Origin of the sequence: Paracoccus sp. pheM1, assembly GCF_018499825.1 — a bacterium.
GTDB classification, from domain to species: domain Bacteria; phylum Pseudomonadota; class Alphaproteobacteria; order Rhodobacterales; family Rhodobacteraceae; genus Paracoccus; species Paracoccus versutus.
Genome location: NZ_JAGXCX010000003.1, coordinates 282,129 through 394,236 on the forward strand (window position 1 = coordinate 282,129; position 112,108 = coordinate 394,236).

The 112,108-nt window shown below is 69.4% G+C and carries 101 protein-coding genes, 1 pseudogene and 1 riboswitch (2 of these 103 only partly in view); of the genes and pseudogenes, 51 read left to right on the plus strand and 51 right to left on the minus strand.

The window, feature by feature from the left end:
* Positions 1–334, minus strand: the start of a protein-coding gene (aceB, locus tag KF941_RS24120) for a malate synthase A (protein WP_214274793.1). 1,283 nt of this gene lie to the left of the window's left edge; the window shows 334 of its 1,617 coding nt (coding positions 1–334); its start codon is at positions 332–334; its stop codon lies off the left edge, out of view.
* Positions 335–468: 134 nt separating this feature from the next.
* Between aceB and KF941_RS24125 the strand changes: the two genes are divergently transcribed.
* From KF941_RS24125 to KF941_RS24150, 6 genes are all read left to right on the plus strand, one after another.
* The gene (locus KF941_RS24125; RefSeq protein WP_214274794.1) at positions 469–1,902 is read left to right on the plus strand and encodes a helix-turn-helix transcriptional regulator; all 1,434 of its coding nucleotides are present in this window, start codon (positions 469–471) and stop codon (positions 1,900–1,902) included.
* Between the two features lie 61 nt (positions 1,903–1,963).
* A riboswitch (cobalamin riboswitch) is annotated at positions 1,964–2,163 on the plus strand.
* 93 nt (positions 2,164–2,256) lie between these two features.
* Positions 2,257–3,264 carry an ABC transporter substrate-binding protein gene (locus KF941_RS24130; protein ID WP_214274795.1) on the plus strand — a complete coding sequence of 336 codons (1,008 nt, stop codon included), beginning with the start codon at positions 2,257–2,259 and terminating at the stop codon, positions 3,262–3,264.
* A complete protein-coding gene (locus KF941_RS24135; RefSeq protein ID WP_214274796.1) occupies positions 3,261–4,310 on the plus strand; it encodes an iron ABC transporter permease in 1,050 nt (349 codons plus the stop codon). Before KF941_RS24130 ends, KF941_RS24135 begins: the two co-directional genes overlap by 4 nt.
* Positions 4,307–5,077: an ABC transporter ATP-binding protein gene (locus KF941_RS24140; protein WP_214274797.1), complete on the plus strand. Its 771-nt coding sequence runs from the start codon at positions 4,307–4,309 to the stop codon at positions 5,075–5,077. Before KF941_RS24135 ends, KF941_RS24140 begins: the two co-directional genes overlap by 4 nt.
* An 11-nt stretch (positions 5,078–5,088) precedes the next feature.
* On the plus strand, positions 5,089–5,517 hold the full coding sequence (locus tag KF941_RS24145) for a pseudoazurin (protein ID WP_214274798.1): 429 nt from the start codon (positions 5,089–5,091) through the stop codon (positions 5,515–5,517).
* A 15-nt stretch (positions 5,518–5,532) separates the two neighbouring features.
* A complete protein-coding gene (locus KF941_RS24150; RefSeq protein ID WP_214274799.1) occupies positions 5,533–6,315 on the plus strand; it encodes a methyltransferase domain-containing protein in 783 nt (260 codons plus the stop codon).
* A gap of 72 nt (positions 6,316–6,387) precedes the next feature.
* Here KF941_RS24150 and KF941_RS24155 read toward each other — a convergent pair.
* Positions 6,388–7,167, minus strand: a pseudogene (locus tag KF941_RS24155) (hypothetical protein).
* Here KF941_RS24155 and KF941_RS24160 point away from each other — a divergent pair.
* Positions 7,166–7,777, plus strand: coding sequence for a LysR substrate-binding domain-containing protein (locus tag KF941_RS24160; RefSeq protein WP_214274800.1), 612 nt, complete (start codon positions 7,166–7,168; stop codon positions 7,775–7,777). The pseudogene KF941_RS24155 and the gene KF941_RS24160 overlap by 2 nt on opposite strands.
* On the opposite strand, the gene KF941_RS24165 is transcribed toward KF941_RS24160, so the two are convergent.
* Positions 7,759–9,141, minus strand: coding sequence for a short-chain fatty acyl-CoA regulator family protein (locus KF941_RS24165; protein ID WP_214274801.1), 1,383 nt, complete (start codon positions 9,139–9,141; stop codon positions 7,759–7,761). The two genes, KF941_RS24160 and KF941_RS24165, sit on opposite strands and share 19 nt — an antisense overlap.
* A 118-nt stretch (positions 9,142–9,259) precedes the next feature.
* On the opposite strand from KF941_RS24165, the gene KF941_RS24170 reads away from it, so the two are divergent.
* The 4 genes from KF941_RS24170 to prpB are packed head-to-tail and all read left to right on the plus strand — an operon-like array spanning position 9,260 to position 13,250.
* Positions 9,260–9,661, plus strand: coding sequence for an acyl-CoA thioesterase (locus tag KF941_RS24170; RefSeq protein WP_214274802.1), 402 nt, complete (start codon positions 9,260–9,262; stop codon positions 9,659–9,661).
* Positions 9,648–11,159: an MmgE/PrpD family protein gene (locus KF941_RS24175; RefSeq protein ID WP_214274803.1), complete on the plus strand. Its 1,512-nt coding sequence runs from the start codon at positions 9,648–9,650 to the stop codon at positions 11,157–11,159. The genes KF941_RS24170 and KF941_RS24175 overlap by 14 nt, the downstream gene beginning before the upstream one ends.
* 10 nt (positions 11,160–11,169) lie before the next feature.
* Positions 11,170–12,339: a 2-methylcitrate synthase gene (gene prpC, locus KF941_RS24180; RefSeq protein ID WP_072461252.1), complete on the plus strand. Its 1,170-nt coding sequence runs from the start codon at positions 11,170–11,172 to the stop codon at positions 12,337–12,339.
* Complete coding sequence (gene prpB / locus KF941_RS24185) at positions 12,339–13,250, plus strand: methylisocitrate lyase (protein WP_214274804.1); 912 nt, start codon at positions 12,339–12,341, stop codon at positions 13,248–13,250. The genes prpC and prpB overlap by 1 nt, the downstream gene beginning before the upstream one ends.
* Before the next feature lie 102 nt (positions 13,251–13,352).
* Here the strand turns inward: prpB and paaZ are convergent, their stop codons facing one another.
* The 10 genes from paaZ to KF941_RS24235 all read right to left on the minus strand — a co-directional run bounded on the left by paaZ (position 13,353) and on the right by KF941_RS24235 (position 24,822).
* The gene (gene paaZ, locus KF941_RS24190) at positions 13,353–15,416 is read right to left on the minus strand and encodes a phenylacetic acid degradation bifunctional protein PaaZ (RefSeq protein ID WP_214274805.1); all 2,064 of its coding nucleotides are present in this window, start codon (positions 15,414–15,416) and stop codon (positions 13,353–13,355) included.
* A gap of 79 nt (positions 15,417–15,495) precedes the next feature.
* Complete coding sequence (locus tag KF941_RS24195) at positions 15,496–16,248, minus strand: Phenylacetic acid catabolic protein (protein ID WP_072461249.1); 753 nt, start codon at positions 16,246–16,248, stop codon at positions 15,496–15,498.
* Between the two features lie 22 nt (positions 16,249–16,270).
* Positions 16,271–17,347, minus strand: coding sequence for a 1,2-phenylacetyl-CoA epoxidase subunit PaaE (gene paaE, locus KF941_RS24200; protein WP_214274806.1), 1,077 nt, complete (start codon positions 17,345–17,347; stop codon positions 16,271–16,273).
* 31 nt (positions 17,348–17,378) lie between these two features.
* Positions 17,379–17,900, minus strand: coding sequence for a 1,2-phenylacetyl-CoA epoxidase subunit PaaD (paaD, locus tag KF941_RS24205; protein WP_214274807.1), 522 nt, complete (start codon positions 17,898–17,900; stop codon positions 17,379–17,381).
* 5 nt (positions 17,901–17,905) lie between these two features.
* The gene (gene paaC, locus KF941_RS24210; RefSeq protein ID WP_181180968.1) at positions 17,906–18,760 is read right to left on the minus strand and encodes a 1,2-phenylacetyl-CoA epoxidase subunit PaaC; all 855 of its coding nucleotides are present in this window, start codon (positions 18,758–18,760) and stop codon (positions 17,906–17,908) included.
* Positions 18,760–19,044 carry a 1,2-phenylacetyl-CoA epoxidase subunit PaaB gene (gene paaB, locus KF941_RS24215; protein ID WP_011751029.1) on the minus strand — a complete coding sequence of 95 codons (285 nt, stop codon included), beginning with the start codon at positions 19,042–19,044 and terminating at the stop codon, positions 18,760–18,762. Before paaB ends, paaC begins: the two co-directional genes overlap by 1 nt.
* A 73-nt stretch (positions 19,045–19,117) precedes the next feature.
* Positions 19,118–20,107: a 1,2-phenylacetyl-CoA epoxidase subunit PaaA gene (gene paaA, locus KF941_RS24220; RefSeq protein ID WP_072461247.1), complete on the minus strand. Its 990-nt coding sequence runs from the start codon at positions 20,105–20,107 to the stop codon at positions 19,118–19,120.
* Between the two features lie 18 nt (positions 20,108–20,125).
* Entirely contained in the window at positions 20,126–21,331 is a 1,206-nt protein-coding gene (gene pcaF / locus KF941_RS24225) for a 3-oxoadipyl-CoA thiolase (RefSeq protein WP_214274808.1), read from the minus strand.
* Between the two features lie 148 nt (positions 21,332–21,479).
* A complete protein-coding gene (locus KF941_RS24230) occupies positions 21,480–22,334 on the minus strand; it encodes a PaaX family transcriptional regulator C-terminal domain-containing protein (RefSeq protein ID WP_214274809.1) in 855 nt (284 codons plus the stop codon).
* Between the two features lie 115 nt (positions 22,335–22,449).
* Positions 22,450–24,822, minus strand: a complete 2,373-nt coding sequence (locus KF941_RS24235) for a penicillin acylase family protein (protein ID WP_214274810.1) — start codon at positions 24,820–24,822, stop codon at positions 22,450–22,452.
* A gap of 240 nt (positions 24,823–25,062) precedes the next feature.
* Here KF941_RS24235 and KF941_RS24240 point away from each other — a divergent pair, with 240 nt between their 5' ends.
* The 4 genes from KF941_RS24240 to KF941_RS24255 all read left to right on the plus strand — a co-directional run bounded on the left by KF941_RS24240 (position 25,063) and on the right by KF941_RS24255 (position 27,392).
* The gene (locus KF941_RS24240) at positions 25,063–25,449 is read left to right on the plus strand and encodes a DUF6152 family protein (protein WP_214274811.1); all 387 of its coding nucleotides are present in this window, start codon (positions 25,063–25,065) and stop codon (positions 25,447–25,449) included.
* 3 nt (positions 25,450–25,452) lie between these two features.
* Positions 25,453–25,926, plus strand: coding sequence for a DUF6644 family protein (locus KF941_RS24245; protein ID WP_214274812.1), 474 nt, complete (start codon positions 25,453–25,455; stop codon positions 25,924–25,926).
* A gap of 114 nt (positions 25,927–26,040) precedes the next feature.
* Complete coding sequence (locus KF941_RS24250) at positions 26,041–26,808, plus strand: adenylyltransferase/cytidyltransferase family protein (RefSeq protein WP_214274813.1); 768 nt, start codon at positions 26,041–26,043, stop codon at positions 26,806–26,808.
* Between the two features lie 29 nt (positions 26,809–26,837).
* A complete protein-coding gene (locus KF941_RS24255; protein ID WP_214274814.1) occupies positions 26,838–27,392 on the plus strand; it encodes a HutD family protein in 555 nt (184 codons plus the stop codon).
* Positions 27,393–27,424: 32 nt separating this feature from the next.
* On the opposite strand, the gene KF941_RS24260 is transcribed toward KF941_RS24255, so the two are convergent.
* The 7 genes from KF941_RS24260 to KF941_RS24290 form a co-directional block, all read right to left on the minus strand.
* Complete coding sequence (locus KF941_RS24260) at positions 27,425–28,594, minus strand: LysR substrate-binding domain-containing protein (protein WP_214274815.1); 1,170 nt, start codon at positions 28,592–28,594, stop codon at positions 27,425–27,427.
* Between the two features lie 96 nt (positions 28,595–28,690).
* Positions 28,691–29,659, minus strand: coding sequence for a LysR family transcriptional regulator (locus tag KF941_RS24265; protein ID WP_114534756.1), 969 nt, complete (start codon positions 29,657–29,659; stop codon positions 28,691–28,693).
* 80 nt (positions 29,660–29,739) lie between these two features.
* The gene (gene argE / locus KF941_RS24270) at positions 29,740–30,912 is read right to left on the minus strand and encodes an acetylornithine deacetylase (RefSeq protein WP_214274816.1); all 1,173 of its coding nucleotides are present in this window, start codon (positions 30,910–30,912) and stop codon (positions 29,740–29,742) included.
* Between the two features lie 56 nt (positions 30,913–30,968).
* Positions 30,969–31,646 carry a DUF1028 domain-containing protein gene (locus tag KF941_RS24275; RefSeq protein ID WP_072461236.1) on the minus strand — a complete coding sequence of 226 codons (678 nt, stop codon included), beginning with the start codon at positions 31,644–31,646 and terminating at the stop codon, positions 30,969–30,971.
* A gap of 7 nt (positions 31,647–31,653) precedes the next feature.
* A complete protein-coding gene (locus KF941_RS24280; RefSeq protein ID WP_036754417.1) occupies positions 31,654–32,073 on the minus strand; it encodes a RidA family protein in 420 nt (139 codons plus the stop codon).
* Positions 32,074–32,091: 18 nt separating this feature from the next.
* The gene (locus KF941_RS24285; RefSeq protein WP_036754420.1) at positions 32,092–33,546 is read right to left on the minus strand and encodes a 4-hydroxyphenylacetate 3-hydroxylase family protein; all 1,455 of its coding nucleotides are present in this window, start codon (positions 33,544–33,546) and stop codon (positions 32,092–32,094) included.
* Positions 33,547–33,689: 143 nt separating this feature from the next.
* On the minus strand, positions 33,690–34,826 hold the full coding sequence (locus KF941_RS24290) for a branched-chain amino acid ABC transporter substrate-binding protein (protein ID WP_214274817.1): 1,137 nt from the start codon (positions 34,824–34,826) through the stop codon (positions 33,690–33,692).
* A 284-nt stretch (positions 34,827–35,110) separates the two neighbouring features.
* Here KF941_RS24290 and KF941_RS24295 point away from each other — a divergent pair, with 284 nt between their 5' ends.
* The 11 genes from KF941_RS24295 to KF941_RS24345 all read left to right on the plus strand — a co-directional run bounded on the left by KF941_RS24295 (position 35,111) and on the right by KF941_RS24345 (position 44,830).
* On the plus strand, positions 35,111–36,028 hold the full coding sequence (locus KF941_RS24295) for a branched-chain amino acid ABC transporter permease (RefSeq protein WP_214274818.1): 918 nt from the start codon (positions 35,111–35,113) through the stop codon (positions 36,026–36,028).
* 4 nt (positions 36,029–36,032) lie between these two features.
* Complete coding sequence (locus tag KF941_RS24300) at positions 36,033–37,208, plus strand: branched-chain amino acid ABC transporter permease (RefSeq protein ID WP_214274819.1); 1,176 nt, start codon at positions 36,033–36,035, stop codon at positions 37,206–37,208.
* On the plus strand, positions 37,208–37,999 hold the full coding sequence (locus tag KF941_RS24305) for an ABC transporter ATP-binding protein (RefSeq protein WP_214274820.1): 792 nt from the start codon (positions 37,208–37,210) through the stop codon (positions 37,997–37,999). The genes KF941_RS24300 and KF941_RS24305 overlap by 1 nt, the downstream gene beginning before the upstream one ends.
* Positions 37,992–38,690: an ABC transporter ATP-binding protein gene (locus KF941_RS24310; protein ID WP_114534763.1), complete on the plus strand. Its 699-nt coding sequence runs from the start codon at positions 37,992–37,994 to the stop codon at positions 38,688–38,690. Before KF941_RS24305 ends, KF941_RS24310 begins: the two co-directional genes overlap by 8 nt.
* A 337-nt stretch (positions 38,691–39,027) precedes the next feature.
* Complete coding sequence (locus KF941_RS24315) at positions 39,028–40,293, plus strand: ABC transporter substrate-binding protein (RefSeq protein WP_072461232.1); 1,266 nt, start codon at positions 39,028–39,030, stop codon at positions 40,291–40,293.
* On the plus strand, positions 40,293–41,012 hold the full coding sequence (locus KF941_RS24320; protein ID WP_240540612.1) for an ABC transporter ATP-binding protein: 720 nt from the start codon (positions 40,293–40,295) through the stop codon (positions 41,010–41,012). The genes KF941_RS24315 and KF941_RS24320 overlap by 1 nt, the downstream gene beginning before the upstream one ends.
* Complete coding sequence (locus tag KF941_RS24325; protein ID WP_214274822.1) at positions 41,009–41,722, plus strand: ABC transporter ATP-binding protein; 714 nt, start codon at positions 41,009–41,011, stop codon at positions 41,720–41,722. The genes KF941_RS24320 and KF941_RS24325 overlap by 4 nt, the downstream gene beginning before the upstream one ends.
* Positions 41,722–42,585: a branched-chain amino acid ABC transporter permease gene (locus KF941_RS24330; RefSeq protein WP_214274823.1), complete on the plus strand. Its 864-nt coding sequence runs from the start codon at positions 41,722–41,724 to the stop codon at positions 42,583–42,585. Before KF941_RS24325 ends, KF941_RS24330 begins: the two co-directional genes overlap by 1 nt.
* A gap of 9 nt (positions 42,586–42,594) precedes the next feature.
* Complete coding sequence (locus KF941_RS24335) at positions 42,595–43,635, plus strand: branched-chain amino acid ABC transporter permease (protein ID WP_214274824.1); 1,041 nt, start codon at positions 42,595–42,597, stop codon at positions 43,633–43,635.
* 21 nt (positions 43,636–43,656) lie between these two features.
* Complete coding sequence (locus tag KF941_RS24340; RefSeq protein WP_036754448.1) at positions 43,657–44,490, plus strand: intradiol ring-cleavage dioxygenase; 834 nt, start codon at positions 43,657–43,659, stop codon at positions 44,488–44,490.
* A gap of 7 nt (positions 44,491–44,497) precedes the next feature.
* Entirely contained in the window at positions 44,498–44,830 is a 333-nt protein-coding gene (locus KF941_RS24345; RefSeq protein WP_214274825.1) for a hypothetical protein, read from the plus strand.
* 4 nt (positions 44,831–44,834) lie between these two features.
* On the opposite strand, the gene KF941_RS24350 is transcribed toward KF941_RS24345, so the two are convergent.
* Positions 44,835–45,785: a LysR family transcriptional regulator gene (locus KF941_RS24350; protein WP_214274826.1), complete on the minus strand. Its 951-nt coding sequence runs from the start codon at positions 45,783–45,785 to the stop codon at positions 44,835–44,837.
* Between the two features lie 93 nt (positions 45,786–45,878).
* Between KF941_RS24350 and KF941_RS24355 the strand changes: the two genes are divergently transcribed.
* The 4 genes from KF941_RS24355 to KF941_RS24370 all read left to right on the plus strand — a co-directional run bounded on the left by KF941_RS24355 (position 45,879) and on the right by KF941_RS24370 (position 51,687).
* On the plus strand, positions 45,879–46,952 hold the full coding sequence (locus KF941_RS24355) for a maleylacetate reductase (protein ID WP_214274827.1): 1,074 nt from the start codon (positions 45,879–45,881) through the stop codon (positions 46,950–46,952).
* A gap of 57 nt (positions 46,953–47,009) precedes the next feature.
* Positions 47,010–48,767 carry an FAD-dependent monooxygenase gene (locus tag KF941_RS24360; RefSeq protein ID WP_214274828.1) on the plus strand — a complete coding sequence of 586 codons (1,758 nt, stop codon included), beginning with the start codon at positions 47,010–47,012 and terminating at the stop codon, positions 48,765–48,767.
* Positions 48,768–49,021: 254 nt separating this feature from the next.
* Complete coding sequence (locus tag KF941_RS24365; protein WP_214274829.1) at positions 49,022–50,740, plus strand: arylsulfatase; 1,719 nt, start codon at positions 49,022–49,024, stop codon at positions 50,738–50,740.
* A 59-nt stretch (positions 50,741–50,799) separates the two neighbouring features.
* Complete coding sequence (locus KF941_RS24370; protein ID WP_214274830.1) at positions 50,800–51,687, plus strand: formylglycine-generating enzyme family protein; 888 nt, start codon at positions 50,800–50,802, stop codon at positions 51,685–51,687.
* A gap of 204 nt (positions 51,688–51,891) precedes the next feature.
* On the opposite strand, the gene pcaF (KF941_RS24375) is transcribed toward KF941_RS24370, so the two are convergent.
* The 3 genes from pcaF (KF941_RS24375) to KF941_RS24385 are packed head-to-tail and all read right to left on the minus strand — an operon-like array spanning position 51,892 to position 54,510.
* The gene (gene pcaF, locus KF941_RS24375) at positions 51,892–53,091 is read right to left on the minus strand and encodes a 3-oxoadipyl-CoA thiolase (protein ID WP_214274831.1); all 1,200 of its coding nucleotides are present in this window, start codon (positions 53,089–53,091) and stop codon (positions 51,892–51,894) included.
* A gap of 1 nt (position 53,092) precedes the next feature.
* A complete protein-coding gene (locus tag KF941_RS24380) occupies positions 53,093–53,764 on the minus strand; it encodes a 3-oxoacid CoA-transferase subunit B (RefSeq protein ID WP_214274832.1) in 672 nt (223 codons plus the stop codon).
* Entirely contained in the window at positions 53,761–54,510 is a 750-nt protein-coding gene (locus KF941_RS24385; protein WP_214274833.1) for a 3-oxoacid CoA-transferase subunit A, read from the minus strand. Before KF941_RS24385 ends, KF941_RS24380 begins: the two co-directional genes overlap by 4 nt.
* A gap of 108 nt (positions 54,511–54,618) precedes the next feature.
* Between KF941_RS24385 and KF941_RS24390 the strand changes: the two genes are divergently transcribed.
* Complete coding sequence (locus KF941_RS24390; RefSeq protein ID WP_036754469.1) at positions 54,619–55,377, plus strand: IclR family transcriptional regulator C-terminal domain-containing protein; 759 nt, start codon at positions 54,619–54,621, stop codon at positions 55,375–55,377.
* Here KF941_RS24390 and KF941_RS24395 read toward each other — a convergent pair.
* Positions 55,374–56,012, minus strand: coding sequence for a TetR/AcrR family transcriptional regulator (locus tag KF941_RS24395; protein WP_214274834.1), 639 nt, complete (start codon positions 56,010–56,012; stop codon positions 55,374–55,376). The genes KF941_RS24390 and KF941_RS24395 overlap by 4 nt on opposite strands.
* A 275-nt stretch (positions 56,013–56,287) precedes the next feature.
* On the opposite strand from KF941_RS24395, the gene KF941_RS24400 reads away from it, so the two are divergent.
* The 8 genes from KF941_RS24400 to KF941_RS24435 all read left to right on the plus strand — a co-directional run bounded on the left by KF941_RS24400 (position 56,288) and on the right by KF941_RS24435 (position 66,351).
* Positions 56,288–57,928, plus strand: coding sequence for a bifunctional 3-(3-hydroxy-phenyl)propionate/3-hydroxycinnamic acid hydroxylase (locus tag KF941_RS24400; RefSeq protein WP_214274835.1), 1,641 nt, complete (start codon positions 56,288–56,290; stop codon positions 57,926–57,928).
* Between the two features lie 341 nt (positions 57,929–58,269).
* On the plus strand, positions 58,270–60,147 hold the full coding sequence (locus KF941_RS24405; protein WP_036754476.1) for a TRAP transporter large permease subunit: 1,878 nt from the start codon (positions 58,270–58,272) through the stop codon (positions 60,145–60,147).
* 29 nt (positions 60,148–60,176) lie between these two features.
* Positions 60,177–61,193: a TRAP transporter substrate-binding protein gene (locus KF941_RS24410; RefSeq protein WP_036754479.1), complete on the plus strand. Its 1,017-nt coding sequence runs from the start codon at positions 60,177–60,179 to the stop codon at positions 61,191–61,193.
* The gene (locus KF941_RS24415) at positions 61,193–62,005 is read left to right on the plus strand and encodes an IclR family transcriptional regulator (RefSeq protein WP_214274836.1); all 813 of its coding nucleotides are present in this window, start codon (positions 61,193–61,195) and stop codon (positions 62,003–62,005) included. The genes KF941_RS24410 and KF941_RS24415 overlap by 1 nt, the downstream gene beginning before the upstream one ends.
* Positions 62,002–63,171 carry an acetyl-CoA acetyltransferase gene (locus KF941_RS24420; RefSeq protein ID WP_214274837.1) on the plus strand — a complete coding sequence of 390 codons (1,170 nt, stop codon included), beginning with the start codon at positions 62,002–62,004 and terminating at the stop codon, positions 63,169–63,171. The genes KF941_RS24415 and KF941_RS24420 overlap by 4 nt, the downstream gene beginning before the upstream one ends.
* Entirely contained in the window at positions 63,168–64,769 is a 1,602-nt protein-coding gene (locus KF941_RS24425; protein WP_214274838.1) for an acyl-CoA synthetase, read from the plus strand. Before KF941_RS24420 ends, KF941_RS24425 begins: the two co-directional genes overlap by 4 nt.
* The gene (locus KF941_RS24430; RefSeq protein WP_214274839.1) at positions 64,766–65,593 is read left to right on the plus strand and encodes a DUF296 domain-containing protein; all 828 of its coding nucleotides are present in this window, start codon (positions 64,766–64,768) and stop codon (positions 65,591–65,593) included. Before KF941_RS24425 ends, KF941_RS24430 begins: the two co-directional genes overlap by 4 nt.
* Complete coding sequence (locus KF941_RS24435) at positions 65,590–66,351, plus strand: SDR family oxidoreductase (protein ID WP_072461212.1); 762 nt, start codon at positions 65,590–65,592, stop codon at positions 66,349–66,351. The genes KF941_RS24430 and KF941_RS24435 overlap by 4 nt, the downstream gene beginning before the upstream one ends.
* Positions 66,352–66,411: 60 nt before the next feature.
* Here KF941_RS24435 and KF941_RS24440 read toward each other — a convergent pair whose 3' ends face one another.
* The 7 genes from KF941_RS24440 to KF941_RS24470 form a co-directional block, all read right to left on the minus strand.
* Positions 66,412–67,269: a hypothetical protein gene (locus KF941_RS24440; RefSeq protein ID WP_214274840.1), complete on the minus strand. Its 858-nt coding sequence runs from the start codon at positions 67,267–67,269 to the stop codon at positions 66,412–66,414.
* 88 nt (positions 67,270–67,357) lie between these two features.
* Positions 67,358–69,064: an ABC transporter permease subunit gene (locus KF941_RS24445; RefSeq protein WP_214274841.1), complete on the minus strand. Its 1,707-nt coding sequence runs from the start codon at positions 69,062–69,064 to the stop codon at positions 67,358–67,360.
* Complete coding sequence (locus KF941_RS24450) at positions 69,054–70,037, minus strand: ABC transporter substrate-binding protein (RefSeq protein WP_072461333.1); 984 nt, start codon at positions 70,035–70,037, stop codon at positions 69,054–69,056. Before KF941_RS24450 ends, KF941_RS24445 begins: the two co-directional genes overlap by 11 nt.
* Positions 70,038–70,085: 48 nt before the next feature.
* Positions 70,086–70,634, minus strand: coding sequence for a histidine phosphatase family protein (locus KF941_RS24455; RefSeq protein ID WP_214274842.1), 549 nt, complete (start codon positions 70,632–70,634; stop codon positions 70,086–70,088).
* The gene (locus KF941_RS24460) at positions 70,631–71,698 is read right to left on the minus strand and encodes an MBL fold metallo-hydrolase (protein WP_214274843.1); all 1,068 of its coding nucleotides are present in this window, start codon (positions 71,696–71,698) and stop codon (positions 70,631–70,633) included. The genes KF941_RS24455 and KF941_RS24460 overlap by 4 nt, the downstream gene beginning before the upstream one ends.
* The gene (locus KF941_RS24465) at positions 71,695–72,804 is read right to left on the minus strand and encodes an ABC transporter ATP-binding protein (RefSeq protein WP_214274844.1); all 1,110 of its coding nucleotides are present in this window, start codon (positions 72,802–72,804) and stop codon (positions 71,695–71,697) included. The genes KF941_RS24460 and KF941_RS24465 overlap by 4 nt, the downstream gene beginning before the upstream one ends.
* A gap of 99 nt (positions 72,805–72,903) precedes the next feature.
* Positions 72,904–74,172, minus strand: a complete 1,269-nt coding sequence (locus KF941_RS24470) for a DUF4010 domain-containing protein (RefSeq protein WP_072461206.1) — start codon at positions 74,170–74,172, stop codon at positions 72,904–72,906.
* Between the two features lie 201 nt (positions 74,173–74,373).
* Here KF941_RS24470 and KF941_RS24475 point away from each other — a divergent pair, with 201 nt between their 5' ends.
* On the plus strand, positions 74,374–75,873 hold the full coding sequence (locus KF941_RS24475; RefSeq protein ID WP_214274845.1) for a phosphomannomutase: 1,500 nt from the start codon (positions 74,374–74,376) through the stop codon (positions 75,871–75,873).
* Positions 75,874–75,888: 15 nt separating this feature from the next.
* Here KF941_RS24475 and ftsH read toward each other — a convergent pair whose 3' ends face one another.
* The 3 genes from ftsH to KF941_RS24490 all read right to left on the minus strand — a co-directional run bounded on the left by ftsH (position 75,889) and on the right by KF941_RS24490 (position 79,855).
* Positions 75,889–77,718, minus strand: a complete 1,830-nt coding sequence (gene ftsH, locus KF941_RS24480) for an ATP-dependent zinc metalloprotease FtsH (RefSeq protein ID WP_214274846.1) — start codon at positions 77,716–77,718, stop codon at positions 75,889–75,891.
* Between the two features lie 177 nt (positions 77,719–77,895).
* Positions 77,896–79,113, minus strand: coding sequence for a fumarylacetoacetase (gene fahA / locus KF941_RS24485; RefSeq protein WP_214274847.1), 1,218 nt, complete (start codon positions 79,111–79,113; stop codon positions 77,896–77,898).
* Between the two features lie 67 nt (positions 79,114–79,180).
* Positions 79,181–79,855 (minus strand): TetR/AcrR family transcriptional regulator, encoded by a 675-nt coding sequence (locus KF941_RS24490; RefSeq protein ID WP_214274848.1) that lies wholly within the window; start codon positions 79,853–79,855, stop codon positions 79,181–79,183.
* Positions 79,856–79,936: 81 nt separating this feature from the next.
* On the opposite strand from KF941_RS24490, the gene KF941_RS24495 reads away from it, so the two are divergent.
* The gene (locus tag KF941_RS24495; protein ID WP_240540614.1) at positions 79,937–80,392 is read left to right on the plus strand and encodes a cupin domain-containing protein; all 456 of its coding nucleotides are present in this window, start codon (positions 79,937–79,939) and stop codon (positions 80,390–80,392) included.
* 10 nt (positions 80,393–80,402) lie between these two features.
* Here the strand turns inward: KF941_RS24495 and KF941_RS24500 are convergent, their stop codons facing one another.
* Positions 80,403–81,656, minus strand: coding sequence for an NAD(P)/FAD-dependent oxidoreductase (locus tag KF941_RS24500; protein WP_214274850.1), 1,254 nt, complete (start codon positions 81,654–81,656; stop codon positions 80,403–80,405).
* A gap of 240 nt (positions 81,657–81,896) precedes the next feature.
* On the opposite strand from KF941_RS24500, the gene speB reads away from it, so the two are divergent.
* Entirely contained in the window at positions 81,897–82,865 is a 969-nt protein-coding gene (gene speB, locus KF941_RS24505; RefSeq protein ID WP_214274851.1) for an agmatinase, read from the plus strand.
* Between the two features lie 320 nt (positions 82,866–83,185).
* The gene (locus tag KF941_RS24510) at positions 83,186–85,348 is read left to right on the plus strand and encodes an esterase-like activity of phytase family protein (RefSeq protein WP_214274852.1); all 2,163 of its coding nucleotides are present in this window, start codon (positions 83,186–83,188) and stop codon (positions 85,346–85,348) included.
* A gap of 205 nt (positions 85,349–85,553) precedes the next feature.
* On the opposite strand, the gene KF941_RS24515 is transcribed toward KF941_RS24510, so the two are convergent.
* From KF941_RS24515 to KF941_RS24540, 6 genes are all read right to left on the minus strand, one after another.
* Positions 85,554–87,665 (minus strand): exonuclease domain-containing protein, encoded by a 2,112-nt coding sequence (locus KF941_RS24515; RefSeq protein ID WP_214274853.1) that lies wholly within the window; start codon positions 87,663–87,665, stop codon positions 85,554–85,556.
* Positions 87,662–88,027, minus strand: a complete 366-nt coding sequence (locus KF941_RS24520; RefSeq protein WP_036757416.1) for a response regulator — start codon at positions 88,025–88,027, stop codon at positions 87,662–87,664. The genes KF941_RS24515 and KF941_RS24520 overlap by 4 nt, the downstream gene beginning before the upstream one ends.
* On the minus strand, positions 88,024–90,723 hold the full coding sequence (locus tag KF941_RS24525; protein ID WP_036757413.1) for an ATP-binding protein: 2,700 nt from the start codon (positions 90,721–90,723) through the stop codon (positions 88,024–88,026). The genes KF941_RS24520 and KF941_RS24525 overlap by 4 nt, the downstream gene beginning before the upstream one ends.
* The gene (locus tag KF941_RS24530; protein ID WP_140847548.1) at positions 90,720–90,965 is read right to left on the minus strand and encodes a hypothetical protein; all 246 of its coding nucleotides are present in this window, start codon (positions 90,963–90,965) and stop codon (positions 90,720–90,722) included. The genes KF941_RS24525 and KF941_RS24530 overlap by 4 nt, the downstream gene beginning before the upstream one ends.
* A complete protein-coding gene (locus tag KF941_RS24535; RefSeq protein WP_240540615.1) occupies positions 90,962–92,410 on the minus strand; it encodes a putative nucleotidyltransferase substrate binding domain-containing protein in 1,449 nt (482 codons plus the stop codon). The genes KF941_RS24530 and KF941_RS24535 overlap by 4 nt, the downstream gene beginning before the upstream one ends.
* 240 nt (positions 92,411–92,650) lie before the next feature.
* Entirely contained in the window at positions 92,651–93,973 is a 1,323-nt protein-coding gene (locus KF941_RS24540) for an MFS transporter (RefSeq protein WP_114535391.1), read from the minus strand.
* A 218-nt stretch (positions 93,974–94,191) separates the two neighbouring features.
* Between KF941_RS24540 and cyoA the strand changes: the two genes are divergently transcribed.
* The 8 genes from cyoA (at position 94,192) to KF941_RS24580 (ending at position 104,225) form a co-directional block, all read left to right on the plus strand.
* Positions 94,192–95,394: a ubiquinol oxidase subunit II gene (gene cyoA / locus KF941_RS24545; RefSeq protein ID WP_214274854.1), complete on the plus strand. Its 1,203-nt coding sequence runs from the start codon at positions 94,192–94,194 to the stop codon at positions 95,392–95,394.
* Between the two features lie 13 nt (positions 95,395–95,407).
* Complete coding sequence (gene cyoB / locus KF941_RS24550) at positions 95,408–97,414, plus strand: cytochrome o ubiquinol oxidase subunit I (protein ID WP_214274855.1); 2,007 nt, start codon at positions 95,408–95,410, stop codon at positions 97,412–97,414.
* 3 nt (positions 97,415–97,417) lie between these two features.
* Positions 97,418–98,035, plus strand: a complete 618-nt coding sequence (gene cyoC / locus KF941_RS24555; protein ID WP_114535390.1) for a cytochrome o ubiquinol oxidase subunit III — start codon at positions 97,418–97,420, stop codon at positions 98,033–98,035.
* Positions 98,035–98,418, plus strand: a complete 384-nt coding sequence (cyoD, locus tag KF941_RS24560; protein WP_214274856.1) for a cytochrome o ubiquinol oxidase subunit IV — start codon at positions 98,035–98,037, stop codon at positions 98,416–98,418. Before cyoC ends, cyoD begins: the two co-directional genes overlap by 1 nt.
* Positions 98,415–99,107 (plus strand): SURF1 family protein, encoded by a 693-nt coding sequence (locus KF941_RS24565; protein ID WP_214274857.1) that lies wholly within the window; start codon positions 98,415–98,417, stop codon positions 99,105–99,107. Before cyoD ends, KF941_RS24565 begins: the two co-directional genes overlap by 4 nt.
* 154 nt (positions 99,108–99,261) lie before the next feature.
* Entirely contained in the window at positions 99,262–101,064 is a 1,803-nt protein-coding gene (locus KF941_RS24570) for an alpha/beta fold hydrolase (RefSeq protein ID WP_214274858.1), read from the plus strand.
* Positions 101,065–101,143: 79 nt separating this feature from the next.
* A complete protein-coding gene (locus KF941_RS24575; protein ID WP_072461192.1) occupies positions 101,144–103,855 on the plus strand; it encodes a cation-transporting P-type ATPase in 2,712 nt (903 codons plus the stop codon).
* A gap of 82 nt (positions 103,856–103,937) precedes the next feature.
* Positions 103,938–104,225, plus strand: coding sequence for a hypothetical protein (locus KF941_RS24580; protein ID WP_011751319.1), 288 nt, complete (start codon positions 103,938–103,940; stop codon positions 104,223–104,225).
* A 21-nt stretch (positions 104,226–104,246) separates the two neighbouring features.
* Here KF941_RS24580 and KF941_RS24585 read toward each other — a convergent pair whose 3' ends face one another.
* The 9 genes from KF941_RS24585 to KF941_RS24625 form a co-directional block, all read right to left on the minus strand.
* Positions 104,247–105,062, minus strand: a complete 816-nt coding sequence (locus KF941_RS24585) for an alpha/beta hydrolase (RefSeq protein ID WP_214274859.1) — start codon at positions 105,060–105,062, stop codon at positions 104,247–104,249.
* Complete coding sequence (locus KF941_RS24590; RefSeq protein ID WP_214274860.1) at positions 105,063–105,752, minus strand: ABC transporter ATP-binding protein; 690 nt, start codon at positions 105,750–105,752, stop codon at positions 105,063–105,065. It abuts the gene before it with no gap.
* Positions 105,749–106,513, minus strand: coding sequence for an ABC transporter ATP-binding protein (locus KF941_RS24595; RefSeq protein ID WP_036757386.1), 765 nt, complete (start codon positions 106,511–106,513; stop codon positions 105,749–105,751). The genes KF941_RS24590 and KF941_RS24595 overlap by 4 nt, the downstream gene beginning before the upstream one ends.
* Positions 106,506–107,498, minus strand: coding sequence for a branched-chain amino acid ABC transporter permease (locus KF941_RS24600; RefSeq protein ID WP_114535382.1), 993 nt, complete (start codon positions 107,496–107,498; stop codon positions 106,506–106,508). Before KF941_RS24600 ends, KF941_RS24595 begins: the two co-directional genes overlap by 8 nt.
* A 3-nt stretch (positions 107,499–107,501) precedes the next feature.
* Positions 107,502–108,413, minus strand: a complete 912-nt coding sequence (locus tag KF941_RS24605; RefSeq protein ID WP_214274861.1) for a branched-chain amino acid ABC transporter permease — start codon at positions 108,411–108,413, stop codon at positions 107,502–107,504.
* Between the two features lie 60 nt (positions 108,414–108,473).
* The gene (locus KF941_RS24610; RefSeq protein ID WP_072461188.1) at positions 108,474–109,619 is read right to left on the minus strand and encodes an ABC transporter substrate-binding protein; all 1,146 of its coding nucleotides are present in this window, start codon (positions 109,617–109,619) and stop codon (positions 108,474–108,476) included.
* A 99-nt stretch (positions 109,620–109,718) separates the two neighbouring features.
* Positions 109,719–111,359, minus strand: coding sequence for an AMP-binding protein (locus tag KF941_RS24615; RefSeq protein ID WP_036757380.1), 1,641 nt, complete (start codon positions 111,357–111,359; stop codon positions 109,719–109,721).
* Between the two features lie 66 nt (positions 111,360–111,425).
* Entirely contained in the window at positions 111,426–111,824 is a 399-nt protein-coding gene (locus KF941_RS24620; RefSeq protein WP_208021272.1) for a RidA family protein, read from the minus strand.
* On the minus strand, positions 111,814–112,108 hold the 3' portion of the coding sequence (locus KF941_RS24625) for an acyl-CoA thioesterase (RefSeq protein WP_036757377.1). Its footprint extends 125 nt past the window's final position; 295 of the gene's 420 nt are visible here — the last part of the coding sequence; its start codon lies beyond the right edge, outside the window; the stop codon is at positions 111,814–111,816. The genes KF941_RS24620 and KF941_RS24625 overlap by 11 nt, the downstream gene beginning before the upstream one ends.

Below are 112,108 nucleotides of genomic sequence, written 5' to 3' on the forward strand. Positions count from 1 at the left end.
GCGCGCCCGAGTTCAGCGCGTTGATCATCATCTTGCGATCCACCGGGCCGGTGATCTCGACCCGGCGATCCTCCAGCGCGGGCGGGACGGGGGCGGCCTGCCAGATGCCCTGCCGGATCTCGCGCGTCTGCGGCAGGTAGTCGGGCAACTCGCCCCGGTCGATGCGCTCCTGCCGACGGGCGCGGGCGACCATCAGCGCATGCAGCCGCAGGCCGAAGCGGGCCTGCAATGCGGCGACGAAACCCAGCGCCTCGGGGGTCAGGACATGATCCGCGCCCGGCACGGCGCGCAGGACGACGGGCGGAAGCGGTGGGGCATTGCGGTCGAGCGGCATGGCGGCCTCCTGTGATTCACGGCGTAATGTCACAGTAGTAATGTCATGCTGCATGTGCATTATTGCTTTGAAAACAACGGGTGTTGCGGTCAGTCTTGTCACCGTGCAGCCGCAGAACTTGTAAGGTTTGTCACATGGCCCGAGGCGAGAAACTGATCATCGGCCAGCGCCTGCGCGTGCTGCGCCAGTCGCTGGGGCTGACCCAGGCGCAGATGGCGGCCGAGCTGGGCGTCTCGGCCAGCTATGTCACGCTGATCGAATCCGACCAGCGCCCGGCCTCGGCGCGCTTCCTGATGCGGCTGGCCGAGGTCTATGACATGAACATCGCCGAGCTTGCGCCCTCGACCGACGCGCAGCTTGCGGCGGATTTCGCCGCGGCGCTGAAGGATCCGGCGCTGGAGGCAGGCGCGCCGTCCCGCGCCGAGATCGAGGCGGTGCTGCAAGCCTCGCCGCGGATCGCGGCGGCCTTCGTGCGGCTGCACGACAGCCACCGCCAGGCGCTGCTGCGGCCGCAGGCCGACGACAACCCGCTGACCGACCGCGACAAGGTCGAGGCGCTGGCCGGCACATCGCGCCCGGTCGATGCGGTGCGCGGCTGGTTCTATGCCCGGCGCAACCATGTCGATGCGCTGGACCGCGCCGCCGAGGCGCTGGCCGAGGAGCTGGCGCTGCACCGCAACGAGCCGCATATGGCCCTGACCGGCCGGCTGGCCGCGCATGGCATCGCTGTGCGCATCCTGCCCGCCCCGGTCATGGGCGAGCAGCTGCGCCGCTTCGACCCGCACCGGCGCGAGCTGATGCTGTCGGAACTGCTGGCGCAATCCAGCCGCCGCTTCCAGATCGGCGTGCTGCTGGCCCGGCTGGAGCAGGAACCGCTGATCGCCCGGCTGGTCGACGAGGCGGGGCTGGCCGACCCGCCTGCCGTCGCGCTGATGCGGGTGAGCCTGGCGAATTACTTCGCGGCGGCGCTGATGATGCCCTATGCCCGCTTTCTCGCCGCCTGCGAATCGGCGCGCTACGACGTCGAGCTGCTGGGCCACCGCTTCGGCGCCAGTTTCGAGCAGACCGCGCATCGCATGTCGACGCTGCAACGCCCCGAGGCGCGGGGCATCCCGTTCTTCTTCGTGCGGGTGGACCGGGCCGGGAACATCTCGAAACGCTTCAGCGCCGGGCGGTTCCCGTTCTCGCGCTTCGGCGGCACCTGCCCGTTGTGGAACATCCACGCCGCCTTCGAGACGCCGGACCGGGTGCAGACCCAGGTGATCCGCATGCCCGAGGGCGCCAGCTATTTCTCGATCGCGCGCACGGTGGCGCGGGCCGGCGGCACCCATGGCGCACCGGCGCAACGGCTGGCGATCGGGCTGGGCTGCGACGTGGCCTATGCGCCGCGGCTGGTCTATGCCGACGGCATCGACCTGGACCGCATCCGGCCGGTGGACATCGGGCTGAACTGCTATCTCTGCGAGCGGCCGGATTGCTCGGCCCGCGCCCATGCCCCGATCAACCGCCGGCTGCGCGTCAACGAACGCGAGCGCAGCCTGGCGATCTTCAGCTTCGAGGAGGGCTAGGCGCCCGCAGGCAGGCCGTGGCCGGGCGCCCATGCTGACGCTTGCCAGCGCCCGCGCCGGCAGCTAGGGAGAGCGCGTCGGTTTCCGCAAGGAATTGAAAGGGAATCCGCCGGGGTCGCAAGGCCCCGAACCGGAACTGCCCCCGCAACTGTAGGCGGCGAGCAGGATGCGAGAACGCCACTGTGGCCCCGTGCCATGGGAAGGCCGCATCCCTGCCGTGACCCGCCAGTCAGGAGACCTGCCGACGACGTTTGACCAATCCGAGCGGGTCGGCTCGGGAGGGGTTGCGACCGGCATTGGCCCGGTCTCCATCCGCTCATCCGGCCTGTTCATGATGTAGCGGAAGGAAACATCATGCTGAGGCTCACCACGGCGATCATCGCCACGTCCACCCTGGCGCCGATGGCGCTGGCGGGCACCGAATACCCGCTGACCCTGACCAGCTGCGGCCACGAGGTCACTTTCGACAAGGCGCCCGAAAGCGTCGTCAGCGTCGGGCAAAGCACGACCGAGATCCTGTATATGCTTGGGCTGGCCGACAAGGTGGCGGGCACGGCGCTGTGGATCAACCCGGTCCTGCCCGAATTCGCCGAGGCGGACGCCAGGGTCGAGCGGCTGGCCGACAACGCCCCCAGCTTCGAAAGCGTGCTGGCCAAGAAGCCTGGGCTGGTGGTCACGGCCTATGAATGGATGATCGGCCCGCAGGGCGCGGTCGGCACGCGCGAGATGTTCGACGACGCGCAGATCCCCAGCTGGATCATGCCGACCGAATGCGTCGGCAAGGACAATACGCAAAGCATGGACGGCGCGCGCTCGGTCCTGTTCGACACCGCGCTGCTTTACCAGGGCATCGAGGAACTGGCGGCGATCTTCGACGTATCGGAGCGCGGGACCGAGGTGATCGCCGACCTGAAGGCGCGCGAGGCGGCGGCGGTCGAGCGGGCGCAGGCGCTGGACCTGCCCGAGGGCGTGTCGGGCCTGTTCTGGTATTCCTCGGCCGAGATCGAGATCGACCCCTATGTCGCGGGCGCCAATGGCGTGCCGGGCTGGATGCTGTCCAAGCTGGGGGTGCAGAACGTCGTCGCCTCGCCCGAGGAATGGCCGACCGTCGGCTGGGAAACCATCGCCAAGGCCGGCCCGACCTTCATCGTCGCGGCCGAGATGAACCGCCGCCGCTTTCCCGCCGACGACATCGCCGTCAAGCGCGATTTCCTGACCTCGGACCCGGTGACAAGCGAGATGGAGGCGGTGAAGAACGACCGCATCCTGACCATGCCGGCCAATGCGATGGACCCCTCGGTGCGCGCGATCTACGCGCTGGAATCGCTGGCGGACTCGCTGGCCGGGTTCGACCTGCAATGAGGGTGCGCGCCGCGACCCGCAGCACGGGGCGCAATCGGGGCTGGCTGTGGCTGGCCCCCGCCGTGCTGGTCGCGGCGCTGCTCTTCGGCACGGCGGTGGGCGAGACGCGCATTCCGCTGGCCACCGTCATCGAGGTGCTGGCGGTCAAGGCCGGGCTTGGCTCGGCCGCGCTCGACCCGATCGACGCCAGCGTGATCTGGCATTACCGGCTGTCGCGGGCGGTGGTCGCGGCCTGCGGCGGCGCAGGCCTGGCGCTGTCGGGGCTGATCCTGCAGGCGCTGCTGCGCAACCCCCTGGCCGAGCCCTATCTGCTGGGGATTTCGGCCGGGGCCTCGACCGGGGCGGTCACGGTCGCGGTGGCGGGGATCGGCGCAGGGCTGCTCAGCATGTCGGCGGGCGCCTTTGCCGGGGCGCTGACCGCCTTCGCGCTGGTCGCGGCGCTGGCGCGCGCCGCCGGCGGCGGAACCGGGATGCGCGGCGCCGGGGTCATCATCCTGGCGGGCATCGCCGGCTCGCAGATGTTCAATGCGCTGACCGCGCTGATCATCGCGCAATCGGCCAGCGCCGAGCAGGCGCGCGGCATCATGTTCTGGCTGCTGGGCAACCTGTCGGGCGTGCGCTGGCCGGACAGCTGGGTCGCGGTGCCGATGGCGGCGCTGGCGCTGGGGGTGGGGCTGTGGCATGCGCGCGCGCTCGACGCCTTCGCCTTCGGGGCGGAAAGCGCCGCGTCGCTTGGCATCGACCTGCGGCGCACGCAGGCGCTGCTGATCGGCACGGCCTCGCTGGCGACGGCGATCATGGTCTCGATCGCCGGGGCCATCGGCTTCGTCGGGCTGGTGGTGCCGCATGCGATGCGCATCCTCGTCGGGCCGCGCCATGCCAGGCTGGTCCCGGCGACGGCGCTGGCGGGGGCGGTGTTCCTGGTGCTGTCCGACGTCGTCTCGCGCATCGTCATTCCCGGCCAGGTGCTGCCCATCGGCGTCATCACCGCACTGGTCGGCGCGCCCGCCTTTGCCGTGGTCATGATCCGGGGCCGGCAGCGATGACGCCCATCCTGGAAGCCGTCGGCGCCAGCCATGCCGTGCGCGGCCGCGAGATCCTGTCCGACATCAGCCTGCGCCTGCATCCGGGCGAGACCCTGGGCCTGATCGGGCCGAACGGATCGGGCAAGTCGACGCTGATGGGGCTGATGGCGGGCCTGCTGCGCCCCAACCGCGGCGAGATCCGGCTGGAGGGCCGGCCCATGGCCCGGCTGGGGCGACGGCAGATCGCGCGGCGGCTGGCGCTGGTCGCGCAATCGGCCGAGACGGCCGAGCGGATCACGGTGCGCGACGCGGTCGAGCTGGGCCGCACGCCCTGGCTTGGCCCGCTGCGGCCATGGGGTGCCCAGGACGACGACGCCGTCGCGGCGGCCCTCGACGCCGTGGACATGGCGCATATGGCGGGACGCGACTGGGCCTCGCTTTCGGGGGGCGAGCGCCAGCGCGTCCATATCGCGCGCGCCCATGCCCAGGCGCCGCGCATCCTGCTCCTGGACGAGCCGACCAATCACCTGGACATCCATCACCAGATCGCCATCCTCGACCTGGTCGCGCGGCTTTCCGTCACCACCGTCATCGCGCTGCACGACCTGCATCACGCCTTGCGCTGCGACCGGGTCATGGTGCTGCGCGCGGGCCGCTGCGTGGCGCTGGGGCCGCCGATGGAAATCCTGACCCCGGCGCTGATCCGCGAGATCTTCGCGGTCGAGGCCGAGATCATCCCCCATCCCCGCGGAGGCCGGCCGGTCTTCGCCTTCCAACGCCTTGCCTGAAAGGACATCCCATGCTGCTTCGCGCCGCGCTTCTTGCCTGCCTGCTGCCCGCCGCCGCCCTGGCCGAACTGCATGAGGTCAGGATGCTCAACCGCAACGACACCGGCCCGATGCCGTTCGAGCCGGACTACCTGGTGGTCCGGCCCGGCGACACAGTCCGCTTCCTTGCCACCGACCCCGGCCACAACGCCGCCACCATCGCCGGCATGATCCCCGAGGGTGGCGAGAAATTCATCGGCAAGATCAACGAGGAAATCGAGGTCACGCTGGACGCCGAGGGCATCTGGGGCATCAAATGCTCGCCCCATTACACCATGGGCATGGCGATGCTGATCCAGGTCGGCGACAGGCCCGCGACCAAGGCCGACCTGCCCGACGACCTGCCCGAAGCCGTTCGCCAGAGGATGCTGGAAATCCTCGAGCGGCGGAAAGCGGACTGAGCCGCGGCCGGGACCATGCGGAACCGTTCGGTCAAGGACGACATCCGCGACTATTGGAGCCACCGGGCCGAGACCTATGACCAAAGCCCCGGCCACGGCCTGATGGCCGCGCGCGAGGCCGCCGCCTGGCTGGCGCTGATCCGGCGCCACCTCGGCCCCGGCGAAGGCCGCCTTGCGCTGGACCTGGGCTGCGGCACCGGCGCCATGTCGCTGCTGATGCGGCAGGCGGGCCTTGCCGTCACCGGGCTCGACTTCGCCGGCCCGATGCTCGAGCGCGCGCGCCGCAAGGCGCAAGAGGCCGGCGCCCGCCTCGGCTTCATCGCCGCCGATGCCGAGAATACGCTGGAGCCGGACAACCGCTACGACGTGATCATCGCGCGCAACCTGCTGTGGACCCTGCCCGCGCCGCAGGCCGCGCTTGGCGACTGGTTCCGCATCCTGAAGCCCGGCGGGCGGCTTCTGGTCATCGACGGGGACCATGCCCGCCAAAGCCTGATCGAGCGCGCCCTGCCCCGGCTCGACCGGCTGCTCGGCAGGATGCAGGACAGCCACAGCCTGGTGACGCCGGCGCAATGGCGCGACCATGGGCGGATCATGGCGCAGCTGCCCTTTGGCGCCGGTCTGCGGGCGCGGGACGCCGCCGATCTGATCGGCGGGGCGGGCTTCACCGATCTGCGGCACGAGAACCTGCGGGCGATGCACAGCCGCCGCTGGCCCCTCTGGTCCCGCGCACGGCTTGCGGCGCTTGGCCAGCACCGCTTCGCCGTTTCGGGCCGCAAGCCGGGGCCGGGACAGTGACCGCCGGCCTGCCCACCGGAGAGCCGCGATTGTCCCCGAAAACGCCGCCACGGGGAAGAAGTCGGGGCAGTCTCAGCCCTGCGCGGCAGAGCAGCCGCAGCCGGCCGGCTGGGACCGCCCCCTCGCCTCGACCGGCAGGGGCGCCAGATCGCCCTTGCGCAGCGCCCCTGCCGCCGCGACCAGGTTCTTCAGCGCCGCCTCGGTCTCGGGCCAGCCGCGGGTCTTCAGCCCGCAATCGGGATTGACCCAGAGCCGCTCGGCCGGGATCACGCTGGCCGCCTTGCGCAGCAGGGTGATCATCTCGGCCTCGGGCGGCACGCGGGGCGAGTGGATGTCCCAGACGCCGGGGCCGATCTCGTTCGGATAGTCGAAATCGCCGAAAGCGCCCAGCAGCTCCATGTCCGAGCGCGAGGTCTCGATCGAGATCACGTCGGCATCCATCGCGGCGATGGCGGGCATGATGTCGTTGAACTCGGAATAGCACATATGGGTGTGGATCCGGGTCTCGTCCGCGACCGTGCTGGCCGACAGCCGGAACGCCTCGACCGCCTATTGCAGATAAGCGTCCCGTTCGGCGCGGCGCAGCGGCAGGCCCTCGCGCAGCGCCGGCTCGTCGATCTGGATCGCCTTGATCCCGGCGGCTTCCAGGTCGGCCACCTCGTCGCGAATCGCCAGCGCGATCTGCCGGCAGGTCCGCGCGCGGGGCTGGTCGTCGCGGACAAAGGACCATTGCAGGACCGTGACCGGCCCGGTCAGCATGCCCTTCAGCGGCCGGTCGGTCAGCGACTGCGCATGGGCCGCCCAGGCCACCGTCATCGGCGCCGGGCGCGCCTTGACCGCCGGGTCGTGGATGCGCGTCGCATGGCGGCGCGAGAGGACGCGGGTGGTCGCGCCCTATCTGGCGGCCTGGCCGGACGTGGACCTGGACCTGCGCAGCGCCTTTCGCTTTGGCGGCATCGCGGCGCTGCCCGGGCACGAGATCGACCTGCTGATCACCCCCGACCCGCTGGCGCTGCCGGGCATCGCCTATGCCGCGGTCTTCGACTATCAGCTGGTGCTGGCGGTGGCGCAGGACCATCCGCTGGCCGGCCGCGACCATGTCGAGCCCGGCGACCTGGTGCCCGAGGTGCTGATAACCTATCCGGTCGAGCCGACGCGGCTGGACATCTTCACCCGCTTCCTGGTGCCCGGAAATTGCCTGCCGCGCCAGCACCGCAGCGTCGAGACGACCGAGATGATGCTGCAACTGGTCGCGGCCGGCCGCGGCGTCAGCGCCGTGCCGGACTGGTTCCTGCGCGAAGAGGGCGCGGGCCTGCCGGTCCGCGGCCTGCGCATCGGCGCCGGGCTGGAAAAGTCGATCCACCTGGGCACCCGGCGCGGCGAGGAGGCCACCGACTACATCGCCGGCTTCCTGGACCTGGCCCGCCGCGCCGGGCCGCGGCCTCAGCCGCCGCTGGAATAGGGGGCGAAACGGGCCTCGGCGGTGCTGACGGCCAGCGGGCGGCCGACCATGGGAAAGGCGCGCTGCGGGCAGGCGGGGCGCTCGCACACCTTGCAGCCGGGGCCGATCCGGGTCGCAAGCGCGGGGTTCTTCAGATCCAGCCCGCGCGCATAGACCAGCCGGTCGGCATGGGCCAGGTCGCAGCCAAGCGCCACGGCGAAGGTCTTGACCGGGGCGCCGAAGCCGCCCTGGCCATGGCTCACCATGCGCGCGATCCACAGGTAGCTGCGCCCGTCCGGCATCTGCGCGATCTGGCGCACGATCTCTCCCGGCCGGGAAAACGCCTCGTAGACGTTCCACAGCGGGCAGGAGCCGCCGATGCGCGAAAAATGGAAATCCGTCGCCGATTGCCGTTTCGAGATGTTCCCGGCCCGGTCCACGCGGATGAAAAAGAACGGCACGCCGCGCGCCTCGGGTCGTTGCAGGGTGGACAGGCGGTGGCAGGTGGTCTCGAACCCCACGCCGAAGCGGCGCGCGATCAGGTCGATGTCATAGGCCACGGCCTCGGCCTCGCGCAGGAAGGCGCCATAGGGCAGGACCAGCGCGCCCGCGAAGTAATTCGCCAGCCCGATCCGCAGCAGCGCCTGCGCGTCGGGGGCCAACCCCGGATCGCCCGCAAGCCGGGCGATGGTTTCGCCCTGCTCCAGGAAGGCCAGCTGCGTGGCGATCTGGAAGGCCTGCTGCCCCTCGGTCAGGTGCGGCGCCAGGTGCAAGATGCGCGCGCCGGCGTCAAAGCGGCGCAGGCTGCCTGCGTCCAGCGCGATGCGGATGCCGTGCCGCCCGGCCAGCCGGTCGATCAGCCCCGCCACCATCCGCCCCGGCGGCAGCGCCGAGCCGATGGCCTCGGCCGGGGTCTCCAGGTCCGGGACATGGTTGCGGCGGTCATAGAACCAGTCGCGCACCGCCTCGAAGGCGGCGGGGGTGGCGGCGGCCTGCGGCTCGGTCAGCCGCCCCGCCAGCAGGTCGGCACGCTCGGCGGTCTCGCGCAGCCGGGCCTGCATGGCGATGATGGCCCGCGCGATGCCGGGCATGTTCGAAGCCAGTTCCCGCAACTCCGCCGTCGCCGCCGGCGCGCCCTGGTCGGCCAGCGCCGCGCGCAGGTCGGTGATCAGCCGCGCCTCCTCGGCATCCGAGAACAGCTGCACGTCGAGGCCGAAGGCGCCGTTCAGCCTGAGTAGCACCGGCACGGTCAGCGGGCGCTGGTTCTGCTCGATCTGGTTGAGATAGCTGGGCGAAATCCCCAGCGCCCGCGCCAGGGCCGCCTGGGTCATGCCGCGTTCCTCGCGCAAGCGGCGCAACCGGACGCCCATGTAGCTTTTCGTCATCTTCGCAACCTTCGCAATTTGCAGGGGCAGCCTTCGCAGATCAACGCTTTTTCAGTAGTTTAACCGGCGATACGCCTTGTGGATAGATGGCTTTGCCAATTTTGCGAAGGCAGGAACGATGGGCACAGAGACCCGCATGGTCGAGATGATCTTTCCCGATGCCGCGAACCATTACGGCACGCTGTTCGGCGGCAATGCGCTGGCCCTGATGGCCAAGGCGGCCTTCATCGCCGCCACCCGCCACGCCGGCGGCTCGGTCGTCATGGCGCGCTCGGAGCGGGTGGATTTCACCACCCCGATCCGCGTGGGCGAGATCCTGAACCTGACCGCCCGCGTCATCCGCACCGGCCGCAGCGCGATGACCGTCGAGGTGCTTGGCCTGGCCCAGGCGACGACGGGCGCGGCCGAAAGGCAGGCGCTCTCGGGCCGCTTCGAAATGGTGGCGGTGGATGCGCATGGCCGCCCGCTGCCCATCGCCCAGAACATCACCAGCGAAGGACTGACCCATGATCACCCATGACCTGCGGACCTGGAAATCCGCCGAACACCTGCCGCGCGAACAGCAGCTGGCCTGGAAGATCGCCGAGGTGGCGGCCGACCCGGTGGCGGTGGAGCCGGCCGTGACCGAGATGATCGTGAACCGCATCATCGACAATGCTGCGGTGGCGGCGGCCTCGCTTGCGCGGCGCCCGGTGGCCTCGGCCAGGGCGCAGGCGCTGTGCCATCCGTTCCAGCGCGGCGCCACGGTCTTCGGCATGACCGACGCCACCCGCGTCAGCCCGGAATGGGCGGCCTGGGCCAATGGCACCGCGGTGCGCGAGCTGGATTTCCACGACACCTTCCTGGCCGCCGACTATTCCCACCCCGGCGACAACATCCCGCCCATCCTGGCCGTGGCGCAGCATTGCGTCCGCTCGGGGCGCGACCTGATCCGCGGCATCGCCACCGGCTACGAGATCCAGGTGAACCTGGTGCGCGGCATCTGCCTGCACGAGCACAAGATCGACCATATCGCCCATCTGGGGCCCTCGGCCGCCGCCGGCATCGGCACGGCTCTGAACCTGCCCGCGCAGACCATCTACCAGGCGGTGCAGCAGGCGCTGCACGTCACCACCACCACCCGGCAAAGCCGCAAGGGCGAGATTTCCAGCTGGAAGGCCTATGCCCCCGCCTTCGCCGGCAAGATGGCGATCGAGGCGGTGGACCGAGTGATGCGCGGCGAAGGCGCCCCCAGCCCGGCATGGGAGGGCGAGGACGGCTTCATCGCCTGGCTGCTTTCCGGCCCCGAGGCCCGCTACCAGGTGCCGCTGCCGGGCCAGGGCGAGGCCAAGCGCGCCATCCTCGACACCTACACCAAGGAGCATTCGGCGGAATATCAAAGCCAGGCGCTGATCGACCTTGCCCGCCGGTTGGGGCCGCAGATCGGCGACCTGTCGCAGGTGGACGGCATCGTGATCCACACCAGCCACCATACGCATCATGTCATCGGCACCGGCGCCAACGACCCGCAGAAGCTGGACCCCAAGGCCAGCCGCGAGACGCTGGACCATTCCATCATGTATATCTTTGCCGTGGCGCTGGAGGATGGCGGCTGGCACCACGAACGCTCCTATGCCCCGCAGCGCGCGCAGCGCCCCGAGACCGTGGCGCTGTGGCACAAGATCACCACCGTCGAAGACCCCGAATGGACCCGGCGCTATCACGCCCGCGACCCCAGGGAAAAGGCGTTCGGCGGCCGCGTCGTGGTCACGCTCAGGGACGGCCGGGTGATCGAGGACGAACTGGCGCTGGCCGACGCCCATCCCGACGGCGCCCGCCCCTTCGTGCGGGAAAATTATATCCAGAAGTTCCTGACCCTGTCGGACGGCATCATCGCCACCGCCGAGCAGCACCGCTTCCTCGACGCGGTGCAAGGCCTGCCCGACCTGCCCGCCGGGCGACTGGGAGAGCTGAACTTCACCGTCTCGCCCGCGCGCCTGGGCGAGGCCGCGCCCCATGGCATATTCGACTGGAAATAAGGAGATCACGATGAGCGGTTCCGCCAGGAAACCCAAGAAGTCGGTAGCCCTTTCGGGGGTCGTCGCCGGCAACACCGCGCTGTGCAGCGTCGGCCAAAGCGGCAATGACCTGCATTATCGCGGCTTCGACATCCTCGACATCGCCGAAGCCTGCGAGTTCGAGGAGATTGCGCATCTGCTGATCCACGGCACCCTGCCCTCGGCCGCGGAACTGGCCGCCTACAAGGCCAAGCTGCGCAGCTTGCGCGGCCTGCCGCTGGCGGTGCGCCAGACGCTCGAGGCGATCCCGGCCGCGGCGCATCCGATGGACGTGCTGCGCTCGGGCGTCTCGGCCATGGGCTGCGTGCTGCCCGAGGCGCATGACCACAACATCCCCGGCGCCCGCGACATCGCCGACCGGCTGATCGCGGTGCAGGGCTCGATGCTGCTTTACTGGTATCACCACGCCCAGCATGGCCGCCGCATCGAGGTCGAGACCGAGGACGACGGCATCGCCGGGCATTTCCTGCACCTGCTGCACGGCCGTCCCGCGACCGAGGCCGAGATCCGCGCCATGCACACCACGCTGATCCTTTACGCCGAGCACGAGTTCAACGCCTCGACCTTCACCGCGCGCACCATCGCCGGCACCGGCGCCGACGTCTATTCCGCCATCGCCGGCGCCATCGGCGCGCTGCGCGGGCCCAAGCACGGCGGCGCCAACGAGGTCGCCTTCGAGATCCAGAAGCGCTACGCCACCCCCGACGAGGCCGAGGCCGACATCCGCGCCCGCGTCGCGGCGCGCGAGGTCGTCATCGGCTTCGGACATCCGGTCTATACCGTCTCGGACCCGCGCAACGTGGTCATCAAGCGCGTCGCCCGCCGGTTGTCCGAGGACAAGGGCGCGACCCGCATGTTCGCCGTGGCCGAGCGGATCGAGGACGTCATGCTGGACGCCAAGGGGATGTTCCCGAACCTCGACTGGTATTCGGCCGTCTCCTATCACCTGCTGGGCGTGCCGACCGCGATGTTCACGCCGATCTTCGTCATCGCCCGCACCGCCGGCTGGGGCGCGCATGTGGTCGAGCAGCGCCAGGACAACAAGATCATCCGCCCCTCGGCCCATTACATCGGCCCGGAAAACCGCCGCTTCCTGCCCATCGACCAGCGCGGCGGGCTGTTGTCCCTGGAGGCCGAGTGATGCCCTATCTGATCGGCTCCGACCTGCCCGAGGCGCCGGCCGGCGCGCGGTTCCGCGCAGCCCTGGCCCGTCCCGGCATCCTGCGCCTGCCCGGCGCGCATAACGGCATGGCCGCGCTTCAGGCCCGCGCGGCGGGGTTTCAGGCGCTCTACCTCTCCGGCGCCGCCATGACCGCCTCGATGGGCCTGCCCGACCTGGGCATCATCACCGTGGACGAGGTCTGCTTCTTCATCCGCCAGATCGCGCGGGCCAGCGGGTTGCCGCTGCTGGTCGACGGCGACACCGGCTATGGCGAGGCGCTGAACGTCATGCACATGGTGCGCAGCTTCGAGGATGCGGGCGCCGCGGCCGTGCATCTGGAGGACCAGCTGCTGCCCAAGAAATGCGGCCACCTGAACGACAAGAAGCTGGCCCCGGCGCAGGACATGGCGGCCAAGGTGGCGGCGGCGGCCCGCGCGCGGCGGCATCTGTTCGTCATCGCCCGCACCGATGCGGCCGCGGCCGAGGGCATCGAAGGCGCCGTGGCCCGCGCCAAGCTTTACGTCGAGGCCGGGGCGGACGCGATCTTTCCCGAGGCGCTGACCTCGGTCGAGATGTTCCGCGAAGTCCGCGCCCGCCTGCCCGGCGTGAAGCTGCTGGCCAACATGACCGAGTTCGGCCGCACCCCCGCGTTGACCGCGCAGGAGTTCCAGGAGCTTGGCTATGACATGGTGATCTGGCCGGTCTCGTCGCTGCGCGTGGCCAACAAGGCGCAAGAGCGGCTTTACGCCGCGCTGGCCCGCGACGGCGCGACGACGGCCATGCTGCCCGAGATGCAGACCAGGGCCGAGCTTTACGAGGCGATCGGGCTCAACGCCTTCGAGGCGCTGGACGCCTCGATCGCGCGCAGCCTGCTGCCCGCGCAAGGCTGAGGCATCGGGCGGGGCGGTCCCGCCCGACGACCGGCGGGGCGCAGGCGCCCACCGTCCCGCCGGTCCGTTCGCGCATCCGGCGACGCAAGCCCGACGACGGCCCTATTGCGCCGCCGCCTGGGCCAGCGGCCATTCCTTGGCCACCATGGTCAGCACGTCGTATTGCGCCACGACCTCGCCCTTCTGGTTCGTCACCTGGCAATCCCAGCGCACCTCGCCATGGCCGGCGTTCTCGCGCGGGTTGATCTCCTTGCAGGTCAGCCGCACTTGCAGCGTGTCGCCGAAATAGACCGGGGTCAGGAAGCGCAGGTTGTCCACGCCGTAATTGGCCAGGACCGGGCCGGGGTTCGGCTCGACGAAAAGACCCGCGGCAAAGCTGGCGATCAGATAGCCATGCGCCACGCGGTCGTCGAAGAACGGGTTCGCCTTGGCCGCCGCCTCGTCCATATGGGCATAGAAGGTGTCGCCGGTGAAATGGGCGAAATGCTCGACATCCTCGCGGGTGACGGTGCGGGTCGCCGTGACGAGCTGGTCGCCGATGCGCAGCTCGGCCAGCGACTTGCGGAAGGGATGCTCGCCCTGCCGCACGTCGGCACCGGGGATCCAGCGCCCGGTGACGGCCGACAGCAGCCGCGGCGCGCCCTGCACGGCGGTGCGCTGCATGTAATGCTTGACGCCGCGGATGCCGCCCATCTCTTCGCCGCCGCCGGCGCGGCCGGGGCCGCCATGGACCAGCGGCGCCAGGGGCGAGCCATGCCCGGTCGAGGACTTGGCCGAGGCGCGGTTGCCGATCAGCACCCGGCCGTGCCAGGGCGCGGCGCCCAGCACCAGCTCCTCGGCAACCTTCGGATCGTCGGTAAAGACCGATGTGACCAGCGAGCCGCGGCCCATCCGCGCCAGGGCCACCGCCTCGTCCAGGTCGTCATAGGGCATGACCGTCGAGACGGGGCCGAAAGCCTCGACCTCATGCACCGCCCCGGCCGCGAAGGGCTTGGCGGCATACATCAGCACCGGGTTCAGGAAGGCGCCCCTGGCCGCGTCGCCCGAGGTCACGCGCACCGCATCGGGATCGCCGGCGACGATCTCGGCCGCCGCCTGCAGGTCGCGGATGCGCTCGCGCACCTCTTCGCGCTGGTCCAGGCTGGCCAGCGGCCCCATGCGCACCCCCTCGTCGCCCGGCAGGCCGACGGCGGTCTTGCCCAGCCGCTCGTCCAGCGCGGCGATCAGGGCGTCGACCTGGGCGCGGGGCGCGATGACGCGGCGGATGGCGGTGCATTTCTGCCCGGCCTTGACCGTCATCTCGCGCGCGACCTCGCGCACGAACAGGTCGAACTCGGGCGTGCCCGCCACCGCGTCGGGGCCGAGAATGGCGGCATTCAGGCTGTCCGCCTCCATGGTGAAGCGCACGGAATTGGCGATCACCGCCGGATGGGTCTTGAGCTTGCGCCCGGTCCAGGCCGAGCCGGTGAAGGTCACGGCATCCTGTTCGGTCACGTGGTCCAGCAGATCGCCGACCGAGCCGCAGATCAGTTGCAGCGCGCCTTCGGGCAGGATGCCGGTCTCGACGATGCGGCGCACCATCAGCTCGGTCAGATAGGCGGTCTGGCTGGCGGGCTTGACCAGGCAGGGCATCCCGGCCAGCAGCGTCGGCGCGATCTTTTCCAGCATGCCCCAGATCGGGAAGTTGAAGGCGTTGATATGCACCGCCACGCCATGCAGCGGCGTCAGGATATGCTGGGCGCTGAAACTGCCGTCCTTGGACAGCGGCTCGACATCGCCATCGGTCAGCACGCGGGCATTGGGCAATTCGCGCCGCGCCTTGGAGGCAAAGGTCAGCATGGTGCCGATGCCGCCCTCGATGTCCACCCAGCCGTCGGTGCGGGTGGCGCCGGTATGCAGGCTTTCGGCGTAGAATTCCTCTTTCTGCGCCATCAGCGCCAGGCCCAGGGCCTTGAGCATGCCGGCGCGTTCGTGAAACGACATGGCGCGCAGCCTTGGCCCCGCCGCCTCGCGGCCATGGGCCAGCGCGGCGGCAAAGTCGATGCCGGTCGAATCGATCACGGCCACCGGCTCGCCGGTGGCGGCGTCCAGCAGGGTCTGGCCGGGCTGGCTGCCGGGGGTCCAGCACCCGCAGACATAGCTTTCAAGACGGCGCGGAGTGGTCATTGGCGTTTCCTTGGTCAGTCTTCGTTTTGCTCGGGCGGCAAGGCCGCGCCCGTCGGGGAGAGCGGCCGCAAGCGCCGGTTCAGAGGCCAAGCGCGGCCAGATGTTCCGACACCAGCGCCTCCCAGCGCCCCAGCAGCGCCTCGTTCGGGCTGTGGCGCAGGCCGAAGCGCGCCAGCGTGTCATAGCGCGCCGAATGGGTCAGGCCGAAGCCCGCCGCGACGCGCGGCTGCCAATAGGCGATGGCGGCGCGGGCTTCCTCGCGCCCGGTCTCGGTCTGGGCGATCTGCTCCAGCCCCTCCAGGCCCAGCTCGGCATGGCGGGCCTCGCGCGGGGCGATCTCGCGAAAGACCTCGGCCAGCGGGCCGTAGGAGACGCGGGTCAGCTCGGTCATCTGCACCCCGGTCGCCAGCCCCTGGAGCACGTTCATCACCACCGCATCGGTCCAGCCGGCGATCGGATAGTGCAACACCGACAGCCGCATGTCGCCGGGCCGGCGCGCGGTGCCCAGATCGGCGTCGCGCGGGACGCGGGCGGCCCAGTCGTGGCTGGTCTGGTAGCGGGCGGCATCGGTGCCGAACTCGGCCATCACCCGCAGCACGCGCCCGGCATGGTCGGCCTTTTCCAGCGTGATGCGGCTGGCGGCGATACGCTCCTTGATGCCGGGGGCGAGGTTGATCGCATCGGCGAAGCCGGCCGAGGCGGCCAGTTCGCTGTCCACGAAGGACGACATCAGCCGCAAAAGCTCGCCGCGATAGCGGGCGGGCACGTTGCCGGGCGCGGTCAGCACGCCGCCCTGCGCCAGGTAGTCCTCGATATTCATGGTATCGGACATGGGTTCCCCTCCTGCGCCCGGATCATTCGTCATAGGTGACGACCACGCGGTCGCTGACCGGATAGGCCTGGCAGCTCAGCACATAGCCGGCGCGGACCTCGTAATCTTCCAGCGCGTGGTTCACCGCCATCTCGACCTCGCCCTCCAGCACCTTGCAGCGGCAGGTCGAGCAGACGCCCGCCTTGCAGGAATAGGGCGCGTCCATGTTGTTGGCCAGGGCGGCCTCCAGGATCGTCTCGCCCTCGCGCGGCATCTGGAAGGCGCGGGTGGCGCCGTCCAGCGTCACCGTGGCGGCCACGCCCTCGCCCGCGCCGGCCGCCTGGGCCGAGACGGGGCGGGCCTTGGCGCGGCCCGGCTGGCTGGAGGCGAACAGCTCGAACTTGATCTGCTCGTCGCGCAGCCCGTGGCCGCGCAGGGACGCCGCCACGGTCAGCATCATCGACTCGGGGCCGCAGATGAAGGCGGTGTCGACCGCCTCGGCGTCCAGCCAATGCTGGAACAGCGCCGTCATCTTGCCCTCGTCGATGCGGCCGGTGAACAGGTCGATCTCCTGCCCCTCCTGCTCCAGCACATGGATGACCGAGAAGCGGCCGAGATAGAGGTTCTTCAGATCCTCCAGCTCCTCGCGGAACATGATGGTGTTGATCTGGCGGTTGGCATAGACCAGCGTGAACTGCGCCCGCGGCTCGCGCGCCAGCACGGTCTTGATGATCGACAGGACCGGGGTGATGCCCGAGCCGGCGGCAAAGCCCAGATACTGCTTTTCCGCCTCGGGCTCGATCGGGGTGAAGAACTTGCCCATCGGCGGCATCGCCTCGATCTCGTCGCCGGGCGCCAGGTTCTCGTTGGCCCAGGTGCTGAAGGCGCCGCCGTCGACGCGCTTGATGCCCACGCGCAGGGTGCCTTCGTCCTTGCCGGCGCAGATCGAATAGGACCGGCGCAGCTCCTCGCCGTCGAAGTCGCGGCGGAAGGTCAGGTATTGGCCCTGGGTGAAGTCGAACAGCGCGCGGTCCTCGTCGCGGGGGGCCAGGGTGACGACCACCGCGTCGCGCGTCTCGCGACGCACATCGGTGACCTTCAGCGGATGGAAGCGTGCCATGGGGGTATCCTTCCTGAAGCGGGGCGCCTTCTTACAGGCATTTGAAATAGTCGAAGGGTTCCAGACAGTCCTTGCAGCGATAATTCGCCTTGCAGGGGGTCGAGCCGAACTGGCTGATCTTTTCGGTATTGGTCGAGCCGCAGCGCGGGCAGGCGATGGTCAGGTTCGCGCCGCTCATGCGGGCGATGCGCCCCGCCAGAACCCCGTCAGCCGCCGTGCCGTCGATGGGCGGGGCGATGCCATAGGCGTGCAGCTTTTCGCGGCCCGCCTGGGTGATCCAGTCGGTGGTCCAGGGCGGGGTCAGCTGGCGTTCCAGCCGCAGCTTGTCGATGCCGTGGCTGCGCAGCGCGGTCTCGATGTCCAGGTTGATGATGCTGGTCGCGGGGCAGCCGGAATAGGTCGGCGTGACCCTGACGACCAGCGTGTCGCCCTGCCATTCGACGCCGCGGATGATGCCCAGGTCGGTCAGGCTGATCACCGGGATCTCCGGGTCGGGCACCTCGGACAGCCAGCCCCAGACCTGCTCGACGCTGGGATGGGTCGCAGCGGCCATGGGCTTTACCAGCTGGCGCCGGGATAGGCGCGTTGCAGGAACTGCATCTCGGCCAGGATATAGCCCAGATGTTCCGTGTGGATGCCCTGCTTGCCGCCCTTGTGCGCAAAGTCGCTTTCGGGGATCTGCAAGGTCGCCTCGCCCAGCACGTGGCGCAGCGTGGCGTCCCAGCCGGCGCGCAGGCTGGCCGGATCGGGGGCGATGCCGCGCGCGGCCATCTGGGCATCCTTGTCGTCGCCCAGGAACATCTCGCCGGCATAGGGCCAGAGCGCGTCCAGCGCCTGCTGCATCCGGCGGTGGCTTTCCTCGGTCCCGTCGCCCAGCCGCACCACCAGGTCGGACGAGCGTTCCAGGTGATAGGCCACTTCCTTGCCGGCCTTGGCCGCGATCTCGGCCACGCGCGGGTCCGAGGATGCCGCCAGCCCCTTCAGCAGTTCATGGTGCCAAGCGTCGAACAGGAACTGCCGCATCAGCGTATGGCCGAAATCGCCGTTCGGACGCTCGCAGATCAGCAGGTTGCGAAAATCCCAGGCGTCGCGCAGATAGGCCAGGTCGTCGGCCGAGCGGCCCTGCCCCTCGACCTCGCCGGCAAGCCCCAGCCACAGCTGGGTCTGGCCGATCAGGTCCAGCGCCACGTTGGCCAGCGCGATGTCTTCCTCGAGCGCCGGCGAATGGCCGCACCATTCGGACACGCGATGGCCCAGGACCAGGGCGCTGTCGCCGATGCGCAGCAGCGTCTCGAAGAACGCCTCCTGGCCCTCGTCGGGCTGGGGCACGGTCGGATGGGCCGGATGGGCCTCGGCCTGATGCCGGGCCAGTTCCGCCACCTGGGGCGTGGTCATGTCGGGCAGCGACGGCATCACATATGCCCCACTTCTTCGGGAATGTCGAAAAAGGTCGGGTGGCGATAGACCTTGGCGTTCGAGGGCTCGAACAGCGGCCCCTTTTCCGAGGGGCTCGACGCGGTGATCTGCGCCGAGGGCACCACCCAGATCGACACGCCCTCGTTGCGGCGGGTATAGACGTCGCGGGCGTTCATGATCGCCATTTCGGCGTCGGGCGCGTGCAGGCTGCCGACATGGCGGTGGTTCAGCCCGTGCTGGCCCCGGATGAAGACTTCCCAGAGCGGCCATTCCTTGGACATGGTTCTCTCTCCCTAAACTTGGTTGCGCCCCGGACCCGGTTGTCCGGCGGCGCCGTTCCTGGCGATTGCGGGCTTACTCGGCGGCTTGCGCGCGGCGGGCTGCAGCCTTCTCGGCATGCGCCATCAGCCCCTCGCGGAACCAGGCGCCGTCCTCCCAGGCCTTGACGCGGGCGCCCAGCCGGTCCTTGTTGCAGGGCCCGTTGCCGGCGATCACGTCGAAGAATTCCGACCAGTCCGGCTCGCTGAAATCGTAGCCGCCCTTTTCCTCGTTCCATTTCAGGTCCGGGTCGGGGACGGTCAGGCCCAGGTATTCCGCCTGCGGCACGGTCTGGTCGACGAATTTCTGCCGCAGCTCGTCATTGGTGTTGATCTTGATCTTCCAGGCCATCGACTGCGCCGAATGCACCGAATCCTTGTCCGAGGGGCCGAACATCATCAGCGCCGGATACCAGAAGCGGTTCAGCGCGTCCTGCGCCATGCGCTTCTGCGCGGGCGTGCCCTGGGCCAGCTTCATCATCACCGCATAGCCCTGGCGCTGGTGGAAGCTTTCCTCCTTGCAGATGCGGATCATGGCGCGGGAATAGGGACCGTAGGAGGTGCGTTGCAGCGGCACCTGGTTCATGATCGCCGCGCCATCGACCAGCCAGCCCACCGCGCCCATGTCGGCCCAGGTCAGCGTCGGATAGTTGAAGATCGAGGAATATTTCATCTTGCCGGCGTGCAAGAGCTCCATCAGTTCGTCGCGCGAGACGCCCAGCGTCTCGGCCGCCGAGTAGAGATAGAGCCCGTGCCCGGCCTCGTCCTGCACCTTGGCCAAGAGGATCGCCTTGCGCTCCAGCGTGGGCGCGCGGGTGATCCAGTTGCCCTCGGGCAGCTGGCCGACGATCTCGCTATGGGCGTGCTGGCCGATCTGGCGGACCAGCGTCTTGCGATAACCCTCGGGCATCCATTCCTTGGGCTCGATCTTCTCGCCGCGGTCGATGCGCTCCTGGAAGGCGATCTCCTGGGGGGTCATCTCCTCGCGGGCTTTCATCCCTTCGGACTTCACAAGCTGGGCATACATGGCAAACTTCTCCCTGGGTCAAACGCGTTCGAGGATCAGCGCGATGCCTTGCCCCACGCCGATGCACATGGTGCAAAGCGCATAGCGCCCGCCGGTGCGATGCAGCTGATACATCGCCGTCGTCACAAGCCGGGCCCCCGACATGCCCAGCGGGTGGCCAAGCGCGATGGCGCCGCCGTTGGGGTTCACATGGGCGGCGTGGTCGGGCAGGCCAAGGTCGCGCAGGGTCGCCAGCGCCTGGCTGGCGAAGGCCTCGTTCAATTCTATCACATCCATCTGGTCGATGGTCAGTCCCGCGCGCGCCAGCACCTTTTTCGCCGCCGGCGCCGGGCCGATGCCCATGATGCGCGGCTCGACCCCCGCCGCCGCCATGGCGACGATGCGCGCCTTGGGCGTCAGGCCGTGCCGTTCCGCCGCCTCGCCGGACAGGATCGCCAGCGCCGCGGCGCCGTCGTTCACGCCCGAGGCATTGCCCGCCGTCACCGACAGATCGGGGCCGTTCACGCCCTTGAGCCGGGCCAGCGTCTCGGCCGTGGTGCCGGGGCGCGGATGCTCGTCGGTGTCGAAGACCACCGGCTCGCCCTTTTTCTGCGGGATGGTGACGGGCACGATCTCGTCGGCAAAGACGCCGGCCTGCTGCGCCGCTTCCCAGCGGGCCTGGCTGCGCGCGGCAAAGGCGTCCTGGTCGGCGCGGCTGACGGCGAAATCGGCGGCGACGTTGTCGGCGGTCTGCGGCATCGAGTCGATGCCGAACCGCGCCTTCATCGCCGGGTTGACGAAGCGCCAGCCGATGGTGGTGTCATAGACCGCATTGGCGCGGGAAAAGGCGCTTTCCGCCTTGGGCATCACGAAGGGGGCGCGGGTCATGCTTTCGACGCCGCCGGCGATGACGAAATCGCAATCGCCCGCCTTGATCGCGCGGGCCGCCATGCCGACCGCATCCATCCCCGAGCCGCAAAGCCGGTTCACCGTGGTCCCCGGCACCGCGACGGGCATGCCCGCCAGCAGCACCGCCATGCGGCCCACGTTGCGGTTGTCCTCGCCCGCCTGGTTGGCGCAGCCATAGATCAGGTCGTCGACCGCCGCCCAGTCCACGCCGGGGTTGCGCTCCATCAGCGCCTTCAGCGGCACTGCCGCCAGGTCGTCCGCCCGGACCGAGGCCAGCGCCCCGCCATAGCGACCAATCGGCGTGCGCACCGCGTCACAGATGAAGGCGTCCTGCATGCTCTCTCCCATTTTCAAGACGAAAGACCGGCGATTCTCCAATTCGCCGACCGATTGGTCAGTTTATACATGGCCAAACATCACAAAGAAAGAAAATTCTTCGCGCGTCGTGTAATGTCTGGCGGCATGCGAAAAAGATAATTTCAATTCAGCCGGTTATCCTGCACAGATCGGCCAGCCGCTCTTCACTCTGGGGCGTTTTCTCGGGCAGGAAGCCGTCGGCGCCCTCGAAATGCGCCCCGATCCAGCGTTCCGCCGCCGGGGAAAGCTGGCAATAGAGGCGGCGGAACAGCGCCCGCGCCTCGTGCCCCTGCCAGTCCGGCGGCAGGGCGGCCTGCGGCAGGCGCGGGTCGCGCAGCAGCACGCCGCGATAGTCATGCACCAAAAGCAGCCGGGCGATCAGCGCCATCTCGTCGGACAGCGCCGCGCCCGCCTCGGCCAGGGGCGCAAACCGCGCCAGCATGTCGAGATAACGCTGATGCAGCGCCGAGAGATCCCAGAACTGCCCGATCCGGCCCAGCGCCGGCGGGTCCGGGGCGTGAAAGACCAGCGCGCCTTCCAGCACCGGCTGGCCGCGGTCGGGCCGGATGAAGACCGCCCCGCCCATATGGCCCATGCGCTGGTGGCGGGCCTCGTCCTCGGTCAGCTCCGGGGCGTGCAGGATCTGCCAGCCCCGCGCCGGCACCTCGGCCTTGTAGAGCAGCCGCGCCGCCTGGTCGAATTCCCGCTGGGCCGAGGCGTCCAGCCGGTAATAGCTGTGCCGCCCCAGCCGCTCGCCGCGCAGCCGATGCGCGGCGACCAGGCGCGAGACGGCGGTGCGCACCAGCGATTCGCTGATGCCGACCCGCTCGCAGACCTCGATCAGCGTGCCGGTCCACAGCACGCCGCCGCGCGGCACCACCACGTCGCCGTAGACGGTGACGATGAACGCGGCCGAACGCAGCGCCATTCCCTGCAATATTCCGTCGATCAGCCCGCGCTCGGCCATTCCGCCCCGCCGCATGTTTCCCCGCTGCCTGCAACCGCCGCCATAGAAGCCCGGAAAGCGGTCATGTGCAACGCGGCTTGCCCCTCGGGCGCGGAGATGCCGGCCACCTGTCGCGATGGCCGGCGGGTTCTCAGCGCGGAACGGCGATGGTTTCGCGCGACACGGCGGCCGCCTCGACCTCGTCGCGGGTCAGCGCCTGCGGGCGGCAGTCGAAGCCCTCGTAAAGCGCCAGCTGGTCCTCGTAATGCGGCGAGGCCTCGCCCGAGGGGCTGATGAACCCGCTCTGGCCCGGAGGGGTCACGGCGCAGAACTCGGCCCTGCCGTCGCGGAAGGTGATCCGGTTGCTCTCGGTGCCGCGGTTCATCGCGGTGCCGATGGCGCGGACCTCGTCCTCGCCGGCCTGCGGGATGCCCAGGTAGTTGCTGGTCTCGAACACATGCTGCTTGATCTCGATGCGCCAGTCCGCGGGCTCCTGGCTGCCGAAGCGGTCGGCCAGCCGCGCCGCCGCCTTGTCGAGCGAGGCGAGGATGATCTCGTTGCGGCCGGCCTCGTCGGCGCCGTTGAAGAAATCATGGGTCTGCGGCACGCCGGCCCGCTCGGCCAGCAGCGCGTTGTGCAGCATCTGCGCGGCGCGCGAGATGCGGTTGTAAAGGATCGCCGGCGGGATCGCCGGGCTGTCGTCGCGCAGCACGTCCTCGACCATCACGTCCAGCCAAGCCTGGAACAGCCCCACCGCCGGGGTGATGGCGCGGCCGTCCTCGGCCCGGATCTGCTGCCCGTCCCAGTTGCGCAGGATCTCGACCAGTTCGGCGCGCTGGCTTTGCGGGTCGACGCCCTCGGCCGCATCGAGGATGAAGGGCAGGAAATAGCGGGCGTTGATGTCGAGGAAGCTGATCTCGCGGTTGATGTTCCAGACCTCCTCGGGGGTCAGCTTGTCCTTGGCGTCGAGCCGCGCGGTGATCTCGACCACCCGGTCGGCGCTGCCCCAGGGCGTGGCCTCGAAATTCGCGCTGTCCCCCTTGCCCGAGCGGTTGTTCCAGTTCGCGATCCAGCCCTGGCTGGGGTTATAGGCCTTGGGCGCATCGGCAAAGGGCCGCAGGCCCTGCCAGTCGTCCTTGCCCGGCCGGGCCGGCAGGCGCTGGTCGTGGCCTTCAGCGCGGACCGGGACATGGCCGGGCGAGACATAGCCGATATTCCCGTCCCGGTCGGCGTAATACCAGTTGATCGTGGTCGCGACCCTTTCCGCCTGGTCCAGCCATTCCTGGTAATTCTGCGCCTTGGTCGAGTTCACCCAGGCCATGAGCGTCGAGATCTCCTGCCCCTTCCAGGCGCGGTTGAAGGCATAGGCGGTCGCCGTCTCGGGGTCGATCTGGCCGACCACGCCGTAATCGCTTTCCCAGACCGTGGTCTCGACCTCGGGCTGGCCCTTGACGCGGAAGGTCTCGCGGCGCGCCGTCATCTCCTTCCAGCCGTCGCCGGCGCGGTATTGCCGCGGGTTCTCGGGGTTCAGCTCCAGCCGGTAGTAGTCGTTCACGTCGCGCGGCCCGGCCGTGGCGCCCCAGCCGATGGTGCCATTGGTGCCGAACAGCACATTGGGAACCGCAAAGGGCGTGTTGCCGGTCAGGTCGAACCCGGCGCCATGCAAGCCGATGCTGAAGACATAGGACGGGTTGAAATTGCCGAATTGCGGCCCGTTGATCAGGATGGTGCTGCCGTCGGTGGTCTTTTGCGGCCCGGCGATCCACAGGTTGCTGGCGCGCGGACGCCCATCGTCGCCGGGCAGGTCCGGCGCGTTCAGCAGCGCGGCAAAGCGGCTGGCCGAAGGCGGGGTCAGCGCGGCCTTGCGCTGGTATTGCTCGCCCTCGGGCACGGTGGTCGGGGCCAGCGGGTCTTCGTCCCAGAACATCTGGTCGAAAAGCGCGCGTGCCTGTTCGGCGCCGAATTGCGCCTCCAGCTCGGCCAGCGTCCTGGCATTGGCCAGTTCGGAGCTGTAGCCCGAAAAGCGGCCGGCCATGGTCCCGACATAGATCATCGCCACGTCGAATTCGGTCCAGCGGCGGGGCTTGAAGCCGAAATCGTTGAACTGCTTGGGCATCAGCCCGGCCGGTTCGGCCAGAACCCGGTCCACCCACAGGTTGAAGCCCGCCGCATAGCCACGCAGGATGTCGCGCTCTTCCGGCGCCAGCGCCTCGATCTGGCGGCGGATCTCGGCATGGTCGAACATGGCGCGGGTCTGGATGTCGAAGGGCAGCCGCTCGATGCCCAGCACCTCGGCCACCTCGCCCAGGACCGAGCGCCGCGCCATCTCCATCTGGAACAGCCGATCCTGCGCCACGCTGTAGCCGAAGCCCGCGTAAAGCCCATGCACGTCGTCGGCATAGACATGCGGCACGCCCCAGCTGTCGCGGATGATCTCGACCTTGGTGTCGGCCAGCGCCGGGCAGGCCAGAAGGGCAGAAAGGCCAGCCGACAGCAGCAGGCGGCCAAGCGAAGACCTGAGCATGTGATTCTCCTCCGGGTGCAAGCGCCTCCTCCGGCGCATCGCCATGGTTATATTTAACCGTTCGGTCGGTCAATTATTGAAGGCACCCATCCGCCGGCGGCCGCCCTGCGCCGGCGGATGGGCCGAGGACCGCCGCGTTCACGCGATTGTCAGCCCCAACGGGCGCAGGCTGGCCGATCATGGTGGGGCGGCCCCATCCGCCGCGACGCAGTCCCGACCCACATCCCAAGGAGGTCCGACATGCAGATCCGAGCCCGCACCCTTTCCTCCGTCATGCTTGCCGCCGCGCTGGCGCTAGGCACCATGCCCGCGCTGGCGCATCACGGCTGGTCATGGGCCGAGGGGGAACAGACGACGCTCGAGGGAACCGTCGAGAGCGTCTCGATGAACCCGCCCCATCCCACGCTTCAGGTCCGCGACGCCCAGGGCACCGTCTGGCAGGTCGACCTGGGCAATCCCAACCAGACCGCCCGCTCGGGCTTTACCGCCGACACGGCAGAGCCGGGCGATGCGATCACGGTGATCGGCAATCGCAACCAGGATCAAAGCGCGCATATGAAGGCCGTCCGCATCGTGATCGACGGGCAGAACTACGACATGTATCCCGAGCGCATCCAGGCGGACTGAGCCGTGCAGGAACTCGCGGCCTGGGCCGAGGGCACCGCGCTTGCCGCGGCGCTGCGCCGGTCGGGCCATCTCTACATGGTGGTGAACGCCACGCATATCCTGGGCATCGCGCTGCTGCTGGGCGCGATCGTTCCGCTGGACCTGCGCCTTGTCGGGATCGTCCGCGGCGGGGCGCTGCGCGTGCTGGCGCCCTTTCTGTCCCGCGCGGCGGGGGTCGGGCTTGCCCTCGCCCTTGCGACCGGCCCGGTGCTGTGGTCGGTCTCGGCCCGCGACTATCTGGCCAATGCCGCCTTTCGCTGGAAGATCGCGCTGATCGGCCTTGGCCTTGCGGTTGTCGCCCTGCAACATGCCGGCAAGGGCTGGCAACAGGCGGTCGAGACCGGGGTGCCCGGCCCGGAGGCGCGCATCCTGGCGGCGCTTTCGCTGGCGATCTGGCTGTCGGTGCTGCTGGTGGGGCGCTGGATCGGCTTTCTGTGACGCCCCGCGCACCGCTGCATCGGAAATCCTGAGACGCTGGCAATGGAATGGCGATTTTTTGCGGCGTCGCGGCTTCGCTAGTCTTGGGCAAACGGCCAGGACGACGAGTTGCCCATGACCCAGATCCCCTCTTCCCATCCGTTCCGCCCGGAACTGGCGATCCTGCGCAGCGGCATCGCGGCGGGATCGGCGCTGCGGCGGGGCGTCGTCGTGCTGGGGAATTTCGACGGCTTCCACCGCGGCCACCAGTTCCTGATCCGCTCGGCCCGCCGGATCGCGGCGGATGGCCGCGCGGTCGGCGTCATGTCGGTCGAGCCCCATCCTCGCCAGGTGTTCTGCCCCGAGGCCGCGCCCTTTCGCCTGGCCCTGCCCGAGCAGAAGCACCGCACGGCGCGGCGCATCGGGCTGGACTACCTGTTCGAGCCGGTCTTCGACCGCGCCTTTGCCGGCATGACGCCCTGCGCGTTCATCGACGAGGTGCTGTGCCGGCGGCTGGGGGTTTCGCATGTCGTGGTCGGCGCGGATTTCCATTTCGGCGCGAAACGCGCCGGCACCACCCGGACCCTGGCGCAGGAATGCACCGCGCGCGGCATCGGCGTCACGGTGCTGCCGTTGCAGGGCGGCTTTTCCTCGACCGCGGCGCGCCAGGCGATCCTGGCCGGCGACATGCGGCAGGCACGGCGCTGCCTCGGCCGCCCGTGGGAAGGCGTGCTGGATGCCGGCCGGCTTGCACCCGACCAGATCCGCCCGCCGGCGGGGCGCTATCTGGTCCGAACCCAGCGGTCCGCGCAGGCAGGGCCGGTCCGGCTGGACGCGGACGGCCGCATCCTGTCCCCCGATAGCCTGCCGCGCCGGATCGAATTCCTGGATCGGCACGACTGATCCGCCTTGCCCGAAAAAAAAGGAGCCCCATGGACCTGCCCCTGCACCTGCCGGCCAGCACCTATCGCACCATGCCGTGGAAGAACGGCACGGGCGCCACCGACGAGATCTGGCTCTGGCCGCCCCGCAGCGACCGCGACGCCTTTTCGATCCGCATCTCGCGCGCGCCGATCCTGGCGGATGGCGGCTTTTCCGCCTTTGCCGGCGCCGACCGGGTCATCACGCTGATCGAGGGCGCGGGGCTGGTGCTGGATTTCGGTGCCCGCCGCGAACATCTGGCGCCGCTCGCCCCGTTCCTCTTCGACACCGGCCTGGCGCCCCAGGGGCGGCCGGTCGGCGGTCCGGTCCGGGTCTTCAACGTCATGGCCGATCGCAACGACTGGACCATCCCCGATGCCGCGGTGCTTGAAAAGGGGGCGGCGGAGGCGACCGGCCTGACCGTCCTCTTCGCGCTGGAAGCCCAGCAGGCCAGGACCGGCGGCCGCCTGCACGACTTGGCCCGTCAGGATACGCTGATCTGCGGGCCGGGGCCGCTGCAACACGGCGGGCGGGCGCTGGTCGTCACCCTGGCGCCTGCGGGCTGACGAGGGGGCGCGGGCCGCCAGGCCCGCACGCATCAGGCCCGCGCAAATTTCTCGCGGCATTTCTGGGCGAAACGCTGGGCGGCGCTGGACAGCGCATGCCCCTTGCGCCAGGCCAGCACGATCTGCGACAGCGCATGATCGCCCGCCAGCGGCAGCGCCACCAGCGGCAGCCCGTCATAGCTCATGCTCGATGCGGGCTTGGTGCAAAGCAGCGTATAGCCCAGCCCATGCGCGACCATGCCCCGCACCATCTCGAACGAGGCCGAGCGATGCGCGATCAGCGGCTCGACCCCCTGCGCCTCGAGGATGCCGGTGAAATAGGCGCTGGAGGGCGGCGCATCCAGAAGCACCATCGGCTCGGCCGCCAGCTCGGTCGGCAGGATCTCGGCCTGCCGGGCCATCGGATGATCCTCGGCCATCAGCACATAGGGCTTCAGCACGCTCAGCGCCTGCCAGTCGAAACGCTCGTCCAGGTCGTTGTCGTAGATCACCGCGATCTCGGTCTCGCCCGAGACCAGGCTTTCGGTCAGCCGGCGCTGGTCCCCTTCCAGCAGCCCGATGTCGAGCCCGCCCAGCTGCCGGATCAGCGAGGGCATCAGGAACGGCCCGAAGGTGTGGAAGCAGCCGACCTTCAGCTTGATCCCTTCGCCGTTCAGCACGCCCCGCATGCTGCGCGGCGCCTCGATCCGGCGCGACGAGCCATAGGAGCGGTTGGCATAGATCAGCGGCGAGCCGAGCCGCGCGCTATGCGTGTCCTCGACGCCGCAAAGCAGGACGTGATGCGTGCCCACCCGCTCGGCCGACAGCACCCGGCATTCGAAGGCGACCAGCGGGTCGGCGACGCGGGGCGTGCCATTGGCCAGCACCACCCAGTCGGTGCATTCGAACTTGTCGCCCAGCTCGTCCTTGAAGCGGCCGGCGAAGGCTTCCGAGATATAGGACTGGTCCTCGCGCAGCACGTTCACGCACAGGACGCCGTTCTCGATGATCTTCGGTGCCGCCGGGCTCAGGTGATGCACGCAGATCAGCAGCGTCGGCGCCTCGCCATCGGCCGAGACCGAGGCCATGGCCGAAACCGTGACGCCCGCCCTGCCCGCCGGCCCGTCGGTGGTCACGACATTCACCGTGCAGGCGGCATGGCTCATCCCGGCGACGAAACGGTCGCGCAGCGGGATCTGGGGCATCTGCGGGTCGGCATTCATGGCTGCTTTCCTTGCGTGGGGTTCGTTCCGATTGTCCTGAATGCAGATTGCCGGCTTTTGCCGTCGGGCCAAAATCGTGTTTTCCGCAGCTCTGCCTCAGGAAGATTGATGGGCCGGATGATCGGGGCCGCATTCGGTCTGCCCGGCCGGCAGCATGCCCGGCAGGGCGCCGTCGCGGATCACCTCGCGGCAATAGTCGACAAAGGCCTCGGCCGCGCGCGACCGGCGCAGCTCGGTCAGGGAGGCGATGCCGAAGGCGATGGATTGCGAGACGTCCTCGATCGGCAGATAGACCAGCGGCAGCCCGTTCTCGGCGTGGCGGTTGGCAGGCCGGACGGTCATCATGCTGTAGCCGATGCCCGCCGCGACATAGGAACGCAGCGAGGCGGTGGACGAGGTCTCCATCACGATCCGGGGGGTGCCGCCGATCTTGCGGAACATGCCCAGGAAGTAGTCGCGCGTCAGCGGCGGGTCCAGCAGGACGAAGGGGTCGTCGATCAGCTCGGCCAGCCGGATCGACCGGCGCCCCGCCATGCGATGCCCGGCCCCGACGATGACATAGGTCCTGAGCCGCGCCAGCTCGATGAACGAGACATCCGGCGGCAGGTTCAGGTCATAGGTCAGCGCCAGGTCGATCCGCGCCAGCCGCAGCTTTTCCAAGAGATCGACCTCGCTGCCCTCGGTCATGGTCATCTGCACCGCCTCGTAGCGGCCCGAGAAGCCGGTCCAGAGTTCCGGCGCGATCAGCGGCGCGAAGGTGAAGAAGGTGCCGACATTCAGCGTCCCCGCGACATGGTCGTTCACGTCGCTGGCCACGTCGTAAAGCTCCGAGGCGGCGCGCAGGGATTCCTTGGCCGCGCGCAGCAGCCGGGTGCCCGCGGGGGTCAGCGACAGGCCCTGCGCGTGATGGCGCACGAAAAGCTGCACGTTCAGCTCGGTCTCCAGATGCGCGATGGCGGCCGAGATCGAGGGCTGCGAGATATTGACCTGCTCGGCGGCCTTCGTGACCGACAGCGTCTCGCCCGCCGCGATGAAATAGCTGAGTTGCCTGAGCGTGAATCGCATCGTCTTCGTCCCCTGTCATGCGCGCAAAGTGGCAACATTCTTTCCGTGCTGGCCCGCCGAAAGGGAAGCTGGTTCTTGGGTCAGGCCGCCGGCGCCTCCAGCGCGTCGAGCAGGCGCGACAGCATCCGGTCGCAGGCCGACAGCTGTTCGGCGGCAATGAATTCGTCGGGCTTGTGGCCCTGTTCCATGAAGCCCGGCCCGCAGATCGCCGTGGACATGCCCAGGCCCTGATGGAACAGCCCGCCTTCGGTCCCGAAGGCGACCTTGATCGCCGGCCCGTCCTGGCCGGTGATGCGGCGCAGCAGCCGGACCGCGGGCGCGTCCTCGGGGGCATCAAGGCCCGGATAGGCCGAGACCGTCTCGATCTCGATCCGCGCCTCGGGGAAGCGGGCACGATGCGGGGCGGCAATGGCCTCGGCGTCGCCGGCGATGGCGGCCAGGATCGCGGCGGGGTCGTCGGCGACGATGTTGCGGATCTCGAAGTCGATCTCGCAGCGGTTCGGCACGATGTTCAGCGCCGTGCCGCCCTGCATGAGGCCGGCATGGATGGTGGAAAAGGGAATGTCATAGGCCGGGTCGCGGGCGCCGGCTCGGACCAGTTCCTGCTGCCGGGCCTGAAGGCTGGCGATGAAGGCCGCGCCCAGGTGCAAGGCGTTCAGCGCGTTCGGGGCCAGCGCCGAGTGGCCCTCGCGGCCATGGCAGCAGGCGCGGCAGGCGAGCTTGCCCTTGTGGCCGGTGGCGATGCGCATGCCGGTCGGCTCGCCCACGATGCAAAGCGCCGGACGGTCGGGACGCGCGGCCAGCGCCTCGATCATGCCGCGCACGCCCATGCAGCCGATCTCCTCGTCATAGGACAGCGCCAGGTGCAGCGGCCTGCGCAGGTCGCGACTGGCGGCATGAATCGCGGCATGGACCGCGGCGGCGACGAAACCCTTCATGTCCGCCGTGCCGCGCCCGTAATAGCGCCCGTCCCGCTCGGACAGGGCAAAGGGATCGACGCTCCAGTCCTGGCCGGCCACCGGCACCACGTCGGTATGGCCCGACAGCACCACGCCCCCCGGCCCCTCGGGACCGATGGTCGCCCAGAGATTGGCGCGGCTGCCATCGGCATGGGCGAAGCGTTCGACGCGCGCGCCCGCCGGCACCAGCAGCCCCTCGACATAATCCAGCAGGTCGAGGTTCGGGCGGCGGGACAACGTCTCATAGGCAACCAGCCGGCGCAGGATGTCGACGGTCGAGGGGATCGCGGTCATGGAAATCCTTGTCGCAAGGACCGGGGGCGGAACGGGCCGCCCCCGCGTCGGGGGGATCATTCGTCGCCGGGCACGCCATAGCTCGGCGCGGCGTCGGGGTTCAGTGCGCGGGTCACATAGGCGTCCATCTCAAGCCGCCAGCGTTCCCACAGGGCGGCGCAATCCTCGATGGGATCGCCCTCGCTCCAGTCGATGCGCAGGTCGGCGATGGGCCAGCTGACCTTGTCCACGATCAGCATGCCCATGGAATGCACCGGCCCCTCTTCGCCGCCGGCGGCGACCGAGGCGCGCATGCCCGCCAGCAGCCGGTCGCCCAGGTGCCGGCCCCTGGCCGCCATGAAGGCATCGACCATCTTCTGCGGGATCCCGGCCGAGCAAAGCAGGTTGCCCGCCGCCGCCACGCCCTCGCCATGGGCGATGCCATGCGTGCCCAGCGTCCGGGCGCCGGAACGCCCGGCGGTGCGGCCCGCCGCATCGACCAGCGCCAGCTGGCGATATTCGACATGCGGCGCCCCGGCCACCAGCCGCTCCAGCGCCTCGGCCGCCGAAAGCCCCTGCGCCATCAGGTCCAGCCCCTTGGGCCCCAGGCTCGGGTCGGTGACGTTCTGGGTCGCGACCACCCCCACGCCCGCCCGCGCATGGGCGCAGCGCGCCGCCACGCAGGGCGAGGAGGAGGAGACGGCGATGCCGAACATGCCGGTCTCGGGGCAGCGGGCAGAGATCGAGAAGGTCATGCCGGCCTCATGCGTCGGGGATGACGGCGGTGGCCTCGATCTCGACCACCCATTCGGGCCGGGCCAGCGCCGGAACCACGATCCCGGTCGAGCAGGGATGCACGCCCTGCAGGTGCCGGCCCATTTCCTGATAGACCGCCTCGCGATAGCGGATGTCGGTCACATAGACGACGATGCGGCAGATATGCTCCATCCGCGATCCCGCTTCTTCCAGCAGCATCCGGATGTTTTCCATGGTCTTGCGGGTCTGCATCGCCGGGTCGCCGACATGCAGGCATTCGCGGGTCTCCAGGTCCTGCGAAACCTGGCCGCGCAGGAAGACCATGGTGCCGCGGGCGACGACGCCCTGGCTCAGGTCGTTGTCCAGCTTCTGCTCGGGATAGGTCTCCCTGGTGTTGAAGGGGCGGATGCGGTGATGGATGGTCATGGTTTCTGCTCCGGTCGGTCAGTGTTTCGTGCCCCAGACCTGATCGGACAGGCCCGCGGATTTGTGGGTGAAGCGCAGCGCCTCGTTCCAGTCGAAGTTGCGATAGACCGCAGCCAGATGGGCGAAGGGCGGGGATTGCGCGAAAAGCTGGAAGGTCAGCCGGTGGCCGGCATAGTCCGAGTTCAGCAGGTCGCGCGCATAGGCCAGCAGCTTGCGGCGATCCTCGCTGCCCCAGTTCTCGTTCAGGGTGTAGAACTTGTCGAGCCAGGGCGCGGTCTCGGGGTCGTCGAAGCAGGCGGCGTCCGGGGTGATGCAGATCTGGCCGCCGCAAAGCTCGCGCGCCAGGTGCATCATGTGATGCAGCTGCGAACAGGCCAGCACGCGGCCGGTCATCAGCAGCGACTGGTTCGGCATCAAGAGCCCGCCGGGGCTTTCCTCGGCCTCGGCGATGGCCGCGGTCAGGTGGGCGTTGATCCCCTCGCGATAGCAGGCCAGCGTCGCCAGCTTCTCCTGCACCGCCGGCTGATGCTCCAGCCCGGTCTGGCGCACGTTCCACAGCGCCGCACCGATCAGCAGGTCGGCAAGCTTCAGGTTGCGCTGCACGAAGGCGAAGGCGGAATAGCGGTGCAGCGTCGCGCGGATGAAGGTCGCGGCCTTGGTGTGCTGGTAGAACAGCACGTTTTCCCACGGGATCAGCACGTCGTCGTAGATCACCAGCGTCTCGACCTCGTCGAAGCGGTTCGACAGCGGATAGTCCCTGGCCGGCGCGCGGCCGGCAAAGCCGGTGCGGGCGATGAAGCGCAGGTTGGGCGAGGAAAAGTCGCACACGAAGCCCACCGCGTAATCCGACATCGCCTCGTTGCCCCAGTTGGCGATGGTCGGCTTGGTGAAGGCCTGGTTGGCATAGGCGGCGGCGGTCTCGTATTTCGCGCCGCGCACGACGATGCCGGCGTCGGTTTCCCTGACCACATGCAGCAGCATGTCCGGGTCCTGGTCCTGCGGCCGCTTGGAGCGGTCCCCCTTGGGATCGGTATTGGCCGAGACGTGGAAGGGGTCGGTCATGATGACGCGGTGGATGTGGTTGCGGATGTTCTCCGAAAAGCGCGGGTCCACCTCGTTCAGGATGTCCTGGCCGTCGAAGAGCGACCACATCTCGCCCGCCGTCTCGTCGCCGACGCGGGTGACGATGCCGCCGACCTCTTCCAGCACCGCATTGGTGGCGGCGCGCTTGGCGCGCCAGTCCTCGCGGGTAAAGGGCAGCTTGAGACCGACCGAGAAACGCTCGCCGTTCTCCTCGTAGCTCATCAGGTCGCGCGTGGCCTCGGCATGGGCCATGTCGTAGATATGCGCGCGAATGTCGACCAGCGGCTTGAACATCGGGTGCCGGGTGATGTCCTGCACGCGCTCGCCATTGATCCAGACGCGGCGGCCGTCGCGGATTGAGTCGCGATACTGTTCTCCGGTTCTTAGCATGATTTCCTCGGGATTGGCCTTTCGGCGGATGGGATTGGGCCGGGCGCGCGGGCCCTCGGCGGATCGGGCAGACCTCTCCCGTCCCTTGCGAGCGGGCGCGCAGGGGCGGGATCGGCCGGCGGGGATGGGTCGGTCAGCGGGCGTCAGGACTTGGCATAGGTGGTCCAGGCGCCGTCCTTGACGGTCTTGAGCTCGATGGCGATCGGGGTCTGGGTCTGGCCATTGGCGTCGAAGGTGATCTGGCCGGTGGCGCCGTCATGCTGGATGGCGCGGATCGCCTCGGCCAGCCCGGCCTTGTCCTCGACCCCGGCCTCGTTGATCGCCTGGATGATGATGTTCGCGGCGTCGAAGGCGTATTTCGTATAGGGGCTCATCGGCTCGGCAAAGCCCCTGGCCTGGTAGTCGGCCTCCATCCTGGCCAGCTTCGGCGTCTGCGAGGCCACCGGATAGGAGACGATGGTGTTCGCGGCCGCGTCGCCGGCCACCGCGATGAATTCCGGGTCGTAGAAGCCCGAGATGCCCAGCATCGGCTTGTCGAGCCCCACCTCCTTCATCTGCCGGGCCAGGATGCCGGCCTCGGTGATGACGCCGCCGAAATAGACCGCATCGACCTGCTTGCCCTTCAGCGAGGTCAGGACGGTGCGGAAATCGGTCGAGCCCACCGGCAGCAGGTCGGTCGAGACCACCTCGCCGCCCGCCGCGGGGACGAATTCGGCAATCGCCTCGGCATTCGACTTGCCGTAGTCCGAGGTGTCGGCGATGACGGCGATGCGCTTGGCGCCCAGTTCCTTGACCATCCATTCCGCAAGCGGCTGGTTCTCGGTCAGAAGCGTCGGGGTGACGCGCGTCACCTCGGGCAGGTTCTGTTCGGTGATCGCCGGCGAGATCGCGCCCCAGATCACCAGCGGCGTCTGGAAGCGGGCAAAGACCGGCATGGTCGCCAGCGCCACGGGCGAGTTCCAGTGCCCGGTCGCGGCCACCACGTCGGGATCGTTCACCAGCTTCATCGCCGCGCCGACGCCGGTCTGCGGGTCCGAGGCGTCGTCCAGCACCACCGGCTCGATCTCGTATTGGCCGGCCGGGTCGGCATTCGCTTGCTCGATGGCCAGCAGGAAGCCGTTCCGGGCGCCCAGGCCCTGCTGGGCGTTGCCGCCCGACAGCGGGCCCATGAAGCCGATCTTGATCTTGGCCTTCTCGGCGAAGGCGGGGGCGGCGAAGACCGCCGTCGAAAGCACGAGACCGGCCAGAACGGCGCGGCGGGTGGTGGGGATGAAAGCCATGGACCTCTCCTGTCGAAGCGGAAGTTTCCGCGGTCGCGTTTGCGTTGGGATCTGCCGCGTTGCCCGGCCGGGCACCCTTGCCGGGCGCTGGTCTGCCGGCCTCGCGGCTTGTTGTCGCACCCCGAACATCGACCGATTTCCGCCCGGCTGAGAAGTCGCATTAACTGAACCAGTGCCTCAAAAAATACGAAGCATCCGGCCCAGCATTTCATTTGCCTGACGGGCGATCCCGCCGTCATCTTCGTCGGAAAAACCGATCCAACGCATCAACACGGGAGGACGACATGGAAAGTCTGATCCTCCAGCACCTGCTTAACTGGCTGGTTCTGGGAAGTATTTACGCGCTGGTGGCGCTGGGGTTCAGCCTGCTCTTCGGGCTGCTCAACGTCATCCATTTCTCGCATGGCGACGTGTCGATGATCGCCCCCTTCGTGGCGCTTGGCAGCCTGCAGGCGATCTTCGGCATCACCGGAGGCGCCATGGGCGTCCTGCCGATCCTGGCGGCGCTGGCCATCGCGATCCTGGTCACGGGGCTGATCGGCATCGGCGCGGACAAGCTGGTGATCTCGCGCTTTCGCCGCTCGCCGGCGATGATGGCGTTGGTGGCCACCGTGGCCCTGGGCACGGTGATCCGCGAGCTGATCCGGGGCTTCTATCCGCAGGGCTCGAACCCCAAGGCGTTCCCGGCCATCGCCCAGGGCTTCCTGGAGATCGGCCCGCTGCGCCTGCCCGCCCAGCCGGTGCTGATCGTCGGCACGACCGTGCTGGTCGTGGCGCTGATGTATGGGCTGATGCAGAAGACGCGCATCGGCACCCGCATCCGCGCCGTGGCCGAGGATGCGGCGACCGCGCGGCTGATGGGGATCACGCCCTCGCGCATCTTCGCCTTCACCTTCTTCCTCGCCTCGGCGGCGGGGGCGCTGGGGGCGCTGTTCTTTGCCAGCCATGCCGGGGTGGTGCGATTCGACTTCGGCGTGCAGCTGGGGCTGATCGGCTTTTCCGCCGCGGTGATCGGCGGGCTGGGTTCGATGACCGGGGCGATCCTCGGCGCGCTGGCCATCGCCGGGATCGAAAGCATCGTGCAGGCGAATATCGCCGACGGCGCCTCATACCGCCTCGTCTTCGCCTTCCTGCTCGTCATCCTGATGCTGTGCCTGCGGCCCTCGGGCCTGCTGGGCAAGCCCGTCTTCGAAAAGGTCTGAGCCGATGTCCACGACCCTGACCAATATCCACAGCCGCACGACCCTGCCCGCCAGCCTGATCGTCGCCGCGACCGAGATCGGCGGCGCGATCCTGCTGGGCGCCTTTCTGCTGGCGGAATCGACGCCGCTGGTGGTGGCGCTGCTGGCGGTGATGGGCGCGCTGTTCGCCGCGATGCAGTATCGCCCGCAGATCGAGGAGGTGATCGTCGCCGCCTTCCACGACGCGCGCGGGCTGGCCACGGCGCTGGCCGTCGCCATCGTGCTGATCTATCCGTTCTTCCTGGGCGGCAACACCTATGCGCTGCACCTGCTGATCGTCTCGCTGCTTTATTCGGTGCTGGCCCTGGCGCTGAACTTCCAGCTCGGCTCGGCCAATATCCCGAACTTCGCCACCGGCGCGACCTATGGCATCGGCGCCTATACCTCGGCGCTGCTGGCGATCCATCTCGGCTGGAGCTTCTGGGCGACGCTGCCCGCCGCCGCCATCGTCGCCACCGTCTTCGGCTTCCTGCTGGGCATCCCGTCGATGCGCACGCGCGACAGCTACCTGGCGCTGGTGACGATCGCCTTCGGCATCGTCATCCACCAGATGCTGAACAACCTCAGCTGGACCGGCGGCCCGAACGGCCTGGTCGGCATCCCGGCGCCCAGCCTGCTGGGCCATTCCTTCATGCGGCCCATCGAGCTTTTCGGCTTCCGGCTGCCGTCGCAGGCGAATTTCTACTATCTCTCGGCGGCGCTGCTGGGGCTGGCGATCCTGTCGGCCAAGCGGCTGCACGAAAGCCGCGTGGGCCTGGCCTGGAACGCGATCCGCGCCGACGAGCTGGCGGCGAAATGCCAGGGCATCAACGTGGTCTGGTACAAGATCCTGGCCTTCGGCGTGGACGCCTTCCTGGCCGCCTTCGCCGGCACGATCTATGCCTTCTACATCTCGTATATCTCGCCCGACAACTTCACCTTCCTGGTCTCGGTCACGATCATGACCATGGTGATCGTCGGCGGCATGGACAACACGCTGGGGGTGATCCTGGGCGCCTTCCTGCTGACCATGCTGCCCGAAAAGCTGCGGGTGTTTTCCGACTACCGCCTGCTGTTCGTCTCGGTCGTGGTGATCCTGTTCCTGATCCTGCGCCCCAAGGGGCTGTTCCCGCAACGCCAGCGCCATTACGGAGGCCAGTGATGACCACGCCGCTGCTGAAACTGAGCGGGCTCGGCATCCGCTTCGGCGGCCTCGTCGCCGTCGATGCCGTCGACCTGACCGTCGCCCCCTCGACCATCACCTGCATCATCGGCCCGAACGGGGCGGGGAAATCCACGCTGTTCAACCTGATTACCGGGATCTACCGCCCGACCTCGGGCACCGTGGCCTTGCAGGGCGACCCGATCACCGGCCTGCCCGCCCACAGGATCGCCGCGCGCGGCATCGCCCGCACCTTCCAGTCCTCGCGCCTGTTCGAGGACCTGTCGATCCTCGACAATGTCATCATCGGCATGCATGGCCGCACCCGCACCGGCGTGCTGACCGCGCTGCTGCGCCCGGCGAAGTCCCGGCGCGAGCTGGAGGCCTGCGCCACCGAGGCCGAGACGATCCTGCGCGGCATCTCGGACGAGCTTTTCGCCCGCCGCTACCAGCCCGCCGGCATCCTGCCGCAGGCCGACCGGCGCCGGCTGGAGATCGCCAGGGCGCTGGCCTCGCATCCGAAGCTGATCCTGCTGGACGAGCCCTCGTCCGGCATGGACGACCGCGACACGGCGGCGCTGATGGCCGATATCCGCCGGGTCATGGCCGACAATCCCGGCCTGTCCTTCCTGATCATCGAGCACGACATGCGGCTGGTCGCCGAATTGCCCGACAATGTCGTGGTGATCGACTATGGCAAGAAGATCGCCGAGGGAGATTTCGCCACCGTGCGCCAGCTTCCCCGCGTGCAGCAAGCCTATCTGGGACAGAAGGCGGTCGAACATGCTTGAACTCAGCAACGTCAGCACCTCCTATGGTCCCGTCGCCATGCTGCGCGGGGTCAGCATGACCATCGGCAAGGGCGAACTGGTCTGCCTGCTCGGCCCGAACGGCGCCGGCAAGTCCACCACCTTCAAGGCGCTGACCGGGCTTTTGCCGCTGGACGGCGGCGCGGTGCGGATGATGGGCCGCGACATCGCCCGGCTGGGCACCGAAAGGCTGGCCGCGCTCGGCGTCGGCTTCGTCCCCGAGGGGCGGCGGCTGTTTCCGACCCTGACCGTGCGCGAGAACCTGAAGCTCGGCTACGACGCCTCGGGCTGCGCCATCCCCTTCGAGACCCGGCTGGAGCTGATCCACGACATGTTTCCGCGCATCCGCGAGCGGATGAACCAGCAGGCCAACACCATGTCCGGGGGCGAACAGGCCATGGTGGCGCTGGCGCGGGCGCTGATCGGCGATCCCGAGATGCTGGTGATGGACGAGCCCTCGCTGGGCCTGTCGCCCAAGCTGATCGACGAATATTTCGAGACCGTGGTCCGCATCCATGCCGAGGGCAAGACCGTATTGCTGATCGAGCAGAATGCCGAGACCGCGCTGTCGATCTCGGACCGCGGCTATCTGCTGGTGCGCGGCCGGATCGCGGTCAGCGGCACCCGCGCCGAGATGCTGCGGGACGACACGATCCGGCACATGTATCTGTGACCGCCGGGACGGGTCGCCCCCCGCCGACCCGTCCCATGCAGGCCCCGGCCAAGGTGAATGCCTTGCAGCGCCGTCCCCCGGCGGGGCGGCGCTTCTTGCCGCGTCGCGGAAAGGCCGGGCCGGATCTTCGCCGCAATAATCGGCGGGATCGGTGCCGCCCCGCGCGCGGATGCAACCCGCATGGATATAACCCAAGGGTATATTTCTGCGCGACCATGCGATGATATGGCCGCCTTCCCCAAGATAGAGTGCTGCCTCAGGACGCTTGCCGCAGGCGCCGGCCAGAGGAGGGCCGCGCCACCGCGACGGGATGCGGCGGATCATGGGAGGTTAGGCAATGCTCAACAGACGGACATTCATCGCCTCGGGCGCGGCGCTGGCGGGGCTGGGGCTGGGGCGCCCGGCGCTGGCGCAGCGCAAGGCGATCAGGATCGGCTATGTCAGCCCGCAGACCGGGCCGCTTTCGGCCTTTTCGGCCTCGGACGCCTTCACCGTCAGGCAGTTCCTGGCCGCCGCGCCCGGCCTTGGCCTGGACGTCGAGGTCATCGTCAAGGACAGCCAGTCCAACCCCAACCGCGCCGCCGAGGTGGCGCGCGAACTGATCAGCCGCGACGAGGTGAACCTGATCCTGGTGGCATCGACCCCCGAGACCACCAACCCGGTGTGCAGCGTGGCGGAATCCGAGGAGATCCCGGTGATCTCGACCGTGGCGCCCTGGCAGCCCTGGTTCATCGGCCAGCAGGGCAACCCGGCCGACCCGGAAAGCTGGCAGGAATTCGACTATGTCTATCACTTCTTCTGGGGGCTCGAGGACAATGTCCGCGTCTTCATGAACATGTGGGACGCCGTTCAGACCAACAAGTCCGTCGGCGCGCTCTGGCCCAACGACAGCGACGGCAATGCCTGGTCCTCGGACGTGGGCATGCCGCCCGCGCTGGCCGAGGCCGGCTATCGGCTGACCGATCCGGGCCGCTACCAGAACCTGACCGACGATTTCAGCGCCCAGATCAACGCCTTCAAGCAGGCGCAGGCCGAGATCCTGGTCGGCATCCCGATCCCGCCGGATTTCACCACCTTCTGGACCCAGGCCCGCCAGCAGGGCTACCGGCCCAAGCTGGTCTCGGTCGCCAAGGCGCTGCTGTTTCCCGAAAGCATCGCCGCGCTTGGCGAGCTGGGCGACAACCTGACCTGCGAGGTCTGGTGGTCGCCGCAGCACCCGTTCCGCTCGTCCCTGACCGGGCAAAGCGCGGGCGAGCTGGCCGCCGATTTCGAAACCGCGGCCAAGCGGCAATGGACCCAGCCCGCCGGCTTCGTCCATGCGCTGTTCGAGGTCGCCGCGGACGCCATCCGCCGCACGGACGACCCGACCGACGGCGATGCGCTGGCCGAGGCCATCGCCGCCACCGACCTGCAGACCGTAGTCGGCCGCGTCGCCTGGGGGCAGCAGAACGTGCCCGAATTCGCCCGCAGGAACGTCGCCAAGACGCCGCTGGTCGGCGGGCAATGGCGCCGCAAGCAGGACGGCGGCTTCGATCTGGTGATCGTCGAGAACGCGCTGGCGCCCGAGATCCCGCTGGGCGACAGCATTCGGACCTTGGCGTGATGGCGCTGCTTTCGCTGCAATCCGTGTCGAAAAGCTTCGGCGCGCTGAAAGTCACCGACGATGTCAGCTTCGACCTGCAACCGGGCGAGGCGCTTGGCATCATCGGCCCCAACGGCGCCGGGAAATCGACGCTGTTCAACCTGATCACCGGCAACCTGCGGCCGGATTCCGGGCAGATCCTGCTGGACGGGCGCGATATCAGCGGCGATTCGGTCATGGCGCGCTGCGCGGCGGGCATCGGCCGTTCGTTCCAGATCCCGCAGCCCTTCGGCCACCTGTCGGTCTATGAAAACCTGCTGGTCGCGGCGCGCTTCGGCGGCGGGCTTGCGGCGGCCGAGGCGCCGGGGTTCTGCATGGAGATCCTGCGCCGCACCGGGCTGGCCGGCGTGGCCGACAGTCCCGCCGGCGGCCTGCCGCTGCTCAGCCGCAAGCGGCTGGAGCTGGCGCGCGCCATGGCGACGCGGCCGCGGGTGCTGCTGCTCGACGAGATCGCCGGCGGGCTGACCGATGCCGAATGCGTCGAGCTGGTCGCCACCATCCGCGCCATCCATGCCGAGGGCACCGCCATCGTCTGGATCGAGCATGTGCTGCATGCGCTGAACAGCGTGGTCGGCCGGCTGATCGTGCTGAATTTCGGCCGGCTGCTGATGGTCGGCGACGTCAAAACGGTGATGAACTCGGCCGAGGTGCGCGAGATCTACCTGGGGGCCGAGGTATGAGCGAACCCATCCTGTCGGTTTCCAGCCTGACCGCGCATTACGGCGATTTCCAGGCGCTGTTCGGCGTCGACGTGGCGCTGGAGCAGGGCGAGGTCGTGGCCATCATCGGCGCCAACGGCGCCGGCAAGACCACCCTGATGCGGGCGATCACCGGCATCGCCCGCATCAGCGCCGGCCGCGTCCGGCTGGACGGGCGCGACATCACCGGCACCCCGGCGCCCGACATCCTGATGGCCGGCATCGCCATGGTTCCCGAGGGGCGGCGGCTCTTCCCCTCGCTCAGCGTCGAGGAGAACCTGCTGATCGGCGCCCATGCGCGCCGCATCCAGGGGCACTGGAACCTGGAAAGCGTCTATCGCCTGTTCCCCGTCCTGCGCGAGCGGCGCGACCATCCCGGCACGGCGCTGTCGGGCGGCCAGCAGCAGATGGTCGCCATCGGCCGGGCGCTGATGTCCAACCCGCGCGTGCTGCTGTGCGACGAGCTGAGCCTCGGCCTCGCGCCGGTGGTGATCCGCGAGATCTATGCCGCCTTCCCCGAGATCCGCGCCAGCGGCGCCTCGATCGTGGTGATCGAGCAGGACGTGAGCCAGGCGCTGAAGGTGGCCGATTACGTGCATTGCATGATGGAGGGCCGCATCACCCTGTCCGGCCGGCCGGCCGAGCTGTCGCGCGACGCGATCCACGACGCCTATTTCGGAGCGACCCACTGATGTTTTCGCTGGATACAATCGTGCAGGGCCTGCTGCTGGGCGGGCTATACGCGCTTTTCGCCGCCGGGCTCAGCCTGGTCTTCGGCATCATGCGGCTGGTGAACCTGGCGCATGGCGACCTGATCGTGCTGGGCGCCTATCTGATCCTCGGCCTGGGCACGGTGACGGGCATGAACCCCTTTGTCGCGACGCTGATCGCCATGCCGCTGATGTTCGGCCTGGGATGGCTCTTGCAGACCAGCCTGCTGAACCGCGTGCTGGGCGAGGACATCCTGCCGCCGCTGCTGGTCACTTTCGGGCTTTCGGTGGTGATCCAGAACGGGCTGCTTGCCGCCTTTACCGCCGACAGCCGCAAGCTGGCGGCGGGGCCGGTCGAATCCGCCTCGGTCACGGTCGGGCCGGTGCATATGGGCGTGATGCCGGTGATGACGCTGGCCACGGCGGTCGCGGTCATCCTGGGGCTGAACCTGCTGTTCTACCGCACCGCGCTGGGACGCGCCTTCCGCGCCACCTCGGACGATGCGGTGACGGCGCAGCTGATGGGCATCCGGCCGCAGCGCATCTTCGCCATGGCCACCGGCATCGCCCTGGTCGTCGCCGCCATCGCCGCGCTCTACCTGGGCACGCGGGCGAATTTCGACCCTTCCATCGGGCCGGCGCGATTGCTCTATGCCTTCGAGGCGGTGATCATCGGCGGGCTGGGCAGCCTCTGGGGCACGCTGGCCGGAGGCGTGGTCATCGGCCTTGCCCAGACCATGGGCGCGGCGGTCAACCCGGAATGGCAGATCCTGGCCGGGCATGTCGCCTTCGTGCTGATCCTGATGGTCCGCCCGCGCGGGCTGTTCCCCCGAGCCATCGACTGAAAGGGCGCCATGATGAAAACCACCTTTCCCGCATATCGCCCCCTGGCGCTCGCCGTCCTTGCCGCAGCCGCCCTGGCGCTGGTGCCGCTGATCGGCCCGCGCGCCGTGGTGCAGGATCTGTTCGGCATCCTCTGCCTGCTGGTGCTGGCGCTGAACTGGAACATGCTGGCGGGCTTTGCCGGGCTGGTCTCGGTCGGGCAGCAGGCCTTCGTCGGCATCGGCGCCTATACCATGTTCGCCGCCGTCATCCTGTTCGGGCTGGACCCGCTGGCCGGCGTACTGCTGGGCGGGCTGGTCGCCATGGCGCTGGCCGTGCCGGTGGCCTGTTTCGTCTTTCGCCTGAACGGCGCCTATTTCGCCATCGGCACCTGGGTCGCGGCCGAGATCGCCCGTCTGGGCCTGGGCCAGTGGAAGGCGCTTGGCGGCGGCACCGGCACCTCGCTGCCCAAGGGCACGACGCGCGACATGCTGGGCGTCGGGCCGGTCAAGGAATGGCTGGGCGTCTCCAGCGCGGCGGCCAGCGACATCGTGCTTTACTGGCTGGCCTTGGGGCTGGTGCTGGTGACGCTGGGCGTGTCCTGGGCCTTCCTGCGCTCGCGCATGGGGCTGGGATTGCAGGCGATCCGCGACAATGCCATGGCCGCGCGTTCGGTGGGCGTCGATCCGGTGCGGCTCAAGGCGCTGGTCTTTCTGCTGACCGCCTTCGGCACCGGCCTTTGCGGCGGGCTGCTGTTCATCCAGATCACCCGCATCACCCCGGACGCGGCCTTCTCGCTGTTGGACTGGACCGCCTTCGTGCTGTTCGTGGTGGTGATCGGCGGCATCGGCACCCTGCCCGGCCCCATCGTCGGCGTGGTGGTGTTCTATGCGCTGGAGCGGCTGCTGTCGGATTACGGCAGCGCCTATCTGATCGTGCTGGGCCTGTTCGGCATCGCGGTCATGCTGTTCGCCCGGCGTGGCATCTGGGGCAGCCTGTCCGGGCGCACCGGGCTGGAGCTTCTGCCGCTGGGCCACCGCGCCCCCGACCCTGCACCGGCCCTCCGGCCCTGAGATTCAAGAAAGGAAAGCATCATGTCCTATTTCACCGAAGCAGGCTCGGTCGAGGCGGTGAACGCCCGCATGGCCGAGGACATCGACCCGCGGCTGCGGCAGGTGATGGCCTGCCTGGTCAAGCACCTGCACGCCTTCGCCAAGGAAATCGCCCTGACCCAGGAGGAATGGGAGATCGGCATCGACTTCCTGACCCGCACCGGCCAGATCTGCTCGGGCGAGCGGCAGGAGTTCATCCTGCTCTCGGACGTGCTGGGCTTCTCCATGCTGGTCGATGCGATCAACAACCGCCGCCCCGAGGGCGCGACGGAAAACACCGTCTTCGGCCCTTTCCATGTCGAGGGCGCGCCGATCCGCGAGATGGGCGCATGCATCAGCCTGGACGGCAAGGGCGAAAGCTGCCTGTTCGAAGGCCGGGTGCTGGATCTGGACGGCAATCCCGTCGAGGGCGCGACCGTCGATGTCTGGTCCGACAATGCCGACGGCTTCTATGACGTGCAGCAGCCGGGCATCCAGCCGAAATGGAACAATCGCGGCCGCTTCGTCACCGGGCCGGACGGGCGCTACAGCTTTGTCGGCATCAAGCCGGTCAGCTATCCGATCCCCGACGACGGGCCGGTCGGGCAGATGCTGGGCAAGCTGGGCCGCCATCCCTATCGGCCGGCGCATATGCATTACATGGTGACGGCGCCGGGCTATCAGCGCGTCGTCACCCATACCTTCGTCGCCGAGGACGACTATATCGCCGACGATACCGTCTTCGGCGTCAAGGAGACCCTGATCGCCCCCTTCCAGCGTATCGACGGCGACACCCTCTGGCGCTCGCCCTTCGACTTCATCCTTGTCCCTGCCTGAGCCGATCATGCCCAACGTCAAGATCTATATCGACGAAACCCGCCTTACCGCCTGCCGCGGCGCCATCGAGGACGCGCTGCCCCGGCTGCGCGACCTGCTGTGCGACGGGCTGGCGGTCGAGGCCAGCGCCTGCCAGATCGCCGCCCTGCCGGTGGTGGGCCTGCCCGACCAGCCGCAGGTGAATGCCGAGCTGCTGATCCTGCCGCGCAGCGGACGCACGCCGGAACGGATCCGCGCCGTCGCCGGGACCATGCGGCAGATGCTGGAACAGGCCAGCGGCCTCGATGTCGCGGTGCGGGTGGGCATGCTGGACCCCGAGACCTATCTGGCGCTGAAATAGACCCTCAGCCGCGCCTCCGCGTCACCTGCTGGTCGTGTTCCATCCGCGCGGTCAGCCGGGCGAATTCCTCGGTCAGGAAGGCGATCAGCTGGCGCATGGCCGGCGGGCCGGGGCGGTTCTCGGGCATCAGCAGGCCCAGCTGCCGCTCGGGGTGGTCGATGCGCAGCGGCAACGCCTCCATCGGCACGCTGCGGCGCGACAGGAACACCACCGAATAGGGCAGCACGGTCAGCGCGTCGGAACCCGCCATCACCGACTGGATCGAGGCCAGCGTGCCGCCCGAGAAGCTGACGTTGAAATGCTCTTGCCCGATGGATTTCAGCGCCCGCTCCAGGTCGCGGTAAAGCGGGCTGTTGGCCGGCGGCGCGATCCAGGTATAGGGGGCCAGGTCGGCCTGGGCGATGGCCTTGCGCCGGGTCAGCGGATGGCCGGCGCGGGCCGCGACCACGTTGCGGCTGGGCAGGACCGGGGTGAAGCTCAGCCCCGGCGGCACCTGGCTGGGATGCAGGGGCAGGATCGCCATGTCCAGCGCGCCATTGCGCAAGGACGCCTCCAGCGTATCGACATAGCCATAGGACTGGTCGATCTGCACCTCGGGGTGGCGCATCTGGAAATCCGCGATCATGGTCGAGACCACCCCGTCCATGAAGATCGGCGAGCCGCCGACCCGCAGCCGCCCGGCATGGCCCTTGCGGAAGCGCTGGACCAGCAGGCTGGCCTCCTGGTTGGCAGCGCGGATGCGGGCGCCGAACCGCGCCAGGCTCAGCCCCAGCTCGGTCGGGCGCAGCGGGCGGCGGCCGGGCTGGAACAGCGGCATGCCGATGCGCTTTTCCAGCAGCGCCATGCTGCGCGAGACCGAGGGCTGCGACTTGCCAAGCGCCTCGGCCCCCTCGGTCAGCCCGCCCTTCTCGACGATCACCGCCAGGATTTCCAGATGTTCGCTGTCAATTTTCATAACTCATTATCATATTATGTTCCGTTCATCCGATCAATATCTGTCTTTGGCCGGTGTAGCTTGCCCAGGACCAGGATCGAGGGAGGAAAACCAGTGTCCTTTTTCCGCGAGGAATTCACCGCGCAAAGCCCGGCCGTCCGCGTGCGGTTCGGCAGCGGCCTGCGCAACAGCATCGCCGACGAGATCGACGCGCTCGGCGCCCGCCGCGCGCTGATCCTGACGACGCAGCAGCAGGCCGGGATGGCCGATGAGTTCGCCGCGCTTTGCGGCGACCGCGCGGCCGGCCGGTTCACCGGCGCGATCATGCACACCCCGGTCGAGGTCTCGGAACAGGCGACCGAACATGCCCGCAGCATCGGCGCCGACGTGCTGGTCGCGGTGGGCGGCGGCTCGACCACCGGCCTCGGCAAGGCCATCGCGCTGCGCACCGGCCTGCCGCAGATCGTCGTGCCCACCACCTATGCCGGCAGCGAGGCGACGCCGATCCTGGGCCAGACCGAAAACGGGCTGAAGACCACCATCACCGACCGCCGCGTGCAGCCCGAGGTCATCCTCTACGATGCCGAACTGGTCGCCACCCTGCCGGTGGCCATGACCGTGACCAGCGCGCTCAACGCCATGGCCCATGCCGCCGAGGGGCTTTACGCCCGCGACCGCTCGCCCCTGACCTCGCTGATGGCGGTCGAGGGGCTGCGCGCCTTTCGCGACGCCCTGCCCCGCGTCATCGCCGCGCCCGGCGACCTGGCCGCGCGGGGCGAGACGCTTTATGGCGCCTGGCTTTGCGGCTCGGTGCTGGGCCAGGTCGGCATGGCGCTGCATCACAAGCTTTGCCACACGCTGGGCGGCAGCTTCGACCTGCCGCATGCCGAGACCCATGCCGTGATCCTGCCCCATGCCATCGCCTATAACGCGCAGGCTGTGCCCGAGCTGCTGGCGCCGGTGGCCGAGATCTTCGGCGATGCCGATCCCGGCCAGGCGCTGCACCGCTTCGCCCGCGAAAGCGGCGCGCCGCTGGCGCTGCGCGACCTGGGCCTGAAGGAGGCGGACCTGGACCGCGCCGCCGAGATCGCCACCCGCAACCCCTATTGGAACCCGCGCCCGGTCGAGCGCGACGCCCTGCGCCGGTTGCTGGCCGCCGCCTGGGCGGGCGAGGCGCCGGGCCGCTGAGCCGCCGCCCGCGCGGCCACCCGTTTCGACGAAACCCTCTGGGAGGAGAGACCCCGAATGACTGATATCACCACCGATGTGCTGATCATCGGCACCGGCCCGGCCGGCTCGGCCACCGGCGCGCTGCTGTCCAGCTACGGCATCGCCAACATGGCGGTGAACCGCTATCGCTGGCTGGCCAACACGCCCCGCGCCCATATCACCAACCAGCGCACCATGGAGGTGCTGCGCGACCTTGGCCGCGACGTCGAGGACGAGGCCTATATGTTCGCCACCCATCAGGAACGGATGGGCGAGAACATCTTCTGCGAAAGCCTGGCGGGGGAAGAGATCGGCCGGCTGAAGGCCTGGGGCAACCATCCGCTGTCCAAGGCCGAACACCTGATGTCCTCGCCCACCCGGATGAACGACCTGCCGCAGACCTATATGGAGCCCCTGCTGTTCAAGACCGCCTGTTCGCGCGGCACGCAGGGGCGGCTTTCCACCGAATACCTGCGCCACGAGCAGGACGAGACCGGCGTCACCACCACCTGCCGCGACCGGCTGACCGGGCAGGAGATCACCATCCGCTCGAAATACCTGGTCGGCGCCGATGGCGGCAAGTCGCTGGTCGCCGAACATGCCGGCCTGCCCTTCGAGGGCAGGATGGGCGTGGGCGGCTCGATGAACATCCTGTTCCGGGCCGACCTGTCGAAATACGTCGCGCACCGCCCCTCGGTGCTTTACTGGGTGATGCAGCCCGGCGCCGATGTCGGCGGCATCGGCATGGGGCTGGTGCGCATGGTGCGGCCCTGGAACGAATGGCTGATCGTCTGGGGCTATGACATCAACGGTCCCGAACCGGAAGTGACCGAGGAATTCGCCACCGGCGTCGCCCGCCAGCTGGTCGGCGATCCCGAGTTGAAGATCGAGCTTTTGTCCGCCAACACCTGGACGGTGAACAACTTCTACGCCACCCGGACCTCGAACGGGCGGGTGTTCTGCATGGGCGACGCGATCCACCGGCATCCGCCGTCGAACGGGCTGGGCTCGAACACCTCGATCCAGGATGCGTTCAACCTGGCCTGGAAACTGGCCCTGGTGCTGAAGGGCCAGGCGGGCGAGCGGCTGCTGGACAGCTATGACGCCGAACGCGCGCCGGTGGCCAGGCGGATCGTGACCCGCGCCAACCAGTCCATCACCGAGACCGGCCCGATCTTTGCCGCGCTCGGCATGGCCGAGGGGGTCGACCCGGTGCAGATGCAGAAGAACCTGCAAGCCCGCACCGACGGCACCCCCGCGGCCGAGCTGCAGCGCGAGGCGATCCGCAAGGCCATCGCCTTCAAGAAATACGAATTCGACGCGCATGGCGTCGAGATGAACCAGCGCTATCGCTCGGACGCCATCGTGACCGACGACCAGCTGGAGCCGGACTTCCAGCTCGACCCCGAGCTGCATTACCAGCCGACGACCTGGCCGGGCGCCCGCCTGCCGCATGCCTGGCTGTATCGCCACGACGACGGGGCCGAGGTCTCGACCCTGGACCTGTGCGGCCATGGCCGCTTCACCCTGCTGACCGGGCTGGGCGGCGAAGCCTGGGCCGAGGCGGCCGGCAAGGTGGCGCGCGACCTGGGCATCGACCTGGTCGCCCATGTCATCGGCCCGCGCCAGACCTATGTCGATCACAGCGGCGACTGGGCCCGCGCCTCGGAAATCAAGGACAACGGCTGCCTGCTGGTGCGCCCCGACCACCATGTCTGCTGGCGTACGACCGGCCTGGTCGCGCAGCCCGAGGCGGAGCTGGCCCGCGTGCTGCGCCAGGTGCTGGCGCGCTGAGCCCCGGCCGCCGGGCGCGTTCCGCAAGCACGCGCCCGGCGGCATGCCGCAACCCGCCCCGGCAGGGGGCGCCGCGGGACGGCGCGTGGGGCCTGATATAACATCGCGGCATATTACCCGCCGATCATGTCATGCTGTGCCCCGCCCGCCTTTGCTAACCCTGCCGAGGGGGAGGAGACCCGGAAAGACAGGCCGGCAGCAGCGGCGCCGCCCTGCCGGGTCGCTCCTTCGCGAACAGGAGGAGGAGGAAGAACATGACGAAGCCGAAAAGACTGGCCACCTTGCCGCGCCTTGCGCTGAGCGTGGCGACGCTGGCCATCGCCCATCCGGCGCTGGCGCAGGACGCCCGCCCCAACATCGTGCTGATCGTCGTCGACGACATGGGCTATTCGGATATGGGCGCCTTCGGCGGCGAAATCCCGACGCCGAACCTGGATGCGCTGGTCGGGGACGGCGTGCAGCTGACCAATTTCCACGTCGCGCCGACCTGTTCGCCGACGCGGTCCATGCTGATGTCGGGCACCGACAACCATGTCGCGGGCCTGGGCAGCATGGCCGAGGAAATCCTTGACGAGCAGCGCGGCCATCCCGGCTACGAGGGCTATCTGAACGAGCGGGTCGTCAGCTTTCCCGAGGTGCTGCGCGACAGCGGCTATCACACCTATATCTCGGGCAAATGGCACCTGGGCGGCAAGGAGGGCCAGCGCCCGAACGCCCGCGGCTTTCAGCGCTCCTTCGCCATGATGAACGGCGGCGCGCATCATTTCGACCAGACCGGCATGATCGAGGCGCTGCCCAAGGCGAACTATACCGCCGACGACCAGCCGATCGAGCTGGGCGAGGATTTCACCTATTCGACGGATTACTTCACCGCGCAGCTGATCGAGCAGATCGATTCGGCCGCCGACGACGCGCCCTTCTTCGGCTATCTGGCCTATACCGCGCCGCATTGGCCCTTGCAGGCCCCGGACGCATCCATCGCGCTGTTCAAGGGCAAATACGACGCCGGCTATGACGCGATCCGCGACGCACGGCTGGCGCGGATGCGCGATCTGGGCCTGATCGGCCCGGATGTGCAGCCCAACACCGCCCCCGACCTGTGGCCGCATTGGAGCGAGCTCGACGCGGCGCAGCGCGCCACCGAGGCCCGCAAGATGGAGGTCTATGCCGCCATGATCCACGAGGTCGACCAGAGCGTCGGCCGCCTGGTCGATCACCTGAAGCAGAAGGGCGAATACGACGACACCATCTTCATCTTCTTCTCGGACAACGGCGCCGAGGGCCAGCTGCCCGAAAACATCATGGGCGGGCTGAACCGGGAATGGATCGACCGCGCCTTCGACAATTCGCTCGAGAACCTGGGCAGGCAGGGCTCGTATTTCGGCTATGGTCCCAGCTGGGCCTCGGTCAGCCAGACGCCGTTCCGCATGGTCAAGGGCTATACCTACGAGGGCGGCACCCGCTCGCCCGCCTTCATCTCCTATCCCGGCTGGAAGACCGGCGCGCGGCTGGACCAGTTCGTGCATGTCACCGACATCGCGCCCACGCTCTTGGACCTGGCCGGCGCCACGCCGCCCGCGCAGCGCGACGGCATCGCGCTGGCGCCGATGACCGGCCATTCGCTGCGGCCCTGGCTGGAGGGCCGGGCCGAGACGGCCCGCCCGCAGGACGAGCCGGTCTGCACCGAGCTTTTCGGCCGCGTCTCGGTCTGGAAGGACGGCTGGAAGATGGTGCATAGCAACACGCCCTGGGGCACCGGCGATTTCGAGCTGTTCGACATCAAGGCCGACCCGGCCGAGAATCGCGACCTGGCGGCGGATCAGCCCGAAAGGCTGGCAGGGCTGAAGGCCGACTGGCAGGATTGCCAGGAGCGCTTCGGCATCTACTGGAACGAGGGGCTGGCACCGCAGATGGTCTATTCCAACGAGGCCGAATACCTGTTCCCGCGCCCGCAGCTGGCCGGCGCCCGCTGAGGCCATGCAATCCGGCCCAGGGGCATCGCCGCCCCTGGGCCTTATCGAAAGGACCGGCCATGACCCTGGCCCGCCAGCACGACCCCGGCGACATGGCGCCCATCCCAGGCGGCCGCTTCCTGATGGGCTCGGACCGCTTCTATCCCGAGGAGCGGCCCGTCCGCCCGGCCGAGGTCGGGGCCTTCCTCATCGACCGCCACCCGGTCACCAATGCCGCATTCGCCCGCTTCGTCGCCGCGACCGGCCATGTCACCCAGGCCGAGCGGCCGCAGCCGCATCCCTCGATCCCCGGCCGCATGGTCGAGCCCTGCTCGGCGGTCTTCACCCCGCCGCTGCCCGGCACGGTGCCGAAAGGCCCGGCCAGCTGGTGGCGGCTGGTGCCCGGCGCCTGCTGGAAGCACCCGGCCGGCCCGGCCAGCGACCTTGCGGGGCTTGGGGATCACCCGGTGGTGCATGTCGCGCTGGCCGACGCGCTGGCCTATGCCGAATGGGCCGGCAAGGCGCTGCCGACCGAGGCGGAATGGGAATGCGCCGCGCGCGGCGGGCTCGCGGGCGCGGAATATGCCTGGGGCGACAGCCTGACGCCGAACGGCCGGCACATGGCGAACACCTGGCAGGGCGCCTTTCCCTTCGTCAACGACCTCGAGGACGGCTTCGCCCGCACCTCTCCGGTCGGCAGTTTCCCGGCCAATGGCTACGGGCTTTTCGACATGATCGGCAATGTCTGGGAATGGACGGTGGACGACTATGCCGCGCCCCGCGCCGAGCCCGCGCGCAGCTGCTGCCGCAAGCCGCAGGCCAGCGGCGCCGCGACCAAGGTCATCAAGGGCGGCTCCTATCTCTGCGCGCCGAACTATTGCCAGCGCTACCGCCCGGCCGCCCGCCATCCGCAGCAGACGGACATGACCACCGGGCACCTGGGCTTTCGCTGCATCCGGCGGCTCTAGCCGCGCGGCGGAAGCACTAGCAGGCTGCTGAAAAAGGATTTTGAGAGGGCGACGCAGCGGAAATCGTTCTGGATCCAGCTAATATCGGCCCGAAAATGGGGTGTTTTCGGCAAATTTGAGGCGGATTTCCCGGTTCCCCGCCCGCGCTGTCCTGTCGCAAGGACTTTTTCAGCAGCCTGCTAGGCCCCCGCCGCCGCCAGCGGCCTAGAACCGCTCCAGCGCCACGGCGATGCCTTGGCCCACGCCGATGCACATGGTCGAAAGCGACCGCCGCCCGCCTTTCAGCGCCAGTTCCAGCGCCGCGCTGCCGGTGATGCGGGCGCCGGACATGCCCAGCGGATGCCCCAGCGCGATGGCGCCGCCGTTCGGGTTCACCCGCGGGTCGTCGTCGGCCACGCCCAGCTGGCGCAGCGTGGCGATGCCCTGGGCCGCGAAAGCCTCGTTCAGCTCGATCACGTCGAAATCCGCCGGGGTCAGACCCAACCGCGCCATCAGCTTCTGCGACGCCGGCGCCGGGCCGATGCCCATGATGCGCGGCGGCACGCCCGCCGTCGCCCCGCCCAGCACCCGGGCGATGGGCGTCAAGCCGTGCTTCTTCGCCGCCGCTTCCGAGGCCAGGATCAGCGCCGCCGCCCCGTCGTTCACCCCCGAGGCATTGCCCGCCGTGACCGAGCCGTTCGGGAACAGCGGGCGCAGCTTGGCCAGCGCCTCGGCCGTGGTGGCGCGGGGGTGTTCGTCGGTATCGACCACCACCGGCGCGCCCTTGCGCTGCGGGATCGTCACCGGCGCGATCTCGCACGCCAGCCGGCCATTGGCGATGGCCGCCGCGGCCTTGGCTTGCGAGGCCAGCGCCATCGCGTCCTGCGCCTCGCGCGAGATGCCGTAGTCGTCGGCGACGTTCTGGCCGGTCTGCGGCATCGAGTCGGTGCCATGGGCCGCCTGCATCGCCGGGTTCACGAAGCGCCAGCCGATGGTGGTGTCGTGGACCTCGGCATGGCGGCTGAAGGCGGTTTCCGCCTTGGGCAGCACGAAGGGCGCGCGCGACATCGACTCGACGCCGCCGGCGATCATCAGCCCGGCCTCGCCCGCAGCGATCTGGCGCGCGGCGACCAGCACCGCGTCCATGCCCGAGCCGCAGAGCCGGTTGATCGTCGTGCCCGGCACCTCGAGCGGCAGGCCCGCCAGCAGCAAGGACATGCGGGCGACGTTGCGGTTGTCCTCGCCCGCCTGGTTGGCGCAGCCATAGACCACGTCGTCCACCGCCTGCCAGTCGAGCCCCGCATGACGCGCCATCAGCGCGCGCAGCGGCACCGCGCCCAGGTCGTCGGCGCGGACCGAGGCCAGCGCGCCGCCGAACCGGCCGATGGGCGTGCGGATATAGTCGCAGATGAAGACTTCGGTCATGTCACAGCTCCGGCACGACCAGGTCGCCGACCGCACCGTCCAGGTGCAGCCGCGCGCCGGTCACGGCTTGCAGGTCGTCAAGGGGAATCGCCGGCAGCTTCTCGCGCAGCACGAAACGGCCGTCCTGCACGTCCACCACGGCGAGCGAGGTATAGACGCGGGTCACGCAACCCACCCCGGTCAGCGGCAGGGTGCAGGCTTCCAGCAGCTTGGGCTTGCCGTCCTTGGTGACATGGTCGGTGATGACCGCGACGCGCTTGGCGCCATGCACCAGGTCCATCGCGCCACCGACCGCCGGCACGCCCTTGGGCCCGGTGGACCAGTTCGCCAGGTCGCCGTTCTGCGCCACCTGGTAGGCGCCCAGGATCGCCACGTCCAGATGCCCGCCGCGCACCATGGCGAAGCTGTCGGCATGGTGGAAGAAGGCCGCGCCGGGCTTCAGCGTGATCGCCTTCTTGCCGGCGTTGATCAGATCCCAGTCCTCCTGGCCCGCGGGCGGGGCCTCGCCAAAGCCCAGGACGCCGTTCTCGGTATGGAACACCGCCTGGCGGCCGGGAGGCTGGAACTTGGCCACCATCTCGGGAAAGCCGATGCCAAGGTTCACATAGGCGCCGTCGGCGATGTCCTGCGCCGCGCGCCAGGCGATCTGGGCGTTGGTCAGTTTCCGGGTCATGCCTGCACCTCCTGGGGACGGGCGGGGGGATAGGCCGCATCGGCGCGGTTCAGCGCCTCTTCCTGCGCCGGGTTCGCAATCTCGACGATGCCAGAGACGAAGATGCCCGGCGTCACCACATGCTCGGGGTCGATGCCGCCCGGCGCGACCGCCCGCGTCACCTGCGCGATGGTGCGCGCCGCCGCCATCGCCATCAGGGGCGAGAAGTTCCGCGCCGCCATGCGATAGGTCAGGTTGCCGTAATGGTCGCCCAGCTCGGCCTTGATCAGCGCCACATCGGCCTTGAGCCAGCGCTCCTGCACATAGGGCCGGCCGTCGAACTCGGCCACCGGCTTGCCGCGGGCCAGGTCGGTGCCATAGCTGGTGGGCGTGTAGAAGGCCGGGATGCCGGCGCCGCCGGCACGGATGCGCTCGGCCAGCGTGCCCTGCGGCACCAGGTCCAGCGCGATCTCTCCGGCCAGGTATTTCTCGGTAAAGACCCGCGGATCGGCCGAGCGCGGGAAGGAACAGACCATCTTGCGGACCATGCCCTGCTCGATCATCGCCGCGATGCCGACATGGCCGTTGCCGGCATTGTTGTTGATGACGGTCAGGTCCCTGGGGCTGCCGGTGGCCAGATAGCGGTCGATCAGCGCGTGGATCAGCTCGATCGGCGCGCCCGAGCCGCCGAAGCCGCCGATCATCACCGTGGCGCCGTCCGGGATGCCGGCGATCGCCTCGGCCAGGTTGGGGATGCGTTTGTCCATGAACTCCTCCTGCGGGTTCCGGGGATGTCATGCGCGCATGGGGGCCGCGAGGCCAGAGGTTTCGTGCGGATGTTGACATTTGTTCAAACTGCGTAAAAACCTGTGCGCATGGTGAACAAGACCGATTTCATCGCCTCGCTTGCCAAGGGGCTTGGCGTGATCGAGGCGTTCCGGGCCGAACGCCCGCGCCTTTCCATCGCCGAGGTGGCCGAGGCGACGGGGCTGGACCGGGCGACGGCGCGGCGCTGCCTGCTGACCCTGCACGAGCTGGGCTATGCCGATTACGACGGCAAGTTCTTCACCCTGACGCCGCGCATCCTGCGGCTGGGCATGGGGGCCTTGGCGGCGATGCCGCTGGCGCAGCTGGTGCAGCCCTGGCTGGACCAGCTGTCCGAGCAGATCGGGCAATCGACCTCGGTCTCGATCCTGGACGGGACCGAGATCGTCTATCTGGCGCGGGCGGCGCAGCGGCGGGTGATGTCCATCGGGCTGATGCCGGGCTCGCGGCTGCCGGCGCATTGCACCTCGATGGGCCGGGTGCTGCTGGCCGCCCTGCCCGAGCCCGAGGCGCGCGCCATCGTCGAGCGCTCGGACCTGACCCCGCGCACCCGGCACAGCCTGACCGCGCCGGACGAGATCATGGCGCGCATCCGGCAGGCCCGCGCCGACGGCCATGCGGTGATCGACCAGGAGGTCGAGCTGGGCCTGCGCTCGCTTGCCGTGCCGCTTTGGAATGCGCATGGCCGGGTGGTGGCGGCGCTGAATACCGGGGTGGCAGCGGTGCAATCCTCGGCCGAGGAACTGGTCACGCTCTACCTGCCGGCGCTGCTCCGGGTGCAGGAGGGGCTGCGCCGGGTGTTGCGCTAGCGGCCGGGCAGCGGCGGGCGCGGCCGGCCGGCCAGCTCGGTGGCGCTGGCCAGGTCCAGGCCGGCCATGCAGAGCAGGCGGGCCACGATCCGCTCGCTTTCCGCGGGCGAAAGCTGGCCTTCGGTGATCGCCAGGCTGGCGCCGATCAGCGCGTGGCAGGTCAGCCGCCAGGTCAGTTCGGCCACCTCGGCCTCGAACCGGCCGGCCGCCGAGGCCTGGCGCAGGTCGCGGATGGCAAAGGGGCCCATCATGCGGAACAGCGCATCCGCGATCACCTCGGAACGGTGCAGCATCTGCCGCCAGCGCGGATCGCCGGTCGCGGTGTCCAGCACGGTGCGGATGCCGAAGGCATAGACCTGCGCCGGATCCTCGAACCTGTCGGTGACGGCCTGGATGCTGACCCCCAGGTCGTGCATCAGCCCTTCGAGCACGGCGATGGCCAGTTCGTCCTTGGACCGGAAATAGTTGTAGATCGTTCCGGCACCGACATCGGCGCGCTCGGCGATCTCCAGCATGGTGGCGGCTTCGGCGCCCTTTTCGGTCATGATCTCGCGCGCGGCCTTGATCAGCGCCGCCCGGTTGCGCCGCTGGCGCCGCGCCACGCGGCCTTCGCCCTGGATCCCTGCCTCGGCCATGTCCTGCTCCGTATTCGGACCTGAACCATATTCGGAAACGAATCGGATCTCAAGCCGAGGGGCGGGCTTGCGCCGCCGGCGCGACAAGAAGCCGCGGGTAGTGCGGGAGTTTTTGGCGTCCAGCCAATGGGTTGCAAGTTCCCGGCCAGTATGAATTATAATCAAAGTTGACGATCATTCATTTTTAGAACAAATTCACCGCCGACCGATCCGCCCGCAAGGGAGCGCGGGCGATCGGGCCGGAACCCCGGCAATCGTTTCAGGGAGGAGCAAGGATGACCCCATCAACCCAAGCCAGCGACACCGATGTCGCCATCGTCGGCGCCGGCCCGGTCGGCACGCTGCTGGCGATCCTGCTGGGCCAGCGCGGCAAGCGCGTGACGCTGATCGAGCGCTGGAGCACGCATTACGACCTGCCGCGCGCCGTGACCTTCGACCACGAGATCGCGCGCATCCTGGCCACGCTGGGCATCGACGCCGAGAGCGACCCCTCGATCAACCATCACGACGAGCTTTATTACTGGCGCAACGCCAAGGGCGAGAACCTGCAGGTGGTGGACTGGCAGAGCCAGTCGGCCAGCGGCTGGCGCGTGCGCTACTGGTTCAACCAGCCGCTGCTGGAAAAGCGCCTGCTGAAGCTGGCGGGCGGCATGCCGGAAATCACCATGATGCGCGGCTGGAACGCCGTCGCGCTGGACCAGGATGCCGAGGGCGTCACCCTGGCGCTGCAACAGAACCCCGAAGAGGTCGGCCCGGACGGCGAGCGCCGGACGATCCGGGCGAAATTCGTCGCCGGCACCGACGGCGCCAACAGCTTCGTGCGCCATGCGCTTGGCATCGAGAACGAGGACAGGGGCTATTTCTTCGACTGGCTGATCCTCGACATGCTTCCGAAATTCGACTACCGCGCCTCGCGCCCGGATGAGCCGGCGCAATGGCAGCTTTGCGACCCCAGGCGCCCGACCACCATCGTCCCCGGCGGGCCCGCGCCGCAGCCCGGCCAGCCCGACCGCCGCCGCTGGGAGTTCATGGTCCTGCCCGGCGAATCGGCGGCCGAGATGCAGAGCCCGGAAAGGGCGTGGGAACTGCTGCAACCCTGGGGCCTGACCCCCGAGAATGCCGAGCTGGAGCGCGCCGCCGTCTATCGCTTCCAGGCCCGCTGGGCGAAGCAATGGCACAAGGGCCGCTGCCTGATCGGCGGCGACGCGGCACACCTGATGCCGCCCTTTGCCGGCGAGGGCATGTGCGCCGGCGTCCGCGACGCGGTGGCCATGGCCTGGCGGCTGAACCTGATCCTCGAAGGCAAGGCGGGCCTCGGCCTGCTGGACAGCTATACCAGCGAGCGCAAGGACCACGCTTGCCATTACATCGACTTCAGCCAGGAGCTGGGCAGCATCATCTGCATCGCCGACGAGGCCGAGGCCGCCGCGCGCGACGCCCGCATGATCGCCGAGCTTCAGGCCCGCGGCCAGCGGCCGGTGCCGACCGACATCTGCCATCTCGGCCCCGGCGCCTGGTGCCCGGCCAGCGCCCATGCCGGCGAGCTGTCGGTGCAGGGCGTGGTCGAGCACAAGGGCCGGCGCGACCGCTTCGACCAGGCGGTGGGCCGGGGCTGGGTGGTGATCGGCTACGAGGCCGATCCGCTGGCGGCGCTGACGCCCGGACAGCGGGCGCAGCTCGACCTGCTGGAGGGGTTCGGCGTGCAGGTCTGCGCCCCCGGCGGCGGCTGCACGGTGATCGACACCGAAGGCACCTACAAGCGCTGGCTCGATGAGATCGACGCGAAATACGTGCTGATCCGGCCGGATTTCTATGTCGCGGCCACGGCAAACAGCGCCGAGGCTTTCCGGCAGCGCGTCGATGCGGTGATGCAGGCGCTGGACCTGGCCGACAGCCCGGCGCTGGCGGCCGAGTAAGGGGCGGGCCTCCGATCCGGGCAAATGGCCTGATCGGTGCCTTCCAGCGCATCGACGGCAAGACCACCATTCGATGGACGCGGGGTGCAAGCCCGCTGACAGAAACGGCCGCGCCGGCTTGGCGCGGCCGTTGTCGTTTGCCGCCGGGAGAAGATATTCCATTACATGGAATGACATATCTGCAGAATATGGCCAGAGAGGACTGAAAGCCCGGCTCCCAGCAATTTTTACTTGCACTTTGCCGAGAATCGCCCAGAAATTCCCGAAAACGCGGCAGCTGTCATGTCCATATCATGGATCGCCAGCAGGGAGGGGAGGCCCGCCGCCATGGGAGGGATGCGATGCAACTGACCGACACCCAGCCAGAGGGCGAGCTGGCCCTGGGCGGCATCGAGGCCTTGGCCGAGCCCAAGCGCGCCGAACGCTGGATGCGCCCGGTCGAGATCCTGGCCGCCGGCCTTCTGGTGGTGATGATCGTCACCGTGCTGGCGAACGTGTTCTTCCGCTATGTGCTGGCCAAGCCGCTGATCTGGGGCGACGAGGTCGCATCCATCAGCTTCATCTGGATGGCGATGCTGGGCGCGGCGCTGGCGGTGGACCGGCACGAGCATATGCGCCTGACCGTGTTCCTGCCGCTGCTGCCCGAGCGGCTGGCGCGGGTGGCCGAGGTGGCGGGGCAGGTGCTGGTCTGCGTCCTGCTGCTGCGGCTTTTGCCGGTCGCGGTGGAATATGCCTATGAGGAAAGCTTCGTCAGGTCGCCGGCGCTGGGGCTGCCGATGTCCTGGCGCGCCTCGGCCCTGCCGGCGGGGATCGGGCTGATGGCGGTGCTGGCGGTGATTTCGGTCCTGCGGTCGCGCGAATGGCGCATCATCGCCGCGACCCTGGCCGTCACGGCGGCGGCGGTGGCGCTGATGTGGTTCGCGCGGCCGGCGCTTCTGTCCATCGGCAACTGGAACCTGCCGATCTGGCTGGGCCTGCTGGTCGCGGTGCTGCTTTGCATCGGCGTGCCCATCGCCTTCTGCTTTGCGCTGGGAACGCTGGCCTATCTGACCTTCGCCAGCCATGCGCCGATCTTCGTGATGATGGGCCGCATCGACGAAGGGATGTCCTCGCTGATCCTGCTGTCGGTGCCGGTCTTCGTGCTGCTGGGCTGCATCCTCGACGCCACCGGCATGGGCAAGGCCATCGTCAATTTCCTCGCCTCGCTCCTCGGCCACGTCAAGGCGGGGATGAGCTATGTGCTGCTGGGCTCGATGTTCCTCGTCTCGGGGATTTCCGGCTCCAAGGTCTCGGACATGGCGACGGTGGCCCCGGCGCTGTTCCCCGAGATGCGCAGGCGGGGCCATTCCGCGCCCGAGATGACGGCGCTGCTCGCGACGGGCGCGGCCATGGCCGATACCGTGCCGCCCTCGATCGTGCTGATCGTCCTGGGCTCGGTCGCCGGGGTGTCGATCGCCGGGCTCTTCACCTCGGGCTTCGTGATCGCCATGGTGCTGCTGGTCGTGCTGGCGGTGCTGGCGCGCTGGAAGGCGCGGGCCGAGGACATGTCGGGCGTGCGCGCCGCCACCCTGCCGCTGATCGGCAAGACCGCGCTGATCGCCGCGCCGGCGCTGGTGCTGCCCTTCATGATCCGCAGCCTGGTCGGCGGCGGCGTGGCGACGGCGACCGAGGTCTCGACCATCGCCGTGGTCTATGCCTTCGTCATCGGCGTCGTGCTGTATGGCGGCATCCCGGTCCGCAGGCTGGGCACCATGCTGGTCGAGACCGCGGCCATGTCGGGCGCGATCCTGCTGATCCTGGGCGCGGCCTCGGCCATGGCCTGGGCGCTGACGCAATCCGGCTTTGCCCGCGACCTGATGGCCGTCGTCACCGGCCTGCCGGGCGGCTGGATGGTGTTCATGCTGGCCTCGATCCTGATCTTCCTGATCCTCGGCTGCGTGCTCGAGGGGCTGCCGGCCATCGTGCTCTTGGCACCGATCATGTTCCCCATCGCCCGCGGCCTGGGCATCCACGACATCCATTACGCCATGGTCATCGTCACCGCGATGAACATCGGGCTGATGGCGCCGCCCATCGGCATCGGCTTCTACATCGCCTGCAAGATCGCCAACGTGCCCGCCGACCAGGTCATGCGCCGGATCTGGCCCTATCTGGCGGCGCTGCTGGTCGGCCTGCTGGCCATCGCCGCCGTGCCGGCGTTCTCGACCGCCTTGCTTTGACGTCAACAACCCTCGGGGAGGAGGAAACCATGACCATCACCCGCCGCAGCATCCTGATGGGTGCCGCCGCAGGCGCGCTTGCCGCGCCCTTCATCCGGCCGGGCGCCGCCCGTGCCGCCGAGTTCAGCTACAAGATCGCCAACAACCAGCCCTTGGAGCATCCCAGCAACGTGCGGCTGGCCGAGGCGGTCAAGGCGATCCTCGAGGAAACCTCGGGCGCGGTGGACATCCAGATCTTCCCCTCGAACCAGCTGGGCGCCGATACCGACGTGCTGGGCCAGCTGCGCTCGGGCGGGGTCGAGTTCTTCCAGCTTTCGCCGGTGATCCTGTCGACGCTGGTGCCGAACGCCTCGATCAACGGCGTAGGCTTCGCCTTCCCCGACTACGACACCGTGTGGAAGGCGATGGACGGCGAGCTGGGCGCCTATGCCCGCGGCCAGATCGAGAATGCCGGCCTGGTGGTGATGGACAAGATCTGGGACAACGGCTTCCGGCAGACCACCACCTCGACCAAGCCCATCCAGACGCCCGAGGATTTCCAGGGCTTCAAGATCCGCGTGCCGGTCAGCCCGCTCTGGACCTCGCTGTTCTCGGCCTTCGGCGCAGCGCCTGCCTCGATCAACTTTGCCGAGGTCTATACCGCGCTGCAGACCGGCATCGTCGACGGGCAGGAAAACCCGCTGGCGATCATGAAGGTCGCGAAGCTGTGGGAGGTGCAGAAATACCTGTCCATGACCAACCACATGTGGGACGGGTTCTGGCTGCTGGGCAACCGCCGCGCCTGGGGCGCCCTGCCCGAGGACGCGCAGCAGGTCGTCGCCAAGCATTTCAACGCCGGCGCGGAACGCCAGCGCGAGGATGTCATGGCGCTGAACGCCACCCTGCGCGGCGACCTGGAAAGCCAGGGCTTCGTCTTCAACGACGTGGACCCGCAGCCCTTCGAGGACAAGCTGCGCGAAGCGGGCTTCTATGCCGAGTGGAAAAAGACCTATGGCGACGAGGCATGGGAGATCCTGGAAGCCGCCGTCGGCCGGAAGCTGGCCTGATGATGGACGCGCCCGCCCCTGAAGCGACCGGCGGCGCGCAGGCGGTGGCGCGCGCGCTGTCGCTGCTGTCGCTGGTCGGAAGGGGCGGCGACGCGGGGCTGGCGCTGGGGCAATTGGCCGCCGCCTCGGGGCTGACAAGGCCCACGGTGCGGCGGCTGCTGCTGGCCCTGGCCGCAGCGCGCATGGTCGAGCAGGACCGCCGCAGCCGGCGCTATCACCTGGGCCCCGAGGCCTATCTGCTGGGCACGTTCGCCGCCGAGCGCCACGGCATCCTGCATCACGCCCGCGACTCGATGCTGCGGCTGGCGCGCCAGACCGGCGACACCCTGCTGCTGACCGTGCCGCAGGGCGACCATACCCTGTGCCTTGAGCGGATCGAGGGCGATTTCCCGATCCGCACCCACGCCCTGATGCGCGGCGACCGCAAGCCGGCCGGCGTCGGCGCGGGCGCGCTGGCGATCCTGGCCGCCCTGCCCGCGCCCGAGGGCGACGCGCTGCTGCGCCGCGTGGCGCCCTTGGCCGAGGCGCTGGCCCCCGGCCTTGCCCCGGCGCTGGCCGAGGATCTGGCACAGGCGCGCGCGACCGGCCATGCGCTGAACCCCGGCCGGGTGGTGCCGGGGTCGTGGGGCCTGGGCGTGGCGATCCTGTGGCCGGACGGGCGGCCGGCCGGCGCGCTGTCCATCGCCGCCATCGAGAACCGCATGGGCGAGGCCCGGCAGGCCGAGCTGGCCGCCCTGCTGCACCGCGAGGCGCGGCTGGTCGAAGCCCGCCTTGCCGCGCTGGACACGCAACCGAAAAGGAACATCGCATGACAGATCCGCTGATCGTCGGCTGGGCACATACGAAATTCGGCAAGTCCGAGGCGCCCGACACGCTGGCCCTGATGGCCGAGGTGGCGCGGCCCGCGCTGGACCATGCCGGCCTGCCGCCCGATGCCGTCGACGGCATCTTCGTCGGCGTCTACAACAACGGCTTCTCGCGCCAGGATTTCCAGGGCGCGCTGGTCGCCATGGGCACGCCGGAACTGGCGGGCGTGCCGTTCATGCGCACGGAAAACGCCTGCGCCACCGGCTCGGCCGCGCTGTATGCGGCGGCGGATTTCATCGCCTCGGGCCGCGGCAAGGTCGCCCTGGTGATCGGCGCCGAGAAGATGAGCGCGACCCCCGGCGACCAGGTCGGCGACATCCTGCTGTCCGCCAGCTACGTCCCCGAGGAGGGCGAGATCCCCGGCGGCTTCGCCGGCGTCTTCGGCCGCATCACCGAGAGCTATTTCCAGCGCCACGGCGACCGTTCCGAGGAACTGGCGATGATCGCCGCCAAGAACCATGAAAACGGCATGCGCAACCCCTATGCGCATATGCAAAAGCCCTTCGACCTGGCCTTCTGCAACACCATCTCGGACAAGAACCCGCGCGTCGCCGGGCCGCTGCGGCGCACCGATTGCTCGCTGGTCTCGGACGGGGCGGCGGCGCTGGTGCTGGCCGCGCCCGAGGTGGCGACCGAACTGCAGCGCGCCATCCGTTTTCGCGCCCGCGCCCAGGCCGGCGACCTGCTGGCGCTGTCGCGGCGCGATCCCATCGCCTTCGACGGCCCGCACCGGGCCTGGGCGGCGGCGCTCGATCAGGCCGGGCTCGGCATCATGGACCTGGCGCTGGTCGAGACGCATGACTGCTTCACCACCGCCGAGATGATCGAATACGAGGCCATGGGCCTGGCCCCACGTGGCCAGGGCTGGCGCGTCATCCGCGACGGCGTGACCCGGTTCGACGGCGCGCTGCCGGTGAACCCCTCGGGCGGGCTGAAGTCGCGCGGCCATCCCATCGGCGCCACCGGCGTCTCGCAGCATGTCATGGTCGCGATGCAGCTGGCCGGCGATGCCGGCGCCATGCAGGTGCCGGGCGCCAGCTTGGGCGGGGTCTTCAACATGGGCGGCGCGGCGGTCGCCAGCTATTGCTCGATCCTGGAGCGCGTGAAATGACGGAACCCGCCATCGACCCGGCCGGCGGCCAGCGCCCGGTTTCGACCAGGGTGATGAACCTTGCCACCTTCCTGACCCAGGCCGCGCGGCGCGACCCCGACGGCATCGCGCTGGTCATGGGTGAGGCGCGCTGGACCTGGGCCGAGTTCGAGGCCCGCACCGACGCTCTGGCCCATGCGTTGCAAACCCGCTTCGGGCTGCAAAAGGGCGACCGGGTCATGTGCCAGTCGCAGAACTGCATGGAGATGATGCAGGCCATGTTCGCCACCTGGCGCGCCGGCGGCGTCTGGGTGCCCGCGAATTTCCGCCAGACGCCCGAGGAGGTGGCCTGGCTGACCGAATCCTCGGGCGCGACGCTGATGTTCTGCAACGCCGCATTCCCCGATCACGCGGCGGCCTGCGGCGTGACCACGCTGGTCTTCGGCGAGGCCGGTTTCGGCCCCTCGGTGCAGGCGATCACCGCCGAGCATTGGGGAAGCCGCCCGCAGGTCGCCGTGGTGGATCGCGACGATCCCTGCTGGTTCTTCTTTACCTCGGGCACCACGGGCCGGCCCAAGGCCAGCGTTCTGACCCATGGCCAGATGGCCTTCGTGGTGACCAACCACCTGGCCGACCTGATGCCGGGCCTGACGGGCGAGGACGCCTCGCTGGTCGTGGCGCCGCTGTCGCATGGCGCGGGCGTGCATCAGCTGACGCAGGTGGCGCGGGGGGTCAAGACCGTGCTGCTGCCGACCGAGCGTTTCGACGCGGCGCAGGTCTGGGATCTGGTGCGGGAATGGCGGGTGTCCACCATGTTCACCGTGCCCACGATCCTGAAACTGCTGGTCGAGCATCCGGCGACGGTGGCGGCCGACACTTCGTCGCTGCGCTACGTGATCTATGCCGGCGCACCGATGTATCGCGTGGACCAGCAAAGGGCGCTGCGCGTCCTGGGCAAGGTGCTGGTGCAATATTTCGGCCTGGGCGAATGCACCGGCAACATCACCGTCCTGCCCGCGCATCTGCACGAGGCCGAGGACGGCCCCGCCACCCGCATCGGCACCTGCGGCCATGCCCGGACGGGCATCGAGATCCAGGTCCAGGACGACCAGGGCCGCGAATTGCCGCCCGGCCAGACCGGCGAGATCTGCGTCATCGGCCCCGCCGTCTTCGCCGGCTATTACCGCAACCCGCAGGCCAATGCGAAGGCGTTCCGCGACGGCTGGTTCCGCACCGGCGACCTGGGCCACATGGACGAGGCAGGGTTCCTGTATATCACCGGGCGCGAGTCGGACATGTTCATCTCGGGCGGCTCGAACGTCTATCCGCGCGAGATCGAGGAAAAGATCCTGACCCATCCCGCCATCACCGAGGTCGCGGTGCTGGGCGTGCCCGACCCGCTTTGGGGCGAGGTCGGCTGGGCGATCTGCGTCGCCCAAACCCCCGTGGCCGAAGAGGAGATGGCGGCATTCCTGGCCCCGAAACTGTCGCGCTACAAGCTGCCCAAGCGCTTCCTGTTCTGGGAGGCGCTGCCGAAATCGGCCTATGGCAAGATCACCAAGAAGATGATCCGCGAGGAGCTGGAGGCGCGCGGCTTGCTGGAGCAGGCCCCGGCATGAACATGGTCCATCCCGGCCCCCGCGCGGCCGAGCGCGTGCAGGCCCGGCGCGCCGCGCTGCGACCCATCCACGGCAGGCTGCGCGCGGGCCAGACGGTCATGCAGGCGGTGGGCGATCTGTTCGCCGCTCACGGCTGCAAGGGCGGCGTCCTGTCGCTGGCGGGGGTCCGCTGCGAACCGATGCGCTATGTGCTGCCGGCGCTGTCGACCGACGGGCTGCACGCGGCCTGGTATTCCGCGACCCATGCGCCCGCGGGCCGCTGGACCATCGACAGCGCCACCGCCAGCGTGGGCCGCAAGGACGGCGCCCCCTTCCTGCATTGCCATGGCATCTGGTCGGGCGGAGGCGATACCGCCATGGGCCACCTGCTGCCCCTGGATTGCGTCATCGCCGAGGACGCTGCGGTCTCGGGCCTCGGCGCGGCCGAAACCTGGTTCGAGGCCCTGCCCGACCCGGAAACCGCCTTCACGCTGTTCACCCCGCAGGGCGGCGGCGACGGCCCCGGCCTTTTCGCCCGTATCCTGCCCGGCGAGGACGTGGTCGCGGCCATCGAGAGCCTCGCCGCCCGGCACGGCATCGCCACGGCGCGGCTGCACGGCGTGGGCAGCATCGACCATATCCGCTTCGCCGAGGGGCATCGCATGGACTGCCTGGCCACCGAACTGCGCCTGGACGGCGCGCGGCTGGTCCAGGGCGCGGCGCATGTCCCGATCGAGGTCGTGGACATCCACGGCCATATCGCGCGCGGCACGCTGGAACGGGGCGCGAACTCCGTCGGCGTGACGCTGGAACTCATCATCGAACCGACAGGGGAAACGCCATGAAAACCGCCATCGTCACCGGGGGCTGCCGCGGCATCGGCCTGGCCGCCACCGAGATCTTCCTGGAGCAGGGCTGGCGCGTCGCCATGGTCGACCGCGACACCGAGGAACTGCACCGGGTCGCGGACGGCATGGAGAACGTGCTGGCGGTCGATGCCGACGTCTCGGACCCCGACCAGGTCGCGCGCATGATGGCCGAGACCGTGGCCGGCTTCGGCCGCGTCGATGCGCTGGTCAACAACGCGGGCGTGGCGCTGTTTTCCCGCGCGGGCCGCACCAGCTTCGAGGAATGGCGCGAGGTGATGGCGACGAACCTGGACGGGGTGTTCCTCTGCACCCAGGCCGCGGCGCCGGAACTGGCCCGGACCGGCGGCGCCATCGTCAACATCGCCTCGATTTCCGGGCTGCGCGCCTCGACCCTGCGGGTGGCCTATGGCACCTCCAAGGCGGCGGTGATCCACCTGACCAAGCAATTCGCCGCGGAGCTGGGCGAGCTGGGCATCCGCGTCAATTGCGTCGCCCCCGGCCCGGTCAAGACCAAGCTGGCGGCGGCGGTGCATGCGCCCGAGATCATCTCGGCCTATTACGACGCCATCCCGCTGAACCGCTATGGCGAGGCGCGCGAGATCGCCGAGGCCATCGTGTTCCTGTGTTCGGACAAGGCCAGCTTCGTCTCGGGGCAGACGCTGGCGGTGGACGGCGGCTTCGATGCCACCGGCGTCGGCCTGCCGGCGCTCAGGCGCGAGAACGCGCCGGCCTGATCCGCCGGGCGGCGCGCGGATGCGGGCCTGCGGGGCGGAAACGCCCCCGGCCGGCGGGGCCTATTCCATCTGCCGGGCGTAATCCGGGGATTTGAATGCATGTTGCAGCACATGCCGGGCAAAGACCGGCGATGACCACATGATCCTTATGTCGTCATGTTCCCTTGAATAGGCTTCCTCGGCAAGCCGGGTGTTTTCGCCCCTTATCCCGTCGATCCTTCCGGGCGGATGGCCTGCCGCCGCCAGGCACATCTGCCGGGCCATCCAGACCTCGCGCTCATGCTGTTCCGAGGCGAATTCGGTGGTGGACAGCGTCCTGACCGCATCTTCAAGGACGCCGGCATAATCGTCGGTGATGAAACTGTCTATCGTGCAGACATATTTCGCGCCGCCCGGATTGAATATCAGGGTCTCCGCGCCGGAAACGGACGGCGAAGACAATATTGCCTCCGCCGCCAGGATCGCGACCACGTTCAGCAGGGCCTGCCTCAGTTCCGATGAGGTAAAGGTGACGCTTGCCTTGATCTTCTTGTAAAGACTGCCTTCCTCGCTCTCCAAAAGCGCGAAGCCGACATGGACATCCGCGTTCAGGACGCGGATATGCCGCGTGAAGTTGCCTTCCTGATACGAAAATCCGAGCCTTCTCATATAGTCCCGCTGCGTGGACAGGAGATCATCGAAACTCAGCAGCCGAAAGCGGACGAAGGACGCGATTGTCGGTTTTTCGCCCGTCTCGCCAAGCGCCCAAAGCAGGCGCATGAGGGCTTCGAAGACCAATGCCCTTTGCGCGCTGGTCGCCATCATGTCGAGCTGCTGGACCGAGGCGAGCGCGCCATGCGGAACCGCATTCGTCGGCAGGACCAGGCCCGATATTGCCGCCTCGACCATCACGGCGGTATCGGTAAACTCGTCGATCATGACCATATCCGGCACCCCAACCTGTCGACCCTTTCCCGAGCAAACAGCATAAGCCGCTGCCGCTCAAGGTTTTTCCCCGGATGGATCGTCAGCCGCGCCAGGGCAGCGTGCCGCGCGGCAGGTGCGGCGCCAGCCGGTCCAGCGCCAGCGCCATCCCCAGAACCAGCGCCACCGACACCGCCGAGACCGCGGCCGCGGCGGTCGAGTTGCCTTCGTATTGCAGGGCAAAGACCATGACGCCGATGGTCTCGTTGCCGCTGGACCAGAGCAGCGCCGAAAGCGTCAGCTCGTTCAGCGCCGTCATCACCGCCAGCATCGCCCCGGCCGAAAGCGCGGGCAGGACGGCGGGGGCCAGGATCGCCGCCATCCGCCGGACCGGGCCGGCACCGAACAGCCGCGCCGCCTCGTCCTGCGCCGGCTCGATCGCCGCCGCCGCTGCCAGGACCGGGCGCAGGATCAGGGGCAGGAACCGCGCCAGATAGGCCACGAGCAGGATCGCCCCGGTGCCGTAAAGCGACCCGATCAGGGGCAGCGGGCGCAGGAAGGTCAGGATCATCGCCAGCGCGACCACCGTGCCCGGCACCACCCAAGGCCCGTCGGCCAGCCAGTCCAGCGCGCGGACCAGCGGGTTTCCCGCCATGACCCGCAGGAAGGCAAAGGGCAGCGCCACCAGCGCGCAAAGCACCGCCGCCGCCACCGACAGCTGAAGCGAATTGGCAAAGGCCCGCACGATGGTCGGATTGGCGAAGGCATCGGCGAAATTGCGCAGGGTCAGGGTGGACGGCCGCAGTTCGACCCCCAGGGCGGGCGACAGCGCCGTCGCCAGCAGGGCCAGCATCGGCAGGACCGCGATCACCGCAAGGACCGCCCAGACCGCCGCCTCGATCCAGGGCCGGGCGCGGCCTGGGTCGAGGGGCTGCATCGCCGCGCCGCTTCCCGTCGGCACCGCCAGCCGCGCCAGCACCAGCGCGCGCAGCGCCAGCGCGGCCAGCGCCAGCGCGACCAGGATCATCGCCAGCACCGCCACCTGCCCCGCGACCGAGGGGCCAAAGCCGTTCAGCCGCTGGTAGATCAGCGTCGTCAGCATCGGGAAGCGTCCCGGAATGCCCAGCAGCGCGGGCACGCCGAAATTCCCCACCGCCGCGGCAAAGGCCAGGATCGCCCCGGCCAGCGCCGCGGGCAGCGCCAGCGGCAGCAGGATGCAGGCGACGATCCGCGCCCGGCCGGCGCCCGCGACCCGCGCCGCCTCGACCAGGTCGGCCGGCAGGCCGGTCAGCGCCGCGCGCATGGCGATGAAGACCAGCGGCATATGCTCGATCCCCATCAGGAAGGCGATGCCCCAGCCGGAATAAAGCGGATTGGTCGTCCCCGGCGGCGGCGCAAGGCCAAGCGGGCGCAGGATGGGCGAGCTGTTGCCCGACATCTCGATCCAGGCCAGCGCCAGGGTCTGCGACGGGATCAGCAGGGGCGTGAGGATCAGGAAGCTCATCGCCACCCGCCCGCGCAGCGCGAAAAGCCCGGTCGCCAGCGCCAGCGCCGCGCCAAGGACCAGCGACACCGCCACCGACCCGGCCGAGGCCATGAGCGTGTTGACCAGCGCCCGCCGCGTCGCACGCGCCGACAGAACCTCGGCCATCAGGCCGAAGGCGCGGCCGTCCTCGCCCGCAGCGAAGGCCTCGACGAAAAGCCGGGCCAGGGGCCAGACCGACAGGCCCCCCACCCAGATGAGGACAAGGACGGCGAGCAGGTGCTCGCCGCCCCGCAGGTTCCGCGACAGGACCGGATCAGCCGCCATAGATCTCGGCGAAGGCTTCCTTGTTGGCCTTGTCCTCGGCCAGCATCCGGGCCGCGTCGGCGGGCAGGATCTTCAGCCCGGCCGGGTCGGGATAGCCCTCGGGCTGGGCCACGCCTTCCAGGATCGGGAAATAGCCCTGGGCGACCGACTGTTCCTGCGCGGCCCTGGAGAGCTGCCAGTCGACAAAGACCTTGGCCGCCTCGACCGCGTCGCTGTCCTTCAGGATGGCGACGGGCTGGGTCACGATGGACACGCCCTCGGCCGGGAAGACGAAATCGACGGGCGAGCCCTTGGCCTTGGCGTTCAGCGCCATGTATTCGATGATGATGCCATAGGCCTTTTCGCCCCGCGCCACCGCCTCGACCACGGTGCCGTTGCCCTGGCCCGCGACCGCACCGTTCTTGGCCAGCGTCTCGTAATAGTCCCAGCCGAATTCCGGCTGCTGGGCCATGGTGCCGACATGGATCACCGCCGCGCCGGAATAGAGCGGGCTGGGCATGATCAGGCTGTTCGCCACCTCGGGCCGGGCCAGGTCGGCCCAGGATTGCGGCGGCTCGGCCACCATGGCGGTGTTGTAGATGATGCCGGTGGTGATCATCTTGGTGCCGAAGAAGGTCTTGTCGGGGTCGACCAGCGCCTCGGGGATGCCGGCGACCGGCGCCTCGGCATAGGCCAGCAGGCGGCCGTCGTTCTTGAGCTGCGTCATCGCCACCGCATCGGCGATCAGCATCACGTCGGCCGGGGTCTGGCCGGCGGCGAACTCGGCCGCGAGCTTGGCCATCAGCTCGGTCGTGCCCGAGCGGAACACCTCGACCTTGATCTGGGGGTGGTCCTTGTTGAACGCCTCGACCACGGCGGCCATCTGGTCCTGCGGCTGCGAGGTGTAGACGGTGATCGTCTGCGCATCCTGCGCGACGGCCGCTTGCGCCAGCAGGGCGCCGGCCAGCAGGGGAAGAAGGCGAAGGGGTTTCATCTTGTCCTCGTCGGTTTTGCCGTTTCGCAAGGGTGCTAGCGGCGAAAGTCAAAGCGCAGATGACAGTTTCGTGCAGATCCAGCGACAATCGCGGTCCTGCCGCCATTCCACCGCCTCGGCATTGCCGAGCCGTCGGAAGGGGGCGTCGGTCAGGGCCGCGTGGATTTCGCGCGCCGTGCCGGAATGGGCGACGATCAGCACCGGCAGGGGCGGGACGATGCGGGCCAGCGCGCAGCGGATGCGGGCGCGGAACGCCTGCGGCCCCTCGCCGCCGGGCGGGGTGGCGTCGCGGATCAGGATCGCGCGGTCCCGCCCCTCCCACGCGCCCCAGTTGCGCTCGGCCAGGCCCGGCAGCGGCACCAAGGGCGCGCCGGTGACGCGGGCGACCGCCGCCGCGGTCTGCGCGGCACGGGCCAGCGGCGAATGCCAGATCGCGGCCAGCGGGCGGCCCGCCAGCAGCCGCGCCGCCGCCTCGGCCTGCCCAAGCCCGGTCGGGTCCAGCGGGTCGTCGGTCGCGCCGCCGATCCGGTTCGCGGCATTGGCCGCGGTCCGGCCGTGGCGCAGGAACAGGAAGGGCTGCGACAGAAGCGGGATCACCAGGCGACCTCGGCGGTCGCGACCAGCGGGCGGTCCAGCGCCGCGGCCAGCCGCCCGGCCGCATCAGCCGCGCAGAAGGCGGGCATCGCCTGCGCCGGGCGCACGGCCTCGAACAGGGCGCGGGTGCCGGCAAGCGTCGGATGCACGTTCCAGCGGCGAAACAGCGCCCGCCCCTCGGCCACCCAGCCCTGCGCCGGGGTGCCCTGCGCCAGGTGACCGGTAAAGACGACGCGGCCGATGCGCTCGCCGATCATGCGCCGCGCCAGCATGGCCGCGCTGTCGCGCTCGGCATTGGGTCCGGCCACGATCATGGTGCCGCGGAGGGGGCCGTCGGGCACCAGATCGGCCGCCTCGGCCAGCAGCCGCGCCAGCGCCTCGGCCCCGCCCGGCACCAGCCAGCGCGGCCGGGCCAGCATGGCCTCGGCCACGGCCCGGTGCGCGGCGCAGATCGAGACCCGGTGCCCGGCGGCCAGGAAGGCCAGCGCCATCTCCAGCCCGCGCCCGCCGGCCGGGGCGGGCAGCAGCAGCGGCCTGTCCGCCAGTTCCAGCAGCCCCGTCGCCTGTTCGGCCAGCGGCTGATCCGCCGCGCCATAGGAGGCGTCGAAGACCATCGCCCGCGCCTGGGGCGGCATGGTGCAGCGATAAAGCCCGCCCTCGGCCGAAAGATCGCCGGTATAGACCAGCCCCTCGGCCCCGCCGATGCGCATCCAGCAGGCCCCCGGCGCATGGCCGGCGGGACCGCAGTCGAAGGGCAGGCCGAGATCCGCAAAGGCCTCAAGCCGCCGCGCCGCCTGCATCGCCGGATCGCGCGACAGGGCGATGGCGGGCTCGGGCGCGAACAGGGGCGGATCGCCCAGCCCTGCCGCCAGATGCAGCCCGCCGGTATGGTCGGCATGGCCGTGCGAGAACAGGATCGCATCCACCCGGCCCACCCCGGACAGGTCCGGCAGGGCATCGCCATCGGGGCCGCGGCCCAGGTCCAGCATCAGCCGCCGCCCGGCGATCTCCAGCAGGAAACAGGCCGGCCCCTTGACCCCCAGCCCGGAAAGCGCCCTCAGCCTCATGCGTCGGCCCCCGCCCCGGCCAGCAGGCGGTGCTGGAGCGGCGTCTCGGCCCGCAATGCCTCGCGCGGCAGGATCCAGCCGCCGGTCAGCGACAATTCGACCGTCTCGCCGGGATGCGGCGGCCGCGGCAGGGTGAAATCGACGGTCCCGCCGTCCTCGACATGCTCCAGCGCCGCGGTGACCAGATGGCCGCCGCCCTGGAAACGGTGGTCCAGCACCCGCGCGCGCAGGCCCCCGCCCGCCGTCGCGGCAAGGTCGCGCGGCCGCAGGCACAGCCAGCCCGGCCCCGGCGGCGCATCGCCCGGCACCGCCACCACCCGGCCCTGCACGGCGATGCGGCACAGCCCCCCGGACCGGCCGAGCACCTGCACCGGCACCGTCCGGCCGCGCCCGACGAAGCGCGCCACCATCGGCGTCGCCGGGCGGCGATAAAGATCGGCCGGGCTCGCCAGCTGCTCCAGCCGGCCAGCATTCATCACGCCCACCAGCCCGGCCACGGCCATCGCCTCGTCCTGGTCATGGGTGACGAAGACGAAGGTGGTGCGCAGGGCGGCATGGATGCGGCGGAACTCGGCCAGCATCGTCTCGCGCAGATGCGCGTCGAGATTGGCCAGCGGCTCGTCCAGCAGGATCAGGCCCGGCCGCACCGCCAGGCTGCGCGCCAGCGCCACCCGCTGCCGCTGGCCGCCCGACAGCTGGTGCGGGCGCCGGTCGGCCATGCCGGACAGGCCGACCATCTCCAGCGCCTCGCCGATGCGCGCCCGTTCCTCGGCGCGGGACAGGCCTTGGATACGCAGGCCGAAGCGGATGTTGCCGGCGACGGTCATGTGCGGCCAAAGCGCATAGGACTGGAACACCATGCCCAGCCCGCGCGCCTCGGGCGCAACGAACCGCCCCGGTCCGGCCACCAGCCGCCCGCCCAGGGCGATGCGGCCCGCGTCCGGCCGCTCGAGCCCGGCGATCAGCCGCAAAAGCGTGGTCTTGCCGCAGCCGGAGGGCCCCAGCAGCGCCAGGAACGCCCCCGGCAGCACCGCCAGCGAAACCCCGTCCACGGCGCGCGTCGCGCCGAAGGCCCGGACCACCGCCTCCATCTCGATCGCAGCCATGCCTTTTTCCCTTTCTGCGCGGCGGGTCTAGCGGCAGCGTGCAAAGCTTTCGTGACGGCGGAACGCGGCGATGGGGCGGGGGTGGGGGCGGGGGCGGCGTCACAGGCCGGCCAGCACCGGCTGCGCCCGGAAGGCGGCGAAACCGGCGGCCAGGGCCAGCAGGCTGGCGCCCGCGACGATCAGGCCGATGCGCCGGCCGCCGACCAGCCCCGCCATCGCCGCCTTGGACAGGGTATTCACCGCCACCGCGACCAGGATCGCCTGCGCGGCGACGGGGGTGGCCAGGTCGCCGCCGCCCAGCCGCGCCATCGAGATCGACACCGCATCCACGTCGCCGATGCCCGAGATCGCGGCGATGATCAGCACGCCGACATCGCCATAGTGCCGGCGCAGGATCTCGGCCGCCAGCAGCACGAGGGCGATGAAGGCGGCGATCTTCAGCGCCGTGCCCACCGCCAGCGGGTTGCTGATCGGCAGCGCCGGCCCGGCCTGCGCCGGCCGCCGCCACAGCAAAAGCGCCGCCGCCAGGGCCATCGCCGCCGCCCCCGCCGCCAGCGGCGGGGCCAGATGCGCCAGCAGCGCCCGGTTCAGCCCGACCGTCACCACGCCGACGCGAACCAGCATCACGACGCCGGAGATGAGGATGCCGGCGGCCAGCAGCCGGCCGGCGCCGGGCTGGGCCTTGCCCAGCCGGGCAAAGGCCAGCGTCGTCGCGGTGGATGAGGCAAGCCCCCCGGCCGCCGCCATCACCACGATCCCCAGCCGGTCGCCGAAGGCCCGGACAGCCAAATAGCCGGCAAAGGAAATCCCCGCGATCAGGATCGCCAGCAGCCAGATCTCGCGCAGGTTGACCGCGCCCCAGGGATCGACGCTGCGGTCGGGGATGACCGGCAGCAGCAGGAAGGACATCGCCGCCAGCGTCAGGATCGCGCGGATCTCGGCCCAGCTCAGCGCCGCGACCCAGCGGTGCAGATGCTCGCGCGCCGCCAGGAGCAGCGTCATCGCCACGGCGGCGGCGACCGCGGGGACCAGCGGCCCGGTGACGGCCAGCGCGCCCAGCAGGAAGACCAGCATCCCCGCCACCGCCGAGGTGGCGCTGACATTCCGGTCCAGCCGCGATTCCAGCCATTGGAAGGCGGCAAAGACCAGCGCGAAGCCGCAGAACACGATGCCGATCACCAAGCCGCCGAAATCCAGCGCCAGCACGCCGGTGGCGCCGCCGGTCAGCCCGGCCAGCGCAAAGGTCCGCAGGCCGGCGGCGCGCTGATGCTCGCGCTCGTCGCGGGTGCGCCAGCCGCGTTCGAGCCCGACCAGCAGGCCGATGGCCAGCGACACGGCAAGGCGGCTGAGGATCTGGTCCGGGTGCATCGCCGCATTCTGCCACCGCTTTCAGCGGCTTGCCAGCGCCGCAAGCGGCGGCGCATTGGCCCCTTGGCCAGCCATGGCGCATCCCGGCGCCGGATCTGGAGTATTTGGAGAACGGTGAAGGCGCAAGACCCGGCACGGCGGCTCTGGACGAACCGCCCGGCTCGCCTGCATGATCGGCTTTCCAAAGAGCGAGCTTCGAGCATGACCGAGACAGGCCCCTTCACCGTCCGCGCCTTGATGGCGCAAAGCGGCGTCGCCTTCGGCACCAGCGGCGCGCGCGGATTGGCCAGCGCGCTGACCGACCGCGTGGCCCATGGCTGCGTCCTGGGCTTCCTGCAATACCTGCGCGAGATCGGCGCGTTCGCCCCCGGAACCGAGGTGGCGCTGGCGGGCGACCTGCGCCCCTCGACCCCGCGCATCCTGCGGGCCTGCGCCCAGGCGATCCGCGACGCGGGCGGGCGGCCGCTGTTTTGCGGCCATGTGCCGACGCCGGCGCTGGCGCATTACGCCTTTGGCCGGGCCATCCCCTCGCTGATGGTCACGGGCAGCCATATTCCCGACGACCGCAACGGCATCAAGTTCCACCGCCCCGCCGGCGAGATCCTGAAGCCCGACGAGGCCGGCATCGCCCGGCAGGTGCTGGCGCCGGACGCCGGGCGCTTCGGCGCCGACGGCATGCTGGCCGAGGCGGCGCCCCTGCCCGAGCCCGTGGACATCGAAGAGGGCTATCTGGCCCGCTATGTGGATTTCTTCGGCAGCGATGCGCTTTCCGGGCTGAGGCTGGGGCTTTACCAGCATTCCGCCGTCGGCCGCGACCTTATCGCCCGCATCCTGCGCGCGCTGGGGGCCGAGGTTCTGCCGCTGGGCCGCTCGGATCGTTTCATCCCCGTGGATACCGAGGCGCTGCGGCCCGAGGACGTCGCCCTGGCGCGGGACTGGGCGGCGCGGCACCGGCTGGACGCCATCGTCTCGACCGACGGCGATTCCGACCGCCCGCTTCTGGCCGATCATCGCGGCGAATGGCTGCGCGGCGACCTGCTGGGCCTGATCTGCGCCCGCGAACTGGGCGCCGAATGCGTCGTCACCCCGGTCAGCAGCAATACCGCGCTGGAGCTGAGCGGCGCATTCGCCCGCACCATCCGCACCCGCATCGGCTCGCCCCATGTCATCGCCGCGATGGACGAGGCGGCGTGCGAGACCCTGGGCCCCGTCTGCGGCTACGAGGCGAACGGCGGCTTCCTGCTGGGCAGCGAGATCGCGCGGGACGGGCGCCGGCTGGCGGCGCTGCCGACGCGCGACGCGGTGCTGCCGGTGGTCGCGGTGCTGGCGGCGGCCAGGGCGCGGCCGCTGGCCGAGCTTTGCGCCGGCCTGCCGCGGCGCGTGACCTTCAGCGACCGGCTGCAGGATTTCCCGACCCAGGATTCCCAGGCGATCCTGGCCTGGCTGACCGCGGGCAGCGAGGCGGACAGCCGCGCCCGGATCGAGGCGCAATTCGGCCCGCTGGCCGGCGGGCTGCGGCGGATCGACCAGACCGACGGGCTGCGCATGACCTTCGCGGACGGCGCGATCATCCACCTGCGCCCGTCCGGCAACGCCCCGGAGCTGCGGCTTTACACCGAGGCCGAGACCGACGAGGCCGCCCGGACGCTGAATGCCGCGGCCCTGGCGCGGGTGCGCGGGATGGCGGCCCTGCTGGCCTGACCGACCCGGCGGGGCTCAGGTGGCCGCGGCCGCCGGCCGCACCCTTGCCCCAAAGGCGCGCAGCTCGGCATCCTCCAGCGTCTCGCGCTCCAGCAATTCGCGGGCGGATTGGTCCAGAAGGTCGCGATTGGCCTCGAGCAGCGCCACGGTGCGGGCAAAGATCCTGTCGGTGATCTGCTTCACCGCCGCGTCGATCCGCTGCGCCGTGGCCTCGGAATAGCGCCGGCTCAGCCACGAGCCCTGCTCGTTCGTGCCCAGAAAGCCGGGGCGGTCGCTGTCATAGCTGACATGGCCCAGCTCGTCGTCCATGCCGTAGCGCGTGACCATGGCGCGGGCGATGTCGGTCGCCTTGACCAGATCGTCGGCCGCGCCGGTCGAGAGATGGCCGAAGACCACGCTTTCCGCCGCCCGCCCGCCCAGGAGGACGGCGATCTTGTCCTCCAGCTCGGCGCGGGTCATCAGGAAGCGGTCCTCGGTCGGGCGCTGGATGGTATAGCCGAGCGCGCCGATGCCGCGCGGGATGATCGAGACCTTGTGGACCACGTCGACGCCGGGCAGCGCCATGGCGACCAGCGCATGGCCCATCTCGTGGCAGGCGACGATCTCGCGCTCGCGCGGGTTCAGCAGGCGGTTGCGCTTTTCCAGCCCGGCGACGATGCGCTCGACCGCATGGTTGAAATCGGCCATGGCCACGGAATCGGCGCTGCGCCGGGTGGCCAGCAGCGCCGCCTCGTTCACCAGGTTGGCCAGGTCGGCGCCGGAAAAGCCCGGCGTCAGCGCCGCCACCTGCCCGACCTCGACATCCGGGGCCAGCCGCACCTTTTTCATATGCACCTTGAGGATGTCGATGCGGCCCTTGCGGTCGGGCTTGTCCACCAGCACCTGCCGGTCGAAGCGGCCGGCGCGCAGCAGCGCGGGGTCGAGGATCTCGGGCCGGTTGGTCGCGGCCAGCAGCACGACACCGGACGAGGGGTCGAAGCCGTCCAGCTCGGACAGCAGCTGGTTCAGCGTCTGCTCGCGCTCGTCGTTGCCGCCGGTGAACTGGCCCGAGTTGCGGGCGCGGCCAAGCGCGTCGAGTTCGTCGATGAAGATGATCGCAGGGGCGCTCTTGCGGGCCTGCTCGAACAGGTCGCGCACCCGCGCGGCGCCCACGCCCACGAACAGCTCGACGAATTCCGAGCCCGAGATCGACAGGAAGGTCACGCCCGCCTCGCCCGCCACGGCCCGCGCCAGAAGCGTCTTGCCGGTGCCGGGCGGGCCGACCAGCAGCACCCCCTTAGGCACCCGCGCGCCCAGGCGGCCATAGCCCTCGGGGTCGCGCAGGAAGGCGATGATCTCCTCCAGCTCGGCCTTGGCCTCGTCCACGCCGGCGACATCGGCAAAGGTCACGCCGGTCTCTTTCTCCATATAGACCTTGGCCCGGCTCTTGCCGACCTGCATGAAGCCGCCCAGGCCCTGGCGCTCGGCGAACTTGCGAAACACGAACATCCACAGCGCCAGGAACAGCACCACCGGCACCACCCAGGACAGCAGCGCGCCGAGCCAGGTGTTCTGCGGCACGCCGCTGATCTCGACCCCGGCCTGGTCGATGCGCTCCAGGACGGCCGGATCGACCAGGGTGGTGACGAACTGGTTGCGGCCATCGACCGGGCTGTTGAAATTGCCGGTGATGCGGTCACCGCCCACCGCCACCGAGGAGATGCGGCCCTGCTCCAGGTAATCCTCGAACTGGCTGTAGCTGATCGGCGCGACGTCGCGCGCGCCCGACAGCAGATCCTGGAGCAGGATCACGGCCAGGAAAGCCAGGATCCAATACCAGATGTGGAACTCGGTCCTCTTCTCCATGTCTTCTCCCTGCCGGCGGCCGGATGGGCGCCTGATCGGTAAGCCCGCGCCTGGCCGATGTTGCCCGACCGCGCGGCGCCGATCAACGGGGCGGGCGGGTTTCGGCCGCGCACCGATGCCGCAGCATGGCCGGCGGCACGGCATCCGCCGCCGCCGGGGCCGCGTTCAGGACCGCGTTCATGGCCGGGCCGGCAGGATGCGGCCGGTGCAGGGGCCGAAGCCGATGCGATAGCCCGCGCCCTGCGCATGGGCGAAAAGCCCGATCTCGTCGCCATCCTCGATGAAGCGGCGCGGCGCGCCATTGACCGTCACCGGCACCTGGCCGCCCTCGGTCATTTCCAGCAGCGCGCCGGCCTGGTCGCGGCCCGGCCCCGAGATCGTGCCCGAGCCCAGCAGGTCGCCGACCCGCATCGGGCAGCCGGAACTGGCGTGATGCGCCAGTTGCTGCGCGCTGGAGTAATACATGACGTTGTAATTCGTCCGCGCCATGACCTGCCCGTTCATGGTCCAGCCGATCTCCAGGTCGTAAAGCCCCGGCCGCTTTTCCTGCAGATAGGGCAGCAGCGGGTTCTCCCGCGGCGCGCCGGCGCAGCGGAACGGCTCCAGCGCCGCCTGCGGCACGATCCAGGCGCCGATGGTGGTGCCAAGCGCCTTGGACTGGAACGGGCCCAGCGGCTGGTATTCCCAGGCCTGGATGTCGCGCGCCGACCAGTCGTTGAGCAGCACATAGCCGAAGATCATCCGCTCGGCATCCTCGACGCCGATCCGCTGGCCCATCTCGCTGTCCGCGCCGACGATGGCGCCCAGCTCAAGCTCCAGGTCCAGCCGGCGGCAGGGCGTCCATTCGGGACCGTTCTCGCCCCGAACCTGGCCCATCGGCCGCCGGATCGGCGTGCCCGAGACCACGACCGAGGACGCCCGGCCGTTATAGCCGATGGGCATATGCGTCCATTGCGGCGGCAGGGCGTTCTGGGGTCCGCGGAACAGCGCGCCGACGTTGAAGGCATGGTGGCGCGAGGCGTAGAAATCGCTGAACTCGGAGACCCGGATCGGCAGGTGCATCTGCGCATCAGACATGGCGACCAGCGGCAGGTCGCCCTCGGCCCCCTCGGCCAGCAGCGCGGTCAGCCGGGCGCGCACCGCGTCCCATTGCCCCCGCCCCAAGGCCATGAACGCGTTCAGCCGCGGTTGCGAGAACGTGCCGCCCGCATCCAGCAGCCCGCGCGCCTCGCATGCGGCCAGGTCCAGGATCATGTCGCCGATGGCCACGCCGCAGCGCGGCGCGCTGCCCTGGGTGGAAAACACGCCGTAGGGCAGGTTCTGGATGGGAAAATCGCATCCCGCGCCATTCGCCGCCGCCACCCGGCTGCGCAACGGCCTGTCCGCCGCCGGCATTCTCCGCCTCCTGCCGTCCCGGCCGTCTTCGCCCCCGGTCCCGGCGGCACGGCCTGCATCATTGCTATCAGCTTTCGGCCCGGTCGCAACCGGCTTCAGCGCGGCCGCCCTGGGGATCGTCGCGGCCCATCCCGTCGCGCCCCGTCCGGGCCGGCCCGAGATAGCGGTCCAGGATCGCATCCGCGATCTCGGCCACCGTGGCGCGCGCGGCGGCGGGATCGGCGCCGACGATGTCGTAAAGCGCGATCATCGCCTCGGTGCCGGTCGCCGTCGACAGCGCGCGGACCAGCGCCTGCCGCCGCGCCGCCGCCAGCCCGCCGCCATCCTCCTGCAAGGCCCGTTCATACAGCGCCACGCGGCGGGCGCCGCGCATCTGCGGCCGCGCCGCATCCTCGGGCGACCATGCGGCCAGCGTCATGGCGACGAATTGCCGGAACCGCGCCTCGTGGCTGGTCGAGAGGTCGAAGATATACAGGCTGATCGCCCTGAGCCTCTGGCGCAGGTCGGCCGCGCCGGCCACGATTTCCTCATAGGGCTTTACCGCGATGTCCAGCCCCGCCTCGGCCACCAGCATCGCGGGGTCGGAAAAATAGCGATAGGCCGTCGCCCTGGATATGCCGTGAAGCCCGGCGGCGGCCGCCACCGTCACCGGCTTGCCCTGGCGCATCAGTTCCCGCGCCCCTTCGAGGATCGCGCGCCGCGTGCGCTGCTTTTGTGCCGTCCGGCCCTTGCCTGCCTGCATGGCTTATCCTTCATGAGACTATTGTCTTATTACGGGATCAGAGAATCATCATGGCAGATGCGGCTCAACAGGACGGCTGCCATGACCAGCAGGCCCCGGAAATACAATGTTCTGAACATCTTCATGACCTTCCACGCCTTCCCGGACGAGGTGCAGGACCGCTATTGCCTTGTCGAATGCGTGGTTCCGGTCGGCGCCGGCGCGCCGCCCAACCATCATGCCGGCGAGACCGAGGCCTTCTTCGTCCTCGAGGGGCAGGTGGGCTTCATGATCGACGGGCAGGAGCGGCTGGCCAGGCCCGGCGATTTCGTCCCGATCCCGGACGGCGCCGTCCACGCCTTCAAGGCGGTGGGCGAGGCGCCGGCGCGGATGCTGATCCTGAACGCGCCGGGCCGGATGCACCAGCAGTTCTTCACCGGCATCGGCCAGGCGCTGCCCGAGGATTTCAACGGCCTGCCGACCCCGAACGAACCCGACATCCCCGCCGTCCTGGCCACCGCGGCCACGGCGGGCATGACGATCCTGCCCCTGACCTGAGGGGCCGCGCCTAGCGGTGCCCGGCCTCGCGCTGGGTGATCAGCCGGGCCGAGTTCTGCCGGGACAGGAACGCCCACAGCCAGCTCAGCGCCACGAACAGCCGCGAGCGGGTGCCGATCAGGAAATAGATATGGGCGATGCCCCAGACCCACCAGGCGAACCAGCCGGTCATCTTGAAGCGGCCGAACTCGATCACCGCCGCGTTGCGCCCGATGGTCGCCAGGTTGCCCATGTCGCGATAGCGGAAGGCACCCGGCGGCGGCTTGCCCGCAAGCCTTGCGCGGATGGTCCGGGCCGCGTGCTTGCCCTGCTGCTTGGCCGCCGGCGCGACACCCGGCACCGCGCGGCCGCCGGATTCGACATGCGCCGTATCGCCCAGGACGAAGATCGCGGGGTCGCCGGGCAGGGTCAGTTCGGGCGTCACCACGACGCGGCCGGCGCGGTCCGCCTCGGCCCCCAGCCAGTCATGGGCGCGCGAGGCCTGCACCCCCGCCGCCCAGATCACCGTGCGGGCCGGGATGAAGCGGCCGTCCAGCACGATCCCGCTGTCCGAGCATTCGGTGACGGGTGCGCCCGTCATCACCTCGACGCCGCGCCGCTTAAGCGCGCGCGTCGCATAGGCCGAGAGCCTGTCGCTGAAGGCGGGGAGGATGCGCGGTCCGGCCTCGATCAGCAGGATGCGGGCCTGCCGGGTGTCGATGCGGCGGAACTCGGCCGGCAGGATGCGATGCGCCAGCTCGGCGATGATGCCGACCAGCTCGACCCCGGTCGGGCCGGCGCCGATCACGGCAAAGGTCAGCAGCGCCTGCCGCTCGGCCGGATCCCCGGTCAGCTCGGCGCGCTCGAAGGCCAGCAGCAGGCGGCGGCGGATCGTGGTCGCGTCCTCCAGCGTCTTGAGCCCCGGCGCATCGGCTTCCCACTGGTCCTTGCCGAAATAGGCGTGGCGGGCGCCGGTGGCGACGACCAGCGTGTCATAGGGCACGCGCTCGCCATTCTTCAGGACGACCTCGCGTGCGGCCCGGTCGATGCCTTCCACCGTGGCCAGCAGCGTGGTCACGTCCTTTCGCTCGCGCATCAGCGCGCGGATCGGCCAGGCGATGTCCGAGGTCGCCAGCAGCGTCGTCGCCACCTGGTAGAGCAGCGGCTGGAACAGGTGATGGTTGCGCCGGTCGATCAGGGTGATGGCGCAACCCGCGCCCTTCAGCCCCAGCACCACCTGCAGCCCGGCAAAGCCGGCACCAATGACGACGACCCGGTGTTTCATGGGCATGACTCCGCTGCCAAGGACGCGCGGCCGCGATCCCGGCCTGGGATCGTCGGGTCGCGTGGGCGCAAACGGGCAAGGGCCGTTTCGAAGCACCTGCCGACCCAAGGTCGCAGGGCCCCAGGTTGCACCAGCCTTGACGCGGGGGGCAAGGGCCTTCCGGCAGCGATCCGGTTTGCCAAACCCCGCCGGCCCGCCGCATCATGCGCCCGACCCCGCCATCCAACCATCGGAGCCACCATGCCCAAACCCCTGCACGAACCCGTCGACGCCGCCCTGATCCCGCGCTTTGCCGGGCATGCGACCTTCATGCGCCTGCCGGCCGTCGCCAGCGCCGAGGGGCTCGACGTCGCGCTGCTGGGCATTCCCTGGGACGGCGGCACCACCAACCGCGCCGGCGCCCGCCACGGCCCGCGCGAGGTGCGCAACCAGTCCAGCCTGATCCGCCGCGTCCATCCCGTGACCGGCATCGCCCCCTATGAGCGGCTGGCCGTGGCCGATGTGGGCGACCTGGCGGTCCAGCCCATCGACCCCGCCGCAGCGCTGCGCCAGATCGAAGAGGGCATCGCCCGGATCTGCGCCCAGGGCGCCCTGCCGCTGAGCGTCGGCGGCGACCACCTGACCACGCTGCCGGTGCTGCGCGCGATCCGCAAGGCCGACCCCGCCCGCGGCCCCCTGGGGCTGGTGCAGTTCGACGCCCATTCCGATACCGCCGACCGCTATTTCGGCGACAACCCCTATACCCACGGCACGCCCTTTCGCCGCGCCATAGAAGAGGGCGTGCTGGACCCCCGGCGCATGGTGCAGATCGGCATCCGCGGCTCGGTCTATGCCCCCGACGAACATCAATGGGCCAAGGACCAGGGCGTGCGCATCATCACCATCGAGGAATTCGCCCGCCGCGGCCCGGACGCGGTGATGGCCGAGGTCCGCACCCTGATGGGGGATGCGCCGGCCTATGTCACCTTCGACATCGACGGCATCGACCCCTCGATGGCGCCGGGCACCGGCACGCCCGAGATCGGCGGCTTCACCACGCGCGAGGCGCAGGCGATGCTGCGCGGCCTGGCCGGGCTGCATATCGTCGGCGCCGACGTGGTCGAGGTCTCGCCGCCCTTCGACATCGGCGGCATCACCGCGCTGACCGGCGCGACGGTGCTGTTCGAACTGCTTTGCGTGCTGGCAGAAAACCGGGCCGAGGCCGGCTGAACGCCGGCGCGGCGATTTTCTGGCGCGATTGTGCGCCGGCGCACACACGGCCGGCCCGACGATGATGCCACGGCACAGTTCGACGTCAACGAAGCCCCTGTTACCCCTTTTTCCTGCATCACCGGCGTTTCCAAACCATTCGACCCCGGCCCAGGGCCAGCCCCGCTCCGACCCCGGAGCGGGGCTTTTCCCTGTTCGGGCGGCCGCCTCGCGCATCCGCGCGGCAAATGCCCGGAATGACATGAAACTGTCCGCCATCCGTAACCGGACCGTTGCATGCCGGTCCTAGCGTCCGCGCGATCCGCATCTCAGGAGTTGCCATGACCGCCCGCCTGCTTTCCGCCGCCTCGATGCTTGCGCTTCTTGCCGGCCCCGCGCTTTCCGACAGCTTCAACCGCATCGCCTCGTTCCCGGTCGTCGCCAACATGGCCGGGGACGAGGACAGGGGGCGCCCTTCCTCGGCCGAGATCATCTCGGCCTCGCCCGACGGGATGACGCTGATCTATACCGACAGCCCGCTGGGCGTGGTCGGGCTGATCGACATCAGCGACCCCAAGGCGCCGAAGCCGCTGGGCAATGTCGCGCTGAATGGCGAGCCGACGACCGCCCATATCATCGGCACGCGGGCCTTCGTCGGCGTGAACACCTCGGAAAACCATGCCAACCCCTCGGGGCGGCTGGCCGTGATCGACCTGCAAGGCGCGGCCGAGGTCGCCTCCTGCGACCTGGGCGGCCAGCCGGATTCGGTGGCGGTGGCGCCGGACGGCAGCTTCCTGGCCGTGGCGATCGAGAACGAGCGCGACGAGGACGCGGGCGACGGCGGCCTGCCGCAGATGCCCGCCGGGTTCCTGGTCAGGCTGCCGGTCCGCGACGGCGCGCCCGATTGCGCGGCAATGCTGCGGATCGACCTGGCCGGCCTGGCCGAGATCGCCCCCGAAGACCCCGAACCCGAATTCGTGGACATCAACGAGGCGGGCGAGATCGTCGTCACGCTTCAGGAAAACAACCACATCGCCGTCATCGGCGCCGACGGCACGCTGGCCGCGCATTTCCCGGCCGGCGCGGTCGCGCTGGAGAATGTCGATACCAGGACCGACGGCCGGCTGGACTTTACCGGCAAGACCGGCCCGATCCCGCGCGAGCCCGACGGGGTGAAATGGATCGACGCCGACCATTTCGTCACCGCCAACGAAGGGGACTGGAAGGGCGGCTCGCGCGGCTTCACCATCTGGAACAAGGACGGCACGGTGGTTTACGAATCCGGCGCCACGCTGGAACATGCCATCGCCGAGATCGGCCACTACCCGGAAAAACGCTCGAAATCCAAGGGGGTGGAGATCGAAAGCGTCGAGTTCGCCCGCTTCGGCGAGACGCCCTATCTGTTCGTGCTGTCCGAACGCGCCTCGGTCGTGGCGGTCTATGACCTGACCGACCCCGCGGCGCCGAAGCTGATGCAGATCCTGCCCTCGGGCATCTCGCCCGAAGGCGCGGTCGCCATTCCCGCGCGCAACCTGTTCGTCACCGCCAACGAGGCCGACCTGGGCGAGGATGGCGCCGCACGGGCGCATGTGATGATCTTCGAGCGCGCGGATGCGGAACCGGCCTATCCGATGCTGACCTCGGCCGGGTCGGACGGGTTGATCGGCTGGGGTGCGCTTGGCGCGCTGGCCCCGGCCCCTGGGCGGGCGGACCGGCTGTTCGCCGCCTCGGACAGCGTCTATTCGGCCATGCCCTCGATCTACGAGATCGACACCGGCGCGAAACCGGCGCGGATCGTCGGGCAGACCATTGTCACCCGCGGCGGCGATCCGGCGCAGAAGCTCGACATCGAGGGGCTGACCTCGGATGGCGAGGGCGGCTTCTGGCTGGCGAACGAGGGGGATGCGGCCAAGCTGGTGCCCCATGCCATCCTGCATGTGAACGAGGCGGGCGAGATCACCAGGGAAATCGCCCTGCCCGCCGAACTGCTGGCGCACCAGACCCGCTTCGGCGCGGAAGGCATCGCCAAGCTGGGCAACGTGCTGTGGGTCGCGATGCAGCGGGAATGGGGCGACGATCCGCAGGGGCAGGTCAAGCTCCTGGCCTATGACCTCGACGCCGGGGAATGGGGCGCGGTGCGCTATCCGCTGGAACCGAAGGGCGAGGGCTGGATGGGCCTGTCGGAAATCGCGGTAAAGGGCGAGCATGCCTATGTCATCGAGCGCGACAACCTGATCGGCGACAAGGCGACGGTGAAGAAGATCTTCCGCGTGGCGCTGGCCGATTTGCAGCCGGCCCCGCTGGGCGGCGATCTGCCGGTCGTCGCCAAGGAAGAGGTGCGCGACCTGATCCCGGACCTGCGCGCGCTGACCAACGGCTATGTGGTGGACAAGGTCGAGGGGCTGGCCTTCGACGCACAAGGCGATGCCTGGGTCGTGACCGACAATGACGGCGTGGACGACAGTTCGGGCGAGACGCTGCTGTGGAACCTGGGGGCGCTGTAATCCCACGCGCGCCATCGGCAGGGCCGCCACCGGCCCTGCCCGCTAACAGGCTGCTGAAAAAGGATTTTGAGAGGGCGACGCAGCGGAAATCGTTCTGGAGCCAGCTGATATCGGCCCGAAAATGGGGTGTTTTCGGCAAGTTTGAGGCGGATTTTCCGGTTCCCCGCCCGCGCTGTCCTGTCGCAAGGACTTTTTCAGCAGCCCGCTAATACCGCAGCCGGGCGTAATAGGAATGCTCGGCCGCCTCGCGCGCCTGACCCAGGGTGACGATGCCCCGCGCCTTCAGCAGCGGCAGCAGGCGCAGGAACACCTCGGCCGTCACCAGCGCATCGCTCAGCGCGTTGTGGCGCTGGGTGATCTCGACCCCCAGCCGCGCCGCGATGGCCTCGAGCGAATGCGAGGGCTCGTGCGGCTGGGCGATGCTGGCCAGCAGCAGCGTGTCCAGCACCGGCTGGTCGAAGCGCAGCCCGGTCGCCGCCTCTTTCATCTGCAAAAAGCGCATGTCGAAGGCGACGTTATGGCCGACCAGCACCGTGTCCGAGGCATAGCTGTGGAATGCCGGCAGCACCGCGGCGATGCGGGGCTGGCCCTGAACCATCTCGGGGCGGATGCCGTGGTAGGGGATGGATTCGGGCGGGATCTCGCGCCCCGGATCGACCAGCTGGTCGAAACGCTCGCCGCGCAGCATCTTGCCGTTCAGGATGCGCAGCGCGCCGATCTGGATGATCTCGTCGCCCTGCGCCGGGTTCAGGCCGGTCGTCTCGGTGTCGAAGACGGTATAGCTCAGCCGCTCCAGCGGCTGGTCGTCCAGCGAGCGGCTGGAATCGCTGGCCGCGAACAGGTCGAAATCATAGAACTCCGGCCGCGGCTCCAGCGCCTCGGCCTCGGGCCCGGCCGAGGCGGTGGGCAGCAGGAAGCGGAAAAACGACAGGCCCGCCGGGCGGTCCTGCTCCAGCCACAATTCGCCGCCATGCCGCTCGGCGATGTCGCGGGCGTTGGCGTCGGCGATGCCATGCGCGCCCGAGGCCGCGTCGAGCGGCCAGACCAGGTCCAGATGCGCCCAGCCCGGCGTGGCGGCGGGCGTCAGCCGCAGGGTCAGCGGCGGCATGCCCTGCGGCCCGGCCAGCTGCCCCGCCAGCGCGCCAAGCGCCTGGATCAGCGAGAAGCTGTCCAGCCGCAGCCACAGGCCGCCGTCGGCGCTTTCCACCTTGGCCACCCGGCCGGTCTGCGCCAGCACATGCTGCGCCGCCGCCGCCAGAAGGTCGTCGCCCAGCATCTCCTGCAGGGGCCAGCGGGTCAGGATCTCTTGCGAGGCATCGGCGGTCATCGCCGCCAGCCGCTGGCCCATGGCCGCCACCTCGTCGCGGACGATGGCGTGGAAGCCGTCGCGCTCGGCCGGTTCCAGGTCGGGATAGTCCAGCATGTCCAGCGCCGCCTGCATATTGGCCAGCGAGGCGCGGCTGGCCTCGGTCAGCTCGGTCAGGCGGCGGTCGCGGCGGGACTGGGCGGCATAATCCTGGGTGATGTCGTCAAGCAGCAGCACATAGCCGCTGATCGCCCCCGCCTGCGGCCGCACCGGCGCCAGCACGACATGCAGAAGGCTGCCGGTGGGCGTGGTGGTGACGAATTGCGCCGAAACCGCCGCCTCGCCGCGCGCGATATGGCGGTCCACCGTCTCGCGCGCATGGTCGATCAGGGCGCGGTCGATGACGGCATGGATCGAGCGGCCCAGCCCGATCGCCTCGGCCCCGCCGGCAAGCTGCCCGCCCGAGACGCGGTGGAACAGGCCGCGCGCATGGTCGTTGTACAGCAGGATGCGGCCGTCGAGGTTGCAGACCACGACGCTTTGGCGCAACTCGGCCATCAGCGCGCCCAGCTGGTCGCGTTCCTGCGCCACCTTCTGCTGCGCCTCGGCCACCAGCCGGGCCATGTCGGTCCGCAGGGTCTGGCGCTGGTCGGCCAGCCGGTTCACCGCATCGGCCAGCGCGGCCAGGGCGGGGGCGCCGGCCGCCTCCAGCCGCGGCGCATCGGCATTGTCGGCCAAGAGCCGCGCCGCATCGGCCAGCCGCGCCGGCGCCTCGGCATGGCGGGCATGAAGCCGCGCCGCCGCCCAGCCCGCCAGCGCCGCGCCGGCCAGCCACCAGCCGAACAGGATCGCGCCGCTGGCCTGCAGCGCCGGGGCCAGGGCGGCGGCCAGCCCGCCGCGCAGCCCCAGGGGCAGCGAGGCATGGAACAGCCCCGCGCCCAGCAGCGCCCAAAGCGCCAGCGCCAGCCCCGGCGCGACGGCAAGCAGAAGGCGGCGCGGCACGGGCTTCATGCCAGCATCTCGCGGATGCGGACGATCAGCTCGCGGGTCGAGAAGGGTTTCGTCACATAGGCATCCGCCCCCGCCCCCATGCCGCGGGCGATGTCGGTGTCGCGGCCCTTGGCGGTCAGCATCAGGATGCGGATGCCCGACAGGTCGGGATCGGCGCGCACCGCCTCGCAGACCTCGAAGCCGCTCAGCCCCGGCATGGCCGCGTCCAGCAGCACCAGCCGCGGCCGCTCGCCCCGGATCATCGCCAGCGCCTGCGTGCCGTCGGGGGCGACCAGCACCTCGTAACCCTCGCGTTTCAGCATGAAGGACAGCGACACGACGATATTCGGCTCGTCATCCGCGATCAGCACCCTATCCGTCATCGGACCCTCCCTTGCTGCGAAAGCGGCAGGCTGAAGGCAAAGCACGCCCCCTGCCCCGGCTGGCTGTCCAGCCACATCCTGCCGCCCAGATTAACCACGATCTGCCGGCTGATCGGAAGCCCGAGCCCGGTGCCGGGCGGGCGGTTGCCGGCCTCGCCGCCCTGGCGGAACTTGTCGAAGACGGCGGCCTGGTCCTCGGGCGCGACGCCGGGGCCGTTGTCGCGCACCGTGACCACCAGCTCGTCGCCCTGCTGGCGCAGGGCGACCTCGACCCGGCCGCGGTGCTCGGGGACGAATTTCGCTGCATTCGACAAAAGGTTGACCAGCACCTGCGTCAGCCGGTCGGGATCAGCCAGCACCATCGGCACCTGCTCGGGCAGGTCCAGCACCACCTCGGCCCCGCGTTCGCGGAACAGCTCGGCGGTGGAACGCAGCGCGGCGACGATCAGCGCCTTCATGTCCACGTCGGTATTGTGCCATTCGGCCATGCCGGATTCGATCTTGGCCAGGTCCAGCACCTGGTTGACCAGCCGGCTCAGCCTTTCGCTTTCCGACAGGATGATGGCCAGGAACTCCTCGCGCTCGGCCGGCTGGATGTCGGGCGTGTCCAGCATCAGCTCGGTCAGCGCCCGGATCGAGGTCAGGGGCGTGCGCAATTCATGCGTGACCGAGGACATGAAGTCGTCCTTGAGCTGGTCCAGGCTCTTCAGCTTTTCATTGGCGGCGCGCAGCTCGACCGTCGCCTCTTCCAGCTCGCGGGCATAGGTGCGCACCTGCGACGCCTCGTCGATGATCTCCAGCACGTCGCCCAGGCTCAGCGGTTCCTCTTGCGCCACCGATTCGACCATGACGCGGGCCGAGGCGGTGCCGATGGCGCCGGCGATCTGGCGCTCGACCCGGTCCACCAGCCGGGCATCGGCGGTCAGGCTGTCCAGCGCGGTGCCGGTCTCGCGCGCGTGGTCGCGAAACAGCGCCTCGGCCCGCGCGGCGCCCAGGAAGCGGCCGGCCAGCCGGCGCAGATCCTCGGGCCGCGCCCGGCCGCGCCAGAAGACCGGCTGCGCCTCTCCGCGCTGGAACACCTCGACGAACAGCAGCGCCTGGCTGGCCTCGCGCGCCGAGGCGCGGCCGGCAAGCGACAGGCCGACGTAAAGCGAGACGTTGACCAAGAGGCTCCAGAACAGCGAATGCGTCAGCTCGTCAAAGCCCGTCAGCCCGAACAGCCGCTGCGGCGCCAGGAAGGCCAGGCCGAAGGGGCCGTCCAGGAACCCGCCCGGAATCCAGCCCGAGCGCGCCAGCGACGGCAGCATGAGCGTATAGGCCCAGACCAGCGAGCCGCCGATCAGCCCGCCAAGCGCGCCCCCCCGCGTCGCGCCGCGCCAATACATGCCGCCCAGAAGCGCCGGGGCGAATTGCGCCACCGCGGCAAAGCTGATCAGCCCGATCGAGACCAGCGCATAAGCCTCGCCCGCGACGCGGAAATACAGATAGCCCAGCAGCAGCACCAGCAGGATCGCGGCCCGGCGGATGTTCAGCAAAAGCTGCGTCAGGTCGCCGCCGGTGCGGGCAAAGCGGCCGCGGCTCAGCAGCGCGGGCATCACCAGGTCGTTGCAGACCATGGTCGAGACGGCGACCGTCTCGACGATGATCATGCCGGTCGCCGCCGAAAGCCCGCCCAGATAGGCCAGCAGCGCCAGCCATTCCGCACCCTGCGACAGGGGCAGCGTCAGCACATAGCTTTCCGCCCCCGCCCCGCCGTCGCCAAAGATCAGCATCCCGCCGATGGCGATGGGCAGCACGAAGATGTTGATCAGCAGCAGATAGGCCGGGAACTGCCACGAGGCGGGCAGGATATGGCGTTCGTTCACGCATTCCACCACCATCATCTGGAACTGGCGCGGCAGCAGCAGCACCGACAGCATCGACAGCAGCGTCAGCGTGAACCATTGCGCGCCCTGGAAGCCCTGGAACCCCTGGCCGCCCAGCTGCAACAGCGCGGCGATGTCGGGCTGGGCCTGCGCCCGCGCCCAGATGTCGCCCATGCCGCCGAAAAGCCCGTAGGTGACGAAGACGCCCACCGCCAGGAAGGCCGCAAGCTTGACCGCGGATTCGAAGGCGATGGCGGCGACCATGCCCTCGTGCCGCTCGGACAGGTCCAGGTGGCGGGTGCCGAAGACCACGGCGAAGCCGGCCAGGGACAGCGCCATGTAAAGCGTGCCGTCGCGCCACCAGGCCGCATCGGCCGGGCCGGGACCGCCGGTCAGCGCCTCGTAGCCGGCCGAGACCGCCTTCAGCTGCAAGGCGATATAGGGCAGGATGCCGACCACGGTGATCAGCGTCACCAGCGCCGCCAGCAGCGGGCTCTTGCCATAGCGGCTGGCGATGAAATCCGCGATCGAGGTGATGCGGTAGCTGCGGGCGATGCGCACCATCTTGCGCAGCACCACCCAGGCCAGCAGCATGGCCAGCATGGGGCCCAGGTAGATCGGCAGGAACCACACCCCGCCCGAGGCGGCGCGGCCGACGCTGCCGAAATAGGTCCAGGCCGAGCAATAGACCCCCCAGGACAGCGCATAGACCAGGCTGTTGTCGATCAGCGAACGCCCCTGGCCGGCGCGGCGGTCGCCATGCGCCGCCACCGCCACCAGCAACAGCAGGTAGCCAAAGGAAACCGCAAGGACCAGGGCGGGCTGGATCATCCGTCCCTCTCCCCGGCGTCCGGCGGCTCCTTGGCGCCCCGCCCGGCGCGCGGCGCGCTGACCCAGGCCAGGGCGGCGATCAGCCCGGCCCAGATCACGAACAGCGCCACCGGCAGAAGCGGCAGGCCAAGCACCGTCAGCGGCTGGTCCCAGATCAGCAACAGCGGAAAGTTCAGCAGCAGGAAGCCGGCGCCGCACAGCGCCAGCAGCACCTCGGGGCGGGGACCGTCGCGCCGCCTCATAGCAGGTCCAGCCGGTAATGCTGGCCCAGCCATTGCTTGAAATCGCGCACGATGTTCAGCGAATCGCGCAGGGCCTGCCGGTCCAGCCGGCCCAGGTCGGCGGGGCGGATGCTGTTGTCGGGCGGCTGGCCGCGGGCGATCTGCGCCAGGTTGCCGTCCAGCTTCAGCGCCATCATGCAATGCAGCGCGTCGGCCAGGTCGCGGGCCAGCCCGGCGTCGATGCGCCCCGCCCCGGCCAGCGCCTGCAAGCGGGCGCGGGTGCCGGTGGCGGCGACGCCATATTCCAGCGCCAGCGCGCGGGTGCCATGCACGACCGGGAAGATGCCCAGCTTCTTGAGGTCGATCTCGGCCGCCTCGGGCCCGCGCATCCCCGGCAGGCGGCGCCACCAGCCGCCCTCGGCCCCGCTGTCGAACTGCCGGATCGCGGCGGCGAAGCGGGCGTGGAAGCTGTCGCTGCCGGTCAGGATGCGCCGCAGCCGGTCCTGCACCGCGGCCAGCAGCCCTTCGTCCCCCGCCACCGCCGCGGCATCCAGGAAGATCGCCAGGTTCATCGGTCCCTCGGGGTCGCCGCCATGGACCCAGTCGCGGATGGTGTCGCCAAAGGCCTGCACGCTTTGGCACCACAGCGGCCGGCTCAGCATGATGCCGCCGGGACAGGGCGGATAGCCGAAGGAGATCAGCGCCTCGGTGAAGGCCTGCGTGACCCGGTCAAGCCCGTCGAAGCTGAAATCGTCGCGCAGGATCAGGGCGTTGTCCTGGTCGGTGCGGATGATCTGCTCGGACCGCCCCTCGCTGCCCATGACGATCAGGCAGCTGTTCTCGCGCAGCGCCTGCGGCGCCAGCATCTGCCACAGCCGGCGAAAGATCTGCCGGTTCAGCCCGCCGACCAGCCCGGCGATGACCTCGATGCGCACGCCGTCCTCGTTCAGCACCCGGATCAGCGCCTCGACCTGGGCGGCGGGCCGGGCCAGTTCGGCCGGGCTGGTCGCCCGCGCGATCTCGGCCGAGACCAGATGCGACTGGTTGGCCAGGAAGCCCATCAGGTCCAGCTGGCTGAGGATGCCGACCACCTCGTCCGCCTCGCGAACCAGGACGCGGTGGATGCGGTGGCGCAGCATCATCATCATCGCGTCGAAGAGATCGTCGTCGATCGAGACCGAAAACGGGGTGAAGCTGGTGAAGTCGCGCACCTTCAGCGCCGCCGCCGGCGTCTCGCGCAGGATCGCCTGCACCAGGTTCGTGGTGGTGAAGATGCCCAGCCGCGCACCGTCCTGCACCAGCGCATCGGTGATGCCGCGCGCCGCCAACTCGCGGCACAGCGTCAGCAGGTCGGTGTCGGCCGCGACGAAATGCGGCTTGCGCAGGATGGCGTCGCGCACCCGCGCGGTGACAAGCGTCACCATCTCGCGCTGCTCATGGCGCTGCGCGCGCTCGGCAGCCGTCATGGCCAGCATCCCCGCAGCCCGGCGAATACGCGCCAAGCCGCTGCATCAGAGGAATCGCGCATGGATTCTCTGCCCCCTCCCAACCTTGCGACCGCGCCCGGCGCAGCCTTTTCGGGGCTGCGACGGGCGCCATTCCGGCGTTCCTCCTGCTCGCAATACCTTGATAAGCCTAAGCCCAGGGATTGCACAACATCCTTGCCGCGGGTGGGGGTGCGGAAGGGCCGAGGTCAGGGGTCGAAGTCAGGGGTCGACGGCGCGGAACTCCAGCTTGCCCGACAAGAGGATGGCCACGGTCGAGCAGATCGCGCCCGAAAGCAGGTAAAGCCCCGCGGCAGGCAGCCCAAGCCAGGTCGACAGCAGCAGCGCCGTCAGCGGCGCAAGGCCCGCGCCGAACATCCAGGCCAGGTCCGAGACGATGGCCGAGCCGGTATAGCGGTTGCGCGCCTCGAACAGCGACGCCACCGCGCCCGAGCTTTGCCCGAAGCTGAGGCCGAGGATGAAGAAGCCGGCGATCATGTAGACCAGCTCGCCGGTCTGGCCGCCGGACAGCAGCAAGGGCGCCAGCGCGGCAAAGCCGCCGATCAGCAGTGCGCCGACCAGCAGCAGGTTGCGCCGGCCGAAGCGGTCGGCCAGCCAGCCCGACAGCAGGATGGCCAGGATGCCGCCGGTCGCCGCCACCGCCTCGATGATCAGGAAGCTCAGCAGCGTCTCGTCGGTATAGAGATAGATCCAGGACAGCGGATAGACCGTGACCATGTGGAACATGGCAAAGCTGGCCAGCGGCACGAAGATGCCGATCAGGATCGCGCCGCCGTCCTCGCGCAGGGTCTTGCCGATGCGGGTGGGCTGGAGTTCGCGCGATTCGAACAGCTCGGCGAATTCCTCGGTCGCGACGATGCGCAGCCGCGCGAACAGCGCCACCACGTTGACCGAGAAGGCGACGAAGAACGGATAGCGCCAGCCCCAGTCCAGGAAATCCTGCGCCGTCAGGTTCGCCGCCAGATAGGCGAAGAGCAGGCTGGCGACGATCAGCCCGATGGGCGCGCCCAGCTGCGGCACCATGGCGTAGAAGCCGCGGCGGTGGCGCGGCGCGGTCAGCGCCAGCAGCGAGGGCATGCCGTCCCAGGCGCCCCCCAGCGCCAGCCCCTGCGCGATGCGCAGCATGGCCAGGATGACGACGGCCCAGCCGCCGACGTTCTCGTAGCTGGGGATCAGGCCCATGGCGACGGTCGCGGTCCCCATCAGGAACAGCGCCGCCGTCAGCTTGGTCACGCGGCCGTGGCGGCGGTCGATGCTCATGAACAGCGCGCTGCCCAGCGGCCGGGCGACGAAGGCCAGCGCCAGCAGCGCAAAGGACAGGAGCGTCCCGGTCAGCGGATCGGCGAAGGGAAAGATCCGCTGCGGAAAGACGATCACCGAGGCGATGGCGAAGACGAAGAAATCGAAGAATTCCGAGGTGCGCCCGATGATGACGCCCACAGCGACATCCGAGGGCGAAACCCGGTGGCGACCATGCGAGGACGGGGCCGATTGCACGGCGGGCGGGGAGGAGGTCGTGCTCATGTGTCGAGGAATCCGATGCGATGCAGATTCGTGCCGGGCACGGGCCAACCCGCCGCGGCGTTTCCGGCATCATAGCTGCCGCAAGCCAAAACTGAACTGTATAGGACAAAACGTCGCATGGCGGATTTGACCTAGATCAAGGTAATTCGCCCCGTGCCATGTCGCGGCCCCGCGACTCAGCCGTCCGTCTCTGTCGCTCACCGACATCGGGTAGTCCAATGACCTGCATACGAAAATTCGCCCGCCTGCCATGGCTTGCATTGCTGATTCCGCTTGCCGCCTGCAAGGCCGAGGTGCTGGCGCCCGCCGGGGACGTGGCCGCGCGGCAGCGCGACCTGCTGGTGATCTCGACGCTGCTGATGCTGCTGATCATCGTGCCGGTGATGGTGCTGACCGTGGTCTTTGCCCGCCGCTACCGCGAAAGGAACAAGGACGCCGACTATCGGCCGGACTGGGACCATTCGACCAAGCTGGAATTCGTGATCTGGGCCGCGCCGCTGCTGATCATCATCACGCTGGGCGCGCTGACCTGGGTCGGCACGCATCTGCTGGACCCCTATCGCCCGCTGGACCGCATCGCGGCCGACCGGCCGCTGACCGAGGCGCACAGGCCCCTGCCGGTCCAGGTGGTGGCGATGGACTGGAAGTGGCTGTTCATCTATCCCGAGCAGGGCATCGCCTCGGTCAACGAACTGGCCGTGCCGGTGGACCAGCCGGTCGAGTTCACGCTGACCTCGACCTCGGTGATGAACGCCTTCTACATCCCCGCGATGGCCGGCATGATCTATGCCATGCCGGGGATGGAGACCAAGCTGAACGGCGTCTTCAACAATCCCGGCGAATACAAGGGCATCGCCTCGCATTACTCGGGGCACGGCTTCTCGGGGATGCATTTCAAGGCGCATGCCACCGACGAGGCGGGCTTCGACGCCTGGGTCGAAAAGGCCCGCACGGCCGGCGGCACGCTGGACCGCCCGCGCTACCTGGAACTGGAGGCGCCCAGCGAGAACGTGCCGCCGATGTCCTTTGCCGAGATCGATCCGCAGCTGTTCCAGCGCATCGTCAACATGTGCGTCGAGCCGGGCAAGATCTGCATGGCCGAGATGATGGCGCTGGACGCGCAGGGCGGCACGGGACTGGCCGGCACCATGAACGTGACGCAGCTGACCTATGACAAGGACCAGCGCCGCGGCACCCGCGCGCCGGTGCTGGGATGGGAGCCCTTCCAGGTCGCCTCGTTCTGCACGCCCGAGGATTCGGCGCTGATGTTCGGCAAATCGCCCGAACTGGCGCGGGCGCCGGTGGACATGACGCCGATGCGCGGCCATGCGCTGGTGCCGCCGAAAGGGCCCTTCGCCCCCTCGCCCGACAATGCCGTCACGCTGCTGGACCCGGCCGAGGGCCGGGCGCAGAACTTCTGATCGGACGCAAAGCATGGCTACCTTTTCCAACGAGACCACCTTTCTTCTGGGCCGGCTGAACTGGGACGCGATCCCGAAGGAGCCGATCGTCTGGGCCACCTTCGTCGTCGTCGCCCTGGGCGGCATCGCGGGCCTGGCGGCGCTGACGAAATACCGGCTCTGGGGCTGGCTCTGGCGCGAGTGGTTCACCTCGGTCGATCACAAGAAGATCGGCATCATGTATATCGTGCTGGCGCTGATCATGTTCGTGCGCGGCTTTGCCGATGCGATCATGATGCGGCTGCAGCAGGTCTGGGCCTTCGGCGGCTCCGAGGGCTACCTGAACGCGCATCACTACGACCAGATCTTCACGGCGCATGGCGTCATCATGATCTTCTTCGTGGCGATGCCCTTCATCACCGGGCTGATGAACTATGTCGTGCCCTTGCAGATCGGCGCGCGCGACGTGTCCTTTCCGTTCCTCAACAACTTCTCGTTCTGGATGACGGTGGGGGGCGCGGTCATCACCATGGCCTCGCTGTTCCTGGGCGAGTTCGCGCAGACCGGCTGGCTGGCCTTTCCGCCGCTTTCGGGCATCGGCTACAGCCCCTGGGTCGGGGTGGACTATTACATCTGGGGCCTGCAGGTCGCCGGCGTCGGCACCACGCTGTCGGGCATCAACCTGCTGGTGACGATCCTGAAGATGCGGGCGCCGGGCATGACCATGATGCGGATGCCGGTCTTCACCTGGACCTCGTTCTGCGCCAACATCCTGATCGTCGCCTCGTTCCCGGTGCTGACCATGACGCTGATCCTGCTGACGCTGGACCGCTACGTGGGCACCAATTTCTTCACCAACGACCTTGGCGGCAATCCGATGATGTATATCAACCTCATCTGGATCTGGGGCCACCCCGAGGTCTATATCCTGATCCTGCCGCTGTTCGGGGTCTTTTCGGAAGTCACCTCGACCTTCTCGGGCAAGCGGCTGTTCGGCTATAGCTCGATGGTCTACGCCACGGTCTGCATCACGGTGCTGAGCTATCTGGTGTGGCTGCACCATTTCTTCACCATGGGCTCGGGCGCCTCGGTGAACTCGTTCTTCGGGATCACCACCATGATCATCTCGATCCCGACCGGGGCCAAGCTCTTCAACTGGCTGTTCACCATGTATCGCGGCCGCATCCGCTATGAGCTGCCGATGATGTGGACGGTCGCCTTCATGCTGACCTTCGTGATCGGCGGCATGACGGGCGTGCTGCTGGCGGTGCCGCCGGCCGACTTCGTGCTGCACAACTCGCTGTTCCTGATCGCGCATTTCCACAATGTCATCATCGGCGGCGTGCTGTTCGGCCTGTTCGCGGCCATCAACTTCTGGTGGCCCAAGGCCTTCGGCTTCAAGCTGGACGTGTTCTGGGGCAAGGTCTCGTTCTGGTTCTGGGTCGTGGGCTTCTGGGCCGCCTTCATGCCGCTTTACATCCTGGGCCTGATGGGCGTCACGCGGCGGCTGCGCGTCTTCGACGACCCGGACCTGCGGATCTGGTTCGCCATCGCCGCCTTCGGCGCGGTGCTGATCGCCTGCGGCATCGCGGCCATGTTCGTGCAGTTCGGCATCTCGATCCTGCGCCGCGACCGGCCGGAATACCGCGATGTCAGCGGCGATCCCTGGGACGGGCGGACGCTGGAATGGGCGACCTCGTCGCCGCCGCCGGCCTATAACTTCGCCTTCAACCCGATCTCGCACGGGCTGGACAGCTGGTGGGAGATGAAGCAGCAGGGCGCCACCCGCCCGACCGGGGGCTACATGCCGATCCACATGCCGAAAAACACCGGCACCGGCGTGATCCTGGCCGCGCTGGCCACGGTCTGCGGCATGGCGCTGGTCTGGTATGTCTGGTGGCTGGCGGCGGCAAGCTTCCTGGGCATCGTCGCCGTGAGCATCGCCCATACCTTCAACTACAACCGCGACTATTACATCCCGGTCTCGGAAATCGAGGCGACCGAGGATGCCCGGACGCGCCAGCTTGCGCAGGGGGTTTGAGAGATGAGCCACGCGACGACCGACACCATGGCCCGCCATTGGGAGCTTGAGCCCCATCACCACCCCGAGGGCGCCTCGACCAGCCTGGGCTTCTGGGTCTACCTGATGAGCGACTGCCTGATGTTCGCGGTGCTGTTCGCGGTCTATGGCGTGCTGGGCACCAGCTTCGCCGCCGGGCCGGGGCCGAAAGACCTGTTCGACCTGGAGCTGGTCGCCGTCAACACCGCCATGCTGCTGCTGTCCTCGATCACCTTCGGCTTTGCCATGCTGGCCATGGGCAAGGGCGACCAGCGGGGCACGCTGCGCTGGCTGGCGGTGACGCTGTTCTTCGGCCTGTGCTTCCTGGCCATCGAGCTTTACGAGTTCCACCACCTGATCCATATCGGCGCCGGGCCGCAGCGCTCGGGCTTCCTGTCGGCCTTCTTCACGCTGGTGGGCACGCATGGGCTGCACGTCACCTTCGGCTCGATATGGCTGGTGACGCTGATGGTGCAGATCACCCGCACCGGGCTGATCCCGGCGAACCAGCGCCGCATGGTCTGCCTGTCGATGTTCTGGCATTTCCTCGACGTCATCTGGATCGGCGTCTTTACCTTCGTCTATCTGCTGGGGATGATCTGATGTCCGCCGACCACACCCATGCCGCGCATCACGACGACCACGGCCACGACCACGGCAGCTATTCCTCGTATATCAAGGGTTTCCTGCTGTCGGTGATCCTGACCGCGATCCCCTTTGGCCTGGTCATGGCCGGCGGCTTCGAAAGCCGGGCGCTGACCGCCGTCACCGTGATCGGCTTTGCCGTGGTGCAGATCCTGGTCCACATGGTCTATTTCCTGCACATGAACGGCAAGCAGGAAGAGGGCTGGACCATGCTCTCCACCATCTTCACCGTGGTGGTGGTCGTCATCCTGCTGGCCGGATCGCTCTGGGTCATGTATCACATGAACACCAACATGATGCCGCAGATGGACCATGAGCCGGCGCAGGGCTTCGGCTCGTGACCCTGCGCCGGCTGGCGGCCTCGGCCGGGGCGCTGGCGGTGTTCCTGGCGCTGGTGGCGCTGGGGGTCTGGCAAGTGCAGCGGCTGGCCTGGAAGACCGACCTGATCGCGCGGGTCGAGGCGCGGCTGGCGGAAAGCCCCGTCCCCGCACCCGGACCCGCCGCATGGGCGGGGCTGGAGGCGCGCGATGCCGAATATCGCCGGGTCACGGTGACGGGCCGCTATCGCGCGGACAGCGACACGCTGGTCAAGGCGGTGACGGAGCGGGGACCGGGCTTCTGGGTGATGACGCCGCTGCAAACGCCCCAGGGCTGGACCGTGCTGGTCAATCGCGGCTTCGTGGCGGATGCCGCCCGCGACGACCGCCCCCTGCCCCAGGGCGAGGTGGCGGTGACGGGCCTTTTGCGCATGAGCCAGCCGGGCGGCGCCTTCCTGCGCGGCAACGATCCCGCGGCCGGGCGCTGGTATTCCCGCGACACGGCGGCCATCGCCATGGCGCAGGGGCTTGGCGCGGTCGCGCCCTGGTTCCTCGACGCCGATCCCCGCGGCGACGGGGCGCAGCCCATCGGCGGGCTGACCGTGGTCCGCTTTCGCAACAGCCACCTGGGCTATGCCCTGACCTGGTTCTCGCTGGCGGCGCTTTGGGCGGGCTGGCTGCTCTGGGCCCGGCGCCGGGGCCTGCGGGACTGACGGGAAAACCCACGTGGCTTGACTTGAATCAACGTCCCGGCGGCTTGATATTCGCAAGGGTGGGCCAGATGCTTGCGCAGCCAGGCCGGAATGGCCCAGCCCCGCCCCGTCGCCATCCGGTCCCTGCGCCCCCGCGTCCGCCGAGGAGATGCCCATGAAGACCCCGACCCGCGCGCCGACGCCCGCCGCCGTATCCGCCGAACTGCCGCCCGTGCCCTGCCCCGAGCCCCTGGGGCGCGAAGCCTTCCGCACCTTCGACCGCATGCGCGAGGCGATGACGGCCCAGTTCACCGGCGGGCTCTCGCCGGCGGCGCTGACGCTGGCCTTGCAGGACTGGACCATGCACCTGGCCGCCGCGCCCGGCAAGCGGATGGAACTGATCGACAAGGCCAACCGCAAGGCCGCGCGGCTGTTGTGCCACCTGGCCGCGCTTTGCGTGGACCGCGAGGCGCCCGCCTGCATCGACCCGCTGCCCGGCGACTATCGCTTTGCCGCCGAGGGCTGGAAGAAGCCGCCCTTCAGCATCTGGGCGCAGGCGTTCCTGCTGCAACAGCAATGGTGGCACAATGCCACGCATGAGGTGCCGGGGGTAAACCCGCATCACCAGGACATCGTCTCCTTCGCCGCGCGGCAGATGCTGGACGTGTTCTCGCCCTCGAACCTGCCCTTCACCAACCCCGAGGTGATCGCCCGCACCATGCAGACCGGCGGCATGAACCTGGTGCAGGGGATGCGCAACTGGTCCGAGGACGTGATCCGCGAGGCCACCGGCCAGCCCCCGGTCGGGACCGAGGATTTCGTGGTCGGCAAGGACGTGGCGGTGACGCCGGGCAAGGTCGTCTTCCGCAACCACCTGATCGAGCTGATCCAATACGCCCCCGCCACCGAGACGGTGATGGCCGAGCCGATCCTGATCGTGCCGGCCTGGATCATGAAATACTATATCCTGGACCTTTCGCCGCAGAACTCGCTGATCCGGCACCTGGTGGCGCAGGGCCATACGGTCTTCTGCATCTCCTGGCGCAACCCGCAGGCCGAGGACCGCGACCTGACGCTGGACGACTACCGCCGGCTGGGGGTGATGGCGGCGCTGGATGCGGTCGGCGCCGTCCTGCCCCAGCGCAAGGTCCATGCCGTCGGCTACTGCCTGGGCGGCACGCTGCTGTCGATCGCCGCCGCCGACATGGCGCATGGCGACGACGACCGGCTGGCAAGCCTGACCCTGCTGGCGGCGCAGACCGATTTCAGCGAGCCGGGGGAACTGGCGCTGTTCATCGACCACAGCCAGGTGAACCTCTTGGAAAGCATGATGTGGAACCGCGGCTACCTCTCTGCCGACCAGATGGCCGGGGCCTTCCAGTTGCTGCGCTCGAACGACCTGATCTGGTCGCGCATGGTGCATGACTACCTGATGGGCGAGCGCAAGCCGATGATCGACCTGATGGCCTGGAACGCCGATTCGACGCGCATGCCCTATCGCATGCATGCCGAATACCTCGAACGGCTCTACCTGGAGAACGAACTGGCCGCCGGGCGCTTCATGGTCGAGGGGCGGCCGGCCGCGATCCAGAACATCCGCGTGCCGATGTTCGTCGTCGGTACCGAGCGCGACCATGTCGCGCCCTGGCGCTCGGTGTTCAAGATCCATTACCTCAGCAATACCGAGCTGACCTTCGTGCTGACCAGCGGCGGCCACAACGCCGGCATCGTCAGCGAGCCGGGCCGGCCGCACCGGCGCTATCGCATCGCGCTGCGCGAGGCCGGCGGGCGCTGCCCCAGCCCCGACACCTGGGCCGAGACCGCCGAGGCGCGGCCGGGTTCTTGGTGGGAGGCCTGGACCGAATGGCTGGCCGCGCATTCCTCGGCCGGGCGCACGGCCCCGCCGGCCATGGGCGCGGGCAAGGCCGGCCGTGCGCAGCTGGCCGACGCGCCGGGCAGCTACGTGCTGCAGCGATAGGGCCCGGCCCCCCGCATTGCGCTGGCCGGCGAATGCCGCCAAACAGGTCAGGGACAGGTGACTGCCGAAGGAGAGCCCGATGAAGCCAGCCGAGATCGTGCCGGACCCGGTCGCATGGCACGCCCAGAGCGGCGAGGAGGTCTGCGCCGCGCTGGCGACCAGCCTGGACGGGCTTGCCCATGACGAGGCTGCGCGGCGGCTGGACCGCTTCGGCCCGAACGAGCTGCCGCCCGCCGCCCGCATCCATCCGGTGCTGCGCTTCCTGGCGCAGTTCAACAATGCGCTGATCTATTTCCTGCTATCCGCGGCGGTGGCGGCGATTGCGCTGGGACATGTCATCGACGGCGCGGTGATCGTGGTCGTGGTGCTGGTCAACGCCATCGTCGGCTTCATCCAGGAGGGCAAGGCCGAGCGCGCGCTGGACGCGATCCGCGACATGATCGCCCCCCATGCCGTGGTGCTGCGCGAGGGCGAGCGGCACACGCTCGACACCCGCCAGATCGTGCCCGGCGACATCGTGGTGGTCGAGGCCGGCGACAAGGTGCCCGCCGACCTGCGCCTGCTGCGGGCGCGCGGGCTCAGCGCCGACGAGGCGATCCTGACCGGCGAATCGGTGCCGGCGGAAAAGACCGAAGGCCCGGTCGCGCCCGATGCCGCGCTTGGCGACCGCGCGCCGATCCTGCATTCCGGCACGCTGATCACCACCGGACAGGGCATCGGCGTGGCCGTCGCGACCGGCCCGCGGACCGAAATCGGCCGCATTTCCGACATGATCGGCGCGGTGCAAAGCCTGACCACGCCGCTTCTGCGCCAGATCAACGCCTTCGGCACCCGCTTCACCTGGTTCGCCATCGCCACCGCGGCGCTGCTGTTCGCCTTTGCCACGCTGTTCCGGGGCTATGACGCGCTGGATGCGCTGATGGTGGTGGTGGCGCTGGCGGTCGGCGTGGTGCCCGAGGGGTTGCCCGCCGTCATCACCATCACCCTGGCCATCGGCGTGCGCCGCATGGCCGCGCGCAATGCCGTGGTGCGCCGCCTGCCCGCGGTCGAGACGCTGGGCGCGACCTCGGTGATCTGCTCGGACAAGACCGGCACGCTGACCCGCAACGAAATGACCGTGCGCCATCTGGTGACTGCCGCCAGCCTGACCGCGGTCTCGGGCACCGGCTACGCCCCCGAGGGGCGGTTCTCGGACGCGGACGGCGCCGAGCCCCTGCCCGATCCCCAGCGCGACACGCTGATCCGCGCCGGGCTTTTGTGCAACGACGCCCTGCTGGTCGAGCGCGAGGGGCAGTGGGCCGTGCTGGGCGATCCGATGGAAGGCGCGCTGGTCGCCACCGCCGCCAAGGCCGGCCTGCACCCGGAAACCGAACGCGCCGCCTGGAACCGGCTGGACGAGATCCCCTTCGACGCACAGCACCGCTTCATGGCCACGCTGCACGACGACCCGCAGGCCGGCCCCCAAGGCGGGCGGCGCATCTTCGTCAAGGGCGCGCCCGAACGGGTGCTGGCCATGTGCGGGGCGCAGGCGGCGGGCGGCGCGGCCCTGCCGCTCGATGCCGGCTATTGGCAGGAATGCATCGACGCCTGCGCCGAGGGCGGCGAGCGGGTGCTGGGCTTTGCTACCCTTGCCACCGGCCCCGAGGTCGAGCGGCTGGATTTCGCCATGGTCGAAAGCGGGCTGACCTTCCTGGGCCTTGCCGGCTTCATCGACCCGCCGCGCGACGAGGCCATCGCCGCGGTGGCCGAATGCCGCTCGGCCGGGATCGCCATCAAGATGATCACCGGCGACCACAAGGGCACGGCGGCCGCCATCGCCCGCCAGCTCGCCATCGCCGACGACCCCAAGGTGCTGGAGGGCGCGGCGCTGGACGGCATGCCCGACGAAAGGCTGCGCCGGGTGGTCGAGGAGGTCAGCGTCTTTGCCCGCGCCACGCCCGAACACAAGCTGCGCATCGTCAATGCCTTGCAGGCGAACGGCCATATCGTCGCCATGACCGGCGACGGGGTGAACGACGCGCCCGCGGTCAAGCAGGCCGATGTCGGCGTCGCCATGGGCCGCAAGGGCACCGAGGCCGCCAAGGAGGCGGCGCAGATGGTGCTGCTCGACGACAATTTCGCCTCGATCGTCGCCGCCGTGCATGAGGGCCGCACCGTCTACGACAATATCCGCAAGGTGATCGGCTGGACGCTGCCGACCAACGGCGGCGAGGTGCTGTGCGTCATCCTGGCGATCTTCCTGGGCGTCACCCTGCCGATGACGCCGGTGCAGATCCTGTGGATCAACATGATCCTGACCGTCACCCTGGGGCTGGTGCTGGCCTTCGAGCCGTCGGAACCCGACGTGATGGGCCGCCCGCCGCGCCCGCGCGACGCGCCGATCCTGTCGCGCTTCCTGGTCTGGCGCATCGGCTTCGTCTCGGTGCTGTTCATGCTCGGGGCCTTCGGCATATTCGCCTTTGCCCTGAACCGCGGCTATGACGTCGAGGGCGCCCGCACCATGGTGGTCAACACGCTGGTGGTGATGGAGATCTTCTACCTGTTCAACGTGCGCTACCTGCACCGCAGCTCGTTCAGCCTGATCGGCGCCATGGGCACGCCCGCCGTGCTGGGGGCGGTCGCGGTGGTGGTCGGGGCGCAGGTCCTGTTCACCTATGCGCCCTTCATGCACGAGCTGTTCGACAGCGCCCCGGTCGCCTTTGTCGACGGGCTGGTGATCGTGCTGGTCGGGGTGACGCTCATGGCCATTCTGGAGATCGAAAAGACCCTGACGCGCAGATTTTCCCTGTAAAGATGGCGGCCTCGGGTGCCCGGATTGATTTTGTTCCCCATATGTTCTATGTTGGGACCATGATCTGCAAGGGAGATCCGCCATGGATGCCACCACCTTTGCCCTGCCGGCCACGCCGCGCCAGATCGCCTATGCGCGTTCGCTGGCGCTGAGGAACCAAACGCTCCTGCCGTGGGAGGTGCAGCAGGACCGCCGCACGCTCAGCGCCTGGATCGAGGCGCAGGCGCGGATGCGGCCGGCGACGGGGCTGCCGACCTCGAAGCAGGTCGCCTTCGCCGAGCGCATCGCCCGGCTCAAGCGCCGCGCCGTGCCCGACGAATGCTTCCGCGACCGCCAGCTGCTGTCGCGCTGGATCGACAGCAACCGCTGAAACCGGCGCCCCGCGGCCGGATCAGCGCCGCCCGTCCAGCGCCGCCAGCGCCGTCAATTGCACCCCGGCCGGGTCCGCCAGGTCGTCCAGCACCTGGAAATGGTCGCAGCCCGGAACATGCAGCAGCACCGCACGCTCGCCCACCTGCCGGCAGGCCGCGGCATAGTCGTCGGATTGCCGGATCAGTTCCGGCAGTTCCTCGGCCCCGACGGCGACCAGCATGGGTGCGCCGGCGGCGATGTTGCGCTGCGGGCTGCAGGCGGCGATCTCGGCCGCGGTCAGTTGCAGCTTGTCGTTCAGCTGGCCCAGGCCGATCGGCTCCAGGTCGAACAGCCCGCTGATCGCCAGCACCGAGCCGACGGCGGGATGGCCGCGATGCATGGCCGCCAGATGCCCGCCGGCGGAATGCCCGGCAAGGCAAAGCCGCCCGACCCCTTGCGCCGCCAGATGGTCCAGAAGCTGCCCGATCTCGGCCACGATCTGCGTCATGCTGGCCTGCGGCGCCAGCGTGTATTCGGCCAGGATCACGTCATGGCCGCGCGCCAGCGGGCCGGCGGCGCAGAAGGCGAAATCCTCCTTGACGCAGCTTTGCCAATAGCCGCCGTGGATGAAGACGAAGGCCGGCGCATCCGCCCGGCCGCCGGCAAACCAGTCATAGGTCTGGCGCGCGCCGGGGCCATAGCGCCGGTCCCGCCGGCAATCCTGCGCGGCATGGAAAGCCGCGCTGCGCGCGCGGAAATCCCGCATCAGCCCCGGAAAATCCGCGAGCCTGCCGGTGTTGCTATAGGCCCTGTCCAGTTCCTGCCGGTTCATGCCGCGATAGATCGCCGTCGTCATTCACACCCCCAGATAGCGGTCGGTCAGATCGGCAGTCAGATCGGCGATGCCGCCCTGCCAGACCGTCGCGCCGCGTTCCACGATCACCGCGCGGTCGGCGACCGAGGCGATCTCGCTGAGCGACTTGTCCACCAGCAGGATCGACAGCCCCTCGGCTTTCAGCCGCCGCACGCCGGCCCAGATCTCTTGCCGCACGACCGGGGCCAGGCCCTCGGTCGCCTCGTCCAGCACCAGCAGGCGCGGATTGGTCATCAGCGCCCGGCCGATGGCCAGCATCTGCTGCTCGCCCCCCGACAGCGTGCGCGCGACCTGGCCCATGCGTTCCTGCAGGCGGGGAAACAGCGCGCAGACGCGGGCCATGTCCCAGGGGCCGGGGCGGGCGGCGACGGTCAGGTTCTCGGCCACGGTCAGCGGCGCGAAGCAGCGCCGCCCCTCGGGGACCAGCCCGACGCCCAGCCGCGCCACCTTGGGCGCCGTCAGGCCGGCGACATCGCGGCCGGCAAGGCGCAGGCTGCCGCCGGAATGCTGCATCAGCCGGCTGATGCAGCGGATGGTCGTGGTCTTGCCCATGCCGTTGCGGCCCATCAGCGCCACCACCTCGCCCTGGTCCAGGTCCAGCGTGATGCCGAACAGCGCCTGCACCGGGCCGTAACAGGCGGTCACGTCGCGCAGTTCCAGCAGCCGGGTCATGCGTCCTCTCCCAGGTAGGAGCGCCGCACCTCGGGGTTGGCGCGGATCTCGGCGACGCTGCCGGTGGCGATGATGCGGCCATAGACCAGGACCGAGATGCGGTCGGCCAGCGCAAAGACCGCGTCCATGTCATGTTCGACCAGCAGGATCGGCGCCTCGTTGCGCAGCTCCGCCAGGATGGCGGTCAGCTGCCGCCCGCCCTCCAGCCCCATGCCGGCCATCGGCTCGTCCAGCAGGAAGGCGCGCGGGCGCAGGGCCAGCGCCATGGCAATCTCCAGCTTGCGGCGCTCGCCATGCGACAGTGTCGCGGCGGGGACCAGGTGCCGCCCGGCCAGGCCCGCCTGCTCGATATGGAACAGCGCGGGTTCGGTCAGCTTGCGGTCGGCCAGCGCCGGCAGGTGAAAGCGGAACACCGCGCCGCTGGCCCCGGCCACCGCCAGCATGACGTTCTGCAGCACGGTGAAGTCCGGGATCACCGACGAGACCTGGAAGCTGCGCGCCAGCCCCAGCCGCGCCCGCGCCGCCGCGTCCAGCCCGTCGATCACCTGCCCCTCGAAGCGGATGGTGCCGGCGTCGGGCCGGATCTCGCCGACGATCTGCTTGATCAGCGTGGACTTGCCGGCGCCGTTCGGGCCGATCAGGGCGTGAATCTCGCCCGGCCGCAGGTCCAGGCTGACATCGTCGGTCGCCGCCAGCGCGCCGAAGGACTTGCGCAGGCCGCGGATCTCCAGGATGGGTTCGTTCAGCTTGGGTTCAGGCATGGCGGCCCCTTTTCGTGACGATGCCGATCAGCCCGCCCGGCGCGAACAGCACGATGGCCAGCAGCAACAGGCCCAGCAGCGCCTGCCAGTAATCGCTGATGCCGCCCAGCACATGCTCGAGCAGGATGAAGAGCGCAGCGCCCGCGACCGGGCCGCAAAGCCGCCCCACGCCGCCCAGGATGACGAAGACCATGATTTCGCCCGACATGTGCCAGGACAGCATGGCCGGGCTGACGAAGCGGTTGAGGTCGGCATAAAGCGACCCCGCCAGCCCGACGATCATCCCCGACAGCACGAAAGCCGTCAGCCGGATGGCATAGGGGCGGATGCCGACGGCGACGGTGCGCTGGCTGTTCTGCCGCGCCGCCTGCAAGGCCAGGCCGAAACGCGACTGGGTGACGACCGCGGTAAAGACCAGCGCCACCGCCAGCAGCGTCGCGCAGATGGCGAAATACTGGATCGGGGCAAAGGTGTTCAGGCCGGGGAAGCTGTTGCGGACATAGAAGCTCAGCCCGTCCTCGCCGCCATAGCGCGGCCAGCTGATGGCGAAGTAATAGAGCATCTGCGCGAAGGCCAGCGTCACCATGATGAAATAGACGCCCGAGGTGCGCAGGCTGAGCGCGCCGATGACCAGCGCCGCCAGCCCCGCGGCCAGCATGGCCATAGGCCAGATGCCCAGCATCTCGTTGCTGCCCATGACGGTAAAGGGCAGGCTCAGGACGGGCGTGCCCGTGCTGGCATGGCTGGCCAGGATGCCGGTGACATAGCCGCCGATGCCGAAGAAGGCGGCATGGCCGAACGAGATCAGCCCGCCATAGCCGAGCGCCAGGTTCAGCCCCACCCCGGCCAGGCCGAAGATCGCGGCCTTGGTCGCCAGCGTGACGGTAAAGCCGTTGCCGGCCAGATGCGCGCCAAGGGCGGTGGCGACCAGCAGGGCAAAGATCGCCAGGTTGACGGCGGTGTCGCGGTTCAACGTCTGCTGCATCGTTCAGCCCCTCGCCCCGAAAAGTCCCTGCGGCCGCAGGATCAGCACCACGGCCATCAGCACATAGATCAGCACCGAGGCCAGCGAGGCGCCCACGGTATTGGCGCTGGAGGCGTCCCATATCCGCGACAGCAGCCCCGGCAGCAGCGCCTTGCCCAGCGTGTCGGTCATGCCGACCAGCAGCGCGCCGACGAAGGCGCCCTTGATCGAGCCGATGCCGCCGATCACCACCACGACGAAGGCCAGGATCAGCACCGGCTCGCCCATGCCGACCTGCACCGACTGGATGGTGCCGACCAGCGCCCCGGCGAACCCCGCCAGCGCCGCGCCAAGCGCAAAGACGATGGTGTAGAGCCGGGCGATGTCCACCCCCAGCGCGCCGATCATCTCGCGGTCCGCCTCGCCGGCGCGGATACGGATGCCCAGCCGCGTGCGGGTGATGAGCCACCAAAGCCCCAGGGCCACCGCCGCGCCGAAGCCGATGATGACCAGCCGGAACAGCGGGTAATGCAGCCCGCCCGGCAGCACCACCGCCCCCGAAAGCGAGGCCGGCAGCTTGAGGTAAAGCGGGAACGAGCCGAAGAACCAGCGCGTGCCCTCGGAAAACACCAGGATCAGCGCAAAGGTCGCCAGCACCTGATCCAGGTGGTCGCGGGCGTATAGCCGCCGGATCACCGCCATCTCGACCAGCGCGCCCGCCGCGGCGGCGGCCACCAGGCTGGCCGCCAGCCCCAGCCAGAACGAGCCGGTGGCCGCCGCCACCGCCGCGCAGGCAAAGGCCCCGGTCATGTAGAGCGAGCCATGCGCAAGGTTGATCAGCCCCATGACGCCAAAGACCAGGGTCAGCCCGGCCGCCATCAGAAACAGCATCATCCCGTATTGCAGGCCGTTCAGCGCCTGCTCGGCCAGAAGCATCACCGCTTTCTCTCCCGAATTGCCAGGGGGCCGGGCCTCATCGACCCGGCCCGGCAGGGCTTACATCTTGCACTGCTCGGCATAGGCATCGCCATGGTCGGTCATGGCCGGGCCGATGATCTTGTTGGTCAGCACGTCGCCTTCCCTGACCACCTCGCGCACGTAATAGTCCTGGATCGGGTGCTGGTTCGGGCCAAAGCGGAACTTGCCGCGCACGCTGGGGAAATCCGCCTCGGCCAGCGCCGCGCGGAAGGCGTCGGCATCGCCCACGTCAGCCTTGGCGATGGCCGAGAGAAGCAGGTTCGCCGTGTCATAGGCCTGCGCCGCGTAAAGCGAGGGCAGCCGGCCGTATTCGGCCTGGAAGGTTTCGACGAAGGCCGCATTCGCCTCGTTGTCCAGGTCCTTGGACCATTGCGCGGTGTTCTTGACCCCCAGCGCGGCATCGCCCACGGCGGGCAGGATGTCCTGGCTGAAGCTGAAGGCCGGGCCGATCACCGGCTTGCCGACGCCGGATTCGGCATATTGCTTCATGAAGGCGATGCCCATGCCGCCCGGCAGGAAGAAGAACACCGCATCCGCGTCGCTGGCGCGGATCTGGGCGATCTCGCCGGCATAATCGGTCTGGCCGACCTGGGTATAGACCTCGCTGACCACCTCGCCCTTGTAATAGCGCTTGAAGCCCGCCAGCGAATCCTGCCCGGCGGGATAGTTCGGCGCCATGATGAAGACCTTGCCGATGCCGGCATCCGTGGCATGGGCGCCCGCCGCCTCGTGCAGGTTGTCGTTCTGGTAGGAGACCGAGAAATATTTCGGATGGCAGCCCGCCCCGGCCAGCTGCGAGGGCGCGGCATTGGTGGACAGGTAAAACTTGTCCTGCGCCACCGCCGCCGGCACCACGGCCATGGCGAGGTTCGACCAGACGATGCCGGTCAGCACGTCCACCTGGTCGGACTGGATCATCTTGTCGGCGATCTGCACCGCGACATCGGGTTTCTGCTGGTCGTCCTCGATCACCAGCTCGACCGCCTGGCCCGCCTCACCGGCGTTCTTCAGCGCCAGCAGGAAGCCGTCGCGCGTGTCGACGCCCAGCCCGGCCCCGCCGCCCGACAGCGTGGTGATCATGCCGACCTTGACGGGTTCGGCCTGGGCGGCCCCGGCCAGGGCCAAGGCGGCGGTGCCGCAGATCAGCAGCCTTTTCAGTTCCATGACATACTCCCTGTGTGATGCGCGATTGGTCGTCGCATGTTTTTATGATGCGGTCGCGGGCTGCAACGGCTTTCGCGCATCAGCCCGCAACCCCAAGGGTCACGCCCGCCCCTCGAGCAGGCGGAAACGCTGGATCTTGCCGCTTTCGGTCTTGGGCAGCGCTTGGGCGAAAACCACGCGGCGCGGGTATTTGAAGGGCGCGATGACGGATTTGACGTGGTCCTGCAAGCCCTTGGCCATCGCCTCGTCTGCGGCGGCGCCGGGGCGCAGGACGACATGCGCCTCGACGATCTGGCCGCGCGCCTCGTCCGGGGCGCCGACCACGGCGCATTCCAGCACGTCGGGATGGGCAAGCAGCGCCGCCTCGACCTCGGGGCCGGCGATGTTGTAGCCGGCCGAGACGATGATGCCGTCGGTGCGGGCGGCAAAGTGGAAATAGCCCTGCTCGTCCTTCCAGAAACTGTCGCCGGTCAGGTTCCAGCCGTCCTGCACATAGGCGCGCTGCTTGTCGGGGTCGGCCAGATAGCGGCAGCCGACCGGCCCGCGCACCGCCAGCCGCCCGGTCTCGCCCGGCGGCAGTTCGCGCCCGTCCGGGCCGATGATCCTGGCCTCGTAGCCCGCGACCGGGCGGCCGGTGCAGGCCGGGCGGCTGTCACCGAAACGGTTGGTCAGGAAGATGTGCAGCATCTCGGTCGAGCCGATGCCGTCCAGCATCGGCTTGCCGGTCTTGGCCATCCATTCCTCATAGACCGGCGCGGGCAGCGTCTCGCCGGCCGAGACGGCGGCGCGCAGGCTGGACAGGTCCGCACCCTCGTCCATCGCCCGCATCATCACCCGATAGGCGGTCGGCGCGGTAAAGCAGATGGTGGCGCGGTATTTCTGGATGATCTCGACCATGTTCGGCGGCGAGGCGTTCTCCAGCAGCGCCGCCGAGGCGCCGAAGCGCAGCGGAAACACCGCCAGCCCGCCCAGCCCGAAGGTAAAGGCCAGGGGCGGCGAGCCGACGAAGACATCCTCGGGCCGCACCTCCAGCACCTCGCGGGCATAGCCGTCGGCGATGATCAGGATGTCGCGATGGAAATGCATGGTCGCCTTGGGCTCGCCCGTGGTCCCCGAGGTGAACCCCAGCAGCGCCACGTCGTCGCGACCCGTGCGCACCGCCTGGAAGCGCACCGGCTGGGACAGGGCAGCGCGGTCCAGGTCGGCATCGTGGTTCGCCGTGCCGTCGAAGCCGACCACGGTCGTCAGGTGCCGGCTGTCCCTGGCGGCCAGCGCCAGCTCGTCCATCAGCCGCGTGTCGCAAAGCGCGTGGCTGACTTGCGCCTTGTCGATGATCTTGGCCAGCTCGCCCGCGCGCAGCATCGGCATGGTGTTGACCACCACCGCGCCCGCCTTGGTCGCGGCCAGCCAGCAGGCCACCATCGCCGGGTTGTTGGCCGAGCGGATCAGGACCCGGTTGCCGGGCCGCACGCCGTAGCTTTCGACCAGCGCATGGGCGATGCGGTTGGTCCAGTCGGTCAGTTCCTTGTAGCTGCGGATGCGGCCGTTGCCGATCAGCGCGATATGGTCGCCGAAGCCCCGCTCGACCATGCGGTCGGTCAGCTCGACCGCGGCGTTCAGGTATTCGGGATAGTCGAAGCCCTCCAGCAGCAGCTGCGGCCAAAGCTCGGGCGGCGGCAGGTTGTCGCGCGCGAAGCGGTCGACATGCGCCGAGGGTCCAAGCGGCGGATTGCCCGTCATCTTCAATCTCCCTGTTGGGCGGGCCGGCATCTTGTCGTGCCTTGGCCCGCGGATGCCCCGCCCCCGTCAGGCGGGGATCACGGCGGTTGCCTCGATCTCGACCTTGGCGCGGTCCTCGACCAGGGCCACGACCTGCACCAGCGCCATGGCCGGATAGTGCCGGCCGATGATCTCCTTGTAGGCCTGGCCGATGTCCTTGAGCGCGGCCAGGTATTCCCGCTTGTCGGTGACATACCAGGTCAGCCGCACCAGGTGCTCGGGCCGGGCGCCGGCCTCGGCCAGCACGGCGACGACGGATTGCAGCGCCAGGCGCACCTGCCCGGCGAAATCGTCGGTTTCGAACTCCTGCTGCCCGTTCCAGCCGATCATGCCGCCGGTGAACACCATCCGCCCGGTCGCGGCGATGCCGTTGGAATAGCCCGGCGTCGCCTTCCAGTTCCTCGGATGCAGAACCTCATGCACCATCGCTTGCCTCCATGAACGCGATCATCTTGCGGCGGATCGGCTCGGGCCAGGGCGCGGCGCGCCCCTGCGGCGTGACCCAGACCAGGGTCGAGGCGCATTGCAGCCGGACCTGCCCGCCGGCGCTGGCCTGCTGCGCCAGCCGCGCGCTGGAGCGGCCGACATGCTGCACCTCCAGCGCGAATTCCAGCACCTCGCCCAGGCGCGAGGGGGCCTGGAAGCCGGCCTCGATCCGCACGGTCGGGACGGCGCAACCCTCCTCGATGTGGATGCGGGTGAAGGGATAG

Excerpts from the sequence above, each read along its gene's own strand:
- KF941_RS24125 (WP_214274794.1), top strand. The coding sequence starts at position 469 with ATGGCCCGAGGCGAGAAACTGATCATCGGCCAGCGCCTGCGCGTGCTG.
- KF941_RS24130 (WP_214274795.1), top strand. The coding sequence starts at position 2,257 with ATGCTGAGGCTCACCACGGCGATCATCGCCACGTCCACCCTGGCGCCG.
- KF941_RS24135 (WP_214274796.1), top strand. The coding sequence starts at position 3,261 with ATGAGGGTGCGCGCCGCGACCCGCAGCACGGGGCGCAATCGGGGCTGG.
- KF941_RS24140 (WP_214274797.1), top strand. The coding sequence starts at position 4,307 with ATGACGCCCATCCTGGAAGCCGTCGGCGCCAGCCATGCCGTGCGCGGC.
- KF941_RS24145 (WP_214274798.1), top strand. The coding sequence starts at position 5,089 with ATGCTGCTTCGCGCCGCGCTTCTTGCCTGCCTGCTGCCCGCCGCCGCC.
- KF941_RS24150 (WP_214274799.1), top strand. The coding sequence starts at position 5,533 with ATGCGGAACCGTTCGGTCAAGGACGACATCCGCGACTATTGGAGCCAC.
- KF941_RS24160 (WP_214274800.1), top strand. The coding sequence starts at position 7,166 with ATGCGCGTCGCATGGCGGCGCGAGAGGACGCGGGTGGTCGCGCCCTAT.
- KF941_RS24165 (WP_214274801.1), bottom strand. The coding sequence starts at position 9,141 with ATGACGAAAAGCTACATGGGCGTCCGGTTGCGCCGCTTGCGCGAGGAA.
- KF941_RS24170 (WP_214274802.1), top strand. The coding sequence starts at position 9,260 with ATGGGCACAGAGACCCGCATGGTCGAGATGATCTTTCCCGATGCCGCG.
- KF941_RS24175 (WP_214274803.1), top strand. The coding sequence starts at position 9,648 with ATGATCACCCATGACCTGCGGACCTGGAAATCCGCCGAACACCTGCCG.
- prpC (WP_072461252.1), top strand. The coding sequence starts at position 11,170 with ATGAGCGGTTCCGCCAGGAAACCCAAGAAGTCGGTAGCCCTTTCGGGG.
- prpB (WP_214274804.1), top strand. The coding sequence starts at position 12,339 with ATGCCCTATCTGATCGGCTCCGACCTGCCCGAGGCGCCGGCCGGCGCG.
- paaZ (WP_214274805.1), bottom strand. The coding sequence starts at position 15,416 with ATGACCACTCCGCGCCGTCTTGAAAGCTATGTCTGCGGGTGCTGGACC.
- KF941_RS24195 (WP_072461249.1), bottom strand. The coding sequence starts at position 16,248 with ATGTCCGATACCATGAATATCGAGGACTACCTGGCGCAGGGCGGCGTG.
- paaE (WP_214274806.1), bottom strand. The coding sequence starts at position 17,347 with ATGGCACGCTTCCATCCGCTGAAGGTCACCGATGTGCGTCGCGAGACG.
- paaD (WP_214274807.1), bottom strand. The coding sequence starts at position 17,900 with ATGGCCGCTGCGACCCATCCCAGCGTCGAGCAGGTCTGGGGCTGGCTG.
- paaC (WP_181180968.1), bottom strand. The coding sequence starts at position 18,760 with ATGCCGTCGCTGCCCGACATGACCACGCCCCAGGTGGCGGAACTGGCC.
- paaB (WP_011751029.1), bottom strand. The coding sequence starts at position 19,044 with ATGTCCAAGGAATGGCCGCTCTGGGAAGTCTTCATCCGGGGCCAGCAC.
- paaA (WP_072461247.1), bottom strand. The coding sequence starts at position 20,107 with ATGTATGCCCAGCTTGTGAAGTCCGAAGGGATGAAAGCCCGCGAGGAG.
- pcaF (WP_214274808.1), bottom strand. The coding sequence starts at position 21,331 with ATGCAGGACGCCTTCATCTGTGACGCGGTGCGCACGCCGATTGGTCGC.
- KF941_RS24230 (WP_214274809.1), bottom strand. The coding sequence starts at position 22,334 with ATGCGGCGGGGCGGAATGGCCGAGCGCGGGCTGATCGACGGAATATTG.
- KF941_RS24235 (WP_214274810.1), bottom strand. The coding sequence starts at position 24,822 with ATGCTCAGGTCTTCGCTTGGCCGCCTGCTGCTGTCGGCTGGCCTTTCT.
- KF941_RS24240 (WP_214274811.1), top strand. The coding sequence starts at position 25,063 with ATGCAGATCCGAGCCCGCACCCTTTCCTCCGTCATGCTTGCCGCCGCG.
- KF941_RS24250 (WP_214274813.1), top strand. The coding sequence starts at position 26,041 with ATGACCCAGATCCCCTCTTCCCATCCGTTCCGCCCGGAACTGGCGATC.
- KF941_RS24255 (WP_214274814.1), top strand. The coding sequence starts at position 26,838 with ATGGACCTGCCCCTGCACCTGCCGGCCAGCACCTATCGCACCATGCCG.
- KF941_RS24260 (WP_214274815.1), bottom strand. The coding sequence starts at position 28,594 with ATGAATGCCGACCCGCAGATGCCCCAGATCCCGCTGCGCGACCGTTTC.
- KF941_RS24265 (WP_114534756.1), bottom strand. The coding sequence starts at position 29,659 with ATGCGATTCACGCTCAGGCAACTCAGCTATTTCATCGCGGCGGGCGAG.
- argE (WP_214274816.1), bottom strand. The coding sequence starts at position 30,912 with ATGACCGCGATCCCCTCGACCGTCGACATCCTGCGCCGGCTGGTTGCC.
- KF941_RS24275 (WP_072461236.1), bottom strand. The coding sequence starts at position 31,646 with ATGACCTTCTCGATCTCTGCCCGCTGCCCCGAGACCGGCATGTTCGGC.
- KF941_RS24280 (WP_036754417.1), bottom strand. The coding sequence starts at position 32,073 with ATGACCATCCATCACCGCATCCGCCCCTTCAACACCAGGGAGACCTAT.
- KF941_RS24285 (WP_036754420.1), bottom strand. The coding sequence starts at position 33,546 with ATGCTAAGAACCGGAGAACAGTATCGCGACTCAATCCGCGACGGCCGC.
- KF941_RS24290 (WP_214274817.1), bottom strand. The coding sequence starts at position 34,826 with ATGGCTTTCATCCCCACCACCCGCCGCGCCGTTCTGGCCGGTCTCGTG.
- KF941_RS24295 (WP_214274818.1), top strand. The coding sequence starts at position 35,111 with ATGGAAAGTCTGATCCTCCAGCACCTGCTTAACTGGCTGGTTCTGGGA.
- KF941_RS24300 (WP_214274819.1), top strand. The coding sequence starts at position 36,033 with ATGTCCACGACCCTGACCAATATCCACAGCCGCACGACCCTGCCCGCC.
- KF941_RS24305 (WP_214274820.1), top strand. The coding sequence starts at position 37,208 with ATGACCACGCCGCTGCTGAAACTGAGCGGGCTCGGCATCCGCTTCGGC.
- KF941_RS24310 (WP_114534763.1), top strand. The coding sequence starts at position 37,992 with ATGCTTGAACTCAGCAACGTCAGCACCTCCTATGGTCCCGTCGCCATG.
- KF941_RS24315 (WP_072461232.1), top strand. The coding sequence starts at position 39,028 with ATGCTCAACAGACGGACATTCATCGCCTCGGGCGCGGCGCTGGCGGGG.
- KF941_RS24320 (WP_240540612.1), top strand. The coding sequence starts at position 40,293 with ATGGCGCTGCTTTCGCTGCAATCCGTGTCGAAAAGCTTCGGCGCGCTG.
- KF941_RS24325 (WP_214274822.1), top strand. The coding sequence starts at position 41,009 with ATGAGCGAACCCATCCTGTCGGTTTCCAGCCTGACCGCGCATTACGGC.
- KF941_RS24330 (WP_214274823.1), top strand. The coding sequence starts at position 41,722 with ATGTTTTCGCTGGATACAATCGTGCAGGGCCTGCTGCTGGGCGGGCTA.
- KF941_RS24335 (WP_214274824.1), top strand. The coding sequence starts at position 42,595 with ATGATGAAAACCACCTTTCCCGCATATCGCCCCCTGGCGCTCGCCGTC.
- KF941_RS24340 (WP_036754448.1), top strand. The coding sequence starts at position 43,657 with ATGTCCTATTTCACCGAAGCAGGCTCGGTCGAGGCGGTGAACGCCCGC.
- KF941_RS24345 (WP_214274825.1), top strand. The coding sequence starts at position 44,498 with ATGCCCAACGTCAAGATCTATATCGACGAAACCCGCCTTACCGCCTGC.
- KF941_RS24350 (WP_214274826.1), bottom strand. The coding sequence starts at position 45,785 with ATGAAAATTGACAGCGAACATCTGGAAATCCTGGCGGTGATCGTCGAG.
- KF941_RS24360 (WP_214274828.1), top strand. The coding sequence starts at position 47,010 with ATGACTGATATCACCACCGATGTGCTGATCATCGGCACCGGCCCGGCC.
- KF941_RS24365 (WP_214274829.1), top strand. The coding sequence starts at position 49,022 with ATGACGAAGCCGAAAAGACTGGCCACCTTGCCGCGCCTTGCGCTGAGC.
- KF941_RS24370 (WP_214274830.1), top strand. The coding sequence starts at position 50,800 with ATGACCCTGGCCCGCCAGCACGACCCCGGCGACATGGCGCCCATCCCA.
- pcaF (WP_214274831.1), bottom strand. The coding sequence starts at position 53,091 with ATGACCGAAGTCTTCATCTGCGACTATATCCGCACGCCCATCGGCCGG.
- KF941_RS24380 (WP_214274832.1), bottom strand. The coding sequence starts at position 53,764 with ATGACCCGGAAACTGACCAACGCCCAGATCGCCTGGCGCGCGGCGCAG.
- KF941_RS24385 (WP_214274833.1), bottom strand. The coding sequence starts at position 54,510 with ATGGACAAACGCATCCCCAACCTGGCCGAGGCGATCGCCGGCATCCCG.
- KF941_RS24390 (WP_036754469.1), top strand. The coding sequence starts at position 54,619 with ATGGTGAACAAGACCGATTTCATCGCCTCGCTTGCCAAGGGGCTTGGC.
- KF941_RS24395 (WP_214274834.1), bottom strand. The coding sequence starts at position 56,012 with ATGGCCGAGGCAGGGATCCAGGGCGAAGGCCGCGTGGCGCGGCGCCAG.
- KF941_RS24400 (WP_214274835.1), top strand. The coding sequence starts at position 56,288 with ATGACCCCATCAACCCAAGCCAGCGACACCGATGTCGCCATCGTCGGC.
- KF941_RS24405 (WP_036754476.1), top strand. The coding sequence starts at position 58,270 with ATGCAACTGACCGACACCCAGCCAGAGGGCGAGCTGGCCCTGGGCGGC.
- KF941_RS24410 (WP_036754479.1), top strand. The coding sequence starts at position 60,177 with ATGACCATCACCCGCCGCAGCATCCTGATGGGTGCCGCCGCAGGCGCG.
- KF941_RS24415 (WP_214274836.1), top strand. The coding sequence starts at position 61,193 with ATGATGGACGCGCCCGCCCCTGAAGCGACCGGCGGCGCGCAGGCGGTG.
- KF941_RS24420 (WP_214274837.1), top strand. The coding sequence starts at position 62,002 with ATGACAGATCCGCTGATCGTCGGCTGGGCACATACGAAATTCGGCAAG.
- KF941_RS24425 (WP_214274838.1), top strand. The coding sequence starts at position 63,168 with ATGACGGAACCCGCCATCGACCCGGCCGGCGGCCAGCGCCCGGTTTCG.
- KF941_RS24430 (WP_214274839.1), top strand. The coding sequence starts at position 64,766 with ATGAACATGGTCCATCCCGGCCCCCGCGCGGCCGAGCGCGTGCAGGCC.
- KF941_RS24435 (WP_072461212.1), top strand. The coding sequence starts at position 65,590 with ATGAAAACCGCCATCGTCACCGGGGGCTGCCGCGGCATCGGCCTGGCC.
- KF941_RS24440 (WP_214274840.1), bottom strand. The coding sequence starts at position 67,269 with ATGATCGACGAGTTTACCGATACCGCCGTGATGGTCGAGGCGGCAATA.
- KF941_RS24445 (WP_214274841.1), bottom strand. The coding sequence starts at position 69,064 with ATGGCGGCTGATCCGGTCCTGTCGCGGAACCTGCGGGGCGGCGAGCAC.
- KF941_RS24450 (WP_072461333.1), bottom strand. The coding sequence starts at position 70,037 with ATGAAACCCCTTCGCCTTCTTCCCCTGCTGGCCGGCGCCCTGCTGGCG.
- KF941_RS24460 (WP_214274843.1), bottom strand. The coding sequence starts at position 71,698 with ATGAGGCTGAGGGCGCTTTCCGGGCTGGGGGTCAAGGGGCCGGCCTGT.
- KF941_RS24465 (WP_214274844.1), bottom strand. The coding sequence starts at position 72,804 with ATGGCTGCGATCGAGATGGAGGCGGTGGTCCGGGCCTTCGGCGCGACG.
- KF941_RS24470 (WP_072461206.1), bottom strand. The coding sequence starts at position 74,172 with ATGCACCCGGACCAGATCCTCAGCCGCCTTGCCGTGTCGCTGGCCATC.
- KF941_RS24475 (WP_214274845.1), top strand. The coding sequence starts at position 74,374 with ATGACCGAGACAGGCCCCTTCACCGTCCGCGCCTTGATGGCGCAAAGC.
- ftsH (WP_214274846.1), bottom strand. The coding sequence starts at position 77,718 with ATGGAGAAGAGGACCGAGTTCCACATCTGGTATTGGATCCTGGCTTTC.
- fahA (WP_214274847.1), bottom strand. The coding sequence starts at position 79,113 with ATGCCGGCGGCGGACAGGCCGTTGCGCAGCCGGGTGGCGGCGGCGAAT.
- KF941_RS24490 (WP_214274848.1), bottom strand. The coding sequence starts at position 79,855 with ATGCAGGCAGGCAAGGGCCGGACGGCACAAAAGCAGCGCACGCGGCGC.
- KF941_RS24495 (WP_240540614.1), top strand. The coding sequence starts at position 79,937 with ATGACCAGCAGGCCCCGGAAATACAATGTTCTGAACATCTTCATGACC.
- KF941_RS24500 (WP_214274850.1), bottom strand. The coding sequence starts at position 81,656 with ATGAAACACCGGGTCGTCGTCATTGGTGCCGGCTTTGCCGGGCTGCAG.
- speB (WP_214274851.1), top strand. The coding sequence starts at position 81,897 with ATGCCCAAACCCCTGCACGAACCCGTCGACGCCGCCCTGATCCCGCGC.
- KF941_RS24510 (WP_214274852.1), top strand. The coding sequence starts at position 83,186 with ATGACCGCCCGCCTGCTTTCCGCCGCCTCGATGCTTGCGCTTCTTGCC.
- KF941_RS24515 (WP_214274853.1), bottom strand. The coding sequence starts at position 87,665 with ATGAAGCCCGTGCCGCGCCGCCTTCTGCTTGCCGTCGCGCCGGGGCTG.
- KF941_RS24520 (WP_036757416.1), bottom strand. The coding sequence starts at position 88,027 with ATGACGGATAGGGTGCTGATCGCGGATGACGAGCCGAATATCGTCGTG.
- KF941_RS24525 (WP_036757413.1), bottom strand. The coding sequence starts at position 90,723 with ATGATCCAGCCCGCCCTGGTCCTTGCGGTTTCCTTTGGCTACCTGCTG.
- KF941_RS24530 (WP_140847548.1), bottom strand. The coding sequence starts at position 90,965 with ATGAGGCGGCGCGACGGTCCCCGCCCCGAGGTGCTGCTGGCGCTGTGC.
- KF941_RS24535 (WP_240540615.1), bottom strand. The coding sequence starts at position 92,410 with ATGACGGCTGCCGAGCGCGCGCAGCGCCATGAGCAGCGCGAGATGGTG.
- KF941_RS24540 (WP_114535391.1), bottom strand. The coding sequence starts at position 93,973 with ATGAGCACGACCTCCTCCCCGCCCGCCGTGCAATCGGCCCCGTCCTCG.
- cyoA (WP_214274854.1), top strand. The coding sequence starts at position 94,192 with ATGACCTGCATACGAAAATTCGCCCGCCTGCCATGGCTTGCATTGCTG.
- cyoB (WP_214274855.1), top strand. The coding sequence starts at position 95,408 with ATGGCTACCTTTTCCAACGAGACCACCTTTCTTCTGGGCCGGCTGAAC.
- cyoC (WP_114535390.1), top strand. The coding sequence starts at position 97,418 with ATGAGCCACGCGACGACCGACACCATGGCCCGCCATTGGGAGCTTGAG.
- cyoD (WP_214274856.1), top strand. The coding sequence starts at position 98,035 with ATGTCCGCCGACCACACCCATGCCGCGCATCACGACGACCACGGCCAC.
- KF941_RS24570 (WP_214274858.1), top strand. The coding sequence starts at position 99,262 with ATGAAGACCCCGACCCGCGCGCCGACGCCCGCCGCCGTATCCGCCGAA.
- KF941_RS24575 (WP_072461192.1), top strand. The coding sequence starts at position 101,144 with ATGAAGCCAGCCGAGATCGTGCCGGACCCGGTCGCATGGCACGCCCAG.
- KF941_RS24580 (WP_011751319.1), top strand. The coding sequence starts at position 103,938 with ATGGATGCCACCACCTTTGCCCTGCCGGCCACGCCGCGCCAGATCGCC.
- KF941_RS24585 (WP_214274859.1), bottom strand. The coding sequence starts at position 105,062 with ATGACGACGGCGATCTATCGCGGCATGAACCGGCAGGAACTGGACAGG.
- KF941_RS24590 (WP_214274860.1), bottom strand. The coding sequence starts at position 105,752 with ATGACCCGGCTGCTGGAACTGCGCGACGTGACCGCCTGTTACGGCCCG.
- KF941_RS24595 (WP_036757386.1), bottom strand. The coding sequence starts at position 106,513 with ATGCCTGAACCCAAGCTGAACGAACCCATCCTGGAGATCCGCGGCCTG.
- KF941_RS24600 (WP_114535382.1), bottom strand. The coding sequence starts at position 107,498 with ATGCAGCAGACGTTGAACCGCGACACCGCCGTCAACCTGGCGATCTTT.
- KF941_RS24605 (WP_214274861.1), bottom strand. The coding sequence starts at position 108,413 with ATGCTTCTGGCCGAGCAGGCGCTGAACGGCCTGCAATACGGGATGATG.
- KF941_RS24610 (WP_072461188.1), bottom strand. The coding sequence starts at position 109,619 with ATGGAACTGAAAAGGCTGCTGATCTGCGGCACCGCCGCCTTGGCCCTG.
- KF941_RS24615 (WP_036757380.1), bottom strand. The coding sequence starts at position 111,359 with ATGACGGGCAATCCGCCGCTTGGACCCTCGGCGCATGTCGACCGCTTC.
- KF941_RS24620 (WP_208021272.1), bottom strand. The coding sequence starts at position 111,824 with ATGGTGCATGAGGTTCTGCATCCGAGGAACTGGAAGGCGACGCCGGGC.